Origin of the sequence: Bacillus sp. SRB_8, from assembly GCF_003264205.1 — a bacterium.
In the GTDB taxonomy this organism is placed as follows: Bacteria; Bacillota; Bacilli; order Bacillales; family Bacillaceae_G; genus Bacillus_A; species Bacillus_A mycoides.
In genome coordinates this window covers 1-115,343 of record NZ_NADT01000018.1, presented here as the reverse complement: position 1 = coordinate 115,343, position 115,343 = coordinate 1, and the positions used below count along the sequence as shown (strand labels likewise).

Here is a 115,343-nt window from a genome sequence, read left to right as displayed (position 1 = left end):
AATAAAAGCACTTGTTAAAAAGGGTCTAATCTCAGAAAAGTATGTAGAGGTATACCGGAGTCCGTATGACGATGATGATTTTGAACAAACGAAACCATTTCCGCTTACTGAGGAACAAAAACAAGTAATTACACCGATTTTGTCATCAATTACAAATGAAACTTACAATCCATTTTTACTATATGGTGTTACAGGAAGTGGTAAGACTGAAGTGTATTTACAATCTATAGCAGCGGTGCTCGAGAAAGGAAAAGAAGCAATTGTGCTTGTTCCTGAAATTGCGCTAACGCCCCAGATGGTAGATCGCTTTAAAGGTAGGTTCGGTTCGCAAGTTGCAGTTCTTCACAGTGCGCTTTCTGTTGGCGAGAAATATGATGAATGGCGAAAGATATTAAGAAAAGAAGTGAAAGTTGTAGTTGGTGCGCGTTCAGCTATTTTTGCTCCATTTGAAAATTTAGGAATCATTATTATTGATGAAGAGCATGAATCAAGTTATAAGCAAGAGGATAACCCAAAGTATCATGCAAGAGATGTAGCAGTGTGGAGAGGACAATATCATAAGTGTCCAATCGTTCTCGGAAGTGCAACGCCGACACTTGAATCGTTTGCTAGAGCGAAAAAAGGTGTCTATGGGTTGCTTACAATGGAAAAACGTATGAACAAACAAGCTTTGCCGACTGTAGAAATTGTTGATATGCGTGAAGAGCTTCGTGATGGAAATCGCTCAATGTTTTCAAAGGCACTGCATGAAAAAATAGCAGATCGATTAGAAAAGAAAGAACAAATGGTTCTCTTTTTAAATAGAAGGGGTCATTCTACGTTTGTGATGTGTCGTGATTGTGGGTATGTCGTACAATGTCCGCATTGTGATATTTCGTTGACATATCACAAAATGAACCATCGTTTAAAGTGTCATTATTGTAGTCATGAGGAAAATATGCCAACGGAGTGTCCTGCTTGTAATAGTACGTATATTCGTTTCTTTGGTACAGGGACGCAAAAGGTTGAAGAAGAAATCACAAAACTATTTCCTGAGGCGCGGGTCATTCGAATGGATGTGGATACAACAAGCCGTAAAGGAATGCATGAAAAATTATTAAAGGCGTTTGGTGAAGAGAAAGCAGATATATTACTTGGGACACAGATGATTGCAAAAGGGCTTGATTTTCCGAAGGTGACGCTTGTTGGCGTTTTAACGGCGGATACGATGCTTCATCTACCTGATTTTCGGGCGAGTGAAAAGACGTATCAGCTATTGACACAAGTAAGTGGACGTGCAGGAAGACATGAATTGCCAGGTGAAGTTGTAATTCAAACGTATACGCCGGAACATTACAGTGTAGAATTAGCAAAGAATCAACAATATGATGTATTTTATGAGCACGAAATGCAAATGAGGCAAATGAGACAATATCCGCCATATTACTACGTTGTACTTGTAACTGTATCTCATCCGGAGTTATTAAAGGCAGTCCAAGTGACGGAAAAAATTGTCGGTCATTTACGAACGCATTGTTCAAGGCAAACAATGGTGTTAGGGCCGGTTGCTTCAGCAATTCCAAGGATAAAAGATAGATATCGTTACCAATGCATGATAAAATACAAACGGGAACCAAACTTAAAGAACGTGCTCAAAATGGTAAATGAACATTATCAAGCAGAAATGCAAAAAGAGCTACAAATCTCAATTGATTTTAATCCAACAATGTTAATGTAGCGGAGGGAAATATGGCAGTTTTAGAAATTGTAAAGCATCCAAATGAAGTGTTAGAAACACCATGCGAAAGAGTAATTAACTTTGATAAAAAGTTAGTGAAATTGTTAAAAGATATGCATGAAACAATGTTAATTGCAGACGGAGTTGGTCTAGCTGCGCCACAAGTGGGTGTAAGCTTACAAGTTGCTGTTGTTGATATAGGTGATGATACGGGTAAAATTGAATTAATTAATCCTGTTATTTTAGAAAAACGTGGTGAACAAGTAGGTCCCGAAGGCTGCTTAAGCTTTCCGGGACTTTATGGTGAAGTGGAGCGTGCAGATTACATTAAAGTACGTGCACAAAATCGTCGCGGTAAAATATTTTTATTAGAAGCGGATGACTTCTTAGCGCGTGCAATTCAGCATGAAATCGATCATTTACACGGTGTTTTATTTACATCTAAAGTGAAAAGGTATTATGAAGCAGGCGAATTAGAATAGGTTTAAAAGGAGCGGTTTTTGAATGATGAAAGTAGTATTTATGGGGACACCGGACTTTTCTGTGCCGGTGCTTCGTCGTCTTATCGAGGACGGATATGACGTAGTTGGTGTTGTAACGCAACCTGATCGTCCAGTTGGTAGAAAAAAGGTTTTAACACCTACTCCTGTTAAAGTAGAAGCGGAGAAACATGGTATTCCAGTAGTACAGCCGTTAAAAATTCGCGAAAAAGACGAATATGAAAAAGTATTAGCACTAGAGCCAGACTTAATTGTAACAGCAGCATTTGGACAAATCGTACCGAATGAAATTTTAGAAGCGCCAAAGTATGGATGTATTAATGTCCACGCATCATTACTTCCAGAACTTCGCGGTGGTGCACCAATTCATTATGCGATCATGGAAGGTAAAGAGAAAACAGGTATTACAATTATGTATATGGTAGAAAAATTAGATGCGGGCGATATATTAACGCAAGTAGAAGTAGAAATTGAAGAGCGTGAAACAACAGGTTCATTATTTGATAAGTTAAGCGAAGCAGGAGCACACCTTTTATCTAAAACGGTTCCTTTACTAATTCAGGGTAAACTAGAACCAATTAAACAAAGTGAAGCTGAAGTGACGTTTGCATATAATATAAAACGTGAGCAAGAGATAATTGATTGGACAAAAACAGGTGAAGAAGTATACAATCACATTCGCGGATTGAATCCATGGCCAGTTGCTTATACGACTTTGGCAGGACAAGTTATTAAAGTATGGTGGGGAGAGAAGGTCTCTATTACAGAGAAAGCTGAACCAGGTACAATAGTAGCTCTTGAAGAAGATGGGTTTGTTGTTGCAACAGGGAACGAGACAGGCGTTAAAATCACTGAATTGCAACCATCTGGTAAAAAGCGTATGAGTTGTTCACAATTTTTACGTGGAACAAAACCTGAAATTGGTACGAAGTTAGGAGAAAATGCATGAGACAAAATGTTCGTGAGTTAGCTCTGGATGGCTTAATTCAAGTAGAAAAAAGTGGTGCATATAGCAACTTACTTTTAAATAATTTGATTGAAAAAAATACAATTGACAGAAAAGATATTGGTTTATTAACTGAAATGGTATATGGAACAATTCAACGTCGTGACACACTAGATTATTATTTACAACCATTTTTAAGAAAAAAGGTTGAAGCGTGGGTAAGAGTGTTGCTTCGCCTATCTCTATATCAAATGCTATATTTAGACCGAGTTCCAGAAAGAGCGGCTATTCATGAAGCAGTTGAGATTGCAAAGCGTCGTGGGCATAAAGGGATTTCAGGCATGGTGAACGGAGTATTGCGTTCGATTCAGCGAGAAGGTGTACCTTCGTTAGAAGAAATCGAAAATCCAGTAGAACGACTTGCGATTGCAACGAGTCATCCAATGTGGCTTGTACAAGAATGGGCATCCGAATATGGTTTAGAGACAGCAGAGAAAATGTGTGAAGTAAATATGTTGCCACCTGTACCAACAGCACGTGTAAATGTTGATAAAGTAACGGTAGAAGAAGCGGTTGCGTTATTAGCTGATGAGGGTATAGAAGCAAAACGTGGCGAATTGTCAGAGGATGCAATTCAAATTGAAAGAGGAAATGTCGCACATACAGAAGCGTTCAAAAAAGGTTTCCTTTCTATTCAAGATGAAAGCTCAATGCTTGTAGCACGTGCTTTAGAACCGAATAAAGGAGATACAGTTCTAGATAGTTGTGCTGCTCCTGGCGGAAAAACAACTCATATTGCAGAGCGTTTGGACGGAACTGGTAAGGTAATGTCGCTTGATTTACACGCACATAAAGTACGTTTAATTGAACAACAGGCGAAGAGACTTGGTTTAGAAAATGTAGAAACGATGGCTTTAGATGCTAGAAAAGTTCAAGAGCATTTTGCAAATGAATCTTTTGACAAAATATTAGTAGATGCACCATGTTCTGGATTTGGTGTTATTAGACGTAAACCTGATATTAAGTTAGGTAAAGATAAGGGCGATAGTGAAAGGTTATCAACGATTCAACTTGCGATACTAGAAAAAATAGCACCATTGTTAAAACAAGGTGGTCGCCTTGTTTATAGTACGTGCACAATTGAAAAAATAGAAAATGAACAAGTAATAAAGCAATTTTTACAAGAGCATCCTGAATTTGAATGGGATACTACGATAAAAGATCGCATGCCAGAAAAGTTAAATCCGTATATTGATGAAGGTCAAGTACGAATTTTACCGCATTATTTTGCAACAGATGGCTTTTATATTGCTTGTTTAAGAAAGAAGGTGTAGCATCATGGAAACGACTGTAAAAAAACAAAAGAAAAATCTAGAAACAAAGAAACCATCAATTTATTCTTTACAACTTCATGAAATGCAAGATTGGTTAAAGGAACAAGGAGAACCTAAGTTCCGTGCAGGACAAATTTTTGATTGGCTATATAAAAAACGTGTAAAAAATTATGAGGATATGTCAAACCTTGCTAAAGGATTGCGCGATAAATTGTCGAATTCCTTTGATATTACTACTTTAAACACTTTAGTAAAACAAACGTCTTCGGATGGAACGATTAAATTCCTATTCCAGTTATACGATGGATACTCTATTGAAACTGTACTAATGCGACATGAATATGGAAATTCCATTTGTGTAACAACACAGGTGGGTTGCCGCATTGGCTGTACGTTCTGTGCTTCTACACTTGGTGGGTTAAAACGAAACTTAGAGGCTGGAGAAATTGTAGCGCAAGTAGTAGAAGTTCAGCGTGCGCTTGATGAAACAGAAGAACGTGTAAGTTCTCTTGTTGTTATGGGAATTGGAGAACCATTTGATAATTATGATAACTTAATGTCATTCTTACGCATTGTAAATCATGAAAAAGGAATTCATATTGGTGCAAGACATATGACAGTTTCAACAAGTGGAATTGTTCCAAAAATTTATAAGTTCGCTGAAGAAGATATGCAAATTAATTTTGCGATTTCATTGCATGCTGCAAATACAGAGATACGTTCAAAATTAATGCCGATCAACCGTGCTTATAAGCTACCTGATTTAATGGAAGCTGTTAAATACTATGTAAATAGAACAGGGCGTCGTATTACATTTGAATATGGCTTATTTGGAGGAGAAAATGACCAAGTTGAGCACGCTGAAGAACTTGCTGCGCTCTTAAAAGGTGTAAAATGTCATGTAAACTTAATTCCGGTAAACTACGTGCCAGAACGTGATTATGTACGTACGCCACGAGAGCAAATTTTCTTATTTGAAAAGACGCTAAAAGATCGTGGAGTGAATGTAACCATTCGCCGTGAACAAGGTCATGATATTGATGCAGCCTGCGGTCAGTTGCGTGCAAAGGAGCGCAAAGAAGAGACGAGGTGACTAGATGAAAGCCGTGTTTCTATCGGATAAAGGAAAAGTTCGTCAACATAATGAAGATAGTGCAGGAGTTTTTCGCAATTTAGATGGAAATATTTTAGCGGTAGTAGCAGATGGAATGGGAGGTCATCGAGCTGGCGATGTAGCTAGCTCGATGGCTATTCAATTATTCCATGATTATTGGAAGCAAACGCATAATATGAATGAGCCTAAAAAGGTAGAAAAGTGGTTACATACTAACGTTGGAATTATTAATGAGCGCATATATGCTTACTCTAAGCAGCATGCAGAATGTAATGGCATGGGAACAACACTTATAATAGCCATTTGTACATCGAATTTTGTGACGATAGGTCATATAGGAGATAGTCGGTGTTATATGGTATCAGAGGGGAAAATGACGCTTGTAACGGAAGATCATTCGCTTGTAAATGAACTTGTAAGACATGGCGAAATTTCAAAGGAAGATGCAGAATATCACCCGAAAAAGAATGTTTTGTTAAGAGCATTAGGAAATGAAGAAACAGTTGGATTAGATGTTAAAACATTGGTGCTTGAAGAAGATGATCAATTACTTCTTTGCTCAGATGGATTGTCTAACAAAGTTTCTATTGCTGATATGCAACAAATTTTACAATTGAATGAACAGCTCGAGGCGAAGGGAGAGCATCTCATTCAATTAGCAAATGATCGTGGTGGAGAAGATAATATTACCCTCGTTATTATTGATTATACGGATTCGACAAACGAAAGTAGGTGAAGTGCAACGTGCTGATTGGAAAACGCTTAAATGACCGTTATAAGCTGCTGAAAATGATTGGCGGTGGAGGAATGGCCAATGTATATTTAGCTCATGATGATATACTCGGCCGAGATGTAGCGGTAAAAATATTAAGACTCGACTATTCAAATAACGAAGAGTTTATTAAACGTTTCCATCGAGAAGCGCAATCTGTTACAACGTTGTCGCATCCAAATATTGTGAATATGTATGATGTTGGGGAAGAGGATGATATATATTATCTTGTAATGGAATATGTACCTGGACGAACATTGAAGCAATACATAATTGATCGAGGGATGTTACCGATAGGAGAGGCTCTTGATATAATGGAGCAGTTAACGTCCGCTATGGCACACGCCCATCATTTTGAGATTGTACATCGTGATATTAAACCGCACAATATTTTGATTCGAGATGACGGAGTGGTCAAAGTAACAGACTTTGGAATTGCGACAGCTACAAGTGCAGCAACAATTACACATACAAATTCGGTGCTCGGTTCGGTGCATTATTTATCACCAGAACAAGCGCGCGGCGGTATAGCGAATAAACAATCAGATATTTATTCACTTGGGATTGTTATGTTTGAATTGTTAACAGGAAGACAACCGTTTTCTGGTGAATCTGCTGTTGCAATTGCGTTAAAACATTTACAAAATGAAATGCCATCTCCAAAAAGATGGAATGACAATATTCCACAAAGTGTTGAAAATATTATATTAAAGGCAACTGCGAAAGATCCGTTCCATCGATATCAATCTGCTAACGCGATGAAACGAGATATTGAAACAGCGCTATACCCAGAACGAATAAATGAACAACCATTTTACATACCAGAAGATATGGAAGCAACGAAAGCGATTCCAATTATTCAACAAGAACAACTATTTCAAAATGTAAGTGATGAAACGATTGTATTAAAAGGAAGTAAAGTGGATGAACAAGTAAGAAAAGAAGAGACCAAATCAGGTAAGAAGAAAAAGCGAAATAATAAATGGCTGAAAGTTTTAATTACAACATTTTTACTTTTAGCGATAGGGATAACATTAGCACTTACTGTTATTCCAGGCTTCTTTATTCCGAAAGATGTGAAGGTTCCTGATGTGGCTGGTATGAAATATACGACAGCTGTAAATACATTAGTTGAAAAAGGTTTTGAAGTTACTGAACCTAATCTTGTATATACAGATGATGTTGAAGCCGGAAAAGTGATAAAAACAGATCCTATAGCAGGAAGAGTAGTGAAAGAAAACTCTAAAATTACTATCTATCAATCAGGTGGGAAAAAGAAAAGTAAGATGCGTGATTTGACAGGAAAAGATTTCGAGAGTATAAGAGCTGAGTTAGAAGAAGAATATAAACAAGTTACAATAAATTATATTGAAAATGATAAGCCGAAAGGTGAAATTGTAGAGCAAATACCAACGCCTGATCAAATGGTTATAGAGACAGAACAAGAACTGAAAATTTGGGTAAGTAAAGGACCTTATCAAATAAGACCAGGTGATTTTTCAGGATGGACTGAAAATAGTGTAAAAGGTTATTTAAATGAAAGAAAGCTTGTTTCTGATATAAAAAGAGAGTATTCAGATACGGTTGATAAAGGTCTTGTTATTTCACAGTTACCAAAGCCTGGGACACCTTTAAAAGAAGGAGATAAAGTATCGATTGTTATCTCCGGTGGTCCGAAGCCTAAAGTGACGAAAACGGTAAAAGTGGATAACATTTCTATCCCATATGAAGCTTCTGCAACAGGTGAGAAAAAGCCGCAAACAATAGAAATTTATAAAGAAGATATGCAGCAAAAAATGGATAAACCAGTTGAAACGAGAACAATTACTGAGTCAGCGATTATTTCTTTAGAATTTGTAATTCAAGAAGGTGCAAAGGGACACTATAAAATTGTCCGAGATGGAGTAACGATTATGGACAAGGAAGTACCATATCCAGCTCAATAATAGTGAATTCCATCCTCCTTATATAGAAAATGGAATTTATTACTCTTGCCTGTTATGCTGTCTACATCGTGGACTGTATAACAGGCAAAAATATATGATTCAAAAAGCTGTAAAAGTGATACTGTTGTAAATAATATTTCAAATTTGATGGTAGATTAAATATATGAACCTGGATATATATTTGGTGGGCTTTGAACTAATTGTTTAAAGAACGCTAGTCTATTCATATTTAATTGCAGTTTCATTTTATACAAAATAAAGGAGAATTATATGCCAGAAGGAAAAATTGTAAAAGCTCTAAGTGGGTTTTATTATGTGCAGAATGAGGAAGGGATTACACAATGTCGTGGGCGTGGTGTATTTAGAAAGAATAAAATTACGCCACTTGTAGGAGACCAAGTTGTTTTTCAAGCGGATAATCCGAATGAAGGTTATGTGTTAGAAGTATTTGATCGGAAAAATGAACTTGTTAGACCTCCTATTGCTAATGTTGATCAAGCTATTCTTGTTTTCTCTGCGGTAGAACCAGATTTTAATCCAGGACTGTTAGATCGATTTTTAGTATTAATTGAATATCATAACATTAAACCAATTATTTGTATTAGTAAGATGGATTTAGTAGATGAAAAAATGAGAGAAACTGTTGAATCTTATGCAAATGATTATCGTGAAATGGGTTATGATGTGTTGTTTACTTCTATAAATACATCGGAAAGTATTGATATTCTGAAACCATTCTTAGAAGGTTGTATTTCCGTCGTTGCAGGCCAATCTGGTGTTGGGAAATCTTCAATGCTAAACGTATTACGTCCAGATTTAGAATTGAAAACTAATGATATTTCTTCACATTTAGGACGTGGAAAGCATACGACAAGACACGTAGAATTAATTACAGTTGGAAGCGGACTTGTTGCGGATACACCTGGTTTTAGTTCGCTTGATTTCATAGATATAGAGGTAGAAGATCTTACATATTGTTTTCCAGAGTTGAAAGAAGCGAGCCAATACTGTAAATTTAGAGGGTGTACACACCTTGCTGAACCGAAATGTGCGGTGAAAGCTGCGGTTGAAGAAGGAAAGATTACCGAATATCGTTATAAGAATTACAAACAATTCGTAGAAGAAATTAGAGAGAGAAAGCCGAGGTATTAGTCATGATTAAAATTGCACCATCGATTTTATCAGCAGATTTTTCAAGATTAGGGGAAGAGATTAAAGATGTAGAAAAAGGCGGAGCTGACTACATTCACGTCGATGTAATGGATGGGCATTTCGTACCAAATATTACGATTGGACCATTAATTGTAGAAGCAATCCGTCCGATTACATCATTACCGTTAGATGTACATTTAATGATTGAAAATCCTGATAACTATATCCCAACTTTCGCAAAAGCGGGAGCGGATATTATTACTGTTCATGTAGAAGCGTGTCCTCATTTACATCGTACAATTCAGTTAATTAAATCTCATGACATTAAAGCAGGGGTTGTATTAAATCCGCATACTCCAGTTTCAACGATTGAGCATGTATTAGAAGATATAGACATGGTATTACTTATGACAGTAAATCCTGGATTTGGCGGGCAGAAGTTTATTCATTCTGTATTACCGAAAATCAAACAAGTTGCAGAAATGGTTAAAGAGCGAAATCTAGAAGTGGAAATTGAAGTTGATGGTGGTGTCAACGCTGAAACGGCAAGACTTTGTATTGAAGCAGGAGCGAATGTTCTTGTAGCGGGATCAGCAGTATACAATCAAAAAGACCGCGGTGAAGCAATTCGTGTAATTCGCGGATAAAGAATGAACGAACCTTTATCCTAGTGAAGCTTCTAGTTCATTAAGACTTCACTATTTATACATGTTAGAGTGGCAAATAAGGAGAAAGGCAATCTACCGAATGGCAGATTGCCTTTTTACAATAGAAGGGGAAGGAAAAATGATTATTCATATTTTAGCGGGAGGACCTGCAGAATACTGCGCAGATTTTTCGCGGTATGAAAATGAAGAAGTAGTTTGGGCGGCCGTTGATAGAGGAGTGTACCGTTTGTTGAAAAGAGGAATCACTCCGGCTGTTGCGTTTGGGGATTATGATTCAGTTACTGATGAGGAATTAGCATGGATGAGGCAACAAACAAATGAATTACATATCGTCCCGCGAGAAAAAGATCAAACAGATTTAGAAATTGCAATTAGCTGGGCTTTAGAACAGAAACCAAAATTAATTCGTATTTTTGGTGCTACTGGTGGAAGACTTGATCATGGTTTAGCAAATATTCAGATGCTTTTAAAGGGATTAGAAGTAAATATAGAAATGTGTATTGTGGACAATAAAAATGAAATAATGGTGAAAAAGTTTGGTATGTATATAATTGAAGGAAACGAACATTTTCCATACGTATCATTTGTACCAGTTACTGAAAGGGTAGAAGGTATTACACTTCACGGTTTTAAGTATCCCCTTACTAATAAAACAATAGAGTGGGGATCGACACTTTGTATTAGTAATGAACTCGTTGAGGAAAAAGGTACTTTTTCATTCACTTCTGGCATATTAATGATGATAAGAAGCACTGATTGAAGAAACAATTTTGCTCCTTGCATCATATAGTGAACAAGTGGAGTAATGGGGATTAGGAGGGAAACCATGAGATTTTATACAATTAAGTTACCTAAATTTCTTGGTGGAATTGTTCGTGCGATGTTAAATACCTTCAAAAAAGACTAAAAAAAGCACCTATTACCGGTGCTTTTTCCAATGGTATAATAAAAAAAGAGCCTAGCGGCTCTTTTTTTTATTATTAAACACGTTCGATTTTGCCAGATTTTAATGCTCTAGCAGAAACGTAAACACGTTGAACTTTTCCGTCGATGCGTACGCGAACTTTTTGAAGGTTAGCGCCCCATTTACGTTTTGTAGCGTTCATTGCGTGAGAACGAGAGTTACCAGAACGAGCTTTTCTTCCAGTGATAGCACAAACACGAGCCATTTATATTTCCCTCCCTTAACTACCGTAACATACGTAATTTTTCAATATTAGTCTTTTATGCGATGCTAAAAACACTACTATAATTTAACACAACTAAAAAGAGAATGCAACACCGTAGGAAAAAGAAATCAAGAAAAAATACTTGACACTATATGTCAATGAAGAAAAGGTGAAATCAAGAAAAATTGCTTGACATATTATAGTGGTACATGTTGTATAATAACAATGGACTATTTTGCTCATCATAAAAAAATGTAATTTAAAACATAAAATATGAGAGTGAAAAAGAAAGAACGATGGAATTTTCTTTAAAAAGATTATATGATAGTAACTAAAGTAGTCTAGCTCACTTTCACCATTTATGAAGGGGGAAACGAGATGTCAATTGAAATTAAAACGAAGTACGGTCAAATTGATATTAGTACAGATGTAATTGCAACAATTGCTGGAGGTGCCGCAGTAGATTGCTACGGTATCGTAGGTATGGCATCAAAAAATCAGTTAAAAGATGGATTAACAGAAATTTTACGAAAAGAAAACTTCACTAGAGGCGTTATTGTTCGTAAAAATGAAGATGAAGTACATATTGATATGTATATTATTGTGAGCTATGGTACGAAAATTTCAGAAGTAGCACATAACGTGCAGACTAAAGTGAAATATACATTAGATCAAACTGTAGGACTAGCAGTAGATTCTGTAAACATCTACGTACAAGGAGTTAAAGTAATAAACTTGTAATGTGCATTAAGGAGGAAAATCTGTGTCAATTCAAAAAATTGATGGAAAACGTTTATCACAAATGATCATTCAAGGAGCCAATAATTTAACAAATAATGTTCAGCTTGTTGATGCATTAAACGTATTCCCAGTTCCAGATGGCGATACCGGTACAAACATGAACTTATCAATGACTTCAGGCGCACGTGAAGTGAAAGCAAATCCTTCGCAGCATGCTGGTAAAGTCGGTGTAAGTTTAGCCAAAGGATTATTAATGGGAGCTCGTGGTAACTCTGGGGTTATTTTATCTCAGTTATTCCGTGGTTTCTCTAAATCCATTGAACAAAAAGAAGAATTAACGACAGTTGATTTTGCTGCAGCTTTAGAAGCTGGAGTAGAGGCAGCTTACAAAGCGGTTATGAAACCAATTGAAGGAACGATTTTAACGGTTGCAAGAGAAACGGGTAAATATGCAGTGACAGTTGCGAAAAAACAGCGCGACTTTGTTTTGTTTATGGAAGACGTTGTAAAAGAAGCAAACGCATCGTTAAATCGTACGCCAGATTTATTACCTGTATTAAAACAAGTTGGCGTTGTAGATAGCGGTGGTAAAGGTCTTGTTGTTGTATATGAAGGATTTTTAGCTGACTTAAAAGGAGAAACGATTTCTTCTGATATGCCTGCCCAACCATCTATGAATGACATGGTACGTGCAGAACATCACCGTAGTGTACAAAGCCAATTGAGTACAGAAGATATTAAGTATGGATATTGTACGGAGTTCATGGTGAAATTAGAGCCTGGAAAAATGAAGGAACATAATTTCTCTGAACAAAAATTCCGTGAAGATATTAGTGTGTACGGAGATTCACTACTTGTTGTATCGGATGATGAGGTTGTAAAGGTTCATATTCATGCGGAACATCCTGGAGATCCTATGAACTATGGACAACGTTACGGTAGTCTAATTAAGATCAAAGTAGAAAATATGCGTGAACAGCATACTGCTTTATTAGATGAACCTAGCATGGTACCTGAACAAACGAATCAGCCAATAGAGAAACAACCGTATGGTATTGTAACTGTAGCTATGGGATCGGGTATTAAAACTCTATTTGAGAGCATTGGTGCAACGAAAGTTATCGAAGGTGGCCAAACGATGAATCCGAGTACGGAGGATATTGTGAAGGCGATTGAAGAGGCGAATGCTGAAAAAATCATCATCTTACCAAATAACGGGAATATCGTGATGGCAGCAGAACAAGCAGCATCAGTTGTAGAACAAGAAGTTATTGTTATTCGTTCAAAAACAGTTCCTCAAGGTATGGCTGCAATGTTAGCATTTAATCCAGTTGGAACGCTAGAAGAGAATGAAGAAAACATGAAAGAAGCTTTAGCTCATGTGAAAACAGGTCAGATTACGTATGCTGTTCGTGATACGGAAATTGACGGTGTAGCGATTCAAAAAGATGATTTCATGTGTATTGCAGATGGGAAAATTGTATCTACAAATGCTGAGAAAGTAGGAGCTGCAAAGCAATTACTAGAAGCGCTAATTGATGAGGATTCTGAAATCGTAACGATTCTACAAGGTGAAGATGCAACAGATGAAGAAGTGGCTAAATTAGTTGCGTTTGTAGAAGAGAACTTTGAAGATGCAGAAGTAGAAGTACATGCAGGGAACCAACCGGTGTATTCTTTCATCTTCTCTGTAGAATAAGAAAAGATTCGATTTGAAAATAAATGGGTTACTTACTTGCTAATGGATAAGAAATAGTGATATGAAGTTTATTACTAGTTTTTATTCAAAAGGCTAGCATATTGATGATAGAAAAGAGCCTTGCTGCTAATAGTGAGGCTCTTTTCTTACGTATTGTACAACTTTGTTTTATCCCGCTATTTGTGGGCAGTAAAACTTCCACCCCTATATTCGGCTGGAGCAAAGAAGTTAAGTGGGAGATTAACTGCCCGTAAGCGCCCACTGATTATAGTTTCACTTTATATAGAGGGATTAGAGTAGTTTCTCTTAGAATGCCTATGATAGAATATATAAGGTGAAAGAGAGCGATTACAGATGTCAATGATAATAATGGATAATCAATAGAATGAATCAAAGAAAATAATGTGACGGAGCGTGAGAATCTTGAATGAAGTTGTACAAGTTCCTGTTACGGATGTAAAGGGAATCGGAGGAGAAACATCTGAGTTGTTACACGAGATGGGAATTTATACAGTTTCTCATCTATTAGAACATTTTCCGTACCGCTATGAAGACTATGCGATGAAAGATCTTGCTGAAGTAAAGCATGACGAGCGTGTAACGGTTGAGGGGAAAGTTCATAGTGCTCCTTTACTGCAATATTATGGGAAGAAGAAGTCACGTCTTACAGTTCGTGTTCTCGTCGGTCGTTATTTAATTACAGCTGTATGTTTTAATAGACCATACTATAAACAAAAGTTAAATTTAGATGAAACGGTAACGATTACTGGTAAATGGGATCAGCATCGCCAAACAATTGCTGTATCAGAACTGAATTTTGGACCGGTTGTACGACAACAAGAAGTAGAACCTGTATATTCAGTGAAAGGAAAACTGACAGTAAAACAGATGCGCCGGTTTGTTGCACAAGCATTTAAGGAGTATGGAGATTCTATAGTCGAAGTGTTACCAGATGGTTTGTTAAGTCGATATAAATTATTATCACGCTATGAAGCGCTCAGAGGGTTACATTTTCCAGTGGGACAGGAAGACTTAAAGCAAGCGCGTCGCCGTTTTGTATATGAGGAGTTTTTCTTGTTTCAGTTGAAAATGCAAACATTACGGAAAATGGAAAGGGAAAACTCGAAAGGGACGAAAAAGGAAATTTCATTAGTAGAATTGCAAGAGTTTACTGATGCGCTTCCGTTTCCATTAACTGGCGCACAACGCCGGGTTGTAGATGAAATAATGAAAGATATGATATCTCCGTACCGAATGAATCGATTATTGCAAGGGGATGTAGGTTCTGGGAAAACAGTTGTTGCTGCGATTGCTCTTTATGCGGCGAAATTGGCTCATTATCAAGGTGCTTTGATGGTTCCTACAGAAATTTTAGCCGAGCAACATTATCAGTCGCTCGCGGAGACGTTTTCACATTTCGGTATGAAGGTTGAATTGCTAACAAGTTCTGTTAAAGGTGCGAGACGTCGAGAAATTTTGTCGAGATTAGAACAGGGAGAAGTAGACATCCTTGTTGGAACGCACGCTTTAATTCAAGACGAAGTTATATTTCATAGGTTAGGTCTCGTTATTACCGATGAACAGCATCGATTTGGTGTGGCGCAGCGCCGGGTTTTACGTGAGAAAGGTGAAAGTCCAGATGTATTGTTTATGACGGCGACCCCAATCCCGCGTACGTTAGCTATCACTGCATTTGGAGAGATGGACGTTTCTATTATCGACGAAATGCCAGCTGGTAGAAAGGTAATCGAAACGTACTGGGCAAAACATGATATGTTAGATCGTGTCCTCGGCTTTGTGGAGAAAGAGATAAAAAAAGGAAGACAGGCATATGTTATTTGCCCTCTTATTGAAGAGTCTGAGAAGCTTGATGTACAAAATGCTATCGACTTACATAGTATGCTGACTCATCATTATCAAGGGAAATGCCAAGTTGGATTAATGCATGGGAGACTATCATCTCAAGAAAAAGAAGAGATAATGGGACAGTTTAGTGAAAATAAAGTGCAAATTCTTGTGTCGACAACAGTTGTTGAAGTAGGCGTGAATGTACCAAATGCGACTGTTATGGTTATTTATGACGCGGAACGTTTCGGTTTATCACAGCTCCATCAACTGAGGGGGCGTGTTGGGCGTGGTAGTGAACAATCATATTGTTTATTAATTGCGGACCCGAAATCAGAAACGGGAAAAGAAAGAATGCGCATTATGACTGAAACAAATGATGGATTTGTATTGTCAGAAAAAGATTTAGAGTTACGAGGTCCTGGGGATTTCTTTGGAAGTAAGCAAAGTGGTCTACCAGAATTTAAGGTTGCTGATATGGTACATGATTATCGGGCGTTAGAAACAGCAAGACAAGATGCAGCGATACTAGTTGATTCAGAAGCGTTTTGGCATAATGATCAGTATGCTTCGCTGCGTACTTATCTTGATGGGACAGGTGTGTTCCAGGGAGAGAAGCTCGATTAAAAGTAGTCTGCAAAAGTTTTTGTTGCATTCTACTTTTAATGATTATATACTACTTTTAGTACCTAGTCATAAAAATGGATGGTGCGGTATGAAAAAAAGAAGAAGTAAAAAAGAAAGACAAGAATTATTACAACAAACAATAGAAACGAATCCTTTTATAACGGATGAAGATTTAGCGGAAAAATTTCAAGTGAGCATACAAACTGTTCGTCTTGATCGTATGGAATTATCTATTCCTGAATTAAGAGAACGAATTAAGCATGTGGCTACAAAACAACATGAAGAAGACGTGAAATCTTTACCGTTAGAAGAGGTTGTCGGAGAAATTATTGATATAGAATTAGATAGACATGCGATTTCTATCTTTGAAGTAAAGGTAGAACATGTATTTAAAAGAAATCAAATTGCTCGTGGGCATCATTTGTTTGCACAAGCAAACTCACTAGCTGTTGCGGTTATTGATGAAGAATTAGCTTTAACTGCAAAGTCCACCATTCGATATATTCGTCCTGTAAAATTAGGAGAGCGTGTTGTTGCAAAAGTACGTGTTGAAGATGTAGAGAATGATAAAGGACGGACGGTTGTCAAAGTGCGTAGTTTTGTTGGAGAAGAACTTGTCTTTACAGGCACTTTTGAAATGTATCGATCTAGTAATTATAGTGAGGAAGGTAACAACTTATGAAAATCGCAATAGATGCAATGGGCGGCGATCATGCACCAAAGGCTGTAGTATTAGGAGCAATGAAAGCTATTAAGGAATACTCAGATTTACATATTACGTTAGTAGGGAAAGAAGAGGGAATTCGTCAATATTTAACGAGTGAAGAGCGAATTACTATACTTCATACGGACGAAAAAATTGAATCGACAGACGAACCAGTAAGAGCGGTTCGTCGAAAAAAACAAGCTTCAATGGTACTAGCGGCGCAGCAAGTAAAAGACGGCGTAGCGGATGCTTGTATATCAGCAGGTAGTACAGGAGCTTTGATGGCAGCTGGATTGTTTGTTGTTGGTCGTATGGAAGGAATTGAACGACCAGCTTTATCACCTACAATGCCAACTGTTGATGGAGAAGGTTTTGTTATGTTAGATGTTGGAGCCAACGTTGATGCAAAACCAATTCATTTATATCAATATGCAGTAATGGGCTCTGTTTACGCAGAGAAGGTAAGAGGAATTAAAAATCCACGCGTTGGACTTTTAAACGTTGGAACAGAGGATGGTAAAGGAAACGAGCTTTCAAAACAAGTCTTTGCTATGCTCAAGGATGCACCAATTAATTTCGTTGGAAACGTTGAATCAAGAGATTTATTGCAAGGTGTAGCAGATGTTGTTGTATGTGATGGTTTTACGGGTAATGTAGCGCTAAAATCATTAGAAGGAACAGCACTTGCGTTATTCTCTATGTTAAAAGAACAATTAATGAGTTCGTTTACGAGCAAATTAGCAGCAGCGGTATTAAAACCAAAACTTATGGTATTGAAAGATAAAATGGATTATTCGGAGTATGGGGGAGCGGCGTTGTTTGGATTGAAAGCTCCTGTCATTAAGGCTCACGGTTCTTCTAATGACCAATCGATATTTAGTGCGATTCGTCAAACGAGAGAAATGGTAGCGAAAGAAGTAATTCCTACAATTTCAAGTGTAATGGAGAAGGAGCCGCTTCAATAAGAGGAGGATTTGAAATGGGAAAAATAGCATTTCTTTTTCCGGGCCAAGGTTCACAGGCAGTTGGAATGGGTAGACAGTTAGCGGAGAATAATAAAGAGGTTGCGAAAGTGTTTGCAAAAGCGGATGAGGTTTTGCATGATTCTCTTTCAGAAGTGATTTTTGAAGGACCGCAAGAAAAGTTAACATTAACAACAAATGCGCAGCCGGCACTATTAACAACGAGCTTTGCAATTTTAACAGCTTTGAAGGAGTATGATATTACACCTGATTTTGTCGCAGGACATAGTTTAGGTGAATATAGCGCTCTTGTAGCTGCTGGTGCATTAACATTCGAAGACGCTGTATATGCTGTAAGGAAACGCGGGGAATATATGGAAGAAGCTGTTCCAGGCGGGGAAGGTGCAATGGCAGCTATTTTAGGTGCGGATCCGGATATGCTGAAACGAGTTACAGAAGAAGTAACAAGTGAAGGATATGCAGTACAAATTGCTAATATGAATAGTACGAAGCAAATTGTTATTTCTGGAACAAAGCAAGGAGTAGAACTTGCTTCTCAAAGAGCGAAAGAAAATGGTGCTAAAAGAGCAATTCCGCTCAAAGTAAGTGGACCGTTTCATTCCTCGCTTATGAAACCAGCTGCTGAGAAATTCCAAAGTGTTTTAAATGAAATTACAATTCAAGACACGAATATTCCTGTTATTGCAAATGTTACGGCAGATGTTATTACGCGTGGTACAGATATTCAAGCAAAGCTAATTGAACAGCTCTATTCGCCTGTATTATGGTACCCATCTATTGAGTATATGGTGAATCAAGGGGTAGATACATTTATTGAAATCGGACCTGGAAAAGTACTTGCTGGTCTTATGAAGTCGATTGATTCTTCAGTGAAAGCATATGCGGTATATGATGAAGAGACATTAAGAGATACCATTTCAAATTTGAGAGGAGAAAGCTGATGTTAAAAGGGAAAGTAGCATTAGTAACTGGTGCTTCACGTGGGATTGGTCGTGCGATTGCTATTGATTTAGCGAAACAAGGGGCAAATGTTGTAGTAAATTATGCTGGTAATGAGCAAAAGGCGAATGAAGTAGTTGATGAAATAAAGAAATTAGGTTCAGATGCCATTGCAGTAAGAGCAGATGTTGCAAATGCTGATGATGTTACTGCAATGGTGAAACAAACTGTAGATACGTTTGGACAAGTTGATATTCTTGTAAATAACGCTGGTGTAACAAAAGATAATTTATTAATGCGTATGAAAGAAGAAGAATGGGATACAGTTATTAATACAAACTTAAAAGGTGTTTTCTTATGTACGAAAGCAGTATCGCGCTATATGATGCGTCAACGTCATGGACGTATTATTAATATCGCTTCTGTTGTTGGTGTAACAGGAAACCCAGGACAAGCAAATTATGTTGCTGCTAAAGCTGGTGTAATTGGATTAACAAAAACATCAGCAAAAGAATTAGCGAGCCGAAATATTACTGTAAATGCAATTGCTCCAGGGTTTATTGCGACTGATATGACGGATGTATTAGATGAAAATATAAAAGCCGAAATGTTAAAATTAATTCCTGCAGCTCAGTTTGGAGAAGCACAAGATATCGCAAATACTGTAACGTTTTTTGCTTCTGATCAAAGTAAATATGTTACAGGTCAAACGTTAAATGTTGATGGCGGTATGGTAATGTAATAAAAGAATCGATTTCACCTAGTTTTTTTGGACAATATTTTATATAATATTTGAGGGGAGGTGAATAGAATGGCAGATGTTTTAGAGCGTGTAACCAAAATTGTCGTTGATCGTTTAGGAGTAGAAGAAACTGAAGTAGTACCAGCTGCAAGCTTCAAAGAAGATTTAGGCGCAGACTCCCTAGATGTAGTAGAACTTGTAATGCAATTAGAAGATGAATTCGAAATGGAAATTTCTGATGAAGATGCTGAAAAGATTGCTACTGTTGGCGATGCTGTGACTTACATAGAGAGTCATCTATAATGCTTAAGTGAAGTCCCGTTTTTTAACGGGGCTTCTCGGCTTATATCTGGAGGGACCTATGCCGTACCGAAAACATAGAGAAAAAAAATACGAAGCAAAATATCGTGAAGCTTTTAAAGTATTTCAAGAAGAGATAGGTATTACGTTTACAGATGAAAAATTATTGATTCAAGCGTTTACGCATTCATCGTATGTGAATGAGCATCGAAAAAAACCGCATGAGGACAATGAGCGTCTTGAGTTTCTTGGCGATGCTGTATTGGAACTCACTGTATCACAGTATCTGTTTCAAAAATATCCGACAATGAGCGAAGGAGAGTTAACAAAACTACGTGCAGCTATTGTATGTGAGCCATCTCTTGTTCGTTTTGCAAACGAAATGTCATTTGGTAGCCTTGTTTTATTAGGGAAAGGTGAGGAAATGACGGGTGGACGTGAACGACCAGCTTTATTAGCGGATGTCTTTGAAGCGTTTATTGGTGCCCTTTATCTTGATCAAGGGCTAGAAACAGTTTGGGGATACTTAAAAGAAGTTGTATATCCAAAAATTAATGAAGGTGCTTTTTCTCATGTGATGGATTATAAGAGTCAATTGCAAGAATTGATTCAGCGTGATGGTAGTGGCAATGTTGAGTATCAAATTTTGCAAGAAAAAGGACCGGCCCACAACCGAGAATTTGTGTCCCGTGTAACTTTAAATAATGAGGCATTAGGTCTTGGAAGTGGTAAGTCAAAAAAAGAGGCAGAGCAACAAGCTGCTGCAGAAGCATTGAAAAAATTAAAAGAACAATCATGAGGAATCCCCCTTTGAATGAGGGGGATTCCTTATGCATAGAATGAAACTTTCCTTTTATTTATAAATAAAAGGAGTGGGAAATCCGTATAGTAGTTTGTTTTCGTATAGACAACGTTTACAACAACGGAGAATAGGAGGAAGGCCTTTCGTGTTTTTAAAAAGATTAGAAATAGCAGGATTTAAGTCTTTTGCTGAGCGTGTATCTGTCGATTTTGTTCCAGGTGTAACTTCTGTAGTAGGACCTAACGGGAGCGGGAAAAGTAATATTACTGATGCAATTCGCTGGGTACTTGGTGAACAATCTGCAAAGTCATTACGCGGTGCAAAGATGGAGGATATTATTTTTGCCGGCAGTGATACGAGAAGAGCGGTTAATGTTGCTGAAGTTACATTAACTTTAAATAATGAAGACCAACGCTTACCGATTGAGTATAACGAGGTGTGTGTAACGCGTCGTGTATCTCGTTCGGGTGATAGTGATTTTTATATTAATAAACAATCTTGTAGATTAAAAGATATTATTGATTTATTTATGGATTCTGGTATGGGAAGGGAAGCTTTTTCGATTATTAGCCAGGGGAAAGTCGAAGAGATTTTGAGTAGTAAATCAGAAGAACGTCGTGGTGTATTTGAAGAAGCTGCGGGTGTGCTGAAATATAAACTTCGTAAAAAGAAAGCTGAAGGGAAATTGGCGGAAACACAAGAAAACTTAAATCGTGTACAAGATATTATTCACGAATTAAGTAGTCAAGTAGAACCACTAGAAAGACAAGCTTCTATTGCGAAAGATTATCTTGAGAAAAAAGAAGAATTAGAGAAAGTAGAAGCTGCGCTTATTGTACATGAAATTGAAGAATTACATGAAAAGTGGGAAGCGCTTCGAAATCAATTTGGGCATAATAAAGATGAAGAAGCTAAAATGTCGGCGAACTTACAAAAAAGTGAAGAAGAGCTTGAGGAATTACGCGGGCAATTACAAGCCGTTGATGAATCTGTAAATTCCTTACAAGAAGTTCTACTTCTGTCTAGTAAAGAACTAGAAAAACTAGAAGGGCAACGCGAGCTGTTAAAGGAAAGAAAGCAAAATGCAACGACACATTGTGCGCAGCTTGAAAAGCTAATTGTTGAGTTAACAGAGAAAACTACAAGTTATGATGGCGAAATTGAAACAAGTACAGAAGCTTTAATGCAATTTGTGAATCAAGTAAAAGAATTGGAGAAGAAATTGCATGATAACGAGCAATTACTTGCGACTTTTGCTGAGAATTTAGAGGAACAAATTGAGAATTTAAAAGGTGACTATATTGAACTTTTAAATCAACAAGCAAGTCTTCGTAATGAATTATCTATGATTGAAGAACAATCAAAACAGCAAAACTCTAAAAACGAACGACTTGATGAAGAAAATGAAAAGTATGTACAGATGCGTGTGGAAATTACAGCGAAAAAGGCGAAACTTGTAGACAGCTATGAGCAAGCGAGAGAGAAAATAGCTGGCATTATTTCTAACATACAGAAGACAGAAACGGCACTTGGGAAATGTAAGTCGCAGTATAGTGAAAATGAAACGAAACTGTATCAAGCGTATCAATTTGTGCAACAGGCGCGCTCTCGTAAAGAAATGTTAGAAGAGATGCAAGAGGACTACTCTGGCTTCTATCAAGGGGTACGTGAAGTATTAAAGGCTAGAGAAAATAGACTACAAGGTATTGAGGGAGCTGTTGCAGAACTTCTGACTGTGCCGAAAGAATATGAAATCGCAATGGAAATCGCCCTTGGGGCAGCGATGCAACATATCGTAGTACAAACAGAAGAGCATGCTCGTAATGCAATTGCATTTTTAAAGCAAAATAAACATGGCCGTGCAACGTTTTTACCTCAAGCTGTTATTAAAAGCCGATCGCTATCATTTGATCAATTACGCATTGTGAATCAGCATCCATCGTTTGTCGGTGTAGCGGCAGAACTTGTGCAGTACAATAATAAATATGAGAATGTAGTTTCAAGTTTATTAGGTACAGTTGTTGTTGCGAAAGATTTACGCGGAGCAAATGAGTTAGCGAAACAACTGCAATACCACTATCGTATTGTAACACTCGAAGGTGACGTAGTGAACCCGGGTGGTTCTATGACGGGTGGAGCTGTAAAACAGGCGAAATCCTCTTTATTGGGACGTCAACGTGAACTTGAAGAGTGGACTAAAAAACTAACTGACATGGAAGAAAAAACAACAAAGCTAGAAAACTTTGTTAAAGCAGTAAAGCAAGAGATTCAAGAAAAAGAAGTACAAATACGAGAGCTACGCCAAGGTGTAGAGACCGAACGTGTAGATGAACAGAAGCTAAGAGAAGAAATTAATCGTTTAGAATTAGATGAACATCGTATTAATGATCGTTTATCGATTTACGATTTAGAGATTGAAGGATTTTTACAAGATCAAGTAAAAATGCAAGGGCGCAAAGAAGAGTTAGAAAAGATTTTAGCGACTCTTCAAGCTGAGATTGGGGAATTAGATAGCAAAATCGTCGTTTTAACGAAACAAAAAAGTGAACAATATTCTTCAAAAGAAAAAGTTCAGAAGGAAATGACGGAGCTAAAAGTACAAGCTGCTGAACAACAACAACGTTTGTCTAATCAAAAAGAAAAAGTCGAACGATTGACGAAGGAAAAAGAAGAGACTGATGCGACGCTTGTAAAAACGAAAGAAGATTTAGCGTTCTTAAAGCAAGAGATGACATCTAATTCAAGTGGCGAAGAACAAATTACGAATATGATTGAGAAGAAAGCGTATGATCGTAATCAAACTTCGGAGTTAATTCGTTCTCGTCGTGAACAACGCGTATCATTGCAAGAAAGAGTCGAGCATTTAGAGCGCGGTGTGAAAGAAACAATAGGTAAACATAAATATATTCTTGAGATGCTGAAAGATCAAGAAGTGAAAATTAACCGACTTGATGTAGAGCTGGAAAATAGATTGCAACATTTACGTGAAACATATACTATTTCATTTGAAGCAGCAAAACTTAAGTATACAATGATGATGCCTGCAGAAGATGCACGTAAAAAGGTGAAACTAATTAAACTATCCATTGAAGAGTTAGGCGCAGTAAATTTAGGGGCAATTGATGAGTATGAACGTGTAGCAGAGCGCCATACATTCTTATTAGAGCAAAGAGATGACCTAGAAGAAGCGAAATCGACATTGCATCAACTTATTACGGAAATGGATGAAGAGATGAAAAAACGCTTTTCTACTACATTCGAAGGGATTCGAACAGAGTTTCAATCTGTATTCTCTGAATTATTCGGAGGTGGAAGAGCGGATTTAGTAATGACAAACCCAGAAGATTTACTAAATACGGGTATTGATATTGTAGCGCAACCACCAGGGAAGAAACTACAAAATTTAGGTTTACTTTCAGGGGGAGAGCGTGCTTTAACGGCAATTGCGCTCTTATTTGGTATTTTAAAAGTACGCCCAGTTCCATTCTGTGTTCTAGATGAAGTGGAAGCAGCTCTTGATGAGGCAAACGTTGCTCGTTTTGCGCAGTATTTAAAGAAATTTAGTGATGAAACGCAGTTTATTGTAATTACACACCGAAAAGGTACAATGGAAGAGTCTGATGTATTGTACGGTGTAACAATGCAAGAATCAGGGGTGTCGAAGCTTGTTTCTGTTCGTTTAGATGATGGCGAAGAACTTGTTGCAAGTAGATAGGAAGGATGGGAAGTATGAGCTTTTTAAAAAAATTAAAAGAAAAAATTTCAAAACAAACGGATACGGTAACAGAGAAGTTTAAACAAGGATTAGAAAAAACGAGAAATTCATTTGCTGATAAAGTAAATGACTTAGTGTACCGTTACCGCAAAATAGACGAAGATTTCTTTGAAGAATTAGAAGAAATTTTAATTAGTGCGGATGTCGGAGTTTCGACAGTGATGGAATTAATTGATCAGTTGAAAGAAGAAGTGCAACGTCGTAACATTCAAGATCCGAAAGAAGTACAGGCTGTTATTTCTGAAAAGCTAGTGGGCATTTACAAAGGTGACAGCGATTTTAGTAATGAAGTTAATATACAAGAGGATCAATTAACAGTAGTTTTATTTGTTGGTGTGAATGGTGTGGGGAAAACGACGACGATTGGTAAGCTTGCACATAAATTTAAATCAGAAGGTAAGTCTGTCCTATTGGCGGCAGGAGATACATTCCGTGCTGGGGCGATTGAGCAATTAGAAGTATGGGGCGATCGTGTTGGTGTAGAAGTAATTAAACAAGGGTCAGGATCTGATCCAGCGGCTGTTATGTATGATGCTGTACAAGCGGCAAAGGCCCGTAAAGTGGATGTATTGCTATGTGATACAGCGGGACGCTTACAAAATAAAGTAAACTTAATGAATGAGTTAGAGAAAGTGAAGCGCGTAATTGAGCGTGAAGTACCAGGGGCTCCTCATGAAGTATTACTTGTTATTGATGCAACAACAGGGCAAAATGGTTTAAGCCAAGCGAAAACATTCCGTGAAGCCACGAATGTTACTGGTATTGTTTTAACGAAGTTAGATGGAACTGCTAAAGGTGGTATCGTCTTAGCGATTCGTAACGAAATGGATGTTCCGGTGAAATTTGTTGGGCTAGGAGAGCAAATGGATGATCTGCAACAGTTTGATCCAGAACAATATGTTTATGGTTTGTTTGCGAACGTAGTAGAAACAGAAGAAGTGTAAGTGAAAGAAGCGGTATTTCCGCTTCTTTTTTTATAAAAATATGTGATGTTAAGAAAAAAACTTGACACTCTTTTATACTCCATGTAAACTAAGTCATGTAAAGGGAAATCACTTAACAAAGGATGATCCAACATGCTCGAGAAAACAACGAGAATGAACTATTTATTTGATTTTTATCAATCGTTGTTAACGCAAAAACAAAGAAGTTATATGTCGCTTTATTATCTAGATGATTTATCTCTTGGTGAAATTGCGGAAGAATTTGATGTAAGTCGCCAAGCCGTGTATGATAACATTAAACGGACTGAAGCGATGCTTGAAGAATATGAAGATAAATTAGTATTACTTCAAAAGTTTCAAGAGCGACAGCGACTTGTTGCAAAGCTAAAACAGCTAATCAGCGAAGAAGAGCATGTAAATGAAGAAATGAAACAAGTTGTTGAAGCTATCGAAAAATTAGATTAGGAGGGCGGCAATATGGCATTTGAAGGATTAGCCGACCGACTTCAACAGACAATGCAAAAAATCCGCGGCAAAGGAAAAGTTTCTGAAGCCGATGTAAAAGAAATGATGAGAGAAGTTCGTCTAGCTCTTTTAGAAGCGGATGTTAACTTTAAAGTAGTAAAAGATTTTATAAAGCGTGTGTCTGAGCGTGCTGTCGGACAAGATGTAATGAAAAGTTTGACACCTGGACAACAAGTAATTAAAATCGTACAGGAAGAACTTACAGAACTTATGGGCGGAGAGCAAAGCAAAATTGCTGTTGCTAATAAGCCACCTACTGTTATAATGATGGTTGGTCTGCAAGGTGCGGGTAAAACAACGACGACAGGTAAGCTTGCAAATTTGCTTCGTAAAAAGCATAATCGTAAACCGATGCTTGTTGCAGCGGATATTTACCGTCCAGCAGCGATTAAACAGCTTGAAACATTAGGGAAGCAATTGGACATGCCTGTTTTCTCCTTAGGAGATCAAGTAAGTCCGGTTGAAATTGCGAAACAAGCGATTGCGAAAGCAAAAGAAGATCATCACGATTACGTTTTAATCGATACAGCGGGTCGCCTGCATATTGATGAAGAACTAATGGGTGAATTAGCAAAAGTCAAAGAAGTTGCGAAACCGGATGAAATTTTCCTTGTTGTCGATGCGATGACAGGACAAGACGCGGTAAATGTAGCACAAAGTTTCCATGAACAGTTAGGATTAACAGGTGTTGTATTAACGAAATTAGATGGTGATACGCGCGGTGGTGCGGCATTATCTATTAAGGCTGTAACAAATACACCAATTAAATTTGCTGGTATGGGTGAAAAACTAGATGCAATTGAAGCGTTCCATCCAGAACGTATGGCATCCCGTATTTTAGGGATGGGCGACGTCTTAACATTAATTGAAAAAGCGCAAGCTACAGTTGATGAAGAGAAAGCAAAAGAACTTGAGCAAAAAATGCGTACGCTTTCGTTTACGCTTGACGATTTCCTAGAACAACTTGGACAAGTGCGTCAACTTGGACCGCTTGACGAATTGTTAGGAATGCTTCCTGGTGCAAATAAAATTAAAGGGCTGAAAAATGCACAAGTTGATGAAAAACAAATTGGGCATATTGAGGCAATTATTCGTTCTATGACTAAAGTAGAACGAGAACAACCGGAAATAATCAATGCTAGTCGTAAAAAGCGCATTGCCAAAGGTAGCGGTACAACGGTACAAGAAATCAATCGTCTAATCAAGCAATTTGATGATATGAAAAAAATGATGAAGACGATGACGGGAATGCAAAAAGGTAAGAAAAAAGGACTAGGTGGATTGAAGTTTCCATTCATGTAAGGAAAAAAGATGGCTCTGTTAAGAAAAAATACTTTACAAAGCAATAGTCTTTTTGCTAATATAATTATCTGTGTGAAATAAATTCGGAGGTGCTTTATAAATGGCAGTTAAAATTCGTTTAAAACGTATGGGAGCTAAAAAAACTCCTTTCTATCGTGTAGTTGTTGCAGATTCTCGTTCTCCTCGTGACGGACGTTTCATTGAGGAAATCGGTACTTACAATCCGGTTGCTCAACCAGCGGAAGTTAAGATCAACGAAGAAGCAGCATTAAAATGGTTAGGAAATGGTGCTAAACCATCTGATACAGTTCGTAACCTTTTCTCTAACCAAGGTATCATGGAGAAATTCCACTTATCTAAACAAGGTAAGTAATTGAGGCAATGACAATGAAAATGTTAGTCGAGACAATTGTTAAACCTCTTGTGGATCATCCTGGAGATGTAAAAGTTACACAGGAACTTTGCAACGGAGAAATAAAGTATCGATTAACTGTACATCCTGAGGATGTTGGAAAAGTCATTGGAAAGCAAGGGAAAGTTGCGAAAGCGATTAGAATGCTCTTGTATTCAGTGGGACATCATAATGATGAGAACGTCACACTGGAAATTCAATAAACGTAAAAAGGGCGAGGAGTTATTTCCTCTCCCTTTTTTAACATTTAAAGAGAAATTGCATGTTCCATATATAAAATGGAAATGCTTAATTTATATAGAAACCAGGGGTGACATACTATTTATGACAAAATGGTTTAATGTAGGGAAAATTGTAAATACTCATGGCGTAAAAGGAGAAATTCGTGTTATTTCTCGTACTGATTTTCCAGAAGAGCGATATAAAGTAGGGAACACGTTATACATATGGGATGAGAAAGGTACAGACTACCTTACAGTGAAGGTAACTTCTCATCGTCAACATAAGACATTTGATTTATTAACACTTGAAGGATACAACAATGTAGATGAAGTAGAGAAGTTAAAAGGTTCTTTAATAAAAGTACCAGAAGAGCAGTTAGGCGAACTAGCTGAAGGTGAATACTACTACCATGAAATTATTGGTTGCAACGTTGTAACGGAAGAAGGAGAAGCGTTAGGGACAATCAAAGAGATTCTATCTCCTGGTGCGAATGACGTTTGGGTGATTAAACGTCCAAAGGGTCAAGATTTGTTAATTCCTTATATTGATGACGTTGTACTTCAAGTTAACATTGAAAATAAATTAGTAACCATTCATGTAATGGAAGGGCTACTATAATGAAAATTGACATTTTAACATTGTTTCCGGATATGTTTACGGGTGTATTTGGGTCTTCAATTTTAAAGAAAGCACAAGAAAAAGAAGCGGTAGAGCTTCGTGTTGTCAATTTTCGTGAGTATACAACTAGTAAGCATAATAGTGTAGATGATTATCCGTATGGTGGGGGCGCTGGTATGGTATTAACCCCACAGCCTATCTTTGACGCAGTAGAAGAGTTAACGAAGGAAACAGACCGTAAGCCGAGAATCGTCTTAATGTGTCCACAAGGAGAGCGTTTCACGCAGAAGAAGGCAGAAGAGCTTGCTGGAGAAGAGCATGTTATTTTTGTATGTGGCCATTATGAAGGATACGATGAACGAATTCGTGAGCATCTTGTAACAGATGAGATTTCTATTGGGGATTACGTATTAACGGGTGGAGAATTGGCTTCTATGGTAGTCACTGACAGTGTTGTACGTCTTTTGCCAGGAGTGCTTGGGAATCAAACGTCACAAGTGGAAGACTCTTTTAGCACAGGTTTGTTAGAACACCCACATTATACACGTCCTGCTGATTTTCGTGGTATGAAGGTACCGGATGTACTAATGTCAGGAAATCATAAAAACATTGATGAATGGCGCCATAAAGAGTCACTACGTCGTACGTACACACGTAGACCGGATTTACTGGAAGAACGAGAATTATCTAAGCAAGAAGAGAAATGGCTGGAACAGATTAAAGAAGACCGATAAGGGCTTGATATATTTTCTATTGCAACAGTCCTAGCAATATGCTATTATAACATTTGTGCTACTGAAATCAGTAGCCGTATTAACGATGTTCCGCTGTAATTTAATAAGACTTTATAAGAGCATCTGTTTAAAGGAGAGAATTTAATATGCAACAATTAATCACAGAAATCACAAAAGGCCAATTGAAAACTGACCTTCCTTCATTCCGTCCTGGAGACACTTTACGTGTACACGTAAAAGTAGTTGAGGGAACTCGTGAAAGAATTCAGCTTTTCGAAGGTGTTGTAATTAAACGTCGTGGTGGCGGAATCAGTGAAACATTCACAGTTCGTAAGATTTCTTACGGTGTAGGTGTTGAGCGTACATTCCCAGTTCACACGCCAAGAATCGCGAACATCGAAGTACTTCGCCGTGGTAAAGTACGTCGTGCTAAGTTATACTACTTACGTAACCTTCGCGGTAAAAAAGCACGTATTAAAGAAATTCGATAAGACATGTATGGGAGCTTGTAAATACACAAGCTCCCTTTTTCCAATCTATATGAAATTTTGGTATAATACGAGCAGCTTACATAACAGTGGAGGGGAAAGCATGAAGAAAGAGAAGAGCTCACTTTGGGAATGGATCAAAGCAATTTTGATTGCTGTTGTATTAGCGGGCGTAATTAGACAGTTTTTCTTTGCCCCAATTCTCGTAGACGGTGTATCGATGTCGCCGACTTTACATGACCGTGATCGAATGATTGTTAATAAAATTGGCTATCACATAGGTGATCCGAAACGCTTTGATATTATTGTATTCCGAGCGACGGAAGAAAAAGATTATATTAAGCGTATTATTGGCCTGCCAGGCGACGAAATCGAATACCGTAATGATAAACTATATGTTAACGGGAAACCTTATGAGGAGCCGTATTTAGATAAGCAGAAAAAACAACTTGCTGACGGACCGCTTACATATGATTTTACTCTTGAAGAAATGACAGGAAAGAAAACTGTTCCAGAAGGTCAATTATTTGTTTTAGGCGATAATCGTCGTTTTAGTAAAGATAGCCGTTCGATTGGTACAATTTCAATGGACCAAGTGATTGGTAAAGCAAATATGCTATATTGGCCGTTAAAAGATGCACGTATTGTGAAATAAAAGAAAAAGAAGGTGGCAACATGGTAATTCAATGGTTCCCAGGACATATGGCAAAGGCTAGACGCCAAGTAACAGAAAAATTAAAGTTAATTGATGTTGTAATTGAGCTTGTAGATGCTCGATTACCTTTATCTTCTCGTAATCCAATGATTGATGAAATTATTACACATAAACCAAGGCTTGTTGTTTTAAATAAAGCGGATATGGCGGATGATCGTCTTACAAAGCAGTGGATTGCATATTTTGATGAAAGAGGTCAAAAGGCAATTTCAATTAATGCGCAAGCTGGACAAGGTATGAAAGAAATTGCAGCAGCTTGTAAAGTTCTTGTCAAAGAAAAATTCGATAAAATGGTTGCTAAAGGCATTAGACCAAGAGCAATTCGTGCTTTAATTGTAGGTATTCCAAACGTTGGTAAATCTACACTAATTAATAAATTAGCGAAGAAGAATATAGCAAAAACAGGAGATCGTCCTGGTGTGACAACGGCCCAGCAGTGGATTAAAGTTGGGAAAGAAATGGAATTATTAGATACACCAGGTATTTTGTGGCCTAAATTTGAAGATGAATTAGTTGGTCTTCGTTTAGCGACGACTGGTGCAATTAAAGATTCTATATTAAATCTACAGGATGTAGCTATTTATGCGTTACGTTTTATGGAAAAACATTATCCGGAACGTTTAAAAGAGCGATATAATTTAAATGACATTCCAGAAGAAATTGTGGAGTTATTTGATGCAATTGGAAAAAATAGAGGTTGCTTAATGGGCGGCGGAATGATTGATTATGATAAAACATCTGAGCTTATACTTCGTGAGCTTCGTGGTGGAAGATTAGGAAAAATGACATTTGAAACACCAGAAGAGTTTGCAGAGCAGGTAGAAGATGCGGAAAAAGTAGAAGAAGTATAAGACGTGCGTTTGTACGTCTTTTCTTTTTGGTTACGTTTAAAAGGAGTGTAAATAGATGCAAAAAATGACTATTCATGAAGCGGAATGTTTGCTGCAAGAAATTATGAATGAAGAAGACGAGCGTTTTCAAATGTTAGTGAAAGATGAGCGAAAAGGTGTTCAAAAACTAATTTTGAAGTGGTATAAACAAAAAGAGTTAGCGCAAAAAGAAAGAGAAAAATTTCTAGAAATGTCAAAGTACGAAAATGAGTTACGTGAAAAAGGGCTCACATACATTGCTGGTATTGATGAAGTGGGTCGTGGGCCGTTAGCAGGACCGGTTGTGACGGCGGCAGTCGTCCTTCCGGAAGATTTTTATATTCCAGGATTAAATGACTCGAAAAAATTAAGTGAAGCGAAACGTGAGCGTTTTTATGATGAAATTAAAGAGCATGCAATTGCGATTGGAGTTGGAATTATATCACCACAAGTTATTGATGAAATAAATATTTATCAAGCGACGAAGCAAGCGATGTTAGATGCCGTTGCTAATTTATCATGTACACCAGAATATTTATTAATCGATGCGATGAAGCTTCCTACATCAATTCCGCAAACATCAATCATTAAAGGTGATGCGAAAAGTGTCTCTATTTCAGCTGCATCTATTATTGCGAAAGTGACGAGAGATCGCATGATGAAAGAGTTAGGAGGAAAGTATCCTGCATATGGATTTGAACAACATATGGGATATGGGACGAAACAGCATTTAGAAGCGATTGAAGTACATGGAGTATTAGAGGAACATCGAAAATCATTCGCGCCAATTAAAGATATGATTCAAAAATAAGCTGTATATTCACAGCTTATTTTTTATTTTGGTATATAAACATTATTATTTTCGAAAAAGAATAAAGCGATTTCAGTTTTCTGACACTTTATTGTAGACAGCGTGCCAATCATCTTATACAATGGCAATGTAATGTTTTTTAAACATTAAAAAACTTTTCGAGTAAAACAGGAAAACAGGGGAGGATGGGACCATGAATATCCATGAGTACCAAGGTAAGGCAGTCCTTAGAAGCTATGGGGTTAGCGTTCCGAACGGGAAGGTTGCATTTACAGTAGAAGAAGCTGTAGAAGCAGCGAAAGAATTAGGAACGGAAGTATGTGTAGTTAAAGCGCAAATTCACGCTGGTGGACGCGGCAAAGCTGGCGGTGTAAAAGTTGCGAAAAATTTAGAAGAAGTTCGTACATATGCAGAAAGCATTTTAGGAACTACACTTGTGACGCATCAAACAGGTCCTGAAGGTAAGGAAGTAAAACGCTTACTTATCGAAGAAGGTTGCGATATTAAAAAAGAATATTATGTAGGTCTTGTATTAGATCGTGCAACTTCTCAAGTTGTTTTAATGGCATCTGAAGAAGGTGGAACAGAAATTGAAGAAGTAGCAGAAAAAACGCCTGAAAAAATCTTTAAAGAATATATTGATCCAGCAGTAGGTTTACAAGGTTTCCAAGCGCGTAGAATCGCGTTTAACATCAATATTCCAAAAGAACTTGTAGGACAAGCTGTGAAGTTTATGATGGGCTTATACAGCGCGTTTATCGAAAAAGATTGCTCTATCGCTGAGATTAATCCACTTGTTACAACAGGTGACGGTAAAGTTATGGCGTTAGATGCAAAATTAAACTTTGATTCTAATGCGTTATATCGCAATAAAGATATTTTAGAACTTCGTGATCTTGAAGAAGAAGATTCAAAAGAAATTGAAGCTTCTAAATATGATTTAAACTACATTCCTTTAGATGGAAATATCGGTTGTATGGTTAATGGTGCAGGTTTAGCAATGGCTACAATGGATATCATTAAACATTACCATGGTGACCCGGCTAACTTCTTAGATGTTGGTGGCGGCGCAACAGCTGAAAAAGTTACAGAAGCATTCAAAATTATCCTTTCTGACAAAAATGTAAAGGGTATCTTCGTTAACATTTTTGGTGGCATTATGAAGTGTGATGTTATCGCAGAAGGTGTTATTGAAGCGACGAAGCAGGTAGGTCTTGAGTTGCCTTTAGTTGTACGTCTTGAAGGTACAAACGTAGAGCTAGGAAAGAAAATTTTAAATGAGTCTGGTTTAAATATTGTTGCAGCAGAATCTATGGCAGACGGTGCACAAAAAATTGTTTCACTAGTGGGCTAATAGAAAGCGGGGGAGAAAAATGAGCGTATTAGTTAATAAAGATACAAAAGTTATTGTTCAAGGTATTACAGGTTCTCAAGGGTTATTCCATACAAAGCAAATGATTGAATACGGTACGAAAATTGTAGGTGGTGTAACACCAGGTAAAGGTGGCACTGATATTGAAGGCGTACCAGTATTTGATACAGTAGAAGATGCTGTGAAAGCAACAGGCGCAAACGCTTCAGTTGTATACGTTCCACCCGCTTTTGCGGCTGATGCAATTATGGAAGCAGTTGATGCAAAGATTGATTTAGTAGTATGTATTACTGAAGGAATCCCTGTATTAGATATGGTAAATGTAAAGAGATATATGGCGGGTAAACATACACGTTTACTTGGACCAAACTGCCCTGGTGTCATTACACCTGACGAATGTAAAATTGGTATTATGCCAGGATATATTCACAAAAAAGGTCATGTTGGTATCGTATCTCGCTCTGGTACATTAACGTATGAAGCTGTACATCAGTTAACGCAAGAAGGTATTGGCCAATCTACTGCTGTAGGTATCGGGGGAGACCCTGTTAACGGTACGGACTTTATTGATGCGTTAAAAGCATTTAATGAAGATGAAGAAACGCATGCTGTAATTATGATTGGTGAAATCGGCGGTACGGCAGAAGAAGAAGCAGCAGAATGGGTACAAGCTAATATGACAAAACCAGTTGTAGGCTTCATTGGTGGTCAAACAGCGCCTGAAGGCAAACGTATGGGTCATGCTGGGGCGATCATTTCTGGCGGCAAAGGAACTGCTGCTGAAAAGATTAAAACAATGGAAGCTTGTGGTATTAAAGTAGCGGAAACACCAGCTGTTATGGGTGAAACATTAATCTCTGTTTTAAAAGAAAAGGGATTATTTGAGACTTGTAAAAACTACTAATCTTTTTGAAAGACACCTTCTTATTAGAGGGTGTCTTTTTACACATTTTTTGTTTACATAATAAAAATTATGGGTAAGGAGAATTGAGATGAAAAGAGAACGTTTATTGCACCTTCATTACATGTTGGCGGATCATTGGAAGGCGATGGAGAGACTACTATATGTTGATCCAGAACTGAAGGGAATATACACTTTTAGTCCGAAACAATTTGAATATTACGCTGGAATATCCTCGAAAAAATCTTTAGAACTAGTAAATTTTCTTCAAATTTCAAATCTCCAACAATATGTATCCCAGTTAGAAAAAAAGAGAATATTTTATATAACAATATGGGATAAGGACTATCCACAATTACTGCGAGAAATACAAGATCCCCCTTTTGTTTTATACGGAAAAGGAGAAAGAGATTTTCTAAATAAAGTAAATAAATTAGCGATTGTTGGAACGAGAGAACCGTCTTTATATGGAAAGGAGAGTATGAAGTTTATTTTACAACCTTTACTTGAAAAAGAATGGCTTATTGTTAGTGGGTTTGCAAGAGGGATAGATACAATTGCTCATGAAGTTACAGTAAGGCAGCATTGCCCGACCATTGCAATATTAGGACACGGATTATCTTATATGTATCCAAAGGAGAATAGAGGTTTATATGACACGTGGAAAGATTATATATTGTTATTGACAGAGTATCCGCCCCATTATGTGCCGAAAAAATGGTATTTCTCAAAAAGAAATCGAATTATTAGCGGTATAAGTAAAGGTGTTTTAGTTGTAGAAGCAAAAACGAGAAGTGGATCCCTTATTACTGCAGACCTTGCGCTAGAACAAAATAGAGAGGTGTTTGCGCTTCCTGGACCTATATTTATAGAGAGTGCAGCGGGAACGAATCATCTAATTCAACAAGGCGCAAAGCTAGTAAGAAATGCGGAGGATATCCTTGAAGAAATTTTAAATTAACCATATATTTTTATGTTTTTATTAAACAATTATTGACAAATGGTAGATTGTCGCTGTATGGTATATTCATTCTTGATTGACAAAAACAAGAGAAATCAATAAGATTGATGAAGACTTGAATCCACCTCTTAAGGAGGCACTAGCATGTCAGATTACCTCGTAATCGTGGAGTCGCCTTCTAAGGCGAAGACCATTGAAAAATATTTAGGGAAAAAATACAAAGTCGTCGCGTCCATGGGACATGTCCGCGATTTACCTAAAAGCCAAATGGGGATAGAAGTAAAGAATAACTTCACCCCGAAGTATATTACCATTCGTGGTAAGGGTCCCGTTTTAAAAGATTTAAAATCAGCGGCAAAAAAAGCAAAGAAAGTCTATCTCGCGGCCGATCCGGATCGTGAAGGAGAAGCAATTGCTTGGCATTTAGCAAATACGTTAAATGTGGACGTTGAATCAGATTGCCGAGTTGTATTTAATGAGATTACAAAAGATGCAATAAAAGAATCATTTAAATATCCTCGTGCAATTAATATGGATTTAGTAGATGCACAACAGGCAAGGCGTATACTCGATCGTCTTGTTGGTTACAATATTAGTCCTTTATTATGGAAGAAAGTAAAAAAAGGATTAAGTGCAGGACGCGTACAATCTGTAGCAGTTCGTTTAATCATCGAACGTGAAAAAGAAATTCAAAGTTTTGAACCTGAAGAATTCTGGACAATTAAAACAGAATTTGTGAAAGGGAAAGACACATTTGAAGCAAGCTTTTACGGTGTAGATGGTGAAAAAGTTCAATTAACGAACGAAGCACAAGTGAACGAAATAATCGAAAAGATGAAAGACAATGCGTTTTCGGTTGAAAATGTAACGCGAAAAGAGCGAAAGCGTAACCCTGCATTACCGTTTACAACATCTTCCTTGCAACAAGAGGCAGCGCGTAAGTTAAATATGCGAGCAAAGAAAACAATGATGCTTGCACAGCAGCTGTATGAAGGGATAGATCTTGGAAAACAAGGGACTGTAGGTCTTATTACGTATATGAGAACTGATTCAACACGTATCTCAGAAACAGCTCAAACAGAGGCTCGTGATTACATTACTGAGGCGTTTGGTGCGGAATACATAGGAACAGAGAAGAGGAAAGAAACGAAAAAGTCGAAAGCACAAGATGCGCATGAGGCGATTCGTCCTACTTCGGTAATGAGAAAGCCAGAGGAACTAAAAAGTTTCTTAAGTCGTGATCAACTCCGTTTGTATAAACTGATTTGGGAGCGATTTGTTGCAAGTCAAATGGCATCTGCTATAATGGATACTGTTACAGCGAAACTCATTAATAACAATGTTCAGTTCCGTGCAAGTGGATCAGTTGTAAAGTTCCCAGGATTTATGAAAGTGTACGTAGAGTCGAAAGATGATGGTGCGGAAGAAAAGGATAAGATGTTGCCACCGTTAGAAGTAGGTGAAACTGTATTTTCAAAAGATATAGAACCAAAGCAACATTACACACAGCCTCCGCCGCGTTACACAGAGGCTCGTCTAGTAAGAACACTTGAAGAGCTTGGAATTGGGAGACCGTCTACTTATGTACCGACACTTGAAACAATCCAAAAACGAGGATACGTTGCTTTAGATAATAAACGCTTCGTTCCGACTGAGCTTGGTGGAATAGTAATCGAACTTATTTTAGAGTTTTTCCCAGAAATTATTAACATTGAATTTACTGCCAATATGGAGCAAAGCCTTGATGAAGTAGAAGAAGGAAATGCAAATTGGGTGAAAATTGTTGATGATTTCTACGTAGGATTTGAACCGCGCTTAGAAAAAGCGGAAAAAGAAATGCGTGAAGTGGAAATTAAAGATGAACCAGCTGGGGAAGACTGTGAATTATGTAGTCACCCGATGGTCTTTAAAATGGGTAAATATGGGAAGTTTATGGCTTGTTCAAATTTCCCGGAATGTCGTAATACAAAACCGATTGTAAAAGAAATCGGTATTACTTGTCCGAAGTGTGATAAAGGGCAAATTATTGAACGCCGTAGTAATAAAAAGAAACGCCTTTTCTACGGATGCGGTACGTATCCAGAATGTGACTTTGTATCTTGGGATAAGCCGATTGGTCGTAAATGTCCGAAGTGTGAAGGTATGCTCGTAGAGAAAAAGTTAAAAAAAGGCGTGCAAGTACAATGTATTTCGTGTGATTATGAAGAAGAACAACAAATGTGAGCGTAACTGCTCACATTTTTTTCGGGAAGAAAAGGAAAGGTGATATGTATGACAACACAAGTAGTAAACGTCATTGGCGCAGGTCTTGCAGGAAGCGAAGCAGCTTACCAAATTGCAAAGCGTGGTGTCCAAGTAAAATTATATGAAATGAGACCAGTAAGGCAAACACCAGCTCATCATACAGATAAATTTGCTGAATTAGTATGTAGTAACTCACTTCGCGCAAACACATTGACAAATGCTGTTGGTGTTATTAAAGAAGAAATGCGTCTAATGGATTCTGTCATTATTCGTGCAGCTGATGAGTGCTCTGTACCAGCAGGAGGTGCTTTAGCTGTAGACCGTCATGAATTCGCGGCGAAAGTGACTGAATATGTGAAAAATCATCCGAACGTAACTGTAATGAATGAGGAAATCACTGAAATTCCAGAGGGACCAACTGTTATCGCGACAGGTCCACTTACGTCTCCGGATCTTTCTGCACAATTAAAAAAACTAACAGGTGAAGATTATTTTTATTTCTATGATGCTGCAGCGCCAATCGTTGAGAAAGACAGCATTGACATGAATAAAGTATATTTAAAATCCCGTTATGATAAAGGTGAAGCGGCATATTTAAACTGTCCAATGACAGAAGAAGAGTTTGATCATTTTTATGAGGCTTTAATTGCTGCTGAGACAGTGCCTTTAAAAGAATTTGAAAAAGAAATTTTCTTTGAAGGTTGTATGCCAGTAGAAGTTATGGCAAGTAGAGGAAGACAGACGTTAGTATTTGGACCGATGAAGCCTGTTGGGTTAGAAGATCCGAAAACAGGGAAAACACCGTATGCGGTTGTTCAGTTACGTCAAGATGATGCAGCAGGAACATTATATAATATTGTAGGCTTCCAAACACATTTAAAGTGGGGGCCACAAAAAGAAGTGTTACAGCTAATTCCAGGACTAGAAAACGCAGAGATTGTACGTTATGGTGTAATGCATCGTAATACGTTTATTAATTCGCCTAATTTACTTCGTCCAACATATCAATATAAACAACGTGATGATTTATTCTTCGCTGGTCAAATGACTGGTGTAGAGGGTTATGTTGAATCAGCAGCATCAGGATTATTAGCGGGTATTAACGCTGCTCGACTTGTAAAAGGTGAAGAGCCAGTTGTATTACCACCTGTAACTGCAATGGGAAGTATGGCAAATTATATTACTGCGACAAATGCGAAAAACTTCCAGCCAATGAATGCAAACTTCGGTTTATTTACACCGTTAGAGAAGAAAATTAAAAAGAAACAAGAGCGAAATGAAGCATATGCTACACGCGCTTTGGAAACAATTCAAAATTTTGTAAATATTTAATTAAATTTCTTGCAAAGGCTACTAAGTTGTGATACGATTTAGTAGCCTTTATTGAGGTGAATTATATGGATGTGAATGTGAAGAAATTGTTACAATTATTCGTTGGTTATTTACAAATTGAAAGAAATTATTCAAAATATACAATTGCAAGTTATCAAAATGATTTAGAACATTTTGTGCAATTTATGGAGCGAGAAGGCATATCCTCTTTTTTAGATGTTACATACGCGGATGTTCGTTTATACTTGACGACGTTGCACGATCAGAAGTTAGCCCGTAAATCTGTCGCAAGGAAAGTATCAAGCTTACGAAGTTTATATCGTTTTTTGATGCGTGAAGGTTATCAAAAAGATAATCCGTTTGCACTTGCGTCACTTCCCAAGAAAGAATTGTCAATCCCAAAGTTTTTATATGCTGAAGAGTTAGAGGAATTGTTTGAAGTTTCTGATACAGGGGCACCATTAGGTCAAAGGAATCAAGCTTTATTAGAGTTGATGTATGCAACTGGGATTCGTGTAAGCGAATGCGTTAATTTGCAACTTACCGACATTGACTTTGCAGTGGGAACAATTTTAGTGATGGGAAAAGGGAAAAAACAAAGATATATTCCGTTCGGAAGCTATGCACAAGATGCTTTAATTACTTATATAGAGAACGGGAGAAAACAGTTAGCTCAAAAGACTGAAGAACAATCTCATATGGTATTTTTAAATGCGAAAGGTAAGCCGTTAACAGATCAGGGTGTACGTTATGTTTTGAACGAACTCATTAAGAAAGCTTCACTTACAATGCGGATAAGTCCCCATATGTTAAGGCATACATTTGCTACACATATGTTGGATGAAGGAGCGGATTTACGTACTGTGCAGGAGCTATTAGGTCATGAGAATTTGTCAACCACACAAATTTATACGCATGTCTCTAAAGAAAGATTGCGTTCTGTGTACATGAAGCATCACCCGCGGGCATAAATTGCTTTTAAGGCTATAAAAACATATAAAGGAGTTTTTTCTATGGGAAATTTCCACGCTACAACGATATTTGCAGTTCATCATAATGGAGAATGTGCAATGGCTGGAGATGGTCAGGTAACGATGGGAAATGCTGTTGTAATGAAACATACAGCTCGCAAAGTTCGCAAACTTTTCCAAGGGAAAGTTTTAGCTGGTTTTGCAGGATCAGTTGCTGATGCATTTACTCTTTTTGAAATGTTTGAAGGAAAATTAGAAGAGTATAATGGCAACTTGCAGCGCGCTGCAGTTGAGATGGCGAAACAATGGCGTGGTGATAAAATGCTACGTCAGCTAGAAGCAATGCTCATTGTCATGGATAAAACAACGATGCTCCTTGTTTCAGGTACAGGAGAAGTGATTGAACCAGATGATGGTATTTTAGCAATTGGTTCAGGCGGACATTATGCACTTGCTGCTGGTCGTGCTTTAAAGCAACATGCAAGTGAACATTTAACAGCGAAACAAATTGCGAAGGCCAGTTTAGAAATTGCAGGCGATATTTGTGTTTATACGAACCACAACATAATTGTTGAAGAATTGTAGAATCGTAAGGGAGGCATTTTATATGCATTTACATTTTACTCCGCGTCAAATTGTGGAAAAATTAGATCAATACATCATCGGTCAAAAAGATGCAAAGAAAGCGGTTGCTGTAGCTCTACGAAATCGATACCGTCGCAGTAAATTAGTTGAAAATTTACGTGATGAAATTGCACCTAAAAACATTTTAATGATTGGACCGACAGGTGTTGGTAAAACAGAGGTAGCACGGCGAATGGCGAAACTCGTTGGAGCACCTTTTATTAAGGTTGAAGCGACGAAATTTACAGAAGTTGGATATGTGGGTCGAGATGTAGAGTCGATGGTCCGTGACCTTGTTGAAACGTCTGTTCGCATTGTGAAAGAGGAAATGGTAGTTAAAGTTCAAGATAAAGCAGAAGAGCAAGCGAATCAACGTCTTGTTGAAATTTTAGTGCCGAGTCCGGAGAAGCAATCTGGATTTAAAAATCCATTAGAAATGCTTTTTGGTGGTAATCAAAATTCAAACCAAACATCTGATGCACAGGAAGATGATGAAATCGAAAAGAAACGTCAAGATGTAGAAAGAAAGCTTGCGGCAGGCCTTCTTGAAGATGAAGTGATATCGATTGAAGTGACGGAACAACAGTCTTCTATGTTTGATATGTTGCAAGGAACTGGCATGGAGCAAATGGGAATGAATTTCCAAGATGCACTAGGAAGTATCATGCCGAAAAAAACGAAAAAACGTAAACTTTCTGTAAAAGAAGCAAGAAAACTCTTGACAAATGAAGAGGCACAGCGCTTAATTGATATGGATGAAGTTACACAAGAGGCTGTTTATCGTGCTGAACAGCTCGGGATTATTTTTATCGATGAAATTGACAAAATTGCTGGTAAGCAGTCGAATAGCGTAGATGTATCGCGTGAAGGTGTGCAACGTGACATTTTACCGATTGTAGAAGGATCGAATGTAGCAACGAAATACGGATCAGTAAAAACCGATTATATTTTATTTGTTGCAGCTGGAGCGTTCCATATGTCTAAACCGTCGGATTTAATTCCGGAATTGCAAGGGAGATTTCCGATTCGAGTAGAATTAACAAAATTATCGGCGGATGATTTTGTTAAAATATTAATCGAGCCTGACAATGCGCTAATTAAACAGTACACGGCGTTATTAGCGACTGAAGGTATAGAAATTGAATTTTCAGACGAAGCTATTCGTAAGATTGCTGAGATTGCTTATCAAGTTAATCAGGATACAGATAATATTGGAGCGAGAAGACTTCATACTGTTATGGAGAAGCTCCTTGAAGATTTATCGTTTGAGGCATCTGAAATTACGTTAGAGAAAATAACGATAACACCTCAATATGTTGAGGAAAAATTAGCGACAATAGCTAAAAATAAAGATGTGAGCCAGTTTATTTTGTAATAGTGTCATCAGGTGACTCGCCCTAGTTTCCAAGTGATGAAAAAATATGTAAGTAACATGTAGGAGGAAATTTTGAAATGGAATTATTAGCAAAAACGAGAAAATTAAATGCGTTATTACAGAGCGCAGCAGGAAAGCCTGTAAACTTTAGAGAGATGTCTGACACAATGTGTGAAGTAATTGAAGCGAACGTGTTCGTTGTAAGTCGTCGCGGTAAATTATTAGGATATGCGATTCACCAACAAATCGAAAACGAACGTATGAAGCACATGCTTGCAGAGCGTCAATTCCCAGAAGAGTATACGCAAAGTTTATTCAATGTTACAGAAACATCTTCAAATTTAGGTGTGGATAGTGACTACACAGCATTCCCAGTAGAAAATAGAGAATTATTCGGTCAAGGTTTAACTACAATCGTACCAATCGTTGGTGGCGGTGAGCGTCTAGGTACACTAGTATTAGCTCGTCTTGGTCAAGAGTTCTTAGACGATGATTTAATTCTTGCTGAATACAGCTCAACTGTTGTAGGTATGGAAATCTTACGTGAAAAAGCAGAAGAAATCGAAGAGGAAGCACGTAGTAAAGCTGTTGTTCAAATGGCGATTAGCTCATTATCTTACAGTGAGTTAGAAGCAATCGAGCATATCTTCGAAGAATTAAATGGAACAGAAGGTTTACTTGTTGCAAGTAAAATTGCTGATCGCGTAGGAATTACTCGTTCGGTAATCGTAAATGCACTACGTAAATTAGAAAGTGCTGGTGTTATTGAGTCTCGCTCTTTAGGTATGAAAGGAACATACATTAAAGTGCTAAACGACAAGTTTCTACAGGAACTTGCTAAATTAAAAACAAACTAATTTATAAAAAAACTCTCCTCGCTTGAGGAGAGTTTTTTGTTTTTTTAAGTGAATGATTTTGCTTACGTAAGGCGTCATGACAACATTCATTAGAAAACTATTAATTAACCTTCAATTCCTTGCTTAAAGGAATTGAAGGTTGGTAATACTAGGATTTGAGCGTGAAAAAAAGAAAGTTTTACATTGTTCGCATTTTCGACTTGATTGTAATATTTCAGTATGATATAGTAAGCAGTGGTGTCAGTACAAAGTACACACGTTTACTGATTTAAGTGTTGGTGCTACGTTCGTAGTTTCGCTTAGAGATGAAGTAAACGGAGGATATCAAAAAAACCATTTAGGAGGAACTAAATTATGTCAGTAATTTCTATGAAACAATTGCTTGAAGCTGGTGTTCATTTCGGACATCAAACTCGTCGTTGGAACCCAAAAATGAAGCGTTACATCTTCACAGAGCGTAACGGTATCTACATCATCGACTTACAAAAAACTGTGAAAAAAGTTGAGGAAGCTTACAGAACGATGCGTGACATCGCTGCTGAAGGTGGAGACATTTTATTCGTAGGTACTAAAAAACAAGCACAAGAAGCTATTAAAGAAGAAGCAACTCGTGCTGGTATGTACTTCGTTAACCAACGTTGGTTAGGTGGAACTTTAACAAACTTCCAAACAATCCAAAAGCGTATCAAGCGTCTTAAAGATATCGAAAGAATGCAAGAAGATGGTACTTTCGAAGTACTTCCTAAGAAAGAAGTTGTTCAACTTAAAAAAGAGTTAGAGCGTCTTGAGAAATTCTTAGGCGGTATTAAAGATATGAAAGGTCTTCCAAGTGCATTATTCATAGTAGACCCTCGTAAAGAGCGTATTGCAGTTGCTGAAGCACGCAAATTACACATTCCAATCATCGGTATCGTTGATACAAACTGTGATCCGGACGAAATCGATCACGTTATTCCAGCAAACGATGATGCAATTCGTGCTGTAAAACTTCTTACATCTAAAATGGCAGACGCGATCCTTGAAACAAAACAAGGTGAAGAAACTGTTACTGCGTAACAAATTTGGAAAGGTGATAAGGGGTTCGGCCTTTTATCACCTTTTTTAAGGTATAAACACCTTTATAAAAGGTATAAATACATATTTTAGGAGGATGAAAAATATGGCAATCACTGCACAAATGGTAAAAGAACTTCGCGAAAAAACTGGCGCAGGTATGATGGACTGCAAAAAAGCTTTAACAGAAACTAACGGCGACATGGAGAAAGCAATTGACTTCTTACGTGAAAAAGGTATTGCGAAAGCTGCTAAAAAAGCAGACCGCATCGCTGCTGAAGGTTTAACTTTCATCGAAACAAACGGTAACGAAGGTTTAATCTTAGAATTAAACTCTGAGACTGATTTCGTTGCGAAAAACGAAGGTTTCCAAGCGTTAATTAAAGAATTAGCTGCTCACTTATTAGCTAACAAACCTGCTAACGTTGAAGAAGCTATGGCTCAAACAATCGAAGGCGGCAAAACAGTAGAAGAGCACATCAACGAAGCAATCGCTAAAATTGGTGAAAAACTTACACTTCGTCGTTTCGAAATCGTATCAAAAACTGATGCTGATGCATTCGGCGCTTACCTACACATGGGTGGACGTATTGGTGTATTAACAGTTCTTGAAGGTTCTACTGACGAAGCAGCTGCTAAAGATGTAGCAATGCACATCGCAGCAGTTAACCCTAAATACATCGACCGCGATGCTGTAACAGCTGAAGAAGTTGAGCATGAGCGTCAAGTATTAACACAACAAGCTTTAAACGAAGGCAAGCCTGAAAAAATCGTTGCGAAAATGGTAGAAGGCCGTCTTGGCAAATTCTTTGAAGAGATTTGCTTACTTGACCAAACATTCGTTAAGAATCCTGACATGAAAGTTCGTCAATTCGTTGAGTCTAAAGGCGGAACATTAAAAGGATTCGTTCGCTACGCTGTTGGTGAAGGTATCGAAAAACGCGAAGACAACTTTGCTGAAGAAGTAATGAACCAAGTAAAAGGTAACAACTAATACAGATTAGGGAACACATTGTGTTCCCTTTTTTAAAATAAAGATGTAAGCAATTGGAGGTTCATTATGAGTAAACCGAAATATAATCGTGTCGTTTTAAAGCTGAGCGGAGAAGCTTTAGCTGGCGAGCAAGGATTTGGAATTAACCCAGCTGTTATTAAGTCAGTTGCGGAACAAGTGAAAGAAATTGCAGAACTTGATGTAGAGGTTGCTGTTGTTGTTGGTGGCGGTAACATTTGGCGTGGGAAAATTGGAAGTGAAATGGGCATGGATCGTGCAGGAGCAGATTACATGGGCATGTTAGCAACAGTTATGAATTCATTAGCTCTTCAAGATAGCTTAGAGAATATTGGAATTCAAACTCGCGTACAAACTTCAATTGAGATGCGTCAAGTGGCAGAGCCTTACATTCGTCGTAAAGCAATTCGTCACTTAGAGAAAAAACGTGTTGTTATCTTTGCTGCAGGTACAGGTAACCCATACTTCTCTACAGATACAACAGCAGCATTACGTGCAGCTGAAATCGAAGCGGACGTTATTTTAATGGCGAAAAATAATGTGGATGGCGTATATAGTGCAGATCCATCTATTGACCCAACAGCTACGAAATACGAAACACTTACTTACTTAGATGTATTAAAAGCAGGTTTAGGTGTAATGGATTCTACAGCTTCTTCTTTATGTATGGATAATGATATTTCATTAATTGTATTCTCGGTTATGGAAAAAGGTAACATTAAACGTGCCGTTTTAGGCGAAAATATTGGAACAGTTGTAAGGGGGAAATAAATTATGGGACAACAAGTATTGAAGTCTTCAAATGAAAAAATGGAAAAAGCAGTTGCTGCTTATTCTCGTGAATTAGCAACAGTTCGCGCTGGTCGTGCAAGCTCGTCTGTATTAGATAAGGTACAAGTTGATTACTATGGTGCACCAACACCAGTTGTGCAATTAGCGAACATTACAGTTCCAGAAGCACGTTTGCTTGTAATTCAACCTTATGATAAAACTTCTATCGGTGATATTGAAAAAGCAATTTTAAAAGCAGATTTAGGCTTAAACCCTTCTAATGATGGAACTGTAATTCGTATTGCATTCCCTGCATTAACAGAAGAGCGTCGTCGCGATCTTGTAAAAGTTGTGAAGAAATATGCTGAGGAAGCAAAAGTTGCTGTTCGTAACGTACGTCGTGACAGTAATGATGACCTTAAGAAGCTTGAAAAAGCTGGCGACATTACAGAAGATGATTTAAGAGGATATACTGAAGATATCCAAAAAGAAACAGATAAATATATTGCAAAAGTTGACGAAATCGCAAAAAATAAAGAAAAAGAAATTATGGAAGTGTAATAGCGATAATTTCGCAAATATGACCCTCTTCTTAAGGGGGTCTTTTTACACTTTTAGGCATACGTCTGCTTGTTGGAGGGTATGAATGATGTTTAAAAAGTTTCCTTTTTTTAAAAGTAAAAAGGTCACATCGTTTGATCATCTCATTGAAAAAGTGAAAAAAGGATATATCCCAGAACATATTGCTATTATTATGGATGGTAATGGAAGATGGGCAAAGAGAAGAGCCATGCCTCGCATTGCTGGTCATCATGAAGGTATGCAAGTTGTGAAGAAAATCACAAAATTTGCAAGTAAGCTTGATGTGAAAGTATTAACTCTTTATGCTTTTTCGACTGAGAACTGGAAAAGACCGAAAAAAGAAGTTGATTATTTGATGAAGCTTCCAGAAGAATTTTTAGGTGCATTTTTACCAGAGTTGATTGAAGAAAACGTACAAGTCCGAGTAATAGGGCAAAAAGATCGTCTTCCTACGCATACGCGCAGAGCGATGGAAAAAGCTATGGAAGATACGAAAGAGAATACGGGATTAATTCTTAATTTCGCGTTAAACTATGGAAGTCGAGATGAAATCGTTTCTGCTGTGCAACATATGATGAAAGATAGTGAGGAAGGAAAAATTCGTTCGGAAGAAATAAGTGAAGAAAAGATTTCTTCTTACTTAATGACGAGTTCTTTACCTGATCCAGAGTTGTTAATCCGTACAAGCGGAGAGCTACGTATTAGTAATTTCATGTTATGGCAAATTGCTTATTCGGAATTTTGGTTTACAGATGTGTATTGGCCAGATTTTACCGAGGAACATTTGCTAAATGCGATTACAGACTTTCAACATAGAGGGCGCAGATTCGGAGGCGTGTAGAAAGAGAGGGTTTGGTAGTGAAACAGAGAATTATTACTGGAGTGATTGCTGCCGCGCTATTCATTCCCATCGTAATTTACGGTGGCGTGCCTTTTACAGTTTTAGTGTATGCACTTGCTTCTATAGGTTTATATGAATTAATTCGTATGAACAAGCTTACGCTTATTTCGGTACCAACAGTTTTAGCTGCAGTATTATTGTGGATTATTTTAATTCCGAGTAGTGCATCAGAACTGTTTACGTGGATTGGGTTAGGTAAATTAGAAATCACATTTGTGATTGTTTTATTACTTTTATCATATACAGTCCTTTCTAAGAATACATTTACTTTTGACAATGCTTCATTTTTACTTATGGCAACGACATATGTTGGAATGGGATTCTTATATTTAAATGAAACGAGAATATTAGGAATCAAATATGTGTTCTGTGCACTATTTGTCATATGGGCAACTGATTCAGGTGCATATTTCATAGGGAAAGCATTTGGAAAAAGAAAATTATGGCCAGAAATTAGTCCGAATAAAACGATTGAAGGTTCATTAGGCGGTATTGTTTGTGGAATTGTTGTTGCACTTGTTTACAATATGTTCTTCCCAGTTGAAGCGAATGTAGGAGTTTTAATCGTTCTGACGATTATCATTTCTATTTTTGGACAAATTGGTGATTTAGTGCAATCTGCATTTAAACGCCATTATGGTGTAAAGGATTCAGGTACAATTTTACCTGGACATGGTGGTATTTTAGATCGAACAGATAGTTGGTTATTTGTGTTACCAATTCTATACTTCTTATTACAATACAATTAATAAATGAACGAGGGGTTGGAGTCATGAAAAACATTAGTTTACTAGGTGCAAGCGGATCAATCGGTACACAAACATTAGATGTGTTACGCTCGCACCCAGACCAATTCCGTCTCGTTGCTTTTTCTGTAGGGAAAAATGTTGATTATGCAGTAAAGGTAATTCAAGAATTTTCCCCGCAAATTGTCTCTGTGCAAAGAGAGGAAGATGTTTTAAAATTACAAGCTGTTTCTGGTAATACAAAAGTAGTATATGGTAGCGAAGGCTTATTAGAAGTAGCGCTGCACCCAGATACAGAAATTGTAGTGAATGCTGTTGTAGGTAGCGTAGGGTTGTTACCGACACTCCGCGCAATTGAGGCGAAAAAAACAATTGGAATTGCAAATAAAGAAACGTTAGTAACTGCAGGGCATCTTGTAATGGAAGCAGCACGAAAACATAATGTATCGTTACTTCCAGTAGACAGTGAACATTCAGCTATTTTTCAATGCTTGAATGGTGAAAATGAAAAAAGAATCTCTCGCTTAATTATAACTGCTTCAGGCGGAAGTTTTCGTGATAAAACGAGAGATGAATTGCATCAAGTGACCGTAGAAGATGCACTTCGTCATCCAAACTGGTCAATGGGTTCGAAAATTACAATTGATTCTGCTACAATGATGAATAAGGGGCTAGAAGTAATTGAAGCACACTGGCTTTTTGGTATCCCTTATGAGCAAATCGATGTTGTTCTACATAAAGAAAGTATTATTCATTCTATGGTTGAATTTGAAGATCGTAGTGTAATGGCACAGCTTGGCTCACCTGATATGCGAGTACCGATTCAATACGCGCTTACATATCCTGATAGATTACCTCTTTCAGACACGAAACAGTTAAATTTATGGGAAATGGGAACATTGCATTTTGAGAAAATGAATCAAGAGCGTTTCCGTTGTCTACGTTTTGCGTATGAAGCTGGAAAGACAGGTGGAAGTATGCCGGCTGTAATGAACGCGGCAAATGAAGTAGCTGTTGAAGCTTTTTTACAAAAGAGAATTGGTTTCTTAACAGTGGAAGACCTCATTGAAAGAGCAATGCACCATCACACTGTCATTGCACGTCCGAGCTTAGAGGAAATTCAGGAAATTGACGCAGCCACAAGACGGTTTGTGATGGAACAAATTTAGCAAAGGTGGTTATGGAATTGAATACAGCGATTGCCTTTATATTAATTTTCGGTGCACTCGTATTTTTCCATGAGCTAGGGCATCTATATTTCGCAAAAAGAGCAGGTATTTTGTGCCGCGAGTTTGCGATTGGTTTTGGTCCGAAAATATTCTCATTTGAAAAGAATGAAACGGTGTATACGATTCGATTACTGCCCCTTGGTGGCTATGTAAGAATGGCTGGCGAGGATGCGGACACAGTTGAGTTAAAACCTGGAAAAAAGGTTGGACTTGTATTAAATGAAAAAGACGAAGTTGTGAAATTAGTTTTTGACGGACATGAAAAATATCCAAATGTTCGTGTCATTGAAGTCGAACAAGCTGATTTAGAGCATAATCTTACAATTTTGGGTTATGAAGAGTACGAGGAAGAGCTGCAAACATTCCGAGTAAATGAAAAAGCTCGTATCATTTCTGCGGGAGAAGAAATTCAAATCGCTCCGTACAATAGACAATTTGGCTCTAAAAAATTGGGCCAACGTGCTCTAACAATCTTTGCAGGTCCTGCAATGAACTTTATTCTAGCATTTGTTATTTTTGTGATTCTTGGATTTGTACAAGGAGTTCCTGTTGACAAACCAATGGTCGGAAAAGTAATGGAGAATAGTGCTGCAGAACAAGCTGGATTAAAAGAAAACGATACAATTCAAGCAATCAATGGGAAAAACACTAGTACATGGAAAGATGTTGTAACGATTGTACGTGAAAACCCAAATAAAGAAATTACGTTACATGTAAAGCGTGATAGTGAGCAATTTAATGTGAAAGTAACACCAACGCTTGATAAAGAAGGAAAAGACGAAGTTGGTAGAATTGGTGTTTATTCTCCTGTAGAGAAAACAGTGATGGGTTCTATTAAATCAGGGTTTGAACAAACATACGAATGGACGAAACTAATTTTTGATTCTCTTGTGAAATTAGTAACGGGTCAATTTTCTATTAATGAGTTGTCAGGTCCAGTAGGAATTTATAATCTAACAGATCAAGTTGTAGATTATGGATTTACGCGTGTACTAAGTTTAGCGGCAGTTTTAAGTATTAACCTTGGTTTATTTAATTTATTACCAGTCCCAGCTTTAGACGGTGGACGGTTGTTCTTCTTCTTAATTGAAGCATTACGAGGAAAACCAATTGATCGTCAAAAAGAAGGAATGGTTCACTTTATTGGGTTTGCATTATTAATGTTGCTTATGTTAGTTGTAACATGGAATGACATCCGTAAGTTTTTCTTGTAAAATAAGAAGAAGTTTATAATGAAATAGAGCTCATAGAATAAAATCCCTCACCTAACTCGAGGTGAGGGATTTTATTGCGTGTAAGAGTAAAATGAAGAGGTGCGAATAAATGAAACAAAGTATGGTATTCAGTCCTACATTACGTGAAGTTCCAGCAGACGCTGAAATTAAGAGTCATCAATTATTACTTCGCGCAGGGTTTATGCGTCAAAATGCTTCTGGTATTTATAGTTTTCTACCATTTGGTTTAAAAGTGTTACACAAAGTAGAACGTATTGTTCGTGAAGAAATGGAGCGCGCAGGGGCAGTAGAACTATTAATGCCAGCTATGCAAGCTTCTGAATTATGGCAAGAATCAGGTCGTTGGTATTCTTACGGATCAGAATTAATGCGTATGAAAGATCGTAATGCTCGCGAGTTTGCGCTAGGGGCAACTCATGAGGAAGTAATTACAGATCTTGTACGTGATGAAATTAAATCATACAAAAAACTACCATTAACATTATATCAAATTCAAACAAAATTCCGTGATGAGCAAAGACCACGTTTCGGTTTATTACGCGGAAGAGAATTTTTAATGAAAGATGCGTATTCTTTCCATGCAACACAAGAAAGTTTGGATGAAGTATATAGCGGTTTATACAAAGCGTATTCTAATATCTTTGCTCGTTGTGGTTTGAATTTCCGTGCAGTTATCGCTGATTCTGGAGCAATGGGTGGAAAAGATACACACGAATTTATGGTGTTATCTGATGTAGGTGAAGATACAATTGCGTATTCTGATACATCTGATTATGCGGCAAATATTGAAATGGCTCCTGTTGTTGCTACGTATACGAAGAGTGATGAAGCCGAAAAAGCACTTGAAAAAGTAGCAACTCCAGATCAAAAAGCTATTGAAGAAGTATCTGCATTCTTAAATATCGCAGCGGAAAAATGCATTAAATCTATGGTGTTTAAAGTAGATGCGAAATTAGTAGTAGTACTTGTTCGTGGCGATCATGAAGTCAATGATGTAAAAGTGAAGAATGTATACGGAGCTTCAGTCGTTGAGCTTGCTTCACATGAAGAAATAAAAGAGTTATTAAACTGTGAAGTGGGTTCTTTAGGACCGATTGGTGTTACAGGGGATATCGAAATTATCGCTGACCATGCTGTAGCATCAATTGTCAACGGATGTTCAGGAGCGAACGAAGAAGGGTTCCATTATGTAAATGTAAATCCAGAACGTGACTTTAAAGTAAGTCAATATACGGATTTACGCTTCATCCAAGAAGGAGACCAATCTCCAGATGGAAATGGAACAATTCTTTTCGCACGTGGAATTGAAGTTGGTCATGTATTCAAATTAGGAACTCGTTATAGTGAAGCAATGAACGCAACGTTCTTAGATGAAAACGGAAAAACAAAACCACTTATTATGGGTTGTTACGGTATCGGTGTATCTCGTACAGTGGCAGCAATCGCAGAGCAGTTTAATGATGAGAACGGTTTAGTTTGGCCAAAAGCTGTTGCACCGTTCCATGTGCATGTAATTCCAGTAAATATGAAATCTGATGCACAACGTGAAATGGGTGAAAATATCTACAACTCATTACAAGAACAAGGGTACGAAGTATTACTAGATGATCGTGCAGAACGTGCAGGTGTTAAATTTGCAGATGCAGATTTATTCGGCCTTCCAGTTCGCGTGACAGTTGGTAAAAAAGCAGACGAAGGTATTGTAGAAGTGAAAGTACGTGCTACAGGCGAGTCTGAAGAAGTGAAAGTAGAAGAACTTCAAACATATATTGCTAATATTTTAAAATAAGAAGAGGTACCTCGTAATGAGGTACCTTCTCTTTCTTTGTAAACGTATTTTGTAAAAGAAGAAGGAAGAAATCTTTCTTTGTAGTACGTTTCAATTTATAATAGCAAATGGAAGGAGAGTGCTTATGTCATTAACAAATGAACAACAAGAGCGATTTCAAATTTTGCTCCAACAGTTGCAAATACCAGAAGACCTTATAAATCAATATTTACATGGCGGTGGTATTGAAAAGCTAGTTATTGATAAAGCGAATAAAAGTTGGCATTTTGACTTACAAGTGCCACGTATTTTGCCGACAGAATTATATGAGTTGCTAGAAACAAAGCTTAAGCAATCATTTTCTCATATTGCAAGAACAACATTTGCATTAGAAGCAGAGAATAAACAATTTACAGAAGAAGAAGTGAAGGCATATTGGCCGCTTTGTACAGAACGAATTACATTTTCACCTATGTTCGCGTACTTAAAGAAGCAACTTCCGCAGGTCAATGGCGTGAAGTTGCTATTAAATGTGAATAATGAGCTGGAATCTACTACTTTAAAGAAAAACGTTGCGAAACCAGTAGGTGATCAATACGAAGCTTTTGGATTCCCGCGTTTTCAGTTAGACACACATATAAAGCAAAATGCAGAAGAAATGCAAAAGTTTCGTGAGCAAACACAGGAAGAAGATCGTCAACGAGTTATACAGGCTATGGAAGAGATGGCTAAAAGGCAAGCTGAAGAAAGTGATGTTGTTCATGAAGGACCAGTTGTGCTTGGTTATCTTATTAAGCCAGATGAAGAGATTACGCCGCTGCGTGAAATTCAAGATGAAGAAAGAAGAAAAACCGTTCAAGGGTATGTTTTCCATGTAGAGACGAAAGAACTTCGTAGTGGACGTACATTATTAACTTTAAAGATAACTGACTATACGGACTCTATTATGATTAAGATGTTCTCACGTGATAAAGAAGATATCCCGATGTTACAATCTTTGAAAAAAGGAACTTGGGTAAAAGCGCGTGGTTCAGTTCAAAATGATACATTCGTGCGTGATTTAGTTATGATCGCAAATGATATAAATGAAATAACGGGACCTTCTCGTAAAGATAAAGCAAAAGAAGGGGAAAAAAGAGTAGAACTTCATCTTCATACTCCAATGAGTCAAATGGATGCTGTTACTTCTGTTTCTAAGCTCGTTGCCCAAGCCGGAAAATGGGGGCATGAGGCTATTGCAGTTACAGACCATGCTGTTGCACAGTCGTTCCCAGAAGCATATTCTGCTGGTAAAAAGGCTGGAGTTAAAGTTCTATATGGTGTAGAAGCAAATTTAGTTAATGATGGTGTGCCGATAGCATATAACGAAGCACATCGTCTACTTGCAGAAGAAACATATGTTGTCTTTGACGTTGAGACAACAGGGTTATCTGCTGTATATGATACAGTCATTGAGTTAGCTGCTGTAAAGGTAAAAGGTGGAGAAATTATTGATCGCTTTGAATCTTTCGCAAATCCTCATCAACCATTATCGGCGACGATTATTGAATTAACAGGTATTACAGATGATATGTTAACTGATGCACCAGAAGTGGACGAAGTGTTTAAAAAGTTTGAGGAATGGATGGGTGACCATACACTTGTTGCTCATAACGCAAGCTTCGATATGGGCTTTATTAACGTAGGTTTTAAAAAGGCTGGGATAGAAAAAACGAAAAATCCAGTTATTGATACGTTAGAACTTGCACGGTTCTTATTCCCAGAAATGAAAAATCATCGATTAAATACGATGTGTAAAAAGCTTGATATTGAATTAACGCAACATCACCGTGCGATTTATGATACAGAAGCAACGGGATATTTACTTGTGAAGATGTTAAAAGATGTGATTGAAAAGGGATTTGAATATCACGATCAACTAAACGATAGTATGGGACAAGGGGATGCGTATAAACGTGGGCGTCCAAGTCATATGACGTTACTTGCCACATCAGATGTTGGGTTGAAAAACTTATATAAACTTGTTTCATATTCTCACCTGAATTACTTTTATCGTGTACCACGTGTACCACGATCACTATTAAAAAAATATCGCGAAGGCATTTTAGTAGGAACAGCTTGTGACAAAGGTGAAGTATTTGAAGCTATGATGCAAAAAGCGCCTGAAGAAGTAGAAGAAATTGCACAGTTTTACGATTACATTGAGGTTATGCCTCCAGAAGTGTTACGTCATTTAGTGGAACGTGAACTCGTTCGAGATGAAGGACAGTTAAAAACAATAATTTCTAACTTAGTAAAACTAGGTGAGACGTTAGATAAGCCAGTTGTTGCTACTGGGAATGTGCATTATTTAGATCCAGAGGACGCGATATATCGGAAAATTTTAGTCAGTTCGCAGGGAGGAGCTAATCCGTTAAATCGCCATTCATTACCGCCTGTACATTTCCGTACAACAAATGAAATGCTAGATTGTTTTTCATTCTTAGGTGAAGACAAAGCAAAAGAAATTGTTGTGACAAATACACACAAGATCGCATCATTAATTGGTGATGTTCGTCCAGTAAAAGATGATTTATACACACCGAAAATTGAAGGTGCTGATGATGAAACACGTGATATGAGCTATATAATGGCAAGAAGTATCTATGGAGATGAACTACCGGAAATTGTAGAAGCTCGTTTGGAAAAAGAATTGAAAAGTATTATTGGACATGGATTCGCCGTTATTTATTTAATTTCACATAAGCTTGTGAAAAAATCATTAGTGGACGGTTATCTAGTAGGTTCGCGTGGATCGGTAGGTTCATCGTTTGTTGCAACGATGATGGAAATTACAGAAGTAAACCCATTACCACCGCACTATGTATGTCCAAAGTGTAAACAATCAGAGTTCTTTAATGACGGTTCTGTAGGTTCTGGTTTTGATTTACCAGATAAAGAATGCCCAACATGTAATGTTCCATATGTGAAAGATGGGCATGACATTCCTTTCGAAACGTTCCTTGGATTTAAAGGGGATAAGGTACCGGATATCGATTTGAATTTCTCCGGAGAATACCAACCGCGCGCCCATAACTATACGAAATTACTGTTCGGTGAAGATTATGTATACCGCGCAGGAACAATTGGTACGGTTGCGGAAAAAACCGCTTATGGGTATGTGAAAGGCTATGCTAATGATCATAACTTAACAATTCGAAATGCAGAGATTGATCGCTTAGTTGCGGGATGTACAGGTGTAAAGCGTACGACCGGACAGCATCCAGGTGGTATTATCGTTGTACCAGATTACATGGATATTTTTGACTTTTCACCAATTCAGTTTCCGGCTGATTCAATAGGTGCTGAGTGGAGAACAACGCACTTTGACTTCCACTCAATTCATGATAATTTATTGAAACTTGATATATTAGGACACGATGATCCGACTGTTATTCGTATGCTTCAAGATTTAAGTGGTATTGACCCGAAAACAATCCCAACGGATGATCCAGAAGTAATGAAAATTTTCTCTGGTCCAGAGTCTTTAGGGGTAACGGAAGAACAAATTAACTGTAAAACAGGTACACTTGGTATACCAGAGTTTGGTACGAAATTCGTAAGACAAATGTTAGAAGAAACGAAACCAACGACGTTTTCAGAGCTTGTCCAAATTTCTGGACTGTCCCATGGTACAGATGTATGGTTAGGTAATGCGAATGAATTAATTTATAACGGTACGTGTACACTGAGTGAAGTTATCGGTTGTCGTGATGACATCATGGTATATTTAATTTATCAAGGCTTGGATCCATCATTAGCCTTCAAAATCATGGAGTCGGTGCGTAAAGGTAAAGGTGTACCAGAAGAATGGGAAGAGGAAATGAGAAATAACAATGTACCAGGTTGGTATATTGATTCATGTAAGAAGATTAAGTACATGTTCCCTAAAGCCCATGCGGCTGCTTACGTACTTATGGCTGTACGTATTGCATACTTTAAAGTACATTTCGCACTTTTATTCTATGCGGCATATTTTACAGTTCGTGCAGATGACTTTGATGTAGAGGCGATGGCGAAAGGTTCAGCATCCATACGTGTAAAAATTGATGAAATTGCACAAAAAGGATTGGATGCAGCACCGAAAGAGAAGAGTTTATTAACGGTACTAGAAATGACACTTGAAATGTGTGAGCGTGGTTATTCATTCCAAAAGGTTGATTTATACCGCTCGCATGCAACCGAATTTATAATTGATGGAGATACTTTAATTCCTCCATTTAATGCAGTTCCCGGTCTTGGTACAAACGCAGCTTTCAGTATTGTTGAAGCTCGTAAAAATGGTGATTTCTTATCAAAAGAAGACTTACAGCAGCGCAGTAAGGTTTCTAAAACGATTATTGAGTATTTAGATGGTCAAGGTTGTCTAGGAGATTTACCGGATCAAAACCAATTGTCACTGTTCTAATAGGTAGGAAAAATCTTTGCAAATCAACATTTGCTATGGTATACTATAAACCGAGATAACCATGTCATGTATATTTTGTGAAAAAGAGAGTGGGGAAACCCACTCTTTCGTGTTACTATCTACATTTTGCTTATGTAGATAGTAAAGATATTTCTGTCGTATATACATATTTTGTTACAAGTTTTACTTCTTAAATTTGGTAATACTAAGACAGATATTCCCTGCTTAACGGCAGGGGCTTTTGTTAGCTAACGAGAAAGAATAAGATAGACCGTCTTTATGAACGGGATCTTTTCTTGTAGATGGTACATGGCGGCAGGAAGGAGGCTGTTTATGGATAAGAAAGTCACAGAAATTGTAGAAGCATTTGCGCAGCCAATCGTTGAAGAGTTAAATCTTGAACTTGTAGATGTAGAGTATGTGCAAGAAGGACAAGACTGGTTCTTACGCGTATTCATCGATTCTGAAAAGGGAGTCGAAATTGAAGAATGCGGTGCGGTAAGTGAACGTTTAAGCGAAGCTTTAGATAAAGAGGATCCAATTCCTCATCTTTACTTTTTGGATGTATCATCTCCTGGAGCGGAACGTCCATTAAAGAAAGAGAAAGACTTCCAGCAAGCGGTAGGAAAACAAGTGGCAATTAAAACATATAAGCCGATTGATGGTGAGAAGATGTTTGAAGGAAAGCTACTTTCCTACGACGGTAATACAATTACACTACTATTAACAATTAAAACACGTAAAAAAGAAATCCAAATTCCAATGGATAAAGTTGCAAATGCGCGACTTGCTGTTACGTTTTAGTAAGAAGGGGGATCTTCATGAGCACTGAGTTGTTAGATGCTTTGCTCGTATTAGAGTCAGAAAAAGGTATTAGCAAAGATATTATTATTGATGCGATTGAAGCAGCATTAATCTCTGCTTATAAACGCAATTTTAACCAAGCACAAAACGTTCGTGTGAGCTTTAACCCAGAAGTGGGAACAATTCAAGTTTTAGCACGTAAGGACGTTGTAGATAATGTGTTTGATCCACGTCTTGAAATCTCTGTAGAAGAGGCAAGACAAATTAATCCAAACTACCAAGATGGTGACGTACTAGAAATTGAAGTAACGCCAAAAGATTTTGGTCGTATTGCAGCGCAAACTGCAAAACAAGTTGTAACACAACGAGTTCGTGAGGCGGAACGTGGTGTAATTTATTCAGAATTTAGTGATCGTGAAGAAGACATTATGGTTGGTATTGTACAGCGCCAAGATGCTCGTTTCATCTATGTAAGCTTAGGTAAAGTAGAAGCTTTATTACCTGTAAGTGAGCAAATGCCAAATGAGCAATATAAACCACATGATCGTATTCGCGTATTTATTACAAAAGTAGAAAAGACAACAAAAGGACCACAAATTTACGTATCACGTACACATCCTGGTCTTTTAAAACGTTTATTCGAAATGGAAGTTCCAGAAATTTATGATGGAACTGTAGAAATTCGCTCTGTAGCACGTGAAGCAGGCGACCGTTCTAAAATTTCTGTATATGCAGAGAATATCGATGTTGATCCAGTAGGTTCTTGTGTAGGACCGAAAGGACAACGTGTACAACGCGTTGTAGATGAACTAAAAGGTGAAAAGATTGACATCGTTCGCTGGTCGAATGACCCAGTTGAATATGTTGCAAATGCTTTAAGTCCATCACAGGTTGTTAAAGTACTTGTAGATGAAGCAGAGAAAGCAACAACTGTTGTTGTTCCAGACCACCAGCTTTCATTAGCGATTGGTAAGCGTGGACAAAATGCGCGTCTTGCAGCTAAATTAACAGGCTGGAAAATTGATATTAAAAGTGAGTCTGATGCGAAACAACTTGGTATTGTGACAGAAGAAGATAGCGTAATCGCATTCGGATTCGATTCAGCTGAAGACGAAATCGAATAGAGGTGATGAGTATGAGCAATCGAAAAGTTCCGTTACGAAAATGTATTGCGACGCAAGAGATGAAATCAAAACGAGAGCTAGTTCGCATTGTTCGTTCCAAAGAGGGCGAAGTGTCTATTGATTTATCAGGAAAAAAATCAGGACGAGGTGCATATTTATCAAAAGATAAAGAAAGCATTATTCAAGCCCAAAAGAAAAACATTTTGGAACATCATCTAAAAGCGAAAATCGACAGTTCTCTGTACGAAGAGCTTCTTGAGCTTGTTGAGAAGGAGTCGAAATAAGTGTCTGATTGGAAATCATTTTTAGGACTAGCAAACCGCGCTCGAAAAATTATTTCGGGTGAAGAACTCGTTTTAAAAGAAGTAAGAAGTGGCAAAGCAAAGCTAGTATTGCTTTCTGAAGATGCGTCAGCGAACACTACAAAACGTATCATTGATAAAACCACGTACTACAACATACCAATGAGAAAAGTCGAAAATCGACAACAATTAGGGCATGCGATTGGGAGAGACGAGCGAGTCGTTGTAGCTGTTTTAGATGAAGGCTTTGCGAAAAAGCTACGTAGCATGCTCGATACAAATTACCGGGGGTGAAGGTATGAGTAAAATTCGAGTACATGAATATGCAAAAAAAAATAATATCTCAAGTAAAGATCTTATGACAAAACTAAAAGAGATGAATATCGAGGTTTCGAATCATATGACAATGTTAGAAGATGAAGTAGTAAACAAATTAGATAATCAATATAGCGCTGGAGCGGAAAAACCTTCTGTTGCAGATGAGTTTGAAGTAGAAGAGAAAGTTGTTCGCAGTAAAAAGAACAGCAATAAGAATAAGAAAAAAGGCAAAGCAAATGAAGATAAACGTCAAGATAACTTTGCTGGAAGACAACAAACACCAATAGTAGAAACACCAGATAAAATCACTTTCTCTGGAAGCCTTACAGTAGGTGACCTTGCTAAAAAGTTAAGCAAAGAGCCATCTGAAATTATTAAAAAGCTCTTCATGCTAGGAATTATGGCGACAATTAACCAAGACTTAGATAAAGATACAATTGAGTTAATTGCTACTGATTACGGTATTGAAGTAGAAGAAGAAGTAGTTGTAAGTGAAACTGAATTTGAAACATTCATCGATGAGCAAGATGATGAAGAAAACTTAAAAGAACGTCCAGCTGTTGTTACAATTATGGGACACGTTGACCATGGTAAAACAACATTGCTTGACTCTATCCGTAATTCAAAAGTAACTGCTGGCGAAGCTGGTGGAATTACTCAGCATATCGGTGCATACCAAGTTGATGTAAATGATAAGAAAATTACGTTCTTAGATACACCAGGTCACGCGGCATTTACAACAATGCGTGCTCGTGGTGCACAAGTAACAGATATTACAATTCTTGTTGTTGCAGCTGATGACGGTGTTATGCCACAAACAGTTGAAGCGATTAGCCATGCGAAAGCAGCTGGAGTACCAATTATTGTTGCTGTGAATAAAATGGATAAACCAGCGGCAAATCCTGATCGTGTAATGCAAGAATTAACAGAATATGAATTAGTTCCAGAAGCTTGGGGCGGAGACACGATTTTCGTGCCAATTTCTGCGATTCAAGGCGAGGGAATTGACAACTTACTAGAAATGATCCTTCTTGTGAGTGAAGTAGAAGAATATAAAGCAAATCCAAATCGCTATGCAGCTGGTACTGTAATTGAAGCACAGCTTGATAAAGGTAAAGGAACTATCGCGACATTACTTGTTCAAAACGGTACACTTCGAGTTGGAGATCCAATTGTTGTTGGAACATCATTCGGTCGTGTTCGTGCAATGGTAAGTGATATTGGTCGTCGTGTAAAAGTTGCTGGTCCATCAACTCCTGTTGAAATTACAGGTTTAAATGAAGTGCCACAAGCGGGAGATCGTTTCATGGCATTCGCTGATGAGAAGAAAGCTCGTCAAATTGGTGAATCACGTGCACAAGAAGCGTTAGTTGCACAACGTGGTGAGAAATCTAAATTCAGCCTGGAAGATTTATTCCAACAAATCCAAGAGGGCGATGTAAAAGAAATTAACTTAATTGTGAAAGCAGACGTACAAGGTTCTGTAGAAGCAATGGCAGCATCACTTCGTAAAATTGATGTTGAAGGCGTAAAAGTGAAAATTATCCATACAGGCGTAGGTGCGATTACAGAATCTGATATTATTTTAGCTTCTGCATCTAATGCAATTGTAATTGGATTTAACGTACGCCCTGATGTGAATGCGAAGCGTACAGCTGAATTAGAGAAAGTTGATGTTCGTTTACACCGTATTATCTATAAAGTAATCGAAGAAATTGAATCAGCAATGCAAGGTATGCTGGATCCAGAATTCGAAGAAAAAGTAATCGGTCAAGCGGAAGTTCGTCAAACATTCAAAGTAACAAAAGTTGGAACAATCGCAGGTTGTTACGTAATAGACGGTAAAATTACACGTGATAGTGGCGTTCGTATTATCCGTGATGGCGTAGTAGTCTTCGAAGGAAAACTTGATACGTTAAAACGTTTCAAAGACGACGTAAAAGAAGTTGCACAAAACTATGAGTGTGGTATTACAATTGAGAGATATAATGATCTTAAAGAAGGGGACATCATTGAAGCATACGTTATGGAAGAAGTGAAGCGATGATTATCGCTTCACTCTCATTCGAGTGTATGATTTACGATGTGCATTCTTTAAAAGAGAAACGAGCAATTTTGCAACGTGTGTTAACTCGTGTGAAACAGCGCTATAATGTAGCTGTTTCTGAAGTTGGGCATCAAGATGTATGGCAACGTACAGAAATTGCAATTGTTTCCGTATCCTCAAATCGTGTTGTCTGTGAAAAAGAAATGAATCGTGTACTTGAGTATATCGATTCATTTCCTGAAATTGAACGTACGATAACACATTTGGAATGGTATTGAATGAGGTGAAGAGTTATGAAATTACGTGCGAACCGTGTGGGCGAGCAAATGAAAAAAGAATTAGGCGACATTATCAGTCGTAAAATTAAAGACCCACGTATTGGATTTGTTACAGTAACAGATGTACAAGTGAGTGGAGATTTACAAATTGCTAAAGTATACATTTCTGTTTTAGGTGACGAAGAACAGAAAGAAAATACATTAAAAGGTTTAGCGAAGGCAAAAGGCTTTATTCGTTCAGAAATTGGCCAACGTATTCGTCTTCGTAAAACACCAGAAATTACCTTTGAGTTTGATGAGTCTATCGGATATGGTCATCGAATTGATACACTTTTACATGAAATTAATAAAGACGGTAAACGTGAAGAATAATGGATAGACATTTGTCTATCCATTTTTTCAATGTAAAATAAGTTTTGCATAATTGCAATTACTACAAAAGAATAATGATGAGGTGAGTATATGGAAGGTGTAGTATTATTACATAAGCCAAAGGGAATGACATCACATGATTGTGTGTTCAAATTAAGAAAGATATTGCGTGAGAAACGAATTGGTCATACAGGGACACTGGATCCAGATGTAACAGGAGTATTACCTATTTGCGTTGGGCGTGCAACAAAAATTGCGCAATTTTTAACAAGTGAAACAAAAACATACGAAGGTGAAGTGACATTAGGATTTTCAACAACAACAGAAGATGCTTCTGGTGAAGTTGTGGAGAAACAAGATGTAAATCGTGTCATTACACGTAAAGAAGTAGAAGAGGTACTAGCGGAATTAACAGGGACAATTGAACAAATGCCGCCGATGTTCTCAGCTGTAAAAGTTAACGGGAAAAAACTATACGAATATGCAAGGGCAGGACAAGAAGTTGAACGTCCAGTTCGTACAATTACAATTCATGAATTTGTATTACTTGATGAACGTGAAGTTTTTGAAGGGGAAAATATTTCATTTCGTTTCCGTGTAACGTGTAGTAAAGGAACATATGTAAGAACACTAGCAGTAATGATAGGTGAAAAACTTGGATTTCCATCACATATGTCTCACCTTGTAAGAACAGCATCTGGTGAATTTTTACTAGAAGGTTGCATATCATTTGAAGAAATTGAAGAAAACGTGCAAAATGGAACAGTAGAGTCTATTTTCATCTCAATTGATGAGGCGCTAAGTAAGTTTCCAAAAATGGTTGTAGATGAAAAGCAAGCTGAAAAAATAAAGAACGGTATGTTCTTAAAGAATGAATTAGAAACAACAGCACCATTTATTACAGTATTTGATAAAAATGATCGTTGCTTAGCAATTTATGAACATCACCCAAAACACCCTGGAATGCTAAAGCCAATGAAAGTACTTGTGAATAATCAAGAACTAAAGCTATAATGAATTATTGGAAGGATTATTACAGAAAAAGGTGAATTCAAGCGTGAAACTTATTCATTTAACTCATCCACATGAACAAAATAAAATAGAATTACCACCTACTGTAATGGCATTAGGATATTTTGATGGCATTCATTTAGGACATCAACGTGTGATTCGAACAGCGAAAAAAATAGCGGATGAAAGAGGATGTAAAAGTGCTGTCATGACGTTCCATCCACACCCATCTGTTGTATTAGGAAAAAAAGAAGCGCATGTGGAGTATATTACACCGATGCGCCTTAAAGAAGAAATCATCGCAAGTTTAGGAATTGATATCTTATATGTGGTGAAATTCGATGAGCCATTTGCTGGATTATTACCACAGCAGTTTGTCGATGAGTATATTATTGGTTTAAATGTAAAGCATGTAGTAGCAGGCTTTGATTATTCATATGGACGTTTAGGAAAAGGGAAGATGGAGACTTTACCATTTCATGCAAGAGGGGAGTTTACACAGACCGTGATCGAAAAAGTTGAATATCAAGAAGAAAAAGTAAGTTCTACTTCATTACGAAAGTTAATTCGAAACGGTGAAATGGAACAAATTCCATCTATTTTAGGGAGAGCTTACACGGTAGAAGGAACAGTTGTACACGGTGATAAGCGTGGACGTCAAATTGGTTTCCCAACTGCAAATGTAGGTTTAAGTGATGAATATTTGTTGCCACCTGTAGGTGTATATGCGGTAAGGTTGAAGGTTCATGATGAATGGCATGATGGTGTATGTAATATCGGATATAAACCAACTTTCAAAGAGAATGAGCGTCAATTATCTATTGAAGTGCATCTATTTGAATTTAATAAAGACATATACGATCAAAGTGTTACAGTGGAATGGCACATGCGTATAAGAGAAGAAAAAAAGTTTAATGGAATTGATGAGTTAGTTGCGCAAATCGCTCAAGATAAAAAGGTTGCCCAAGAATATTTTGCGAGCGTAAAGAATATACTTGCTTTTTCAAATGAAAAGTAGTATTCTATGTTATGTACTTTATGACAACCATTACTTGGCATTGCGACTCACCGATGCTTGCTAGGTAACTGGGGTTTAATTATTAGGAGGTGAAATAGGATGGCTTTAACACAAGAGCGTAAAAATGAAATCATTGCACAATTTAGAACTCATGAGACTGATACTGGTTCTCCAGAGGTTCAAATTGCTGTCCTAACGGAGCAAATTAACACTCTAAACGAGCACTTACGTACTCACAAGAAGGATCATCATTCACGTCGTGGTCTATTAAAGATGGTTGGTAAACGTCGTAACTTACTTACTTACCTTCGTAATAGCGATATCACACGTTACCGTGAATTAATCACAAAGCTTGGCTTACGTCGATAGTCAAAGAAGCGGGAATATTCCCGCTTTTTTGTTAGGTAAAAATATATCTTCTACTCTTTATAGCTTACTTAATTTTCGGCAATACTAGAGGAAAGAATATTGTGATATACTATCCATTTACATAGAAGAATTGAATATTTTAAATTGAGAGGGGTACTTAAATGAGTCAGGAAAAGCAAGTCTTCTCGATAGATTTAGCTGGTCGTCAGCTAACAATTGAAACAAGTCAGCTTGCAAAACAAGCAAACGGAGCAGTATTAGTAAGATACGGCGACACAGCAGTTCTATCTACAGCAACTGCATCAAAAGAGCCAAAAAATGTAGATTTCTTCCCGCTTACAGTAAACTATGAAGAGCGTTTATATGCAGTTGGAAAAATCCCAGGCGGTTTTATTAAGCGCGAAGGCCGTCCAAGTGAAAAAGCAATTTTAGCAAGTCGTTTAATTGACCGTCCAATCCGTCCACTTTTCGCAGATGGTTTCCGTAATGAAGTACAAGTTGTCAGCATCGTAATGAGTGTTGATCAAGACTGTTCTTCTGAGATGGCAGCTATGCTTGGTTCTTCATTAGCATTATCTATTTCAGATATTCCATTTGAAGGTCCAATCGCAGGTGCGACAGTTGGTCGTATTAATGGCGAGTTCGTTATTAATCCAACAGTAGAACAGCAAGAACAAAGTGATATGCACCTTGTTGTAGCTGGTACGAAAGATGCAATTAACATGGTTGAAGCAGGAGCGGATCAAGTACCTGAAGAAACAATGTTAGAAGCAATTATGTTTGGACACGATGAAATTAAACGTCTAATTGCATTCCAAGAAGAGATTGTACAAGCTGTCGGTAAAGAGAAAACAGCAGTGAAACTTTATGAAGTGGATGCTGATTTGAACCAAGCTGTACGTGAAATGGCTGAGACAGATATGCATTCTGCAATTCAAGTGCACGAAAAACATGCACGTGAAGATGCAATTAGCGTAGTGAAAAAGCGTGTAATTGAGCATTACGAAGCTGAGGAAGCTGATGCTGATACATTAGGACAAGTAAGTGAGATTTTATATAAAATTGTAAAAGAAGAAGTACGTCGTCTTATTACAGTTGAAAAAATCCGCCCAGATGGTCGTAAAGGTGACGAAATTCGTCCTTTAGCATCAGAGGTTGGCATTTTATCTCGTACACATGGTTCTGGTCTATTCACACGTGGACAAACGCAAGCATTAAGTATTTGTACATTAGGTGCATTAGGCGATGTGCAAATTTTAGATGGTCTAGGTGTAGAAGAGTCAAAACGCTTTATGCACCATTATAATTTCCCTTCATTTAGTGTTGGTGAAACAAGACCAATGCGTGGACCAGGTCGTCGTGAAATTGGTCACGGAGCATTAGGAGAACGTGCTCTTGAACCTGTACTTCCATCTGAAAAGGATTTCCCATATACAGTTCGTCTTGTATCTGAAGTATTAGAGTCAAATGGTTCTACTTCACAAGCGAGTATTTGCGGTAGTACATTAGCGATGATGGATGCGGGTGTACCACTTAAAGCACCAGTTGCTGGTATTGCAATGGGTCTAGTGAAATCTGGTGAGCATTACACAATTTTAACAGATATTCAAGGAATGGAAGACCATTTAGGTGATATGGACTTTAAAGTAGCAGGTACTGCAAAAGGTGTAACTGCACTACAAATGGACATTAAAATCGATGGTTTATCTCGTGAGATTTTAGAAGAAGCATTACAACAAGCGAAAGTTGGTCGTATGCACATTCTAAATCACATGTTATCTGTTATCGCTGAACCTCGCATTGAGTTATCTGCGTATGCTCCGAAGATTATTACAATGGCAATTAACCCAGATAAAATTCGTGATGTTATTGGACCAAGTGGTAAACAGATCAATAAAATCATTGAAGAAACTGGCGTTAAAATTGACATCGAGCAAGATGGTACAGTATTCATTTCATCAATTAATCAAGAGATGAATGAAAAAGCGAAGAAAATTATCGAAGATATCGTTCGCGAAGTACAAGTAGGCGAAATCTACTTAGGAAAAGTTAAACGCGTTGAAAAATTCGGTGCGTTCGTTGAATTATTTAGCGGTAAAGATGGACTTGTTCACATTTCTGAACTTGCACTTGAGCGTGTAGGTAAGGTAGAAGACGTTGTGAAAATCGGTGATGAGATTTCAGTTAAAGTTATCGAGATTGACAAACAAGGTCGTGTAAACTTATCTAGAAAAGTATTGCTAAAAGAAGAGCAAGAAAAAGAAGCAGCTAAAGAAGAAGCAGCTAAAGAAGAAAACGCACAAGAGCAACAATAAGTGAAAGCCAGTTTAGCTGGCTTTTTTTGTTATGTAAAAAATGTGATTTATTTAGATTTTTATGTGAGTATAGGTATAGTTTTCATCATAACGCTCAAATTAACAAAGATAAGAAGAAAATGGTTTCTTTTTTATAGTTAATGGGAGGGTTTATATGAAAGCTCGTATATTAGCGTACATATTTATATTTTCTTTATATATGGGTTGTGGCTCTTATTCCGTTTTTGCGCAGGATAACTTGCATGAAGAGATTCAAAAGCATGTAAAACAGTACGAGATTATGCCGCAAAATGCGATGATTGATAAGATTTGGAAGGCGACGCCTGGGTATAATGGAAAACAAGTGGATATAGAAGCGTCCTATAATAATATGAAGAAAATCAAGAAGTTTGATCAAAAACAACTTGAATTTAAGGAAGTATCACCGAGTGTTCACTTAGAAGATTTACCACCAGCTCCCATTTATCGAGGACATCCAAATAAAAAGATGGTGGGATTAACAATTAATGTGGCCTGGGGTAATGAGTATTTGCCACGTATATTAGAGATATTGAAAAAACATGATGTGAAGGCGACTTTCTTTTTAGAAGGACGCTGGGTGAAAGAAAACTTACGATTTGCCAAAATGATTGTCGATGCAAATCAAGAAGTAGGAAATCATTCTTACACACACCCTAATATGAAAACGCTGTCTACAGATGAAATACGAGATCAATTACAAAAAACGAATCGAATGATAGAAGCAGCTACAAATCAGAAAGTGAGATGGTTTGCTCCGCCAAGTGGAAGCTTTCGGGATGAGGTAGTAAAAATAGCGGATGATTTCCAAATGGGGACGATTATGTGGACTGTAGATACAATTGATTGGAAGCGGCCAGAACCGGGTGTGCTATTGCAGAGAGTAATGCGAAAAATACATCCAGGTGCTATTGTGCTAATGCATCCTACTTCATCTACAACAGAAGCGCTAGATACTATGATTAAAAATTTAAAGGAACAAGGATATAAAGTGGGGAATATTACAGAATTACTAGATGAAAAACGTGTGGATTAAATACATTTGCATGACATTCATCTCTAAACTTGTTATCATTAAATAATAGCAATTATTTAGAGAAACTGGCATTAGGAGGAAAGTTTTTGATTAAAAAATATACGTGTAAAAATGGTGTAAGAATTGTTATGGAGAATATACCAACTGTACGCTCGGTTGCGATTGGTATATGGATCCACGCAGGTTCAAGAAATGAAAATGAAAAAAATAATGGGGTTTCGCACTTTTTGGAACATATGTTCTTTAAAGGGACAGAAACGCGAAGTGCAAGAGAGATTGCAGAATCATTTGATAGCATTGGTGGACAAGTAAATGCTTTTACTTCAAAAGAATATACATGTTACTATGCGAAAGTGCTAGATGAGCATGCTAAATATGCATTAGATGTTTTAGCAGATATGTTCTTTAATTCAACATTTGATGAGGAAGAACTGAAAAAAGAGAAGAATGTTGTATGTGAAGAAATAAAAATGTACGAAGATGCGCCAGATGATATTGTGCATGATATGTTAACGAAAGCAACATATGAAACGCATCCGCTTGGATATCCTATTTTAGGAACAGAAGAAACGCTTGAAACATTTACAGGTGATACGTTACGTCAATATATGAAAGATCATTACACACCTGAAAATGTTGTTGTATCAATTGCAGGGAATATTGATGAAGCATTTTTACAAACTGTAGAGCAATATTTCGGTAGTTACGAAGGGACAACAAATCGTGAACAAGTACATAGCCCAATTTTCCATTTCAATAAAGTAGCACGTAAGAAGGAAACAGAACAAGCTCATTTATGTTTAGGATATAAAGGCTTGCAAATGGGACACGAAGATATTTATAACTTAATTGTATTAAATAATGTTTTAGGCGGTAGTATGAGTAGCCGTTTATTCCAAGAAGTACGTGAGCAACGTGGATTGGCGTACTCAGTGTTCTCTTATCACTCTTCTTATGAAGATACAGGAATGTTAACACTTTACGGTGGAACAGGTAGTAAACAATTAGATACACTGTATGAAACAATGCAAGAAACGTTAAATACGTTGAAAAATACAGGTATTACAGAAAAAGAGCTTGTTAACAGTAAAGAACAATTAAAAGGAAACTTAATGTTAAGTTTAGAAAGTACGAATAGTCGTATGAGCCGTAATGGTAAAAACGAATTGCTTCTTCGTAAACATCGTTCTCTTGATGAGATTATTGAAAGTGTAAACACTGTAACAAAGCAAAATGTAGACGAGTTAATTCGCAATATGTTTACCGATGAATTCTCTGCGGCACTTATTAGTCCAGATGGAAAACTGCCAAAAGGAATGAAACTTTAATCGATCTTGTAATTCATTCGCTTTCGGAAATAACCGTATCTCTTTTATATGAGATACGGTTATTTTTTTTATATATGCAGAATAGGTACTTATTATAGGATAACCTTCATAAAAAGTAGGATAGGGGGAGATTTAATGCGTTTAAGTGAATTAAGTGGCAAAGAGATTGTGGATTTAGAAAGAGCAGAAAAAATGGGAGTTTTAGGTCATGCAGATTTAGAAATTGATGAGAGAGATGGAAAAATACAAGCGCTTATTATACCTGCTGGGAAATGGGGAGGTTTTAAAAGAGAACAGCAAGAAGTGAGAGTAGAATGGAGCAAAATAAAGAAGGTTGGAAATGATATGATACTTTGCGATCTTACGAACCATTCAAGATCATAGTGAAAGATGACCATTTTGGTTGTCTTTTTTTTATCTTTATATAAAGAAGATAAATCACGTGTGCTTTTTGTTTTTCAATCACCTCAAACTCGTACATTACATATGATGTGGAGGAAAAAGAAAAAGTAGGCATTTTTCTTATAAATGAAAGAAAAAGAAGGTGAATTAGGGAATGTTGACTGAGATGCATATTGCTGTCATAGGAGGAGATGCACGGCAGCTAGAAGTAATTCGCAAGTTAGTCGAACTGGACGCGAAACTTTCATTAATAGGGTTTGAACAGTTAGATCATGGCTTCACAGGGGCAGCAAAGGAAAGTATACAAGATTTAAATTTCACTTCTTTAGATGCAATTATTTTGCCGGTTGCAGGGACGAATGCCAGAGGAGAAGTAGATACTATTTTTTCAAATGAGAAAGTTTCCATAACGAAAGAACAAATTGAAAAGACGCCAGAAAACTTCACTATATATTCAGGTATTGGTACACCTTACTTGGAAAATCTCGTAGCTACTACAAATCGCAAACTTGTAAAATTATTTGATCGTGATGATGTTGCAATCTATAACTCTATTCCGACCGTAGAAGGTACACTAATGATGGTTATTCAACATACTGATTACACAATTCATGGATCGAATGTAATGGTTTTAGGATTTGGTAGAACTGGTATGAGTGTTGCAAGAGCCTTTCAATCATTAGGAGCACATGTCAAAGTTGGAGCGAGACGTTCGGAACATATTGCTCGTATTACAGAAATGATGTTTTCTCCTTTTCATATGCAAGACATAGAGAAAGAAGTAGGTAATATCGATATTGTTATTAATACAATTCCGCATCTTGTTGTGACAGCGAATGTTCTTTCAAAAATGCCAGCTCATACGCTAGTTATTGATTTAGCTTCTAAGCCAGGTGGCACGGACTTTCGCTATGCGGAGAAGCGTGGAGTGAAGGCACTATTAGCACCTGGTCTTCCTGGGATTGTTGCACCGAAAACAGCAGGACAAATATTAGCGAATGTTCTTTCTCAGTTATTAATAGCAGATGCAATCGCAAAGGAGGATGATGAGAAATGAGTTTGAAGGGAAAACGAATTGGTTTCGGATTTACAGGGTCACATTGTACGTATGAAGAAGTTATGCCACATTTAGAGAAGTTAATTGCAGAAGGTGCAGAAGTACGTCCCGTTGTTTCTTATACTGTCCAATCAACAAATACTAGATTTGGCGAAGGGGAAGAATGGATTAAAAAGATCGAAGAAATAACCGGTTTTAAGGCAATTAATTCAATCGTTGGCGCAGAGCCACTAGGACCGAAAATTCCACTAGATTGCATGGTGATTGCACCACTAACAGGGAATTCGATGAGTAAATTTGCAAATGCAATGACAGACTCTCCAGTATTAATGGCAGCAAAAGCGACGCTTAGAAATGGGAAGCCTGTCGTATTGGCTGTTTCGACGAATGATGCTTTAGGGCTTAATGGAGTAAATCTCATGCGCCTAATGGCTACAAAAGACATCTACTTCGTACCATTTGGCCAAGATGCACCAGAGAAAAAACCGAACTCAATGGTAGCTCGTATGGAGTTACTTGAAGATACAGTATTGGAAGCGCTACAAGGAAAACAATTACAACCTGTTGTTGTAGAAAAATTCAGATATATGAATTAAAAAACGAAAAAAAACGTACAATTTTTGTTGAAACCATCATTCTTACTGTAGAATATGATAAAATTAACGTTATTAAGATTAGAGGGGGCATTGTAAGCTCCTTCTAATTCTAAGTTATAGAAGGATTGGTATCTAGAAAGGGGCATAGTGATGGAAAAGCAAAAAACTTTTCATGTCGCTGTAGTTGGAGCAACCGGCGCAGTTGGTGAACAAATGTTAAATACTTTAGAGAAACGAGAATTTCCAATTGGGAAGTTAACGTTACTTTCATCTAAACGATCTGCAGGTAAGAAACTTGTATTTAAAGGCGAAGAATTTACAGTTCAAGAGGCAACTCCTGAAAGTTTTGAAGGAGTAGATATTGCACTATTTAGTGCAGGTGGATCTGTATCGAAACAATTAGCGCCAGAAGCAGCAAAGCGCGGTGCAATTGTTGTTGATAATACAAGTGCATTCCGTATGACAGAAAACGTGCCACTTGTTGTACCTGAAGTAAATGAAAATGATTTAAAAGAACATAATGGTATTATTGCAAATCCAAACTGTTCTACAATTCAAATGGTAGTAGCTCTTGAACCAGTTCGCCAGCAATATGGTTTAAAACGAGTAATCGTTTCCACATATCAAGCTGTATCAGGTGCTGGTGCGGCAGCTATTGAAGAACTTCATGAACAATCACAAGCAATCTTAAATGGCGAAGAAGTAAAGGCGAATGTTTTACCTGTATCAGGTGACGAAAAGCATTTCCAAATCGCTTTTAATGCTATTCCACAGATTGATAAATTCCAAGATAATGGATTTACATTCGAAGAAATGAAAATGATTAATGAAACGAAAAAAATTATGCATATGCCTGAATTAGAAGTAGCTGCGACATGTGTACGTTTACCAGTTGTATCGGGTCATTCCGAGTCTGTGTACATTGAAGTAGATAAAGAAGGCGTAACAGTAGAAGAAATGAAAAACTTACTTGCAAATGCAGAAGGTATTGTACTGCAAGATAATCCAGCAGAGCAGTTATATCCAATGCCAGCTACTGCAGTAGGTAAAAATGAAGTATTCGTTGGAAGAATCCGTAAAGATTTAAATAATGATAAAGGATTCCACCTTTGGGTCGTATCTGATAACTTATTAAAAGGCGCTGCATGGAATTCTGTTCAAATTGCAGAGCGCTTAGTAAAATTACAATTAGTGTAAACGGCTAAGAGAAGGTGCAAAATATGAAAATTATTGTTCAAAAATTTGGTGGTACATCAGTACGTGATGACAATGGGCGCAAGCATGCGCTTCACCATATAAAAAAATCGTTAGCTGCTGGTTATAAAGTAGTTACTGTTGTATCAGCAATGGGCCGTAAAGGTGAACCGTATGCAACTGATACGTTATTAAGTCTTGTAAATCAAGAGGAACCTAATATTTCTAAACGTGAGCAAGATTTATTATTATCATGCGGAGAATTAATCTCAGCAATTGTTTTCTCTAACATGTTGAATGAGAATGGTATAAAAGCAGCAGCATTAAATGGTGCGCAAGCTGGTTTTGTAACGAATAATGACTTTACGAATGCTAAGATTATTGAAATGAATTGCGATCGTATACATGAAGAGTTACAAAATGTAGATGTTATCGTCGTGACTGGATTCCAAGGTCAAACGAAAAATGGAGATACGACAACACTTGGACGCGGAGGTAGTGATACCTCAGCTTCAGCATTAGGTGTTGCGCTTCATGCTGAATATATCGATATCTTCACAGATGTTGAAGGTGTTATGACTGCGGATCCTCGTATCGTAAAAGATGCACGTCATCTTCAAACTGTAACATATAACGAGATTTGTAACATGGCTTATCAGGGTGCGAAAGTTGTTCATCCGCGTGCGGTTGAAATTGCGATGCATGCAAAAGTACCACTTCGTGTACGTTCTACGTATTCTGATAGTGAAGGTACGCTTATTGCGGCATATGATGGTGCTACAAAAGGGCAGGATGTAGAAGAACGTCCTGTTACAGGGATTGCCCATGTGTCAAACGTAACGCAAATTAAAGTGCTTGCAAAAGAAACTGCATATGATTTACAACAACACGTGTTTAAAGAAATGGCTAATGAAGGGATTAGTGTGGACTTAATTAACATTTCTCCTACTGGTGTAGCTTACACAGTAAAGGATAGTGTATCAGCGCGTGCAGTTGAGGTTTTAAAGCAACTTGGATATGATCCAGTGGTGACAGAGCATTGTGCGAAGGTTTCTATCGTTGGTGCTGGAATGGCAGGTATTCCAGGGGTTACAGCGAAAATTGTCACAGCTTTAGCGGAAAAAGGTATTCAAATTCTGCAATCAGCAGATAGTCATACGACAATTTGGGTTCTTGTAAAAGAAGCCGATTTAGTGGAGGCTGTGAATGCATTACATAGTGCATTTGAGCTTTCAAAAGAAAAGCAACTGGGACAATAAGGAGTGAGATCATGATAGATTTTGGGACAATTGCAACCGCGATGGTAACACCGTTTGATAAAAATGGTAATATCGATTTTGCAAAGACAACGAAATTGGTAAATTATTTAATTGATAACGGTACAACAGCAATCGTGGTAGGAGGGACGACTGGAGAATCTCCTACATTAACATCAGAAGAAAAAGTAGCGTTATATCGCCATGTCGTATCTGTTGTCGATAAAAGGGTGCCCGTCATCGCTGGAACAGGTAGCAATAATACGCATGCTTCTGTCGATTTAACAAAAAAGGCAACTGAAGTTGGTGTTGATGCAGTTATGCTAGTGGCACCGTATTATAATAAACCGAGTCAAGAAGGGATGTACCAGCACTTTAAAACAATCGCTGAAAGCACTCCGCTTCCGGTAATGCTATATAATGTTCCAGGACGATCTATTGTACAAATCTCCGTTGATACAGTTGTTCGTTTATCAGAAATAGAAAACATTGTTGCGATTAAAGATGCAGGCGGCGATGTATTAACAATGACAGAAATCATTGAAAAAACAGCGGACGACTTTGCAGTATACAGCGGTGATGATGGTTTAACATTACCAGCTATGGCAATTGGAGCAAAAGGTATTGTTTCTGTAGCATCTCATGTTATCGGGAATGAAATGCAAGAAATGATTGCTGCATTCCAAGCTGGAGAGTTCAAAAAAGCGCAGAAATTACATCAATTACTAGTAAAAGTAACGGATGCACTATTTATGGCGCCGAGCCCAACACCAGTAAAAACAGCATTACAAATGGTGGGATTAGATGTAGGTTCTGTACGTTTGCCACTTCTTCCATTAACGGAAGAAGAAAGAATAACGTTACAATCCGTAATGCAATCTATTCCTCGTTAATAAAAATGACCTAGTGTGAAACTAGGTCATTTTTATTTTGACTAACTATATGTAAGTGATGAAAATTAGCTATAGTTAATAAGCTGTAATAAGAAGGGGGTGGCAGGGGGGAGAATTAGTAAGAAACTGATTACAGAGATAAGATTTTTTTAGTGAATATCGTTTCATGTTTATGTAAAGAATTTACATGAATATTTTTCCATCAAACTCTTATTACGTAGGGAAAATAGTAAAACTGATATGAATTTTGCCCTCTTAAATTATAATCTCATTTTAGTGTCTTCTCTTGTCTTTCGCATAATTTAACTTGTGTTCTATTTCTTGTATCAGTTATAATATGGCTAAGTAGCTTAGTACGGGTATGCTTAGCAAAATTGGTAAAAATTAAGATTTAATGAAATTTTCATATCATATCGAATAAGATATTTGATTTATATAATGAAAGAGAGGTGAAACCTGGTTTAAAAAATTAACAAGGACATGATATCGCATAACGGTAAGGACATTCGTCTTGGACGGTGAATATATGGTGGTTGTAGAGTTTCCCCTGGTGTCTCTGCAATTTTAGTGAAATCAGTGTTTGCAAGATTTTTAAACCAGGCAACAACATGAAGAGAAAAGAGAATGAGTCTGTTAAAGTATTTGCTCTTGGCGGAGTAGGTGAAATCGGAAAAAACATGTACTGTGTTGAAATTGATTCTGAAATCTTTATTGTAGATGCCGGATTGATGTTCCCGGGAGATGAAATGTTTGGGATTGATATTGTTATTCCTGACATTACATATTTAGTAGAAAATCAAGAGCGAGTAAAAGGACTATTTATTACCCATGGTCATGAAGATCATATTGGTGGAATTGTTTATGTGCTTCGTAAATTATCTATTCCAGTATATGCGACGAAATTAACGGTAGGACTTATACAAGAAAAGCTTGGCGAAGCAGGAATGTTAGGCCGTGTAGACTTAAAAACAATTGACTCGAATTCAACAGTAGAGTTTAATTCAACAAATGTGTCATTCTTCGGAACGACACATAGTATTCCGGATTCTGTGGGTGTTTGTTTCCATACATCAAAAGGTGCTGTAGTATATACAGGAGACTTTAAATTTGATCAAACTCCAATCGGAAATAGTGGAGCAGATCTTGGGAAAATGGCGCAAATTGGAAATGAAGGCGTACTTTGCTTGTTATCTGATAGTACAAACGCTGAACGTCCTGGTTATACAGGTTCGGAAAAAGAAGTTGGTATAGAGATTTCTAAAGTATTCTATAGTTCAGAAGGGCGTATTATTGTTGCTTCATTTGCATCGAATGTACACCGTATTCAACAAGTGTTTGATGCAGCTGCTGAAACTGGAAGGAAAGTAGCGGTAGTAGGACGTAGCATGGTGAAAGTGGTAGATATTGCAAGACGTCTTGGTTATTTAGATGTTCCAGAAGGTATGGTTATTTCATTACAAGAAATAGACAATTTCCCGGAAAAAAAGGTAGCTATCTTAACGACTGGTAGTCAAGGGGAACCGATGGCAGCCCTTTCTAGAATGGCGAAACAAGCTCATAAACAAATTTCAATTCGTAAAGGTGATACTGTTATTATTGCAGCTTCTCCAATTCCAGGAAATGAAGTATCTGTATCAAAAATTATTGACTTGTTATTTAGATCTGGTGCTGAGGTTATTTATTACGGTGAAAGAAAAGTTCACGTTTCAGGTCATGGTAGCCAAGAAGAATTAAAGCTGATGATAAATTTAATGAAGCCGAAGTATTTTGTACCCGTACATGGTGAGTTCCGTATGCAAAAAGCACATGCGTATTTAGCGGAAGATGTAGGTATTGCGAGAGAGAATATCTTTATCGTAGAAAAAGGCGATGTAATTGCTTTTGGTGACGATGAAGCAAAATTAGCTGGTAAAGTGCAAGCTGGTAATGTTTTAATTGATGGATTAGGTGTAGGTGACGTCGGTAACATCGTTCTTCGAGATAGAAAGATGTTATCTCAAGATGGAATTTTAGTTGTTGTTGTAACACTTGGTAAGGATGAAAAGAAAATAATCTCTGGTCCAGAAATTATTTCACGCGGCTTTGTATATGTTCGTGAATCAGAAGCATTAATCGAACGATCCACAGATATTGTACGTATGATTGTTGAACAATCAATTAAAGAATATACAATTGAATGGTCTATGTTGAAACAAAATATTCGTGAATTATTAGGGCAGTTCTTGTACGAAGAAACGAAGAGAAAGCCAATGATTTTACCGATTATTATGGAAGTATAAAGAAGGTCACCTTTACAGGTGATCTTTTTCTTTTTTAACCCTATCGAATGAAATTCATAACTTAAGAAATAATAGTTATATACGAGTGAAAGGGGATGCGATATGACAGAACGTGATCGTTATACAAATGAAGAAAAAGAAGCTGAGCCGAAAGAAGTTCCAAAAGAGGCTTCTATAGTGGAGAAAATTCAGCAACTTGGACAGACAAATGTACCACAAATGAATGAATCGCGTATTCATTGCTTAACAATTGTTGGGCAGGTGGAAGGTCATATTCAGTTGCCACCACAAAATAAAACAACAAAATATGAACACATCATTCCGCAAATTGTCGCGATTGAACAAAATCCAAAAATTGAAGGTTTACTGTTAATATTAAATACAGTTGGGGGTGACGTTGAAGCTGGATTAGCGATTTCTGAAATGGTGGCTTCGCTTTCAAAACCAACTGTATCTCTTGTTTTAGGAGGAGGGCATTCAATCGGTGTACCGATTGCGGTCTCAACTGATTATTCATTTATTGCCGAAACAGCGACGATGACAATTCATCCAATTCGTTTAACAGGTCTTGTTATAGGTGTGCCACAAACATTTGAGTATTTGGATAAAATGCAAGAAAGAGTCATTCGATTTGTGACAAAGCATTCGAAAGTAACGGAAGATCGTTTTAAAGAGCTTATGTTTGCAAAAGGGAATTTGACGCGAGATATTGGGACGAATGTAATAGGTGGAGATGCAGTGAAGTATGGTCTTATAGATGGTGTCGGTGGTATTGGTAGTGCACTTCGAAAATTAAACGAATTAATTGATGAACGCAAGGATAATAGTACAGAAGGGACAATGCTACAATGATTTTATATACAATTATGCCAGAGCAACTTGTGTATCCGGCCGATTATTCACAATGCGAAAGCCAAAAAGTTGTGAATATAAATGGCGTGGAATTAGTGGTTTCTGAGGAGGATAATCAATGTTACTCTATTGTACGTGTATTAAGTACGAATCCGTCTCACTACCTAGAGTTTGAGCCTGGACAGAAAATTACCTTTTAGCAAAAAGAAGGATTTTGTTTAGGAGCTATGGTATAATATAAAAAACAAGACGGTTGAGCAGCCATGAGTAGGCTGCTTTCTTCTGTTTATTTAACATTTTACAAGAAGTGTAAAAATAGAAGATATAAAGACCTGAAAAATAGAGAGAAAGACATGTAAGTAGATCTTTTTTATAAGAAAGTTGTACTTAATTTCTAGAACACGAGGTGAAGAAATGGCAAAACAAAAGCAAAGAGGGACGAAGGCTAAGGCAAGACGTACGATAAAGCCAACTTTGTATTATGAAATCGTCGGGTTGACTCTTTTTGCACTTTCGATTATTACGATTTTACAGCTAGGTGTTGTAGGGAAATCGTTTGTGTTATTTTTTCGCTTCTTCTTTGGTGAGTGGTACATAATTGGTGTGTTAGGTGTAATAGCTTTATCTGTTGCGTTTGTAATAAAGCGGGGATGGCCCAACCTTTTAAATAAACGGCTAATAGGTGTTTATTTAATTGTACTAGCAATATTAATGTTTAGTCATATTACATTATTTAACCTGCTTACGAAAGATGGAGCTGTGCAAAATACTTCTGTAATTGTTAGTACAAAAGATTACTTCTTCCTTGAAATGAAAAAGGGCCCGGATAGTGTTCATTTAGGTGGTGGTATGTTCGGTGCATTGATGTTCGCAACGTGCTACTTCTTATTTGACGAAGTAGGGGCATATATCATTGGAATTATTTTAGTTATTCTTGGAATACTTTGTATAACAAATAAACATATTGGAGAAGTACTTGCTCCGGTAGGGAGAATTCTTAGAAGTCAGTTTCAAGTAATGCAAGGGGATTATAAAGATTGGAAATCTCAAAGGGTCGCCGAGCAAACTGAAAAGAAAAAAACAACAAGAAGCAAGAGGCGTGAACGTGTTGCTGAACAAGAAGAAGCTATTGAGCCAGTAGAAGAAATAGAAATTGGTCCACCAATTATTTCGAATTTTACTGAGAATTATCCAGTACGTGAAGAGACGGAAAAGCAGATAGAAGAAAATGATTTAATCACTCCTCCGTTTATTGAAGAGGCAGTTCCGCCTGCGCCAGAAGAACAACCTCACAAGAAACGAGGAGAAAAAATCGTTGAATCGCTAGAAGGTGAAACGAAAGCACCTCCTATGCAATTTTCTAATGTGGAAAATAAAGATTATAAGCTTCCTTCGCTTGATATATTAAAGTTTCCCCAAAATAAACAAGTTACAAATGAAAATGCGGAAATTTATGAAAATGCTCGTAAATTGGAACGTACATTCCAAAGTTTTGGTGTGAAAGCGAAAGTAACAAAAGTACATAGAGGTCCTGCAGTTACGAAATATGAAGTGTATCCTGATATGGGAGTAAAGGTAAGTAAAATTGTTAGTTTAAGTGATGATTTAGCGCTTGCTTTAGCAGCGAAAGACATTCGTATTGAAGCACCTATTCCCGGGAAATCAGCTGTAGGGATTGAGGTTCCGAATTCAGAAGTTTCTATGGTAACGCTGAGAGAAGTTCTTGATTCAAAGGCGAATAACCACCCAGAAGAGAAGTTATTAATCGGTCTTGGACGTGATGTTACAGGAGAGGCTGTATTGGCACGTTTAAATAAAATGCCCCATTTATTAGTAGCTGGTGCGACTGGTAGTGGAAAGAGTGTATGTATTAATGGAATTATTGTAAGTATTTTAATGCGTGCAAAACCGCATGAAGTAAAATTAATGATGATTGATCCGAAAATGGTAGAGTTAAATGTATATAACGGTGTTCCGCACTTATTAACACCAGTCGTAACTGATCCGAAAAAAGCATCACAGGCTTTGAAGAAAGTTGTGAGTGAAATGGAGCGTCGTTATGAATTATTCGCGCATAGCGGTACGCGTAACATTGAAGGATATAATGATTATATTAAAGAACATAATAGCCAATCGGAAGCGAAACAACCTGAATTACCATATATTGTAGTAATTGTGGACGAGTTAGCTGATTTAATGATGGTTGCTTCTTCGGATGTAGAAGATGCGATTATGCGTTTAGCGCAAATGGCACGTGCTGCTGGTATTCATTTAATTATTGCGACTCAGCGCCCGTCAGTTGATGTTATCACAGGTGTTATTAAAGCGAATATTCCATCGCGTATTGCATTTGCTGTATCTTCCCAAATAGATTCTCGAACGATTCTTGACGGTGGTGGTGCAGAAAAGTTGCTAGGTCGTGGAGATATGTTATTCATACCAATTGGTGCATCGAAACCTGTTCGTGTACAAGGGGCGTTTTTATCAGATGATGAAGTTGAGAGAGTCGTAGAATCTGTTATTGCGCAGCAAAAAGCGCAATATCAAGAGGATATGATTCCACAAGATGTTCCTGAAACAAAGCAGGAAGTAGAAGATGAATTATACGATGAAGCGGTTCAGCTTGTAGTAGAAATGCAAACAGCATCTGTTTCTATGTTACAACGTAGATTTAGAGTAGGATATACGCGAGCAGCTCGTTTAATTGATGCCATGGAAATGAATGGTGTAGTAGGTCCTTATGAAGGTAGTAAACCAAGGGGAGTACTCATTAAAGATGTGCAAGAAAAAAGTTCTTAAAAAAAGCCTAATTGTTTTTACAATTAGGCTTTTTTATATGCTGTTTTTGTTATATACTATAGTCATTGACGAAGAAAGGGCTTACATCTTTAAGGGTCCTTTAGAATACGAATGCTTATCGTTTTGGTTTTCAAAACGTTCGATATTTAATGTAGAAAAATGTTGAATTCTGTTGACACATATGGGAGCAAGTGGTAAGATTATTTCGAAAAGAATCACTGCCTCATATAATCTTGGAGATAAGGTCCATAAGTTTCTACCTGGCAACCATGAATTGCTAGACTATGAGGGGAAAAGTGTGTAACAAAGGATGTAAGGAATCTTTGTGCCGAACTTTTTCTCTATATGAGAAATGTTTATGGTACAAAGTTTTTTTTATGGAATAAAGTGTGAAAATTTCATCTTGAAAAATTATTAATATTTATTCGATAATTACGCTTATTTTTAGTATTTAGTAATTTATACTATGTTGTAAGTTGAAAAAAGAGAAAAGAAGTCTTACATCAGAGGTCGAATAATTGAAATGCGGGGGAGTCTTATGTCAGTAAAATCCGATAGTCGTCACCTATATTTGCGGGTGATTGATCACATCAAAGGAAAAATTAAAGATGGGGCTTACAAAGAAAAACAAAAGTTACCTTCAGAGTTTGATCTAGCGAAAGAACTTGGTGTAAGTAGGGCAACTTTAAGGGAAGCACTACGTATTTTAGAAGAAGAAAATGTTGTTATTCGTAGACATGGTGTAGGGACATTTGTAAATGCGAAGCCGTTATTTTCTTCTGGAATAGAGCAACTTTCTAGTATTACAGATATGATTTCTAGTGTGGGGAAAACACCAGGAACAATCTTTTTATCATCATCTACAACAACTTTAACAGAAGAAGAAAAAGAGAAATTTAATTGTGAAGATGCTTTTAGCGCAGTAATGATTGAACGTGTTCGTACAGCGGATGGGGAACCAGTTGTATATTGCATTGATAAACTGGCAAAAGAGATATTACCAGATTTATCGGGATACAATGAGGAATCGCTGCTTACAGTAATACATAATAATACGCACAAGCGTATCACATACGCAGTTGCTCACATTGAACCGATTGGTTATCACCCGAAAATTTCACCGATTTTAGAATGTGAACCTGAAACGGCACTGCTAGTTTTAAAACAAATGCACTATGATCAAAATGATGAGCCAATCTTATATTCTATTAATTACTTTAGAGCTGATAAGTTTAGCTTCCACGTATTAAGAAAACGTATGTAGGGAAGTTCCTTTTTAGGGAGGTGACAGCAAGAAGTAAGGGACAGCAGCGTATGAATCATTAGACAAAACATTTCAGGAGGGGTTTCTAGTATGAAGAAAAAAACAGGTCTTTTATTATCGTTAACGTTAGCAGCAAGTACAGTGTTAGGTGCATGTGGTAACTCGGATAAAGCGGATAGTGACAAAAAAGGGGATAAAGAGTTTAAGGTTGGTATGGTTACAGATGTTGGGGGCGTTGATGACAAATCATTTAACCAATCAGCTTGGGAAGGTTTAACAAAATTCGGTAAAGACAACGATTTAAAGAAAAATGAAGGATATCGTTACCTTCAATCAAGTAAAGATGCTGATTACATTCCAAATTTAACGAAATTTGCGAAAGATCATTATAACACAACATTTGGTATTGGATACTTAATGGAAAAATCAATTGAAAAGGTGGCTGAACAGTATCCAAAAGAGCAATTTGCGATTGTAGATACTGTTGTAAAGAAGCCGAACGTAACAAGTATTACATTTAAAGACCATGAAGGTTCATTCCTAGTTGGAGCTGTAGCAGCGATGACAACAAAATCAAATAAAGTTGGTTTTGTTGGTGGTGTGAAGAGTCCATTAATTACAAAATTCGAATCAGGTTTTAAAGCTGGTGCAAAAGCAGTAAATCCAAATATCGAAATTGTATCACAATATGCTGATGCATTTGATAAGCCAGAAAAAGGATCTGTATTAGCTTCAGCAATGTACGGTCAAGGCGTTGACGTAATTTACCATGCTTCAGGTGCAACTGGTAACGGTGTATTCACAGAAGCGAAAAACCGTAAGAAAAAAGGTGAAAATGTTTGGGTAATCGGTGTTGACCGTGACCAAAATCAAGAAGGCATGCCTGAAAACGTAACTTTAACTTCAATGGTAAAACGTGTTGATGTTGCAGTAGCAAAAGTAGCGCAAGAAGCGAAAGATGGTAAGTTAAAAGGCGGTAAAGTAGAAGAGTTCGGCTTAAAAGATGATGGCGTTGGTATCGCGAAAACAACTGATAATGTGAAAAAAGTAAACCCAGAAATTTTAACAAAAATAGAAGAGTTTGAGAAGAAAATCACTGCTGGTGAAATTAAAGTACCTGCAACTGACGAAGAATATAAAGCATATGAAGCTTCTCTAAAGAAATAATGATAGAGAAATAGCAAAGGTTAGTTCTTAGAACTAACCTTTGTATATATAAAAATACTTTTAATAGAGTGTAATTGGGGAGTGTTCCCTGCTAGAAGGAGGAACAAAATGGAATACGTAATTGAGATGAACAATATTACAAAAGTATTCCCAGGTATTGTAGCGAATGACGATATTACGCTGCAAGTAAAACAGGGAGAGATACACGCTTTACTTGGAGAAAATGGTGCAGGGAAATCAACGTTGATGAATGTACTGTTCGGTTTGTATCAACCAGAACAGGGCGAAATTAAAATTAAAGGAACCCCTGTAAAAATTACAAATCCGAATATAGCAAATGACCTTGGAATTGGGATGGTCCATCAGCACTTTATGCTTGTTCATAATTTTACAGTTACAGAGAATATCATTCTTGGAAATGAGCCGAAGAGAAAAGGGAAAATAGCTGTTGAAGAGGCAGCAAAAGAAATTAAACAATTATCTGAACAGTACGGTTTAGCTGTTGATCCAAATGCAAAGATTGAAGATATTTCGGTTGGGATGCAGCAAAGGGTTGAAATATTAAAGACGCTTTATCGTGGTGCGGAGATTTTAATATTCGATGAACCGACTGCAGTGTTAACTCCTCAAGAAATTCATGAGTTGATTCAAATTATGAAAAAGCTTGTGCAAGAAGGAAAATCTATCATTCTTATTACACATAAATTAAAAGAAATTATGGAAGTTTGCGATCGTTGCACAATTATTCGTAAAGGTAAAGGAATTGGTACAGTTGACGTTGCGAAAATGGATGAACATAAACTTGCAGAATTAATGGTCGGACGTCAAGTGAATTTTAAAACAGAAAAAATAGGGGCCAAACCGAAAGAGGAGGTTCTGTCTGTTGCGAATCTTGTCGTTCATGATGCACGCCAATTACCTGCTGTAAAAGGCCTTGACTTAACTGTTCGTGCAGGAGAAATCGTTGGTATTGCAGGGATTGATGGAAATGGTCAAAGTGAATTAATAGAGGCGATTACTGGTTTACGAAAAGTTGAGTCAGGTTCTATTGCAATTAAAGGAAAAGAAATAACGAATTGGCCTGTTCGAAGAATTACAGAGGAAGGAATTGGTCATATTCCAGAAGACCGTCATAAACACGGGCTAGTTCTTGATTTTTCTGTTAAAGACAATATAGTTTTGCAAACATACTATAAAAATCCATTTTCAAAGAAGGGGATTTTAAATTTTAGCAAAATCACAGAGAAAGCAAAGGCGCTTATTGAACAGTTTGATGTACGTACGCCTAGCGAACAAACATTAGCGCGTGCTCTATCAGGTGGAAATCAGCAGAAAGCTATCATTGCACGTGAAGTAGATCGTAATCCAGATTTATTAATTGCAGCACAGCCAACACGTGGTTTAGATGTAGGTGCGATTGAATTTATTCATAAAAAATTAATCGAGCAGAGAGATAATGGGAAAGCAGTATTACTTCTATCGCTAGAACTGGATGAAATTTTAAATGTAAGTGATCGAGTTGCTGTTATATATGAAGGTAAAATTGTAGCAATTGTCGATGCGAAAGAAACAAATGAACAACAGCTTGGTTTGTTGATGGCTGGCGGAACGGAGAAAGAGAAGGTGAATACAAATGGCTAAAAAATTTTTAACGGAGCGAACAATTAACATTTTAGTTCCTGTATTATCCGTTATTTTTGGTTTACTTGTTGGTGCCATTGTAATGTTAGTTAGTGGATATGATCCAATTGTTGGGTATGCAGCGCTTTGGGAAGGAATGGTTGGAAATCCGCAGGCTATCGGTGAGACGCTACGTACGATGATTCCACTCGTGTTAGCTGGTCTGTCTGTTGCATTTGCGTTTCGTACAGGTCTCTTTAACATTGGGGTAGAAGGACAATTATTAGTCGGATGGCTTGCCGCTGTCTGGTTTGGATATGCAGTATCGTTACCAGCATTTTTGCATATTCCGTTATCTATTTTAGTAGCCGCGATTGCCGGTGGTTTATGGGGATTTATACCTGGATATTTAAAAGGAAAGCTTAAAGTAAATGAAGTAATTGTCACAATTATGATGAACTACATTGCACTTTATGTTACGTATGATCTTATTAAACGTTTTATACATGAAGGTAATGAGAAATCTTATGATGTACAAGCGAGTGCTTCATTAGCTTCTGATTGGCTATCTTCATTGACAGATGGATCTCGTTTGCACTGGGGAATTGTTGTAGCTATTTTAATTGCTATTGTAATGTGGTTCGTATTAGATAGAACTACGTTAGGATATGAGTTGAAATCGGTTGGTTTTAACCAAAATGCATCGCAATATGCAGGGATGAAAGTCTCTCGTAATGTTGTATTATCAATGACAATTGCTGGCGCTTTTGCTGGAATTGGTGGGGCAATGGAAGGTCTAGGAACATTCCAAAGTATGACGGCAATGACATCGTTTACTGGTATTGGATTCGATGGGATTGCGGTAGCTCTTCTTGGAGGAAATAATCCGTTTGGTATATTATTATCGGCTTTACTGTTCGGTGGTTTGAAAAGTGCAGCCCCGCAAATGAATTTTGAAGCAGATGTACCTTCTGAGTTAATTAATGTTATTATCGCATGTATTATTTTCTTTGTTGCTTGCAGTTATGTTTTACGCTGGGCACTTACACGCATGAGCAAGGAGGGGAAATAAATGAGCTTTATAGATATTTTAGCCATTCTTGTGACTGGTACGTTATATACGGCAGCGCCACTTATTTTTACGGCGTTAGGTGGAGTGTTCAGTGAACGTTCTGGGGTTGTAAATATAGCATTAGAAGGTTTAATGTTATTTGGTGCATTTACTGGTATCGTTACAACGTTATTAATGGGTGATACGTGGGGAGCAATGACTCCTTGGATTGCACTATTATTTGCAGCTATTGGTAGTGGGTTATTTGCACTTCTTCACGCAGTAGCATCCATTACATTCCGCGCGGATCAAGTAGTAAGCGGGGTAGCGATTAACTTTTTGGCTCTCGGTTTAACAGTATTTGCGATTAAGAAAATCTTTGGTAAAGGACAGACTGATTTTATTCAATACCGCATTGAAAAAATCGATGTTCCAGGACTTTCGGATATTCCGGTAATCGGGAAAATCTTTTTCTCAAATGTACCGTTAACATCGTATATTGCCATTATTTTAGCATTTGTTGTTTGGTACATTATTTATAAAACACCGTTCGGTCTTCGTCTACGTGCTGTTGGTGAACATCCAATGGCAGCAGATACGATGGGGATTAATGTATATAAAATGCGTTATATTGCAGTTTGTATATCTGGAATGTTTGCAGGAGTGGGTGGTGCGGTCTTCGCAATGTCGATTTCTGGTAACTTCTCAGGTGCTACAATTACTGGACAAGGTTTCTTAGCACTAGCAGCTATGATCTTTGGTAAATGGAATCCACTTGGTGCTCTTGGAGCAGCGCTGTTCTTCGGATTTGCTCAATCACTTGGGATAACAGGTGGTACAATTCCTATATTAAAAGAAATTCCAAGTGTATTCTTAACGATATTACCGTATGTATTTACAATATTAGCACTCGTTGGTTTTGTAGGCCGATCTGAAGCTCCGAAAGCATTAGGAACGCCTTATGAAAAAGGAAAACGATGAGTATTTAGAAAGTATAAAAAAAGCTCGCACATTAGTGCGGGCTTTTTTACATAGAATATATTTAATACGGAATTTTACTATGTTCCTTACATATTAAAGTTTTTAGAAAGACTCAAATGTAAGCATAATAAGGAAGAAAAGTTGATTTTTTATTTCTAAAAACTGTATATTGAAGAGGAATATTCCTACATACGTAAAGGAGGGCTATTAATGAAACTAATGGAACAGCAACTGCATGAATTAGGTGGCTTGCGAGTACATATTATTCCGACTGATAAATTTAAAACAAATACCTTTGTATTTCGTTTTAAAGCACCTTTAAATGAGGAGACGGTGACAGAGCGTGCCCTATTGCCGTACGTATTGCAAAGTGCGACAGAAAAACTGCCTTCTGTAATTCGTCTTCGTCAATATTTAGAAGAATTATATGGATCTTCTTTAGCGGTAGATGTAAGTAAAAAAGGGGAAGACCATATCATCTCTATTTATGTAGACATTGCAAATGAAACATATTTACGCGATGCACCACCGTTATTTGAAAAAGCGCTTTCTATGTTATCTGATATTGTTTTACATCCAGCAACAGAAGGGGACGGTTTTCTATCTTCTATTGTAGAAAGTGAGAAACGAGCACTCTTGCAACGAATTGAAGCTACTTATGATGATAAAATGCGTTATGCAAACGAGCGTTTAATTGCAGAAATGTGCAAAGTAGAACCATATCGCTTAAGTGCAAATGGAAAAAAAGAAAGTGTTGCTTCTATTACAAATGAAAGTTTGTATCAATATTATCAAAAAGTGTTAGCTGAAGATGAAATGGATTTATATATCATTGGTGATATTTCAGAAGATGCTGTGGAGCTTGTAAATAAGTATTTTTCGATTTCACCTCGCGCTATGAAAGAGAGAAATGTACTTCTTCATAAACGAAATAATGAAGAAAAAGAAATTGTTGAAAAACAAGAACTAAAGCAAAGTAAATTAAATATCGGCTATCGCACATTCATTACGTATAAAGATGAAGATTATTTTGCATTACAATTGTTTAACGGATTATTTGGAGGGTTTTCTCATTCGAAGTTATTCGTAAATGTCCGTGAAAAAAATAGTTTAGCGTACTATGCAGCATCGAGATTTGAAAGTCATAAAGGTTTGCTCTTCGTTATGTCTGGAATTGAAGCGAAGAACTTTGAAAAAGCTGTTGAAATTATTAAAGAACAGATGAAAGCAATGCAAAACGGTGATTTTTCAGAGGAAGAGATTCAGCAAACGAAAAGTGTAATTCAAAATCAAATCTTAGAGGCAATTGATACACCACGTGGTTTTGTTGAAATGCTTTATCACGGGGTGATTTCAGAGCGTACGCGTCCAGTTGAAGAATGGCTAACGGGCATAGAAAGCGTGACGAAAGAAGAGATTGTGAAAGTTGCTAATAATATTGAACTAGATACAATTTACTTTTTACATGGAACGGAGGGAGAATAAATGGAGAAAATTGTGTATGAGCAATTAAAAGAGACGCTATATTATGAAAAACTTCCGAATGGATTAGACGTATATATCTTACCGAAACAAGGCTTCAACAAAACATTTGCAACATTTACGACGAAGTACGGTTCTGTTGATAATACATTTGTACCGCTTGGAAAAGAAGACATGACTCGTGTACCAGATGGAATTGCTCATTTCCTTGAGCATAAATTGTTTGAAAAAGAGGACCATGACGCGTTTCAATTGTTTAGTAAACAAGGTGCTTCAGCGAACGCTTTTACATCTTTTACAAGAACCGCTTATCTCTTTTCCTGTACATCAAATGTAGAGAGAAATTTAAATACGTTGTTAGACTTTGTACAAGAACCGTATTTCTCTGAAAAAACGGTTGAAAAAGAAAAAGGCATTATCGGTCAAGAAATTCAAATGTACCAAGATAACCCAGACTGGCGTTTATACTTTGGGTTAATCGATAGTTTGTTTGTGAAACATCCAATTAAAATTGATATTGCAGGGACGATTGAGTCTATTAGTAAGATTACAAAAGACCTACTGTATGAATGTTATGAGACTTTTTACCATCCGAGCAACATGTTATTATTTGTTGTTGGAGCGATTGATCCTGAAAAAACAATGGATTTAGTTCGTGAAAATCAAGCGAAAAAAGATTACGAAAATCAACCAGAAATCGTTCGCTCTTTTGAAGAGGAACCAGAAGAAGTAAATGAAAAGAAAAAGATTATTTCAATGCCTGTTCAAACTCCAAAATGTTTAGTTGGTATTAAGGCAACGAATTTAAAAGAAAAAGGGCAAGCTCTGTTAAAACAAGAAATTGCGCTTACATTACTTTTAGATTATTTATTTGGAAAAGGGTCAGTTCATTACGAATCTTTATATAATGAAGGTCTTATTGATGATTCGTTCTCGTATGACTATACAGAAGAAAATAACTTCGGTTTTGCAATGGTTGGTGGAGATACGAAGCACCCTGATGAATTGGCAGAGCGATTAAAAGGTATTTTACTACAAACGAATTATGATCAGTTAGATGAGACTGCGCTGGAACGGGTGAAGAAAAAGAAAATTGGTGGATTTTTACGATCGTTGAATTCACCTGAATATATTGCAAATCAGTTTACACGATATGCGTTTAATGAATCTAGTTTATTTGATGCTCTTACAGTGTTAGAAGGATTAACTGTTCAAGACCTACAACAAGCAGCAAAAACATTATTAATTGAAGAGAAAATGAGTGTCTGCCAAGTGTTACCAAAAAAATGAAGTAATATGTGAATAAAAAACGCAGTATCTATATCCCTCATCTAACGTTTGGTTATTGCCAAATGGTAAGATGAGGGTATTATTTATTTATACATAAAAAGATAAGAGAGGGAATTTATGAAAAAGTATGCATTAGTAACTGGAGGAAGCGGAGGGATTGGCTCTGCTATTTCGAAGCAGTTAATCGAGGATGGTTATACAGTCTATATTCATTACAATAAAAGCGAAGAGAAGATAAGGGGGTTACAAAAGGAGTTTGATGCAGTGATTCCTGTGCAAGCAAATTTAGCTTCTATCGATGGAGCAGAGAAATTGTGGGGACAAATCGAACATCCTATTGATGTTATTGTATACGCAGCTGGAAAGAGTATATTTGGATTAGTAACAGATGTTACGAATGAAGAATTAGATTATATGGTGGAGCTTCAAGTGAAGAGTGTATATAGACTTTTATCGATGGCGCTTCCACCGATGATCGGGCGGAGAAGTGGTAATGTTGTTGTTATTTCATCCATTTGGGGGCAAATAGGAGCGTCTTGTGAGGTGCTGTACTCAATGGTGAAAGGTGCACAAAATTCATATGTGAAGGCTTTAGCGAAAGAAGTTTCTCTAAGTGGATTGCGCGTTAATGCGGTAGCGCCAGGTGCGATCGAAACAGAAATGTTAAATGTATTTTCAGAAGATGATAAAAATGAAATTGCTGAAGATATTCCATTAGGTAGAATAGGACTACCCGAAGAGGTAGCAAAAACAGTCTCCTTCCTCGTTTCGCCAGGAGCTTCTTATATTACGGGGCAAATTATCGGAGTGAATGGCGGTTGGCATTGCTAAAAAATTCTTACATAAAAAACAAGAAATTGTACAAATTAAGCATGATTCTATTACTAAAATAGTGAGGTGCTTAAACATGTCAGTGTTAGATAATTTTGATCAGTGGAAGAGCTTTTTAGGAGAACGTTTAGAACAAGCGGGGGGAAAAGGGCTTGATGGTGGTGCCGTATCAGATATGGCATTTCGTGTTGGTGATTATTTAGCAAATGAAGTAGAAGCGCGCAACGATCAAGAAAAATTATTGTCTGAGCTTTGGAAAGTTGCTGATGAACAAGAGCAACATACAATTGCAAATTTAATGGTGAAGTTTGTACAACATAAGTAAAAGTAGAGAGGAGCTTCTCCTCTCTACTTTTTTTGTATAGTAATTAGGAGGAATAGATTATACATTTAGCTTCCCTATTAAGGTGAAATCATATAATATAGTACGTAGGTGTAAAGTAAGCGTAGGGGAGTGATCTTGGATGATTGAATGGTATTTTGAATATGAAATACATAAAAACCGACCTGGCTTACTTGGTGACGTTTCTTCGTTAATCGGTATGCTTGGCATCAATATTGTCACAATTAATGGTGTAGATAATGCACGACGTGGACTTTTGCTTATGTGTGATAATCAAGAACAAATCTCTAGACTTGAATCAATTTTAAATACGATGGATAATATAACGGTAACGAAATATCGTCCGCCAAAGCTTAGAGATAAGCTAGCAGTTAGACATGGTAGGTACATACAACGAGATGCAGATGATAAGAAAACATTTCGATTTGTGCGTGATGAATTAGGATTGCTTGTAGACTTTATGGCGGAGATAATGAAAAAAGAAGGTCATAAATTAATTGGGATACGAGGAATGCCTCGTGTCGGAAAAACAGAATCTATTGTTGCCGCAAGTGTTTGTGCAAATAAGAGATGGTTATTCGTATCATCTACTCTCATTAAGCAAACTGTTCGTAGCCAATTGATTGAAGATGAGTATAGCGACGATAATATTTTCATACTAGATGGAATTGTGTCGACAAAGCGTGCAAATGAAAGACACTGGCAGCTCGTTCGTGAAATCATGAGATTGCCTGCAACGAAAGTTGTGGAACATCCGGATGTGTTTGTGAGTCAGTCAGAATACACATTGGATGATTTTGATTATATTATCGAATTGCGTAACGATTATGATGAAGAAATTCAATATAATTTAGTAGATGAAATTGAGCAAGGTACGCAAAACAATTTCTCTATGTTCGACTTTTAAAGAAATATTGAGGTGTTAGTAGTGACGGAATTAGGACAAAAGCTGACAGAAGCAAGAGAAGCGAAAGGCTTATCTATTGATCAGCTGCATGAGATTACAAAAATTCAAAAACGCCATTTAGTAGCGATTGAAGAAGGCAATTATGATGTGTTGCCAGGAGCTTTTTATGCGCGTGCATTCATTAAACAATATGCAGATGCTGTTGGATTAAATGGAGAGGAACTGCTTGTGGAATATCAGAGTACGATACCACAGTCTGAAAAACGTGAAGTTCCACAAGTATCAACTGGACAAAAAACACAAGAAACAATGCAAAAATCTTCATCATGGCCAATTGCGGATCATATGCCCAAAATTTTGATTGCGTTGTTAGTAATCGCATTTGGAGTGGTAGTCTGGTTTGTTATTCAAGCGTTAACTGGAAAAGATGATAGGCAAGTTCAAAATGCTCAAAGTGAGAAAATTGAGGTTCAAAAAGCAAAAAATTCTCCGTTAGATACGAAGAAAGATGAAGCGAAAGCGGAAGAACCAAAAAAAGAAGAACCAAAAAAAGAAGAACCAAAAAAAGAAGAACCAAAAAAAGAAGAACCAAAGAAAGAAGAGCAACCAGCGCAACCAACTGGACAACAAGAAGTGAAGGTAGTTGGAACGAGTGGTAAGGTATCTACTTTGGAAATTCATAATAATAAAACATTAGAACTGGAAATTTCAGCGAAGGGTGCAAGCTATGTAGATGTTAAAGATGATGCGGGTAACGAAATTCTAAACACTACAGTACAAAGTGGTCAAACAGAAAAACGTGATTTATCAACAGTAAAAGAAGTGCGGCTTAATATTGGAAGTGCACCGAATGTTGAAATTAAACTGAATGGCCAAGTGGTTACTTTCCCATTAGATCCAGCAAAAGAATATCACCAAAGATTGGTGATAAAAAACCAAGGGATAGGGCAAGCTGCGCAATAACAGTCATCGCTTCGATGACTTTTTTCAATGAACAAATGTTTTTGACATGATGGAGGAATAGCTGTGAATTTACCAAATAAAATTACAATATCTAGAATCTTCTTAATTCCAATTTTTATGGTAATTATGTTAGCGCCCTTTGAGTGGGGCTCATTTATAATTGGTGATGTAGAGTTACCAATTCAACATTTAGTAGGGGCACTTATCTTTATTATTGCTTCGGCTACAGATTGGATTGATGGACATTATGCAAGAAAGTATAATCTTGTAACGAATTTAGGGAAATTCCTTGACCCGTTAGCAGATAAATTACTTGTTTCGGCAGCACTTATCACATTGGTAGAAATGCAATATGTACCTGCTTGGATCGTTATTGTAATTATAAGCCGTGAGTTTGCAGTAACAGGTTTACGCCTTGTACTTGCTGGGACAGGGGAAGTAGTTGCAGCAAATCAGCTAGGGAAAATTAAGACATGGACACAAATTATTGCGATTGCAGCATACTTATTACATGATGTACCGTTAAATCTACTTCATATTCCAGTTGCAGATATTTTCATATGGATTGCATTATTCTTTACCGTTATTTCAGGATGGGATTATTTCTGGAAAAATAAAGATGCTTTTGTAAACTCAAAATAGAAGTTTATGGGGGAATTGGGATGAATGCTGAAATTATTGCGGTTGGAACGGAATTATTACTTGGACAAATTGCAAATACAAATGCCCAGTTTTTATCTGAAAAGTTAGCTTCAATCGGAATTAACGTGTACTACCATACTGTTGTTGGGGATAATAACAAGCGATTACAGAAGGCAATTGAATTGGCTGAAGAACGAGCTGATATGCTCATTTTTACAGGTGGATTAGGACCGACAAAAGATGATTTAACGAAAGAAACAATAGCGTCTAGTTTAGATGAAGAGCTTGTGTATGATGAAAAGGCATTAACATCGATAAGCGATTATTTTAAGCGTACAGGCCGTGAATTTACGGAGAATAATAAAAAGCAGGCGCTCGTTTTAAATGGATCGACTGTATTTGCGAATGATCACGGTATGGCGCCTGGTATGGGATTAAATACGAACGGAAAAGTTTATATTTTATTACCAGGACCACCAAAAGAAATGAAGCCGATGTATATAAGTTACGTAGAGCCTTTTTTATGTAAGTTTACAACGGGGGAAAATATTTATTCTCGTGTTCTTCGTTTTTTTGGTATTGGGGAATCTCAATTAGAGGTGAAAGTTCAAGATTTAATTGATGGACAAACGAACCCAACCATTGCACCACTTGCAAATGATGGAGAAGTGACATTACGTTTAACTGCCAAACATCATGATGCTGATGAGGCGGAGAAACTGATTCAGCATGTGGAAGATTTGATTTTAGAAAGAGTAGGAGAATTTTTCTACGGATATGACCAAGATTTCCTTCATTACAAGGCAATAAGGCTATTGAAGGAAAAAGGGTTAACTTTAGCGTGTGCAGAAAGTTTAACAGGTGGTCTTTTTGGAAATCAAGTAACAGAAAATGCTGGTGTTTCGTCTGTATTTAAAGGCGGTGTCATTTGTTATCAAAATGATGTGAAGCAACAAATTTTATATGTACCTGAAGAAGTGTTACGTACTGATGGCGCGGTTAGTAAACAGTGTGCTCGCTATCTTGCTGAAAATGTAAAGGAACTGTTAAAAGCAGATATCGGAATTAGTTTCACTGGGGTGGCAGGACCGGATGCTTCAGAGCATAAAGAACCAGGAACAGTATTTATTGGATTGGTGATTAAAGATGAACCAGCTGTAGTCTTCTCGCTTAATTTAAGTGGAAGTCGTCAACAAATTAGAGAACGCTCTACAAAATATGGATTTTATCATTTATTTAAAAAGCTAGAAGAGATATAAATTTCTTCTAGTTTTTTTTGTTGGAAAACCTAGTTTTATTCGATATAAAATAAAAAAACGAATAAATGTTCGATTTTTGTTGGCAAATTGAATTGAAAATAGGTATAATAAGATTAGCAATTTAGTTAAGGAGGAATTTTGAATGAGCGATCGTCAAGCGGCATTAGATATGGCGTTAAAACAAATAGAGAAGCAATTCGGTAAAGGTTCAATTATGAAATTAGGAGAACAAGCGGAGCGTAGAATTTCTACAATTTCAAGTGGTTCTTTAGCACTTGATGTGGCACTAGGGGTAGGCGGATACCCACGTGGCCGTGTTATTGAAATTTATGGACCTGAAAGTTCAGGTAAAACAACAGTTTCATTACACGCAATCGCGGAAGTACAGCGTCAAGGTGGACAAGCAGCGTTCATTGACGCGGAGCATGCAATGGATCCTGTATATGCACAAAAATTAGGTGTTAACATAGATGAATTACTATTATCACAGCCTGATACAGGGGAGCAAGGACTAGAAATCGCAGAAGCACTTGTACGAAGTGGAGCGGTTGATATTATCGTAATTGACTCTGTGGCAGCTCTTGTACCGAAAGCTGAGATCGAAGGGGACATGGGTGACTCTCACGTTGGTTTACAAGCACGTTTAATGTCACAAGCACTTCGTAAACTTTCAGGTGCAATCAACAAATCAAAAACAATCGCAATCTTTATCAACCAAATTCGTGAAAAAGTTGGGGTTATGTTCGGGAACCCAGAAACAACTCCAGGTGGTCGTGCGTTGAAATTCTATTCAACTGTCCGTCTTGAAGTACGTCGTGCTGAGCAGTTAAAGCAAGGTAACGATATTGTTGGTAATAAAACGAAAGTAAAAGTAGTTAAAAATAAAGTAGCACCGCCATTCCGTGTTGCTGAAGTTGATATTATGTACGGAGAAGGTATTTCAAGAGAAGGTGAAATCTTAGATATGGCTTCTGAACTTGATATCGTTCAAAAGAGCGGTGCTTGGTACTCTTATAATGAAGAACGCTTAGGACAAGGTCGTGAAAATTCGAAGCAATTCTTAAAAGAGAATACGGATTTAAGAGAGGAAATTGCCTTCTTTGTTCGTGAACATCACGGAATTGGTGAAAACTCTGGTGTTGAAGATACGGAAGACTCAACTCGTCAAGATTAAAAAATAAAAGACACGGTCCCGTGTCTTTTATTTTTTAATCCACTATGAAAGCGTTATATATAGCTGGAGATAAAATATTTATTCTATCCAAAAGGCTATGTGTAAAGGGGAATATTCATATATTTTAAGTGAATGAATTGGGATTTTCTAAGGTTTTCCAGGATAATATGCCGTCTGTTTTTTAAATCCATATAAGATTCAGGGCTGAAGGTAAAGAAAGTAAAAGTAGACAACGCTTGACAATGAAAATTGCGATAGATACAATGAGAATGTATATTTTTTCTTATATACGATATACTCTTCTCAAGAAGAGAAGTAATATTCGGAGTAAGACTTAAATCTTGCCGAAATAATAATATGACATTTTAATTGTGAAATGAAGAAAGTCCCTTAAAAAAGCGGGACGACGGTCTTTGCTGTACGTTGTAATTCAATGTACATGCCGACAGTCTTTTTTCATTCATAGCAAGGGGAGGTGAAATCATGAGTAGTACAGTTTGGATACTCATCTCCATTTTGCTTGCAACAGTCGGTGCAGTTGTTGGCTTTTTTGTTCGAAAGTCTATTGCTGAAGCGAAGATTAATGGTGCAGCTAATGAAGCAAAACGTATTCTAGACGAAGCGAATCGTGATGCTGAAGCACTTAAGAAAGAAGCGCTTTTAGAAGCAAAGGATGAAATTCATACACTTCGTACAGAAGCTGAATTAGAAATTCGTGACCGTAGAAGCGAATTACAAAAACAAGAAAATCGTTTAATGCAAAAAGAAGAGAACCTTGATCGTAAAGACGAAACGCTCGATAAGCGCGAGCAACAGTTAGAAAAGAAAGAGGAATCTCTTGTAGCGAAACAACAACAGATTGAAGAGTTGGAAAGCAAAGTGGGAGAGTTAGTTCAAAAGCAACAAACAGAATTAGAGCGCATTTCCAATCTGACCCGCGAACAAGCGAAAGCAATTATTCTTGGTAAAGTGGAAAGTGAAGTTTCTCATGAAATTGCCGTTATGGTAAAAGAAAGTGAAGTTCGCGCGAAAGAAGAAGCGGATAAGAAGGCAAAAGAGATTTTATCTCTTGCAATGCAAAGATGTGCAGCTGATCATGTTGCTGAAACAACCGTTTCGGTTGTAAATCTTCCAAATGACGAAATGAAGGGACGTATTATCGGACGTGAAGGTCGTAACATTCGTACGTTAGAAACGTTAACAGGTATTGACCTTATTATCGATGATACACCAGAAGCTGTAATTCTATCTGGATTTGACCCGATTCGTCGTGAAACAGCTCGTATCGCTCTTGATAAACTAGTACAGGACGGACGTATTCACCCAGCGCGTATTGAAGAGATGGTCGAAAAATCAAGACGTGAAGTGGACGAGTATATTCGTGAAGTCGGAGAGCAAACAACGTTTGAAGTGGGTGTTCATGGCTTACATCCAGATTTAATTAAAATTTTAGGTCGTTTAAAATACCGTACAAGTTACGGACAAAACGTCTTAAAACACTCTATGGAAGTTGCATACTTAACTGGACTTATGGCAGCGGAGCTTGGTGAGGATGAAAAACTAGCAAGACGTGCTGGTCTATTACATGATATCGGAAAAGCAATCGATCATGAAGTAGAAGGTAGCCACGTTGAAATTGGTGTTGAACTCGCAACGAAATATAAAGAGCATCCTGTTGTAATAAACAGTATCGCATCTCACCATGGTGACACAGAACCAACTTCTATCATTGCAGTTCTAGTTGCTGCAGCAGATGCATTATCAGCTGCAAGACCGGGAGCTCGTAGTGAAACGCTTGAGAATTACATTCGTCGTCTTGAAAAGTTAGAAGAAATTTCAGAGTCTTATGAAGGCGTAGAAAAATCTTTCGCAATTCAAGCAGGACGTGAAGTTCGTATTCTGGTAAAACCAGATACAATTGATGATTTAGAAGCTCATCGTTTAGCTCGTGATATTCGAAAACGTATTGAAAATGAACTGGATTATCCAGGACATATTAAAGTAACTGTTATTCGTGAAACACGTGCAGTGGAATACGCAAAATAAAGTGGTGAAACACCACTTTATTTTTTTGTGTTGGAATTGGGTAAAATAAAGAAAATTATTTATGAGCAGTATGCAAGTGAAAGAAACTTATAATAGATAAATTGTAACTGTTGTAAGGAAATAGCTTTAAGGTTATAGTATGGTAATAAAAAATGTAGTACATAGAAAGGGTAAGACATATGAGAATATTATTTGTTGGGGATGTAGTAGGATCTCCTGGTAGAGACATGATTCAACAGTACGTACCGGCATTAAAGAAGAAATATACACCGACAGTAACAATTATTAATGGAGAAAATGCTGCGGGTGGACGTGGAATTACGGAAAAAATATATCGAAACTTTTTAGAGTGCGGGGCACAAGCGGTTACGCTTGGAAACCACGCTTGGGATAACCGTGAAGTATTTGAATTTATCGATGATGCAAAATATCTTGCAAGACCAGCTAACTTCCCAGAAGGAACGCCGGGAAAAGGGCTTATCTTTGTAAATTGTAATGGAACAGAAGTTGCAGTTATTAACTTACAAGGACGTACTTTCCTTCCTCCAATTGATTGTCCATTCCGTAAAGTGGATGAGTTAATCAGTATTGCAAAAAAACGTACAAACATTATCTTTGTTGATTTTCATGCTGAAACAACAAGTGAGAAGCAGGCGTTAGGTTGGTATGTAGACGGTCGTGCTACAGCGGTAGTAGGTACACATACACACGTTCCTACAGCTGATAATCGTATTTTACCAAGCGGAACAGCTTATATTACAGATGTTGGTATGACAGGCCCATATGATGGGATTTTAGGTATGGATCGCGAAGCGGTATTGAAGAAGTTTTTAACGAACTTACCAGTGCGTTTTGAAGTGACGAATGGTAGAACACAATTAAGTGCAGTGTTAATTGATGTGGATCCTAATACAGGGAAAGCAAAGAAAATTGAGCGCATTTTAATTAATGATGACCAGCCATTTTTTGACTGATTTTTAACGGAAAGTTAGAGAATTCGTTATATTTTAATTTTTTAGAAAAATTACAGAAATTTAGCAGGAATACGTGCCATTCCTCGTGAATATAAGTTAAAGTGAAATAATTGCTATTACTTTTTATAGAAACGAGGAGGAAACGCGGAATGGAAATATTAAAAGTTAAAGCAACGTCGGTCCCTAATTCTGTAGCTGGTGCACTTGCAGGTGTTATTCGCGAACGCGGAACAGCAGAAATTCAAGCTATTGGTGCAGGTGCATTGAACCAAGCGGTAAAGGCAGTAGCAATTGCAAGAGGATTTGTAGCGCCTAGCGGTTTGGACTTGATTTGTATCCCAGCGTTTACAGATATTATGATTGATGGTGAAGAGCGTACAGCGATAAAATTAATTGTAGAACCTCGTTAAGTTGAAACAACCTGTTTGCATGTATGCAAACAGGTTGTTTTTGTAATGGAGGAATGAAAATGAAAATTTTTGATGCACATTGCGATGTACTCTTTCAGTTATGGAGTGCAAAGGGAAAAAAAGACTTTCAAAACGATTCACAATTACATATTACATTTGAACAATTAATGAAAAGAAAAGGAAGTATACAATGCTTTGCTATATATATACCAGAAACAGTAGCGTATGAAAAGCGTTTTGAAGTTGCGCTGCAAATGATAGATATTTTTCATAATGAAATTCTATCGCTACCAGGAATGAAGTTTATTCAGACAAAAAACGATATTAACATGCTAAAACAGGACGAGATTGGAGCATTATTAACATTAGAAGGATGCGAAGCAATTGGAAAAGAAGCGATGAAATTACGTTTGTTTTATCGCTTAGGTGTACGTTCCTTTGGATTGACATGGAACTATGCCAATCTGTTAGCTGATGGAGCGCTAGAGGCACGTGGAGCAGGTTTAACTACATTTGGTAGACAAGTTGTACAAGAACTTAATACGTTACATTTATGGACCGATGTGTCTCACTTAAATGAAAGAAGCTTTTGGGATGTTATTGAAATTGCTAAAAACCCAATTGCATCTCATTCAAACTGTTATCAACTTTGTGGGCATCCACGCAATTTAACCGATGAACAAATAAGAGCCCTTATAAAGAAAAATAGCATTATTGGTATTACTTTCGTACCGCAGTTTTTAACGAATGAAAGACAAGCGAATATAGCAGATATATTAAGGCATGTGGAATATATTTGTTCATTAGGTGGAGAAAAAAATATAGGATTCGGTTCTGATTTTGATGGAATTTTAGAAACTGTTGTAGGTGTAGAAGTATATAGGGATTATGAAAATATAATGAATCAACTGTATAAAAAGTATAATGAATCAACTGTAGAGCGATTTTTGTATAAAAATTTTGTTGACTGTATAACGTTCTAAAGAATATGTTTTAAATATTCAGAAAAATTAAAATAAATTCACTTGAATTTATTGATTTTTTTAAGACCTAATACTAGAATGGTAAACGAAATAGCATTATACTAAAGATTCAGGGAAAACAGAAGAGGCATAATTTGCGTCCATTGTAGTTTATTTGCATAAAAAATGCTAAACTAATACTGTAAAAAAATACACTACAATGAATGCAGCCAAAAGGGGTGTAGGAGATGATTAGTCAACTTTCATGGAAAGTTGGAGGCCAACAAGGTGAAGGAATTGAAAGTACAGGGGAAATCTTCTGTATTGCATTAAACCGATTAGGATATTACCTATACGGTTACCGCCACTTCTCATCACGTATTAAAGGCGGCCATACAAATAATAAAATTCGTGTAAGTACAACAGAAGTACGCGCGATCTCAGATGATTTAGATATTTTAATTGCTTTTGATCAAGAAACGATTGATTTTAACTTCCACGAACTACGTCCGGGCGGAATTGTAGTTGCGGATGCGAAATTTAATCCGACAATACCTGATAATACAGATGTAAATCTATATGTGATACCGTTTACAGATATCGCTTCAGAATTAGGCACATCTTTAATGAAAAATATGGTTGCTGTTGGGGCATCTAGTGCGGTATTAGGATTAGACGAAACAGCTTATTTAGAGGTTGTTGAAGAAATCTTTGGTCGTAAAGGAGAGCAAGTCGTTCAAAAGAATATGGAAGCAATTAAACGCGGCTCTCAATACATGAAAGAATTGCTTGGTGAGAAAGTAAACATGATGCAACTTGAAAAAGCTGACGGTAAGAAACGCATGTTTATGATTGGAAACGACGCAATCGCATTTGGTGCGGTAACTGGTGGCGCTCGCTTTATGTCTGCATATCCAATCACACCTGCATCTGAAATTATGGAATATTTAATTGAAAAGTTACCGAAAGTCGGCGGAACAGTAATCCAAACTGAGGATGAAATCGCAGCTTGTACAATGGCGATCGGTGCAAACTACGCTGGTGTTCGTACATTAACAGCATCTGCTGGTCCTGGTCTTTCTTTAATGATGGAAGCAATTGGTTTAGCAGGTATTACTGAAACACCGCTAGTTATCATTGATACACAACGCGGTGGTCCAAGTACGGGCTTACCAACAAAACAAGAGCAGTCTGACTTAATGGCTATGATTTACGGAACACATGGTGAAATTCCGAAGATCGTAATGGCGCCAAGTACAGTTGAAGAAGCTTTCTATGATATTGTAGAAGCGTTTAACTTAGCAGAAGAATATCAAGTGCCTGTTATTTTCTTAACAGATTTACAGCTTTCTTTAGGAAAGCAAACAGTAGAACCACTTAAGTTAGATAAAGTGGAAATTCGTCGTGGTAAGCTTGATTTAGAAGTAGAATTACCAGAACGTGAAAATAAAGCATACTTCAAGCGTTATGAAGTAACAGAAGATGGAATTTCACCACGTGTTTTACCTGGTATGAAAAATGGTATTCACCATGTTACAGGTGTAGAACATGATGAAACGGGTAAACCATCTGAATCAGCGTTAAATCGTAAAGATCAAATGGACAAACGTTTCCGTAAAATGGCGAATTTACAGTTTAATACCCCTATTTACAAAAATGCTAAGCATGATGACGCAGACGTATTGTTAGTAGGCTTTAACTCAACTCGTGGTGCGATCGAAGAGGCAATGCAGCGTTTAGAACAAGAAGGAATGAAAGTAAACCATGCCCATGTACGTTTAATTCATCCGTTCCCAACAGCTGAAATCGATCCACTTGTGAAAAAAGCGAAGCGTGTTGTAGTAGTAGAAAACAATGCAACTGGTCAGCTTGCTAACATTATGAAAATGAATCTTGGCAATGGTGAGAAAATTTCTAGTCTTTTAAAATACGATGGAAATCCATTCTTGCCGAAAGAGATTTACAACGAATGTAAAAAAGGAGTTGTATTAAATGGCAACATTTAAGGACTTTCGTAACAGTGTAAAACCAAACTGGTGCCCAGGTTGCGGAGACTTCTCGGTGCAGGCTGCGATTCAGCGTGCGGCAGCTAACGTTGGTTTAAATCCAGATGAGCTAGCTGTTATTTCTGGTATCGGCTGTTCCGGTCGTATTTCAGGGTATATTAATTCATATGGTTTGCATAGTATTCACGGACGTGCTCTTCCAATTGCACAAGGTGTGAAAATGGCAAATCGTGATTTAACAGTTATTGCATCCGGTGGTGACGGTGATGGTTTTGCGATTGGTATGGGACATACAATCCATTCTATTCGTCGTAACATTGATATTACGTACATCGTAATGGATAACCAAATTTACGGATTAACAAAAGGTCAAACTTCACCACGTAGTGAAGCTGGATTTAAAACGAAAAGTACACCACAAGGTTCAATTGAACCATCACTAAATGTTATGGAAATGGCTTTAACAGCTGGTGCGACATTTGTGGCGCAAAGCTTTTCAAGTGATTTAAAAGAATTAACGCAAATTATTGAAGCTGGTATTAACCATAAAGGCTTTTCATTAATTAATGTATTTAGTCCATGTGTTACTTACAATAAAGTAAATACTTATGATTGGTTTAAAGAGAATTTAACGAAACTAAGTACAGTAGAAGGATATGATCCATCTAACCGCATGATGGCTATGCAAACATTAATGGAAAAGAACGGGTTAGTAACAGGTTTAATTTATCAAAACACAAAGCAGCCTTCTTACCAAGAGCTTGTAAAAGACTATAGTGAAAAACCTTTAGTGCAAGCTGATTTGAATATGGATCAGAAAATGTTTGATGAGCTTGTTGCTGAATTTATGTAATGATCGGAGAGAAGGTTGCCGCTTGGTAACCTTCTTTTTGAGTGAATAAAAATAATTAATAGATTTGTTTACTTAGAAAATTCAGAATGATAAAATAATATATAAATCGTTGTATAAAAATAGCATGTTCAATAACTGTGAAATGAAATATAGGATAAGAAGCCTTCTTCGTTAAAGTTGGCTAAAGGCTCTATACTATGATAATGTGTATAGGGATAAAGCAATATACTTTTGGGTAGGACAAGATGAAATAATAAAAAGGGAATGTCTATTTGTGTGGGGAAGACTTCATTCTTACGGATGATTAGATCGATTACTCAAGTTTCAAAGGGCAAGTTATCTCTCATGCTATCTAACATCATTGAGATGGGTCTAAGCGCATTAAAATGGACTACAGAGTGTGTGTATAGTTAAGGGTGAAAGGAGATTACCGATGAACGAGCAACAACGATTAGCAAGTCGACAAGCAAATTCCTCTACGAAAAAAGAAGAGAAAGATTATAGTAAATACTTTGAAAGTGTATACCAACCACCTTCCTTGAAATTGGCGAAAAAGCGTGGGAAAGAAGAAGTTAAAATTGAAAGAGATTTTGGCCTACCTGAAGAGTTTCGCGATTTTGGCGCAGGAAGAAAGTTTTACATCCGTACATATGGCTGTCAAATGAATGAGCATGATACAGAAGTAATGGCTGGGATTTTTACAACACTTGGATATGAGCCAACCTTTTCAACTGAAGAGGCAGATGTAATTTTATTAAATACTTGTGCAATTCGTGAAAATGCTGAAAATAAAGTGTTCGGTGAACTTGGTCATTTAAAATCATTAAAGCGAAGAAATCCGGATCTTATAATTGGTGTATGTGGTTGTATGTCTCAAGAGGAATCTGTTGTAAATAAAATTATGCAAAAAAATCAGCATGTAGATATGGTGTTTGGTACACACAATATTCATAGATTACCGTATATCTTAAAGGACGCAATGTTCTCAAAAGAGACGGTAGTTGAAGTTTGGTCAAAAGAAGGGGATGTAATTGAAAACCTTCCGAAAGTACGTCGTGGTGATATTAAAGCTTGGGTAAATATTATGTATGGCTGTGATAAGTTTTGTACATATTGTATTGTACCGTATACACGCGGAAAAGAGCGTAGCAGACGTCCAGAAGATATTATTAAAGAAATTCGCCATTTAGCTGCGAACGGTTATAGAGAAATTACGTTACTTGGACAAAACGTAAACGCATACGGTAAAGACTTTGAAGATATACAATATGGTCTTGGCGATTTAATGGATGAACTTCGTAAAATCGATATCGCGCGTATTCGTTTTACAACGAGTCATCCACGTGATTTTGATGATCATTTAATTGATGTTCTTGGAAAAGGTGGTAACCTAGTAGAACATATCCACTTACCGGTTCAATCTGGTAGTACAGATATGCTTAAAATTATGGCGCGTAAATATTCGCGAGAACACTATTTAGAGCTTGTACGAAAAATTAAAGAAACCATTCCGAATGCAGTGCTAACGACTGATATTATCGTTGGTTTCCCAAATGAAACGGATGAGCAGTTTGAAGAGACGATGTCGTTATATCGTGAAGTAGGATTTGATACGGCATTTACATTTATTTATTCTCCGCGTGAAGGTACACCAGCTGCAAAAATGCAAGATAATGTTCCGATGGAAGTGAAGAAAGAGCGATTGCAACGCTTAAATACACTAGTGAATGAATATGGAGTTAATAAGAATAAGCGTTATATAGGTCAAATTGTAGAAGTATTAGTTGAGGGAGAAAGTAAGAATAATCCTGAAGTACTTGCGGGATATACACGTACGAATAAACTTGTAAACTTTGTTGCTTCAAAATCTTTAATTGGTCAGCTTGTGAAAGTAAAAATAACGGAAGCAAAAACTTGGTCTCTTAACGGGGAATTGGTTAAGGAGCCGATTGAGGTGAAATAATAGATGAAAGTATATACGAAAGATGAAATTGTTGAGCAAGCGAAAGAATTAGCGAAAATGATCTCTGAAACAGAAGAAGTCGATTTCTTTAAGCGAGCAGAAGCACAAATTCATAAAAATGAAAATGTAAAGCGAGCAATTGATGAAATAAAAGCTTTGCAAAAACAAGCAGTAAACTTGCAACATTATGGGAAATGGGAAGCTTTGAAAAAAGTAGAAGCTGAAATTGATGCACTTCAAGATAAGTTAGATAATATCCCAGTTGTACAGGAGTTTAAATCTTCACAAACGTATGTAAATGACTTACTACAGCTAGTTGCTAGTACCATTTCTAACAATGTAACAGATGAAATATTAGTTTCAACTGGCGGCGATGTGTTGAAGGGTGAAACTGGTGCAGCAGTAGAAAGTAAAAAAGGAAATTGTGGTTGTTAAAGAGATGTCTTATTGACATCTCTTTTTTTTAGTGGGTTATATCGGAAATTCTTCTCAAAAAAAAGAATGACACATTCCGCTATTGTCACGCATATGATTAAGTGAATAGTGATTGAGGAGGGTTACGAATGTCCGAATTTAGAGAGATTATTACAAAAGCAGTGGTTGGAAAAGGACGTAAGTATACAAAGTCAACGCATACATGTGAATCGAATAATGAGCCAACAAGTATTTTAGGGTGCTGGGTAATTAACCATTCGTACGAAGCGAGAAAGAATGGAAAACATGTGGAAATTGAAGGTTTCTATGATGTAAACACTTGGTATTCATTTGATGGAAACACAAAGACTGAAGTTGTAACAGAACGTGTTAACTACAATGATGAAGTAAGTATTGGGTATCGTGATAAAAACTTCTCTGGTGACGATTTAGAAATTATCGCTCGTGTAATTCAGCCGCCAAATTGTTTAGAAGCTCTTGTATCGCCAAATGGTAATAAAATTGTTGTGACGGTAGAACGTGAATTTGTAACAGAAGTAGTTGGGGAAACGAAAATTTGTGTAAGTGTAAATCCTGAAGGTTGCGTAGAATCAGACGAGGATTTCCAAGTCGATGATGATGAGTTTGAAGAATTAGATCCGAACTTTATCGTCGATGCAGAAGAAGAGTAAGAGAAAGCTAGGGAGAAGTTCTTCCTAGCTTTTTACAGTACATAAGTGGTTCTGCATCAACATGATTCCTTATGAAATGTGCTATAATGAGGAAAGACTCCTGGAATAGGAGATATGGATGTCCGTGAAGTGTGACATATATGAATATAGATTATTATGTAAGAATTATGGAGGAAAGACATGACGCAATATACGCCTATGATACAGCAATACTTAAAGGTTAAGGCAGACTATCAAGATGCCTTTTTATTTTTCCGATTAGGTGATTTTTATGAAATGTTCTTTGAAGATGCGGTTAAAGCAGCTCATGAACTTGAAATTACATTAACGAGCCGAGATGGTGGTAGTAGTGAACGTATACCGATGTGTGGTGTACCGCATCATGCAGCTAAAAATTATATTGAACAACTTGTTGAAAAAGGATATAAAGTAGCTGTTTGTGAGCAAGTGGAAGACCCAAAAACAGCTAAAGGTGTAGTACGTCGTGAAGTAGTACAACTAATTACGCCAGGAACGATGATGGAAGGGCGTACAATAGACGAGAAGGAGAATAACTTCTTAGCAGCATTAACACATTTCGAAGATGGATCTTATGCGCTAGCTTGTAATGACTTAACGACTGGACAAAATACAGTGACGTTATTAACTGGTTCAGTAGAAGATATTTTATTAGAAGTGTATGCGACTGGTTCAAAAGAAATTGTTGTAGATTCTACATTTTCAAAAGATGAATTAAATAAGTTAACTGAAACATTAAAAATGACGATTTCGTATGAAGATACAACAACTATTCCAGAAGGATTAGAACATCTTGTGAAAAGTGTTTCCCAAGCAAAATTAATTAAAGCAATTGGACGCTTATTTAACTATGTGATAAGAACACAAAAACGTTCGTTAGATCACTTGCAACCAGTAGAAATTTATTACACGAATCAATTTATGAAAATTGATGTGCATTCAAAACGCAATTTAGAGTTAACAGAGACTCTTCGCACGAAGGAAAAGACAGGCTCATTATTATGGCTATTAGACAAAACAAAAACGGCTATGGGTGGGCGTATGTTAAAACAGTGGATGGAACGTCCACTTATCCAGAAAGAAAAAGTTGAAGAGCGTTTAGAAATGGTTGAAACGTTTGTAAATGATTACTTCTTACGTGAAGATTTAAAAGAAAAGTTAAAAGAAGTATATGATTTAGAGCGTTTAGCAGGGAAAGTTGCATTTGGTAATGTAAATGCACGGGACTTATTACAATTAAGACGTTCTTTACTGCAAGTACCAGCTATTTTAGAAGCGATTAGTCTGTTAGATAATGCTTATGCAGCAAGGTTAATTCAAGGTGCAGATCCATGTGAGAGCTTAACTGAATTACTGGGAAGAAGTATTCAAGAAAACCCACCGCTTTCTATTAAAGATGGAGATATTATTAAAGATGGTTATAATGATAAGCTTGATCAATATCGTTACGTTAGTAAAAACGGAAAAACGTGGATTGCTGAGCTTGAAAAACGAGAGCGTGATATTACAGGGGTTAAATCATTAAAAATTGGGTACAACCGTATTTTCGGCTACTATATTGAAGTGACGAAGGCTAATCTTGCAGCACTTCCAGAAGGGCGCTATGAGCGTAAACAAACGCTTGCAAATGCTGAACGTTTCATAACAGATGAATTAAAAGAAAAAGAAACATTAATCTTAGAAGCAGAAGAGAAAATTGTACAATTAGAATACGATTTATTTACAGCGCTTCGCGAAGAAGTCAAAGTATTCATTCCGAAATTACAGCATTTAGCGAAAGTAATTAGTGAACTAGACGTACTGCAAAGCTTTGCGACAGTTAGTGAAGAAGAGCAGTTTGTAAAACCTGTTTTAACAAATAAGCGCGAAATCTTTATTAAAGATGGTCGTCATCCTGTCGTTGAAAAAGTATTGAACGGGAAATTGTATGTACCGAATGATTGTATTATGCCGGAGAAGATGGATGTCTTTTTAATTACAGGACCGAACATGTCTGGTAAAAGTACGTATATGAGACAATTAGCACTTGTTACTGTTATGTCACAAATTGGTTGTTTTGTACCAGCGACAGAAGCAGTATTACCTGTCTTCGATCAAATCTTTACGAGAATTGGTGCAGCGGATGATTTAATCTCAGGTCAAAGTACATTTATGGTTGAAATGTTAGAAGCGAAAAATGCAATTGCAAATGCATCAGAGAGAAGTTTAATTTTATTCGATGAAATTGGACGCGGTACATCTACGTATGATGGTATGGCACTTGCGCAAGCAATCATTGAACATATTCATGACCAAATTGGTGCGAAAACATTATTCTCTACACATTATCATGAATTAACAGTGTTAGAAGAAAGTTTAGACCAACTAAAGAATGTACATGTTTCAGCAATTGAAGAGAATGGAAAAGTAGTTTTCCTTCATAAAATTCAAGATGGAGCGGCTGATAAAAGTTACGGAATTCACGTTGCTCAACTTGCCGAGCTTCCAGAGAGCTTAATCGCTCGCGCGAAAGAAGTGTTAGCACAACTAGAAGGACAGGAAGAAATTGTTATTCCGAAACGAGTAGAAGTGAAAGTGCCAGAAGTCGCTCCAGAACCAGTTGTTGTAAAAGAAGAACCAGCAGAAATACAAGAGACGAAAGTAGAGACTGAGGAAGAATCGCAATTATCATTCTTTGGTGGAGAACAGTCTTCGAAAAAACAAGACAAGTCAGTTCTAGATGCAAAAGAAACGGCAGTACTTGCACAAATTAAAAAGATTGATTTACTCGATATGACGCCTTTAGAAGCGATGAATGAACTGTATCGTTTACAGAAAAAGTTAAAGAAAGGATGAGTAAGTAGATGGGGAAAATTCGCAAACTCGATGATCAACTCTCTAACTTAATTGCGGCAGGGGAAGTAGTAGAGCGCCCTGCCTCAGTTGTAAAAGAACTCGTGGAAAATTCCATCGATGCGAATAGTACATCTATTGAAATCCACTTAGAAGAAGCTGGATTATCGAAGATTCGCATCATCGATAATGGAGATGGTATTGCTGAAGAAGATTGTATCGTTGCATTTGAACGACACGCAACGAGTAAAATTAAAGATGAAAATGATTTATTTCGTATAAGAACGCTCGGTTTCCGCGGAGAGGCCCTGCCGAGTATTGCCTCAGTGAGTGAATTAGAGTTAATTACGAGCACAGGTGATGCGCCTGGTACACACCTTAGTATTAAAGGTGGAGACATTATAAAACAAGAGAAAACGGCAAGCCGAAAAGGAACAGATATTACTGTACAAAACTTATTTTTTAATACACCAGCGCGCCTTAAATATATGAAAACGATTCATACAGAGCTTGGGAACATTACAGATATCGTGTATCGTATTGCAATGTCACATCCAGAAGTATCGTTAAAACTGTTTCATAATGAAAAGAAATTGCTTCATACATCAGGAAACGGTGATGTAAGACAAGTACTTGCATCGATTTACAGCATTCAAGTTGCGAAGAAGCTTATTCCGATTGAAGCTGAGTCTCTAGACTTTACAATTAAAGGATATGTAACATTACCAGAAGTAACGAGAGCATCGCGTAACTATATGTCAACGATTGTAAATGGTCGTTACGTTCGAAATTTCGTATTAATGAAAGCAATTCAGCAAGGATATCATACGTTATTGCCAATCGGAAGATACCCAATCGGCTTCTTATCAATTGAAATGGATCCAATGCTTGTTGATGTCAACGTACATCCAGCAAAATTAGAAGTACGCTTTAGTAAAGAACAAGAATTGCTAAAGCTTATCGAAGAAACATTGCAAGCTGCATTCAAAAAAATACAACTCATTCCAGATGCTGGTGTAACAACGAAGAAAAAAGAAAAAGATGAAAGTGTGCAAGAACAGTTCAAGTTTGAGCATACAAAACCGAGAGAATCATCTATGCCTAACATCGTTTTACCAACAGGAATGGATGAGAAACAAGAAGAAACAACGACTGTAAAACAACCAGCACAACTGTGGCAACCGCCGAAGCAAGAATGGCAACCACCACAGTCACTCGTAAGAGAAGAGCAAAGCTGGCAGCCATCCTCTAAGCCGGTAATAGAAGAAACGGTTCGAGAGGAAAAGGAATGGACTAGCAACGATGACGATTTTGAATTAGAGGAATTGGAAGAAGAAGTCGGGGAGATAGAAGAGATTGAAATGAACGGTAATGACTTACCGCCGCTTTATCCAATTGGACAGATGCACGGAACATATATTTTCGCTCAAAATGATAACGGGCTATATATGATTGATCAGCATGCTGCGCAGGAGCGCATCAATTATGAATATTTCCGTGATAAAGTGGGACGAGTTACGCAAGAAGTACAAGAATTACTTGTACCGTACCGCATAGATTTATCTCTTACCGAATTTTTACGTGTCGAAGAGCAGTTAGAAGAACTAAAAAAAGTCGGACTATTTTTAGAGCAGTTTGGCCATCAATCCTTTATCGTTCGTTCGCATCCAACGTGGTTCCCGAAAGGACAAGAAACAGAAATCATTGATGAGATGATGGAGCAAGTCGTCAAACTAAAAAAAGTTGATATTAAAAAATTACGTGAAGAAGCAGCTATTATGATGAGCTGTAAAGCATCGATTAAAGCAAATCAATATTTAACGAATGATCAAATATTCGCTTTACTTGAAGAACTTCGTACAACAACAAATCCGTACACATGTCCGCATGGAAGACCGATTCTGGTGCATCATTCTACTTATGAGTTGGAGAAGATGTTTAAGAGGGTTATGTAGGGTTAACCTCTTTAATGTGAAACATTAAAAGACACCTTTATTTTAAGGTGTCTTTTTGAGTTTCACATTAAGATTAATACCATATTCTATTGTCTTTTTCTTTTCCACCATGTCTACTATACAAGCTGCCAATTCCCGAATACCATATTCTATTTTATCTTTATTTACTTGAGAGATACTTATCCGGATTACCTTGTGTTTGTTTCCTTCTAAATACATTCTAGATGCATTATCTACATAAATATGTTTTTCTTTTAACGAATGAATCAACTTGTCAATGTTTATATGTGAAGGTAAGAAAATAGTAAGATACAAACCACCTTTTGGCTTAGTAAATTTTATATAGCTTGGTAAATAAGATGAACAAGCATTTAATAAGATAGTCATTTTATTAATGTACAATTTTTTTACATTATCAATATGATAATGAAACATTCCACTTTTTATATATATTTCTAAAGCGCCTTGTGATAGTGTCGATGTATTGAAATCAGCAATAAATTTATATTGTACAAATTGATCAACCATCGCTTCAGGGAGTATAACTGTTGCGATGCGTAATCCTGGTACAAATACTTTTGAAAAACTTTTAACATAAATAACTCTTCCGTTAGGTTCGTATGCAAATAATGGATCTGCCTTGGAATCCACATCAAATTCTGCCAAATAATCATCTTCTACAATGTAAACATCATATTTTTCTGCAAGAGCGACGATTTTTTTCTTGTCTTCATTTGTATAATGATGACCAAGTGGATTATGGAATCTTGGCATAGTATAAAAGAATTTAATATCTTCGTCACGGAATAAGGACTCTAGTTTACCAAAATCAATACCCTCCATTGTTAAATCAATTCCAAGTATCTCATTTTGATTTAGCAGTAAGGTATTTATCATACCATAATAGGTAGGTTGCTCAATTAATACTTTTTTCTTTCCATTCAAGAATGGCATGATTGATAGTATATTTAATGCTTGTTGTGATCCCGAAGTAATAACCAATCGCTCAGGCTTCGTAAATACTTGTGAATCTTGTAAGTAATTTACTAACTCTTTTCTCAACGAGAATAACCCCTGGGGCTCACTATAGGCGAAGATTTGTGTTTTATAATGCTCAATTGCTTTATTAATACAATGCTGGAAATCTTCATACGGCATGGTTCGTTCATCTGGGCCTACAGATAAAAAATCAATATTTTCATTCTCATCAGGTATTAGGTGAGTATCTACTACGTAATAACCACTTTTAGGTTTGGAATAAACAATATGTTGTTTTTCTAATTCTAATAAGGCTTTTACAATCGTATTTTTACTACATTGAAATTGATCAGCTAGTGTTCGGATAGAAGGTAATTTATCTCCTGCTTTAAATTGCTTATCTTCTATTTGTTGTTTCAACCATACTAAAATACCTCTATATTTTGAAATCATATAAATTCTCCTTGCAATCTGTACCATGATAGATAAGAAATTCTACTGTACAGAAAAAATCTGATAACAATTACACTCATAATTTAATCAGCTTAAACAGTTTAATAATGATTATGAAGTACATTTGTGTACTTGTGAAGGGGGAATTGAACAGACACTAAAATTATATGTTTCTACTTTTAAAATATTGATATATTTAAGTGTTATATTATTTGTTGTTTCAATTATTCTATATTGTATCGTCATACATTTTCCTTGGAATCTGTACCATGACAGATGTTAAATTCTATTATATAGAAAATATTCGATTTCAATTAAAATCATATTAAATTAGTTTACTTATTTTAACTATGACTAGAAGGTTGTATTTATGTACCTTTAAAGGGAGGATCGAATGAAAAATAATATAAGAAAAGGAATGCTTCTAGGATTTATTGGTGTCATTTGTTTTAGTCTAACACTACCTGCAACAAGAACCGCCGTACCTTACTTTGGTGCGACAATTGTTGGGTTAAGCAGAGCGGTTATAGCAGCAATAATTGTTGGTATTATTTTTATTAAAAAACAAGAAAAATTACCAACTAAAAACCAACTAAAAAGCCTATGGATTGTAGCTATCGGTACTGTACTAGCCTTTCCGTTATTATCAACCTTCGCTATGAAATCGTTACCTGTATCACATGGAGCGATTGAAGTGGCATTACTACCACTTGCGACAGCTGGATTTGCAATGTGGCGTGGAGGTGAGAGACTTTCTAAGCGTTATTGGATTTCGAGTAGTATTAGTACGATAACAGTTATTCTTTATGCCTTTTACTTAGGCTTAGGCCAATTACAAATGGCTGATATAGCACTAATAGCAGCTGTATTAATTCTCGGATTAAGCTATGCAGAAGGTGGAAAACTTTCAAAGGAGTTTGGAAGTTGGAAAGTAATCGCATGGGCGAATTTAATTGGTGCCCCATTCTTTATAATTCCTGTTGAACTAAGTATATCCAGTGATATGCTCCAAGCACCTATAGAAGCCTGGATTAGTTTATTCTACTTAGCCATCGTAAGTCAATTTTTAGCTTATATTGCTTGGTATGGCGGCATGTCTTTAGGTGGTATTGCAAAAGTTGGTCAGTTGCAATATTTACAGCCATTTTTAATGATTGGTTTTTCTGTTTTATTCTTAGGTGAATCTATTACATGGTTAACAATTGTCTTAGCTTTTATTGTTGTCATCTGTGTAATTATTGGTAAAAGTGATCCTTTAGTTAAGAAAGAAGTACAACACGAAAAGCATATACTTCATAAATAAGATAACAATTTTTTGAAAGCTAATTAATAATTTCAGTGAGAAGCAGAATCAAAAATTCAATTGTTGAAAATGAAATTTAAACAAATCAAATATTGAATATTTACTATGCCATTAATACATGAGTTTTTAAACGTATTTAGTTATAAATGAAAAGAAAATTGAAATTTACGGAGGATTAACAAGTAATGAGTGATGAACAACTTACAGATTTATTTAAGGCATTATCAAATACAACTCGATTGAGGATAGTACAATTACTGAAAGATCCAGAAAAAAACTTTCCTCCTCAATTTCCTAATCAAAGAGGAGAAGACTTTCCAGGAGGAGTTTGTGCAGGGGATATACAAAATAAAATAGGTTTAGTTCAATCAACGACCTCTCGTAATTTGTCATTGCTGCAAAGGTGTGGCCTTCTAGAGAATAAAAGTGTGGGCAAGAGGTCTTATTATCGCAGAAATGAAAAAGTAATTAAACAGTTAGACTGCTTTATTCGTAAAATCCTGTAATACAAGATAAAAAATTGTTTAAGGAAGTGAAAGCATCATGAAATCAGCATTAAATAACATAATCATCTCCTTAATTTTTGCGGTAGGAGGGATAATTTTTCTTCTATTTAATTTAAAAGGAAATCAAGATTGGGTCTTAAGTTGGATAGGAGTATTACTGGCATATCTATCTTTGGCAATTTTAATAGATTTATATAATAAAAAGTATATTACACAATATTTCCTAAAATACTAAAAAGAACTTTGTTTATTTCCTTTAATGCTGCTGTATTAGGAATAATAGTGGGTATAGCATACCAACTACTAGGAAAATGGAATCTTACTATAATGATATTTTATTGGTTAATAATGTTGTTATTACATGTAATTACAATAGTAACATTAGCGACTTTAATATTTGTGAATCGTAGTAATCAAAATTATAAACCATTATATAAAATTATTATGCTTTTAAACATTTGTCTTACTTTAGGACCAGTATTATATCCAGTAGTTTTAACTATTATTGGAAATTGTATAAACAGTAGTACAGGGAATTAATCTTCGCCTAAACCTTTCCATACTTATTCAGATTCAATTCTAAAATTCGATATGACAAGTATCAAAGGTTTTAAATCATTATAGGGAGAAAATACAACACTTCAAACAACAACATCAAAATTTCGGGGTTATTTAGGTTTCCAGAAACTTAGGCGTACAGATTAAGACGATTTGTCGGTAGTATTCCTTTTGTAGATTTGTGCTATTAACGGCGTTGACGAAATTTTAAATTTAGGCTATTATGTACGTATATCAATGGAATTGGGTAGTAATTGTTTTAATACAAGCTAAGCCTATTCATTAGTGTGCAGAGAAGTTTTTAGGTACTTCTATGCATTTTAATGGATGGGCTTTTTTATGTTATATCGGAATAATATATGATGAATCCATACTAAAATATCCTTGATTGGAGTGAAATATATGGAAGTTAAAAGGAATCTAAATAACAATGTCGTTATTACGGAGGATAAAAATGGAAAAGAGATAATTGTTATGGGAAAAGGAATAGGCTATCAAAAATCAAAAGGTGATGTGATTGATGAAAGTAAGGTAAACAAAATTTTTCGCATAGCCAATCAAGATATATCTAATAAATTACAAGAACTGCTAAATAACATACCCATTGAGCATATGAAACTCTCAGATGAAATTATTGGATATGCTCAAAGAAAATTAGGTAAAAAACTCAATGAAGGTATTTATATTTCATTGAGTGATCACACGCATAATGCAATTCAAAGGATTAAAGAAGGAATTCAGATTAAAAATGCACTGCTATGGGAAATAAAACGATTTTATAAAGATGAATTTAATATTGGAATGAAAGCACTGGATATTATTGAAAAAGAGACGCACATTCGTTTACCTGATGATGAGGCAGGTTTTATTGCTTTTCATATTGTAAACGCTCAGTTGCATAAAGAACAGCCAATCGTACATGAGATCACACAGTTGATTCAAGAAGTGCTGACAATTGTAAGGGTTCATTTTGGTATTGAGATTATAGAAGAATCGGTTTCCTTTTATCGTTTTATTAGCCATTTAAAGTTTTTCGCTTCCCGGCTAATTACGAATAGCACATACAGTGATGAATCTGATGAAGAGTTATTTGAGATTATTAAAAATAAGTATGTGAAAGAGTTTGAATGTGTTTCAAAGATTCAACTATTTATCCAAAAGAAATACGGATATTATTTAACTTCAAATGAAATGATTTATTTGACTATTCATGTAGCAAAGGTAGTTCGGGAGTCGAGTAGATAGGTAAAAGAACATTAAAGACCAACTATGAAATGTCA

Annotated in this window: 104 protein-coding genes, 1 pseudogene and 1 riboswitch (1 of these 106 running past the window's edge); of the genes and pseudogenes, 103 read left to right on the top strand and 2 right to left on the bottom strand. The window is 36.9% G+C overall.

What is annotated here, in order from left to right:
- From priA to spoVM, 11 genes are all read left to right on the top strand, one after another.
- Positions 1-1,717: the 3' portion of a primosomal protein N' gene (gene priA, locus B5P40_RS10555; RefSeq protein WP_113709236.1), read on the top strand. The gene continues 692 nt to the left of window position 1, outside the view; 1,717 of the gene's 2,409 nt are visible here — the last part of the coding sequence; the start codon falls outside the window, past its left edge; it ends in the stop codon at positions 1,715-1,717.
- An 11-nt stretch (positions 1,718-1,728) separates the two neighbouring features.
- Positions 1,729-2,199, top strand: a complete 471-nt coding sequence (gene def / locus B5P40_RS10550) for a peptide deformylase (RefSeq protein ID WP_002014496.1) — start codon at positions 1,729-1,731, stop codon at positions 2,197-2,199.
- 22 nt (positions 2,200-2,221) lie between these two features.
- A complete protein-coding gene (gene fmt / locus B5P40_RS10545; protein ID WP_002014498.1) occupies positions 2,222-3,166 on the top strand; it encodes a methionyl-tRNA formyltransferase in 945 nt (314 codons plus the stop codon).
- Positions 3,163-4,497, top strand: a complete 1,335-nt coding sequence (gene rsmB, locus B5P40_RS10540) for a 16S rRNA (cytosine(967)-C(5))-methyltransferase RsmB (protein WP_002128834.1) — start codon at positions 3,163-3,165, stop codon at positions 4,495-4,497. Before fmt ends, rsmB begins: the two co-directional genes overlap by 4 nt.
- A gap of 4 nt (positions 4,498-4,501) precedes the next feature.
- Positions 4,502-5,590: a dual-specificity RNA methyltransferase RlmN gene (gene rlmN / locus B5P40_RS10535; protein ID WP_002014500.1), complete on the top strand. Its 1,089-nt coding sequence runs from the start codon at positions 4,502-4,504 to the stop codon at positions 5,588-5,590.
- 4 nt (positions 5,591-5,594) lie between these two features.
- Complete coding sequence (locus B5P40_RS10530) at positions 5,595-6,347, top strand: Stp1/IreP family PP2C-type Ser/Thr phosphatase (RefSeq protein WP_002014501.1); 753 nt, start codon at positions 5,595-5,597, stop codon at positions 6,345-6,347.
- An 8-nt stretch (positions 6,348-6,355) separates the two neighbouring features.
- On the top strand, positions 6,356-8,329 hold the full coding sequence (gene pknB / locus B5P40_RS10525) for a Stk1 family PASTA domain-containing Ser/Thr kinase (protein ID WP_113709235.1): 1,974 nt from the start codon (positions 6,356-6,358) through the stop codon (positions 8,327-8,329).
- Between the two features lie 270 nt (positions 8,330-8,599).
- Positions 8,600-9,481, top strand: a complete 882-nt coding sequence (gene rsgA / locus B5P40_RS10520; protein WP_002014503.1) for a ribosome small subunit-dependent GTPase A — start codon at positions 8,600-8,602, stop codon at positions 9,479-9,481.
- Between the two features lie 2 nt (positions 9,482-9,483).
- Complete coding sequence (gene rpe / locus B5P40_RS10515; protein WP_002014505.1) at positions 9,484-10,128, top strand: ribulose-phosphate 3-epimerase; 645 nt, start codon at positions 9,484-9,486, stop codon at positions 10,126-10,128.
- A gap of 100 nt (positions 10,129-10,228) precedes the next feature.
- Positions 10,229-10,909 (top strand): thiamine diphosphokinase, encoded by a 681-nt coding sequence (locus B5P40_RS10510; protein WP_002014506.1) that lies wholly within the window; start codon positions 10,229-10,231, stop codon positions 10,907-10,909.
- 66 nt (positions 10,910-10,975) lie between these two features.
- Complete coding sequence (gene spoVM / locus B5P40_RS10505; protein ID WP_001213599.1) at positions 10,976-11,056, top strand: stage V sporulation protein SpoVM; 81 nt, start codon at positions 10,976-10,978, stop codon at positions 11,054-11,056.
- A 73-nt stretch (positions 11,057-11,129) separates the two neighbouring features.
- On the opposite strand, the gene rpmB is transcribed toward spoVM, so the two are convergent.
- A complete protein-coding gene (gene rpmB, locus B5P40_RS10500) occupies positions 11,130-11,318 on the bottom strand; it encodes a 50S ribosomal protein L28 (protein WP_000124776.1) in 189 nt (62 codons plus the stop codon).
- Between the two features lie 378 nt (positions 11,319-11,696).
- On the opposite strand from rpmB, the gene B5P40_RS10495 reads away from it, so the two are divergent.
- The 88 genes from B5P40_RS10495 to mutL all read left to right on the top strand — a co-directional run bounded on the left by B5P40_RS10495 (position 11,697) and on the right by mutL (position 110,265).
- Positions 11,697-12,059, top strand: a complete 363-nt coding sequence (locus B5P40_RS10495; protein WP_002014507.1) for an Asp23/Gls24 family envelope stress response protein — start codon at positions 11,697-11,699, stop codon at positions 12,057-12,059.
- 22 nt (positions 12,060-12,081) lie between these two features.
- Positions 12,082-13,758 (top strand): DAK2 domain-containing protein, encoded by a 1,677-nt coding sequence (locus tag B5P40_RS10490; protein WP_002014508.1) that lies wholly within the window; start codon positions 12,082-12,084, stop codon positions 13,756-13,758.
- A gap of 423 nt (positions 13,759-14,181) precedes the next feature.
- Positions 14,182-16,230 carry an ATP-dependent DNA helicase RecG gene (gene recG, locus B5P40_RS10485; protein WP_002014510.1) on the top strand — a complete coding sequence of 683 codons (2,049 nt, stop codon included), beginning with the start codon at positions 14,182-14,184 and terminating at the stop codon, positions 16,228-16,230.
- An 88-nt stretch (positions 16,231-16,318) separates the two neighbouring features.
- Positions 16,319-16,912, top strand: a complete 594-nt coding sequence (fapR, locus tag B5P40_RS10480) for a transcription factor FapR (protein WP_000747354.1) — start codon at positions 16,319-16,321, stop codon at positions 16,910-16,912.
- Positions 16,909-17,901, top strand: a complete 993-nt coding sequence (gene plsX / locus B5P40_RS10475; protein ID WP_002128828.1) for a phosphate acyltransferase PlsX — start codon at positions 16,909-16,911, stop codon at positions 17,899-17,901. The genes fapR and plsX overlap by 4 nt, the downstream gene beginning before the upstream one ends.
- Before the next feature lie 14 nt (positions 17,902-17,915).
- Complete coding sequence (gene fabD, locus B5P40_RS10470; protein ID WP_002190506.1) at positions 17,916-18,860, top strand: ACP S-malonyltransferase; 945 nt, start codon at positions 17,916-17,918, stop codon at positions 18,858-18,860.
- A complete protein-coding gene (fabG, locus tag B5P40_RS10465; RefSeq protein ID WP_002014514.1) occupies positions 18,860-19,600 on the top strand; it encodes a 3-oxoacyl-[acyl-carrier-protein] reductase in 741 nt (246 codons plus the stop codon). Before fabD ends, fabG begins: the two co-directional genes overlap by 1 nt.
- A gap of 69 nt (positions 19,601-19,669) precedes the next feature.
- Entirely contained in the window at positions 19,670-19,903 is a 234-nt protein-coding gene (gene acpP, locus B5P40_RS10460; protein ID WP_002014515.1) for an acyl carrier protein, read from the top strand.
- 58 nt (positions 19,904-19,961) lie between these two features.
- Positions 19,962-20,699: a ribonuclease III gene (gene rncS, locus B5P40_RS10455; protein ID WP_002033792.1), complete on the top strand. Its 738-nt coding sequence runs from the start codon at positions 19,962-19,964 to the stop codon at positions 20,697-20,699.
- A 148-nt stretch (positions 20,700-20,847) separates the two neighbouring features.
- Positions 20,848-24,417, top strand: coding sequence for a chromosome segregation protein SMC (gene smc / locus B5P40_RS10450; RefSeq protein ID WP_113709234.1), 3,570 nt, complete (start codon positions 20,848-20,850; stop codon positions 24,415-24,417).
- 14 nt (positions 24,418-24,431) lie between these two features.
- On the top strand, positions 24,432-25,421 hold the full coding sequence (gene ftsY, locus B5P40_RS10445) for a signal recognition particle-docking protein FtsY (RefSeq protein WP_002088200.1): 990 nt from the start codon (positions 24,432-24,434) through the stop codon (positions 25,419-25,421).
- 132 nt (positions 25,422-25,553) lie between these two features.
- Positions 25,554-25,886 (top strand): putative DNA-binding protein, encoded by a 333-nt coding sequence (locus tag B5P40_RS10440; RefSeq protein WP_000891061.1) that lies wholly within the window; start codon positions 25,554-25,556, stop codon positions 25,884-25,886.
- A gap of 12 nt (positions 25,887-25,898) precedes the next feature.
- Positions 25,899-27,248, top strand: a complete 1,350-nt coding sequence (ffh, locus tag B5P40_RS10435; RefSeq protein WP_002014519.1) for a signal recognition particle protein — start codon at positions 25,899-25,901, stop codon at positions 27,246-27,248.
- A gap of 100 nt (positions 27,249-27,348) precedes the next feature.
- Positions 27,349-27,621, top strand: coding sequence for a 30S ribosomal protein S16 (gene rpsP, locus B5P40_RS10430; RefSeq protein ID WP_000268750.1), 273 nt, complete (start codon positions 27,349-27,351; stop codon positions 27,619-27,621).
- 14 nt (positions 27,622-27,635) lie between these two features.
- The gene (locus tag B5P40_RS10425) at positions 27,636-27,863 is read left to right on the top strand and encodes a KH domain-containing protein (protein ID WP_002088196.1); all 228 of its coding nucleotides are present in this window, start codon (positions 27,636-27,638) and stop codon (positions 27,861-27,863) included.
- Between the two features lie 121 nt (positions 27,864-27,984).
- The gene (gene rimM / locus B5P40_RS10420; protein ID WP_002014521.1) at positions 27,985-28,500 is read left to right on the top strand and encodes a ribosome maturation factor RimM; all 516 of its coding nucleotides are present in this window, start codon (positions 27,985-27,987) and stop codon (positions 28,498-28,500) included.
- Complete coding sequence (gene trmD, locus B5P40_RS10415; protein WP_002014522.1) at positions 28,500-29,234, top strand: tRNA (guanosine(37)-N1)-methyltransferase TrmD; 735 nt, start codon at positions 28,500-28,502, stop codon at positions 29,232-29,234. Before rimM ends, trmD begins: the two co-directional genes overlap by 1 nt.
- A 146-nt stretch (positions 29,235-29,380) precedes the next feature.
- On the top strand, positions 29,381-29,725 hold the full coding sequence (rplS, locus tag B5P40_RS10410; protein ID WP_002014524.1) for a 50S ribosomal protein L19: 345 nt from the start codon (positions 29,381-29,383) through the stop codon (positions 29,723-29,725).
- A gap of 100 nt (positions 29,726-29,825) precedes the next feature.
- On the top strand, positions 29,826-30,377 hold the full coding sequence (gene lepB / locus B5P40_RS10405) for a signal peptidase I (RefSeq protein WP_002066791.1): 552 nt from the start codon (positions 29,826-29,828) through the stop codon (positions 30,375-30,377).
- Between the two features lie 20 nt (positions 30,378-30,397).
- Positions 30,398-31,288, top strand: coding sequence for a ribosome biogenesis GTPase YlqF (ylqF, locus tag B5P40_RS10400; RefSeq protein ID WP_002014526.1), 891 nt, complete (start codon positions 30,398-30,400; stop codon positions 31,286-31,288).
- A gap of 55 nt (positions 31,289-31,343) precedes the next feature.
- Positions 31,344-32,117, top strand: coding sequence for a ribonuclease HII (locus B5P40_RS10395; protein WP_002014527.1), 774 nt, complete (start codon positions 31,344-31,346; stop codon positions 32,115-32,117).
- 193 nt (positions 32,118-32,310) lie between these two features.
- Positions 32,311-33,471, top strand: a complete 1,161-nt coding sequence (sucC, locus tag B5P40_RS10390) for an ADP-forming succinate--CoA ligase subunit beta (protein ID WP_002014529.1) — start codon at positions 32,311-32,313, stop codon at positions 33,469-33,471.
- A 19-nt stretch (positions 33,472-33,490) separates the two neighbouring features.
- Positions 33,491-34,393, top strand: a complete 903-nt coding sequence (gene sucD / locus B5P40_RS10385) for a succinate--CoA ligase subunit alpha (RefSeq protein ID WP_000115186.1) — start codon at positions 33,491-33,493, stop codon at positions 34,391-34,393.
- Positions 34,394-34,481: 88 nt separating this feature from the next.
- Positions 34,482-35,351 carry a DNA-processing protein DprA gene (gene dprA, locus B5P40_RS10380; protein WP_113709233.1) on the top strand — a complete coding sequence of 290 codons (870 nt, stop codon included), beginning with the start codon at positions 34,482-34,484 and terminating at the stop codon, positions 35,349-35,351.
- Positions 35,352-35,495: 144 nt separating this feature from the next.
- Entirely contained in the window at positions 35,496-37,574 is a 2,079-nt protein-coding gene (gene topA / locus B5P40_RS10375) for a type I DNA topoisomerase (RefSeq protein ID WP_113709232.1), read from the top strand.
- A gap of 48 nt (positions 37,575-37,622) precedes the next feature.
- Entirely contained in the window at positions 37,623-38,927 is a 1,305-nt protein-coding gene (trmFO, locus tag B5P40_RS10370; RefSeq protein WP_113709231.1) for an FADH(2)-oxidizing methylenetetrahydrofolate--tRNA-(uracil(54)-C(5))-methyltransferase TrmFO, read from the top strand.
- 71 nt (positions 38,928-38,998) lie between these two features.
- Positions 38,999-39,898, top strand: a complete 900-nt coding sequence (gene xerC, locus B5P40_RS10365; protein ID WP_078175468.1) for a tyrosine recombinase XerC — start codon at positions 38,999-39,001, stop codon at positions 39,896-39,898.
- A 42-nt stretch (positions 39,899-39,940) separates the two neighbouring features.
- Complete coding sequence (hslV, locus tag B5P40_RS10360) at positions 39,941-40,483, top strand: ATP-dependent protease proteolytic subunit HslV (protein WP_002014538.1); 543 nt, start codon at positions 39,941-39,943, stop codon at positions 40,481-40,483.
- 22 nt (positions 40,484-40,505) lie between these two features.
- Positions 40,506-41,897, top strand: a complete 1,392-nt coding sequence (hslU, locus tag B5P40_RS10355; protein ID WP_002014539.1) for an ATP-dependent protease ATPase subunit HslU — start codon at positions 40,506-40,508, stop codon at positions 41,895-41,897.
- 77 nt (positions 41,898-41,974) lie between these two features.
- Positions 41,975-42,754, top strand: coding sequence for a GTP-sensing pleiotropic transcriptional regulator CodY (gene codY, locus B5P40_RS10350; protein ID WP_002014541.1), 780 nt, complete (start codon positions 41,975-41,977; stop codon positions 42,752-42,754).
- 354 nt (positions 42,755-43,108) lie between these two features.
- Entirely contained in the window at positions 43,109-43,810 is a 702-nt protein-coding gene (gene rpsB / locus B5P40_RS10345; protein WP_002088178.1) for a 30S ribosomal protein S2, read from the top strand.
- Between the two features lie 103 nt (positions 43,811-43,913).
- On the top strand, positions 43,914-44,801 hold the full coding sequence (gene tsf, locus B5P40_RS10340; RefSeq protein ID WP_002088177.1) for a translation elongation factor Ts: 888 nt from the start codon (positions 43,914-43,916) through the stop codon (positions 44,799-44,801).
- Positions 44,802-44,867: 66 nt separating this feature from the next.
- Positions 44,868-45,590, top strand: coding sequence for a UMP kinase (gene pyrH, locus B5P40_RS10335; RefSeq protein WP_002014544.1), 723 nt, complete (start codon positions 44,868-44,870; stop codon positions 45,588-45,590).
- Between the two features lie 3 nt (positions 45,591-45,593).
- On the top strand, positions 45,594-46,151 hold the full coding sequence (gene frr, locus B5P40_RS10330; RefSeq protein WP_000531506.1) for a ribosome recycling factor: 558 nt from the start codon (positions 45,594-45,596) through the stop codon (positions 46,149-46,151).
- 85 nt (positions 46,152-46,236) lie between these two features.
- Positions 46,237-47,013, top strand: a complete 777-nt coding sequence (locus tag B5P40_RS10325) for an undecaprenyl pyrophosphate synthase (RefSeq protein ID WP_002014545.1) — start codon at positions 46,237-46,239, stop codon at positions 47,011-47,013.
- 17 nt (positions 47,014-47,030) lie between these two features.
- Positions 47,031-47,822: a phosphatidate cytidylyltransferase gene (gene cdsA / locus B5P40_RS10320; RefSeq protein ID WP_002088171.1), complete on the top strand. Its 792-nt coding sequence runs from the start codon at positions 47,031-47,033 to the stop codon at positions 47,820-47,822.
- 23 nt (positions 47,823-47,845) lie between these two features.
- On the top strand, positions 47,846-48,988 hold the full coding sequence (dxr, locus tag B5P40_RS10315; RefSeq protein WP_113709230.1) for a 1-deoxy-D-xylulose-5-phosphate reductoisomerase: 1,143 nt from the start codon (positions 47,846-47,848) through the stop codon (positions 48,986-48,988).
- Positions 48,989-49,005: 17 nt separating this feature from the next.
- Entirely contained in the window at positions 49,006-50,262 is a 1,257-nt protein-coding gene (rseP, locus tag B5P40_RS10310) for an RIP metalloprotease RseP (RefSeq protein WP_002088169.1), read from the top strand.
- 109 nt (positions 50,263-50,371) lie between these two features.
- On the top strand, positions 50,372-52,072 hold the full coding sequence (locus B5P40_RS10305; RefSeq protein ID WP_078175371.1) for a proline--tRNA ligase: 1,701 nt from the start codon (positions 50,372-50,374) through the stop codon (positions 52,070-52,072).
- Between the two features lie 124 nt (positions 52,073-52,196).
- Positions 52,197-56,498 carry a PolC-type DNA polymerase III gene (locus tag B5P40_RS10300; protein WP_002033677.1) on the top strand — a complete coding sequence of 1,434 codons (4,302 nt, stop codon included), beginning with the start codon at positions 52,197-52,199 and terminating at the stop codon, positions 56,496-56,498.
- Between the two features lie 333 nt (positions 56,499-56,831).
- Positions 56,832-57,302: a ribosome maturation factor RimP gene (rimP, locus tag B5P40_RS10295; protein ID WP_002088165.1), complete on the top strand. Its 471-nt coding sequence runs from the start codon at positions 56,832-56,834 to the stop codon at positions 57,300-57,302.
- Positions 57,303-57,319: 17 nt separating this feature from the next.
- On the top strand, positions 57,320-58,426 hold the full coding sequence (gene nusA / locus B5P40_RS10290) for a transcription termination factor NusA (RefSeq protein WP_002014554.1): 1,107 nt from the start codon (positions 57,320-57,322) through the stop codon (positions 58,424-58,426).
- An 11-nt stretch (positions 58,427-58,437) separates the two neighbouring features.
- Positions 58,438-58,710, top strand: a complete 273-nt coding sequence (gene rnpM, locus B5P40_RS10285; protein WP_002088161.1) for an RNase P modulator RnpM — start codon at positions 58,438-58,440, stop codon at positions 58,708-58,710.
- Complete coding sequence (locus B5P40_RS10280; RefSeq protein WP_001286519.1) at positions 58,711-59,022, top strand: YlxQ family RNA-binding protein; 312 nt, start codon at positions 58,711-58,713, stop codon at positions 59,020-59,022. It begins immediately after the preceding gene.
- A 4-nt stretch (positions 59,023-59,026) separates the two neighbouring features.
- Complete coding sequence (infB, locus tag B5P40_RS10275; RefSeq protein ID WP_002014558.1) at positions 59,027-61,093, top strand: translation initiation factor IF-2; 2,067 nt, start codon at positions 59,027-59,029, stop codon at positions 61,091-61,093.
- Positions 61,090-61,371: a DUF503 domain-containing protein gene (locus B5P40_RS10270; RefSeq protein WP_002088157.1), complete on the top strand. Its 282-nt coding sequence runs from the start codon at positions 61,090-61,092 to the stop codon at positions 61,369-61,371. The genes infB and B5P40_RS10270 overlap by 4 nt, the downstream gene beginning before the upstream one ends.
- Before the next feature lie 15 nt (positions 61,372-61,386).
- Entirely contained in the window at positions 61,387-61,743 is a 357-nt protein-coding gene (gene rbfA, locus B5P40_RS10265) for a 30S ribosome-binding factor RbfA (RefSeq protein WP_000776437.1), read from the top strand.
- Between the two features lie 90 nt (positions 61,744-61,833).
- The gene (truB, locus tag B5P40_RS10260; RefSeq protein ID WP_113709229.1) at positions 61,834-62,757 is read left to right on the top strand and encodes a tRNA pseudouridine(55) synthase TruB; all 924 of its coding nucleotides are present in this window, start codon (positions 61,834-61,836) and stop codon (positions 62,755-62,757) included.
- A 43-nt stretch (positions 62,758-62,800) separates the two neighbouring features.
- A complete protein-coding gene (gene ribF / locus B5P40_RS10255; protein WP_002128800.1) occupies positions 62,801-63,772 on the top strand; it encodes a bifunctional riboflavin kinase/FAD synthetase in 972 nt (323 codons plus the stop codon).
- A gap of 99 nt (positions 63,773-63,871) precedes the next feature.
- Positions 63,872-64,141 (top strand): 30S ribosomal protein S15, encoded by a 270-nt coding sequence (gene rpsO / locus B5P40_RS10250; RefSeq protein WP_001229392.1) that lies wholly within the window; start codon positions 63,872-63,874, stop codon positions 64,139-64,141.
- Positions 64,142-64,302: 161 nt separating this feature from the next.
- The gene (gene pnp, locus B5P40_RS10245) at positions 64,303-66,456 is read left to right on the top strand and encodes a polyribonucleotide nucleotidyltransferase (RefSeq protein WP_002033682.1); all 2,154 of its coding nucleotides are present in this window, start codon (positions 64,303-64,305) and stop codon (positions 66,454-66,456) included.
- A 154-nt stretch (positions 66,457-66,610) separates the two neighbouring features.
- Positions 66,611-67,510: a polysaccharide deacetylase family protein gene (locus tag B5P40_RS10240; RefSeq protein WP_002033683.1), complete on the top strand. Its 900-nt coding sequence runs from the start codon at positions 66,611-66,613 to the stop codon at positions 67,508-67,510.
- Positions 67,511-67,596: 86 nt separating this feature from the next.
- Complete coding sequence (locus B5P40_RS10235) at positions 67,597-68,838, top strand: M16 family metallopeptidase (protein ID WP_002088150.1); 1,242 nt, start codon at positions 67,597-67,599, stop codon at positions 68,836-68,838.
- 135 nt (positions 68,839-68,973) lie between these two features.
- Entirely contained in the window at positions 68,974-69,222 is a 249-nt protein-coding gene (locus tag B5P40_RS10230; protein WP_002014571.1) for a YlmC/YmxH family sporulation protein, read from the top strand.
- 172 nt (positions 69,223-69,394) lie between these two features.
- The gene (gene dpaA, locus B5P40_RS10225; protein ID WP_002088148.1) at positions 69,395-70,297 is read left to right on the top strand and encodes a dipicolinic acid synthetase subunit A; all 903 of its coding nucleotides are present in this window, start codon (positions 69,395-69,397) and stop codon (positions 70,295-70,297) included.
- Positions 70,294-70,893 carry a dipicolinate synthase subunit B gene (gene dpaB, locus B5P40_RS10220; RefSeq protein ID WP_002111357.1) on the top strand — a complete coding sequence of 200 codons (600 nt, stop codon included), beginning with the start codon at positions 70,294-70,296 and terminating at the stop codon, positions 70,891-70,893. The genes dpaA and dpaB overlap by 4 nt, the downstream gene beginning before the upstream one ends.
- A 150-nt stretch (positions 70,894-71,043) precedes the next feature.
- On the top strand, positions 71,044-72,090 hold the full coding sequence (gene asd, locus B5P40_RS10215) for an aspartate-semialdehyde dehydrogenase (protein ID WP_002014577.1): 1,047 nt from the start codon (positions 71,044-71,046) through the stop codon (positions 72,088-72,090).
- A 23-nt stretch (positions 72,091-72,113) separates the two neighbouring features.
- Positions 72,114-73,346, top strand: a complete 1,233-nt coding sequence (gene dapG, locus B5P40_RS10210) for an aspartate kinase (RefSeq protein WP_113709228.1) — start codon at positions 72,114-72,116, stop codon at positions 73,344-73,346.
- Between the two features lie 11 nt (positions 73,347-73,357).
- Positions 73,358-74,236: a 4-hydroxy-tetrahydrodipicolinate synthase gene (gene dapA / locus B5P40_RS10205; RefSeq protein ID WP_002014579.1), complete on the top strand. Its 879-nt coding sequence runs from the start codon at positions 73,358-73,360 to the stop codon at positions 74,234-74,236.
- A gap of 608 nt (positions 74,237-74,844) precedes the next feature.
- Positions 74,845-76,515, top strand: coding sequence for a ribonuclease J (locus B5P40_RS10200; RefSeq protein ID WP_002014581.1), 1,671 nt, complete (start codon positions 74,845-74,847; stop codon positions 76,513-76,515).
- A gap of 102 nt (positions 76,516-76,617) precedes the next feature.
- Positions 76,618-77,367, top strand: coding sequence for a translocation-enhancing protein TepA (gene tepA / locus B5P40_RS10195; RefSeq protein ID WP_002014582.1), 750 nt, complete (start codon positions 76,618-76,620; stop codon positions 77,365-77,367).
- A complete protein-coding gene (locus tag B5P40_RS10190) occupies positions 77,364-77,567 on the top strand; it encodes a YlzJ-like family protein (RefSeq protein ID WP_002088064.1) in 204 nt (67 codons plus the stop codon). The genes tepA and B5P40_RS10190 overlap by 4 nt, the downstream gene beginning before the upstream one ends.
- Positions 77,568-77,781: 214 nt before the next feature.
- Positions 77,782-80,166: a DNA translocase FtsK gene (locus B5P40_RS10185; protein WP_002014584.1), complete on the top strand. Its 2,385-nt coding sequence runs from the start codon at positions 77,782-77,784 to the stop codon at positions 80,164-80,166.
- Positions 80,167-80,369: 203 nt separating this feature from the next.
- Positions 80,370-80,471, top strand: a riboswitch (purine riboswitch).
- A gap of 233 nt (positions 80,472-80,704) precedes the next feature.
- Complete coding sequence (locus tag B5P40_RS10175; RefSeq protein WP_002088063.1) at positions 80,705-81,430, top strand: GntR family transcriptional regulator; 726 nt, start codon at positions 80,705-80,707, stop codon at positions 81,428-81,430.
- 90 nt (positions 81,431-81,520) lie between these two features.
- Positions 81,521-82,597 carry a BMP family lipoprotein gene (locus tag B5P40_RS10170; protein WP_113709227.1) on the top strand — a complete coding sequence of 359 codons (1,077 nt, stop codon included), beginning with the start codon at positions 81,521-81,523 and terminating at the stop codon, positions 82,595-82,597.
- Positions 82,598-82,705: 108 nt separating this feature from the next.
- A complete protein-coding gene (locus tag B5P40_RS10165; RefSeq protein ID WP_002128712.1) occupies positions 82,706-84,238 on the top strand; it encodes an ABC transporter ATP-binding protein in 1,533 nt (510 codons plus the stop codon).
- The gene (locus tag B5P40_RS10160; RefSeq protein WP_002088061.1) at positions 84,231-85,289 is read left to right on the top strand and encodes an ABC transporter permease; all 1,059 of its coding nucleotides are present in this window, start codon (positions 84,231-84,233) and stop codon (positions 85,287-85,289) included. The genes B5P40_RS10165 and B5P40_RS10160 overlap by 8 nt, the downstream gene beginning before the upstream one ends.
- Complete coding sequence (locus B5P40_RS10155) at positions 85,290-86,249, top strand: ABC transporter permease (protein ID WP_002066758.1); 960 nt, start codon at positions 85,290-85,292, stop codon at positions 86,247-86,249. It begins immediately after the preceding gene.
- Positions 86,250-86,459: 210 nt separating this feature from the next.
- Positions 86,460-87,734, top strand: coding sequence for an EF-P 5-aminopentanol modification-associated protein YfmF (yfmF, locus tag B5P40_RS10150; RefSeq protein WP_113709226.1), 1,275 nt, complete (start codon positions 86,460-86,462; stop codon positions 87,732-87,734).
- Positions 87,735-89,021, top strand: a complete 1,287-nt coding sequence (gene yfmH, locus B5P40_RS10145) for an EF-P 5-aminopentanol modification-associated protein YfmH (protein ID WP_002014592.1) — start codon at positions 87,735-87,737, stop codon at positions 89,019-89,021.
- A 117-nt stretch (positions 89,022-89,138) separates the two neighbouring features.
- Positions 89,139-89,852 (top strand): elongation factor P 5-aminopentanone reductase, encoded by a 714-nt coding sequence (gene ymfI, locus B5P40_RS10140; protein WP_002014593.1) that lies wholly within the window; start codon positions 89,139-89,141, stop codon positions 89,850-89,852.
- Between the two features lie 76 nt (positions 89,853-89,928).
- The gene (locus tag B5P40_RS10135; protein ID WP_000114449.1) at positions 89,929-90,177 is read left to right on the top strand and encodes a DUF3243 domain-containing protein; all 249 of its coding nucleotides are present in this window, start codon (positions 89,929-89,931) and stop codon (positions 90,175-90,177) included.
- Positions 90,178-90,316: 139 nt separating this feature from the next.
- Positions 90,317-91,102 carry a DUF3388 domain-containing protein gene (locus B5P40_RS10130; protein ID WP_000574107.1) on the top strand — a complete coding sequence of 262 codons (786 nt, stop codon included), beginning with the start codon at positions 90,317-90,319 and terminating at the stop codon, positions 91,100-91,102.
- A 21-nt stretch (positions 91,103-91,123) separates the two neighbouring features.
- Positions 91,124-92,065 (top strand): helix-turn-helix domain-containing protein, encoded by a 942-nt coding sequence (locus B5P40_RS10125; protein ID WP_113709225.1) that lies wholly within the window; start codon positions 91,124-91,126, stop codon positions 92,063-92,065.
- Between the two features lie 63 nt (positions 92,066-92,128).
- Positions 92,129-92,707 carry a CDP-diacylglycerol--glycerol-3-phosphate 3-phosphatidyltransferase gene (gene pgsA / locus B5P40_RS10120; protein ID WP_002014596.1) on the top strand — a complete coding sequence of 193 codons (579 nt, stop codon included), beginning with the start codon at positions 92,129-92,131 and terminating at the stop codon, positions 92,705-92,707.
- A 20-nt stretch (positions 92,708-92,727) separates the two neighbouring features.
- Positions 92,728-93,966, top strand: coding sequence for a competence/damage-inducible protein A (locus B5P40_RS10115; protein WP_113709224.1), 1,239 nt, complete (start codon positions 92,728-92,730; stop codon positions 93,964-93,966).
- 142 nt (positions 93,967-94,108) lie between these two features.
- Positions 94,109-95,140 carry a recombinase RecA gene (gene recA, locus B5P40_RS10110; RefSeq protein WP_002014599.1) on the top strand — a complete coding sequence of 344 codons (1,032 nt, stop codon included), beginning with the start codon at positions 94,109-94,111 and terminating at the stop codon, positions 95,138-95,140.
- A gap of 483 nt (positions 95,141-95,623) precedes the next feature.
- Positions 95,624-97,186, top strand: coding sequence for a ribonuclease Y (gene rny, locus B5P40_RS10105; RefSeq protein ID WP_002111330.1), 1,563 nt, complete (start codon positions 95,624-95,626; stop codon positions 97,184-97,186).
- Between the two features lie 179 nt (positions 97,187-97,365).
- Complete coding sequence (locus B5P40_RS10100) at positions 97,366-98,160, top strand: TIGR00282 family metallophosphoesterase (RefSeq protein ID WP_002014601.1); 795 nt, start codon at positions 97,366-97,368, stop codon at positions 98,158-98,160.
- 149 nt (positions 98,161-98,309) lie between these two features.
- Entirely contained in the window at positions 98,310-98,570 is a 261-nt protein-coding gene (gene spoVS, locus B5P40_RS10095; RefSeq protein ID WP_000404341.1) for a stage V sporulation protein SpoVS, read from the top strand.
- 59 nt (positions 98,571-98,629) lie between these two features.
- Positions 98,630-99,553, top strand: coding sequence for a dipeptidase (locus B5P40_RS10090; RefSeq protein ID WP_002190484.1), 924 nt, complete (start codon positions 98,630-98,632; stop codon positions 99,551-99,553).
- A 227-nt stretch (positions 99,554-99,780) separates the two neighbouring features.
- Complete coding sequence (locus B5P40_RS10085; RefSeq protein ID WP_113709223.1) at positions 99,781-101,538, top strand: 2-oxoacid:acceptor oxidoreductase subunit alpha; 1,758 nt, start codon at positions 99,781-99,783, stop codon at positions 101,536-101,538.
- Complete coding sequence (locus B5P40_RS10080; protein WP_002088040.1) at positions 101,525-102,391, top strand: 2-oxoacid:ferredoxin oxidoreductase subunit beta; 867 nt, start codon at positions 101,525-101,527, stop codon at positions 102,389-102,391. Before B5P40_RS10085 ends, B5P40_RS10080 begins: the two co-directional genes overlap by 14 nt.
- Before the next feature lie 433 nt (positions 102,392-102,824).
- Entirely contained in the window at positions 102,825-104,354 is a 1,530-nt protein-coding gene (gene miaB / locus B5P40_RS10075; protein WP_002190483.1) for a tRNA (N6-isopentenyl adenosine(37)-C2)-methylthiotransferase MiaB, read from the top strand.
- A gap of 3 nt (positions 104,355-104,357) precedes the next feature.
- A complete protein-coding gene (locus B5P40_RS10070; protein WP_002033698.1) occupies positions 104,358-104,789 on the top strand; it encodes a YlbF/YmcA family competence regulator in 432 nt (143 codons plus the stop codon).
- Between the two features lie 128 nt (positions 104,790-104,917).
- Positions 104,918-105,460: an outer spore coat protein CotE gene (cotE, locus tag B5P40_RS10065; RefSeq protein WP_002014610.1), complete on the top strand. Its 543-nt coding sequence runs from the start codon at positions 104,918-104,920 to the stop codon at positions 105,458-105,460.
- Positions 105,461-105,640: 180 nt separating this feature from the next.
- Positions 105,641-108,313: a DNA mismatch repair protein MutS gene (gene mutS / locus B5P40_RS10060; protein WP_002190482.1), complete on the top strand. Its 2,673-nt coding sequence runs from the start codon at positions 105,641-105,643 to the stop codon at positions 108,311-108,313.
- Positions 108,314-108,321: 8 nt separating this feature from the next.
- Entirely contained in the window at positions 108,322-110,265 is a 1,944-nt protein-coding gene (gene mutL, locus B5P40_RS10055) for a DNA mismatch repair endonuclease MutL (protein WP_002033700.1), read from the top strand.
- Positions 110,266-110,307: 42 nt separating this feature from the next.
- Here the strand turns inward: mutL and B5P40_RS10050 are convergent, their stop codons facing one another.
- On the bottom strand, positions 110,308-111,696 hold the full coding sequence (locus B5P40_RS10050) for an aminotransferase-like domain-containing protein (RefSeq protein WP_061688549.1): 1,389 nt from the start codon (positions 111,694-111,696) through the stop codon (positions 110,308-110,310).
- A 394-nt stretch (positions 111,697-112,090) separates the two neighbouring features.
- Between B5P40_RS10050 and B5P40_RS10045 the strand changes: the two genes are divergently transcribed.
- The 4 genes and pseudogenes from B5P40_RS10045 (at position 112,091) to licT (ending at position 115,308) form a co-directional block, all read left to right on the top strand.
- Complete coding sequence (locus B5P40_RS10045) at positions 112,091-112,999, top strand: DMT family transporter (protein ID WP_113709222.1); 909 nt, start codon at positions 112,091-112,093, stop codon at positions 112,997-112,999.
- Between the two features lie 185 nt (positions 113,000-113,184).
- On the top strand, positions 113,185-113,505 hold the full coding sequence (locus B5P40_RS10040; RefSeq protein ID WP_113709221.1) for an ArsR/SmtB family transcription factor: 321 nt from the start codon (positions 113,185-113,187) through the stop codon (positions 113,503-113,505).
- Positions 113,506-113,542: 37 nt separating this feature from the next.
- Positions 113,543-114,045, top strand: a pseudogene (locus B5P40_RS10035) (DUF3902 family protein).
- Between the two features lie 420 nt (positions 114,046-114,465).
- Positions 114,466-115,308 carry a BglG family transcription antiterminator LicT gene (licT, locus tag B5P40_RS10030; RefSeq protein ID WP_113709220.1) on the top strand — a complete coding sequence of 281 codons (843 nt, stop codon included), beginning with the start codon at positions 114,466-114,468 and terminating at the stop codon, positions 115,306-115,308.
- The last annotated feature ends 35 nt before the right edge of the window (positions 115,309-115,343 follow it).

Coding starts and splice junctions, on each gene's coding strand:
- def (WP_002014496.1), top strand. CDS start 1,729: ATGGCAGTTTTAGAAATTGTAAAGCATCCAAATGAAGTGTTAGAAACA.
- fmt (WP_002014498.1), top strand. CDS start 2,222: ATGATGAAAGTAGTATTTATGGGGACACCGGACTTTTCTGTGCCGGTG.
- rsmB (WP_002128834.1), top strand. CDS start 3,163: ATGAGACAAAATGTTCGTGAGTTAGCTCTGGATGGCTTAATTCAAGTA.
- rlmN (WP_002014500.1), top strand. CDS start 4,502: ATGGAAACGACTGTAAAAAAACAAAAGAAAAATCTAGAAACAAAGAAA.
- B5P40_RS10530 (WP_002014501.1), top strand. CDS start 5,595: ATGAAAGCCGTGTTTCTATCGGATAAAGGAAAAGTTCGTCAACATAAT.
- rsgA (WP_002014503.1), top strand. CDS start 8,600: ATGCCAGAAGGAAAAATTGTAAAAGCTCTAAGTGGGTTTTATTATGTG.
- rpe (WP_002014505.1), top strand. CDS start 9,484: ATGATTAAAATTGCACCATCGATTTTATCAGCAGATTTTTCAAGATTA.
- B5P40_RS10510 (WP_002014506.1), top strand. CDS start 10,229: ATGGCAGATTGCCTTTTTACAATAGAAGGGGAAGGAAAAATGATTATT.
- spoVM (WP_001213599.1), top strand. CDS start 10,976: ATGAGATTTTATACAATTAAGTTACCTAAATTTCTTGGTGGAATTGTT.
- rpmB (WP_000124776.1), bottom strand. CDS start 11,318: ATGGCTCGTGTTTGTGCTATCACTGGAAGAAAAGCTCGTTCTGGTAAC.
- B5P40_RS10495 (WP_002014507.1), top strand. CDS start 11,697: ATGTCAATTGAAATTAAAACGAAGTACGGTCAAATTGATATTAGTACA.
- fapR (WP_000747354.1), top strand. CDS start 16,319: ATGAAAAAAAGAAGAAGTAAAAAAGAAAGACAAGAATTATTACAACAA.
- plsX (WP_002128828.1), top strand. CDS start 16,909: ATGAAAATCGCAATAGATGCAATGGGCGGCGATCATGCACCAAAGGCT.
- fabD (WP_002190506.1), top strand. CDS start 17,916: ATGGGAAAAATAGCATTTCTTTTTCCGGGCCAAGGTTCACAGGCAGTT.
- fabG (WP_002014514.1), top strand. CDS start 18,860: ATGTTAAAAGGGAAAGTAGCATTAGTAACTGGTGCTTCACGTGGGATT.
- acpP (WP_002014515.1), top strand. CDS start 19,670: ATGGCAGATGTTTTAGAGCGTGTAACCAAAATTGTCGTTGATCGTTTA.
- rncS (WP_002033792.1), top strand. CDS start 19,962: ATGCCGTACCGAAAACATAGAGAAAAAAAATACGAAGCAAAATATCGT.
- ftsY (WP_002088200.1), top strand. CDS start 24,432: ATGAGCTTTTTAAAAAAATTAAAAGAAAAAATTTCAAAACAAACGGAT.
- B5P40_RS10440 (WP_000891061.1), top strand. CDS start 25,554: ATGCTCGAGAAAACAACGAGAATGAACTATTTATTTGATTTTTATCAA.
- ffh (WP_002014519.1), top strand. CDS start 25,899: ATGGCATTTGAAGGATTAGCCGACCGACTTCAACAGACAATGCAAAAA.
- rpsP (WP_000268750.1), top strand. CDS start 27,349: ATGGCAGTTAAAATTCGTTTAAAACGTATGGGAGCTAAAAAAACTCCT.
- B5P40_RS10425 (WP_002088196.1), top strand. CDS start 27,636: ATGAAAATGTTAGTCGAGACAATTGTTAAACCTCTTGTGGATCATCCT.
- rimM (WP_002014521.1), top strand. CDS start 27,985: ATGACAAAATGGTTTAATGTAGGGAAAATTGTAAATACTCATGGCGTA.
- trmD (WP_002014522.1), top strand. CDS start 28,500: ATGAAAATTGACATTTTAACATTGTTTCCGGATATGTTTACGGGTGTA.
- rplS (WP_002014524.1), top strand. CDS start 29,381: ATGCAACAATTAATCACAGAAATCACAAAAGGCCAATTGAAAACTGAC.
- lepB (WP_002066791.1), top strand. CDS start 29,826: ATGAAGAAAGAGAAGAGCTCACTTTGGGAATGGATCAAAGCAATTTTG.
- ylqF (WP_002014526.1), top strand. CDS start 30,398: ATGGTAATTCAATGGTTCCCAGGACATATGGCAAAGGCTAGACGCCAA.
- B5P40_RS10395 (WP_002014527.1), top strand. CDS start 31,344: ATGCAAAAAATGACTATTCATGAAGCGGAATGTTTGCTGCAAGAAATT.
- sucC (WP_002014529.1), top strand. CDS start 32,311: ATGAATATCCATGAGTACCAAGGTAAGGCAGTCCTTAGAAGCTATGGG.
- sucD (WP_000115186.1), top strand. CDS start 33,491: ATGAGCGTATTAGTTAATAAAGATACAAAAGTTATTGTTCAAGGTATT.
- dprA (WP_113709233.1), top strand. CDS start 34,482: ATGAAAAGAGAACGTTTATTGCACCTTCATTACATGTTGGCGGATCAT.
- topA (WP_113709232.1), top strand. CDS start 35,496: ATGTCAGATTACCTCGTAATCGTGGAGTCGCCTTCTAAGGCGAAGACC.
- trmFO (WP_113709231.1), top strand. CDS start 37,623: ATGACAACACAAGTAGTAAACGTCATTGGCGCAGGTCTTGCAGGAAGC.
- hslV (WP_002014538.1), top strand. CDS start 39,941: ATGGGAAATTTCCACGCTACAACGATATTTGCAGTTCATCATAATGGA.
- hslU (WP_002014539.1), top strand. CDS start 40,506: ATGCATTTACATTTTACTCCGCGTCAAATTGTGGAAAAATTAGATCAA.
- codY (WP_002014541.1), top strand. CDS start 41,975: ATGGAATTATTAGCAAAAACGAGAAAATTAAATGCGTTATTACAGAGC.
- rpsB (WP_002088178.1), top strand. CDS start 43,109: ATGTCAGTAATTTCTATGAAACAATTGCTTGAAGCTGGTGTTCATTTC.
- tsf (WP_002088177.1), top strand. CDS start 43,914: ATGGCAATCACTGCACAAATGGTAAAAGAACTTCGCGAAAAAACTGGC.
- pyrH (WP_002014544.1), top strand. CDS start 44,868: ATGAGTAAACCGAAATATAATCGTGTCGTTTTAAAGCTGAGCGGAGAA.
- frr (WP_000531506.1), top strand. CDS start 45,594: ATGGGACAACAAGTATTGAAGTCTTCAAATGAAAAAATGGAAAAAGCA.
- B5P40_RS10325 (WP_002014545.1), top strand. CDS start 46,237: ATGATGTTTAAAAAGTTTCCTTTTTTTAAAAGTAAAAAGGTCACATCG.
- dxr (WP_113709230.1), top strand. CDS start 47,846: ATGAAAAACATTAGTTTACTAGGTGCAAGCGGATCAATCGGTACACAA.
- B5P40_RS10305 (WP_078175371.1), top strand. CDS start 50,372: ATGAAACAAAGTATGGTATTCAGTCCTACATTACGTGAAGTTCCAGCA.
- B5P40_RS10300 (WP_002033677.1), top strand. CDS start 52,197: ATGTCATTAACAAATGAACAACAAGAGCGATTTCAAATTTTGCTCCAA.
- rimP (WP_002088165.1), top strand. CDS start 56,832: ATGGATAAGAAAGTCACAGAAATTGTAGAAGCATTTGCGCAGCCAATC.
- nusA (WP_002014554.1), top strand. CDS start 57,320: ATGAGCACTGAGTTGTTAGATGCTTTGCTCGTATTAGAGTCAGAAAAA.
- rnpM (WP_002088161.1), top strand. CDS start 58,438: ATGAGCAATCGAAAAGTTCCGTTACGAAAATGTATTGCGACGCAAGAG.
- infB (WP_002014558.1), top strand. CDS start 59,027: ATGAGTAAAATTCGAGTACATGAATATGCAAAAAAAAATAATATCTCA.
- B5P40_RS10270 (WP_002088157.1), top strand. CDS start 61,090: ATGATTATCGCTTCACTCTCATTCGAGTGTATGATTTACGATGTGCAT.
- rbfA (WP_000776437.1), top strand. CDS start 61,387: ATGAAATTACGTGCGAACCGTGTGGGCGAGCAAATGAAAAAAGAATTA.
- truB (WP_113709229.1), top strand. CDS start 61,834: ATGGAAGGTGTAGTATTATTACATAAGCCAAAGGGAATGACATCACAT.
- rpsO (WP_001229392.1), top strand. CDS start 63,872: ATGGCTTTAACACAAGAGCGTAAAAATGAAATCATTGCACAATTTAGA.
- pnp (WP_002033682.1), top strand. CDS start 64,303: ATGAGTCAGGAAAAGCAAGTCTTCTCGATAGATTTAGCTGGTCGTCAG.
- B5P40_RS10240 (WP_002033683.1), top strand. CDS start 66,611: ATGAAAGCTCGTATATTAGCGTACATATTTATATTTTCTTTATATATG.
- B5P40_RS10230 (WP_002014571.1), top strand. CDS start 68,974: ATGCGTTTAAGTGAATTAAGTGGCAAAGAGATTGTGGATTTAGAAAGA.
- dpaA (WP_002088148.1), top strand. CDS start 69,395: ATGTTGACTGAGATGCATATTGCTGTCATAGGAGGAGATGCACGGCAG.
- dpaB (WP_002111357.1), top strand. CDS start 70,294: ATGAGTTTGAAGGGAAAACGAATTGGTTTCGGATTTACAGGGTCACAT.
- asd (WP_002014577.1), top strand. CDS start 71,044: ATGGAAAAGCAAAAAACTTTTCATGTCGCTGTAGTTGGAGCAACCGGC.
- dapG (WP_113709228.1), top strand. CDS start 72,114: ATGAAAATTATTGTTCAAAAATTTGGTGGTACATCAGTACGTGATGAC.
- dapA (WP_002014579.1), top strand. CDS start 73,358: ATGATAGATTTTGGGACAATTGCAACCGCGATGGTAACACCGTTTGAT.
- B5P40_RS10200 (WP_002014581.1), top strand. CDS start 74,845: ATGAAGAGAAAAGAGAATGAGTCTGTTAAAGTATTTGCTCTTGGCGGA.
- tepA (WP_002014582.1), top strand. CDS start 76,618: ATGACAGAACGTGATCGTTATACAAATGAAGAAAAAGAAGCTGAGCCG.
- B5P40_RS10190 (WP_002088064.1), top strand. CDS start 77,364: ATGATTTTATATACAATTATGCCAGAGCAACTTGTGTATCCGGCCGAT.
- B5P40_RS10185 (WP_002014584.1), top strand. CDS start 77,782: ATGGCAAAACAAAAGCAAAGAGGGACGAAGGCTAAGGCAAGACGTACG.
- B5P40_RS10175 (WP_002088063.1), top strand. CDS start 80,705: ATGTCAGTAAAATCCGATAGTCGTCACCTATATTTGCGGGTGATTGAT.
- B5P40_RS10170 (WP_113709227.1), top strand. CDS start 81,521: ATGAAGAAAAAAACAGGTCTTTTATTATCGTTAACGTTAGCAGCAAGT.
- B5P40_RS10165 (WP_002128712.1), top strand. CDS start 82,706: ATGGAATACGTAATTGAGATGAACAATATTACAAAAGTATTCCCAGGT.
- B5P40_RS10160 (WP_002088061.1), top strand. CDS start 84,231: ATGGCTAAAAAATTTTTAACGGAGCGAACAATTAACATTTTAGTTCCT.
- B5P40_RS10155 (WP_002066758.1), top strand. CDS start 85,290: ATGAGCTTTATAGATATTTTAGCCATTCTTGTGACTGGTACGTTATAT.
- yfmF (WP_113709226.1), top strand. CDS start 86,460: ATGAAACTAATGGAACAGCAACTGCATGAATTAGGTGGCTTGCGAGTA.
- yfmH (WP_002014592.1), top strand. CDS start 87,735: ATGGAGAAAATTGTGTATGAGCAATTAAAAGAGACGCTATATTATGAA.
- ymfI (WP_002014593.1), top strand. CDS start 89,139: ATGAAAAAGTATGCATTAGTAACTGGAGGAAGCGGAGGGATTGGCTCT.
- B5P40_RS10135 (WP_000114449.1), top strand. CDS start 89,929: ATGTCAGTGTTAGATAATTTTGATCAGTGGAAGAGCTTTTTAGGAGAA.
- B5P40_RS10130 (WP_000574107.1), top strand. CDS start 90,317: ATGATTGAATGGTATTTTGAATATGAAATACATAAAAACCGACCTGGC.
- B5P40_RS10115 (WP_113709224.1), top strand. CDS start 92,728: ATGAATGCTGAAATTATTGCGGTTGGAACGGAATTATTACTTGGACAA.
- recA (WP_002014599.1), top strand. CDS start 94,109: ATGAGCGATCGTCAAGCGGCATTAGATATGGCGTTAAAACAAATAGAG.
- rny (WP_002111330.1), top strand. CDS start 95,624: ATGAGTAGTACAGTTTGGATACTCATCTCCATTTTGCTTGCAACAGTC.
- B5P40_RS10100 (WP_002014601.1), top strand. CDS start 97,366: ATGAGAATATTATTTGTTGGGGATGTAGTAGGATCTCCTGGTAGAGAC.
- spoVS (WP_000404341.1), top strand. CDS start 98,310: ATGGAAATATTAAAAGTTAAAGCAACGTCGGTCCCTAATTCTGTAGCT.
- B5P40_RS10090 (WP_002190484.1), top strand. CDS start 98,630: ATGAAAATTTTTGATGCACATTGCGATGTACTCTTTCAGTTATGGAGT.
- B5P40_RS10085 (WP_113709223.1), top strand. CDS start 99,781: ATGATTAGTCAACTTTCATGGAAAGTTGGAGGCCAACAAGGTGAAGGA.
- B5P40_RS10080 (WP_002088040.1), top strand. CDS start 101,525: ATGGCAACATTTAAGGACTTTCGTAACAGTGTAAAACCAAACTGGTGC.
- miaB (WP_002190483.1), top strand. CDS start 102,825: ATGAACGAGCAACAACGATTAGCAAGTCGACAAGCAAATTCCTCTACG.
- B5P40_RS10070 (WP_002033698.1), top strand. CDS start 104,358: ATGAAAGTATATACGAAAGATGAAATTGTTGAGCAAGCGAAAGAATTA.
- cotE (WP_002014610.1), top strand. CDS start 104,918: ATGTCCGAATTTAGAGAGATTATTACAAAAGCAGTGGTTGGAAAAGGA.
- mutS (WP_002190482.1), top strand. CDS start 105,641: ATGACGCAATATACGCCTATGATACAGCAATACTTAAAGGTTAAGGCA.
- mutL (WP_002033700.1), top strand. CDS start 108,322: ATGGGGAAAATTCGCAAACTCGATGATCAACTCTCTAACTTAATTGCG.
- B5P40_RS10050 (WP_061688549.1), bottom strand. CDS start 111,696: ATGATTTCAAAATATAGAGGTATTTTAGTATGGTTGAAACAACAAATA.
- B5P40_RS10045 (WP_113709222.1), top strand. CDS start 112,091: ATGAAAAATAATATAAGAAAAGGAATGCTTCTAGGATTTATTGGTGTC.
- B5P40_RS10040 (WP_113709221.1), top strand. CDS start 113,185: ATGAGTGATGAACAACTTACAGATTTATTTAAGGCATTATCAAATACA.
- licT (WP_113709220.1), top strand. CDS start 114,466: ATGGAAGTTAAAAGGAATCTAAATAACAATGTCGTTATTACGGAGGAT.